The organism is Rhodococcus sp. IEGM 1351 (assembly GCF_030056875.1).
Taxonomy (GTDB): domain Bacteria; phylum Actinomycetota; class Actinomycetes; order Mycobacteriales; family Mycobacteriaceae; genus Rhodococcus_F; species Rhodococcus_F opacus.
The window spans coordinates 1-115343 of record NZ_JASHKU010000012.1; the positions used below are offsets into that span (position 1 = coordinate 1).

108 protein-coding genes and 1 pseudogene (1 of these 109 running past the window's edge) are annotated in these 115343 nt (G+C 67.6%); 43 read left to right on the forward strand and 66 right to left on the reverse strand.

Annotation, left to right across the window (positions count from 1 at the left end; all coding sequences use genetic code 11):
* Positions 1–259 precede the first annotated feature (259 nt).
* Positions 260–1153 carry a LysR family transcriptional regulator gene (locus QM806_RS21185; RefSeq protein ID WP_054246074.1) on the forward strand — a complete coding sequence of 298 codons (894 nt, stop codon included), beginning with the start codon at positions 260–262 and terminating at the stop codon, positions 1151–1153.
* Position 1154: 1 nt separating this feature from the next.
* Here the strand turns inward: QM806_RS21185 and QM806_RS21190 are convergent, their stop codons facing one another.
* The 7 genes from QM806_RS21190 to hisD all read right to left on the reverse strand — a co-directional run bounded on the left by QM806_RS21190 (position 1155) and on the right by hisD (position 10990).
* Positions 1155–2219, reverse strand: a complete 1065-nt coding sequence (locus tag QM806_RS21190) for a LacI family DNA-binding transcriptional regulator (protein WP_346772587.1) — start codon at positions 2217–2219, stop codon at positions 1155–1157.
* 72 nt (positions 2220–2291) lie between these two features.
* Positions 2292–3674, reverse strand: a complete 1383-nt coding sequence (locus QM806_RS21195) for an NAD(P)/FAD-dependent oxidoreductase (protein WP_283292730.1) — start codon at positions 3672–3674, stop codon at positions 2292–2294.
* Positions 3675–3827: 153 nt separating this feature from the next.
* Positions 3828–4667 carry a sugar phosphate isomerase/epimerase family protein gene (locus QM806_RS21200; protein WP_283292732.1) on the reverse strand — a complete coding sequence of 280 codons (840 nt, stop codon included), beginning with the start codon at positions 4665–4667 and terminating at the stop codon, positions 3828–3830.
* Between the two features lie 12 nt (positions 4668–4679).
* Complete coding sequence (locus tag QM806_RS21205) at positions 4680–6479, reverse strand: thiamine pyrophosphate-binding protein (RefSeq protein WP_283292734.1); 1800 nt, start codon at positions 6477–6479, stop codon at positions 4680–4682.
* Positions 6480–6514: 35 nt separating this feature from the next.
* Complete coding sequence (locus tag QM806_RS21210) at positions 6515–8101, reverse strand: GMC oxidoreductase (protein ID WP_283292736.1); 1587 nt, start codon at positions 8099–8101, stop codon at positions 6515–6517.
* A gap of 172 nt (positions 8102–8273) precedes the next feature.
* The gene (gene aspA, locus QM806_RS21215) at positions 8274–9668 is read right to left on the reverse strand and encodes an aspartate ammonia-lyase (RefSeq protein ID WP_005566517.1); all 1395 of its coding nucleotides are present in this window, start codon (positions 9666–9668) and stop codon (positions 8274–8276) included.
* Positions 9665–10990, reverse strand: coding sequence for a histidinol dehydrogenase (gene hisD / locus QM806_RS21220; protein WP_005566516.1), 1326 nt, complete (start codon positions 10988–10990; stop codon positions 9665–9667). Before hisD ends, aspA begins: the two co-directional genes overlap by 4 nt.
* A gap of 131 nt (positions 10991–11121) precedes the next feature.
* On the opposite strand from hisD, the gene QM806_RS21225 reads away from it, so the two are divergent.
* From QM806_RS21225 to QM806_RS21240, 3 genes and pseudogenes are all read left to right on the forward strand, one after another.
* The gene (locus QM806_RS21225) at positions 11122–12663 is read left to right on the forward strand and encodes a PucR family transcriptional regulator (protein WP_164059372.1); all 1542 of its coding nucleotides are present in this window, start codon (positions 11122–11124) and stop codon (positions 12661–12663) included.
* 230 nt (positions 12664–12893) lie between these two features.
* Positions 12894–14210, forward strand: a pseudogene (locus tag QM806_RS41420) (MFS transporter); the annotation flags it as partial.
* Between the two features lie 475 nt (positions 14211–14685).
* Complete coding sequence (locus QM806_RS21240; RefSeq protein WP_283292739.1) at positions 14686–15561, forward strand: MFS transporter; 876 nt, start codon at positions 14686–14688, stop codon at positions 15559–15561.
* A gap of 57 nt (positions 15562–15618) precedes the next feature.
* Here the strand turns inward: QM806_RS21240 and QM806_RS21245 are convergent, their stop codons facing one another.
* The 3 genes from QM806_RS21245 to QM806_RS21255 are packed head-to-tail and all read right to left on the reverse strand — an operon-like array spanning position 15619 to position 19675.
* Positions 15619–17205 (reverse strand): GMC oxidoreductase, encoded by a 1587-nt coding sequence (locus QM806_RS21245; RefSeq protein WP_283292741.1) that lies wholly within the window; start codon positions 17203–17205, stop codon positions 15619–15621.
* Positions 17202–18989, reverse strand: coding sequence for a thiamine pyrophosphate-binding protein (locus QM806_RS21250; protein WP_169692852.1), 1788 nt, complete (start codon positions 18987–18989; stop codon positions 17202–17204). Before QM806_RS21250 ends, QM806_RS21245 begins: the two co-directional genes overlap by 4 nt.
* A 20-nt stretch (positions 18990–19009) precedes the next feature.
* Entirely contained in the window at positions 19010–19675 is a 666-nt protein-coding gene (locus QM806_RS21255) for a ThuA domain-containing protein (protein ID WP_283292744.1), read from the reverse strand.
* Between the two features lie 209 nt (positions 19676–19884).
* Here QM806_RS21255 and QM806_RS21260 point away from each other — a divergent pair, with 209 nt between their 5' ends.
* Together QM806_RS21260 and QM806_RS21265 are read left to right on the forward strand one after the other, a co-directional pair.
* Positions 19885–20967 carry a LacI family DNA-binding transcriptional regulator gene (locus QM806_RS21260; RefSeq protein WP_210461276.1) on the forward strand — a complete coding sequence of 361 codons (1083 nt, stop codon included), beginning with the start codon at positions 19885–19887 and terminating at the stop codon, positions 20965–20967.
* A 46-nt stretch (positions 20968–21013) separates the two neighbouring features.
* Positions 21014–21898, forward strand: a complete 885-nt coding sequence (locus tag QM806_RS21265) for an LLM class flavin-dependent oxidoreductase (protein WP_043793604.1) — start codon at positions 21014–21016, stop codon at positions 21896–21898.
* 43 nt (positions 21899–21941) lie between these two features.
* Here the strand turns inward: QM806_RS21265 and QM806_RS21270 are convergent, their stop codons facing one another.
* The 15 genes from QM806_RS21270 to QM806_RS21340 form a co-directional block, all read right to left on the reverse strand.
* Positions 21942–22976: a proline racemase family protein gene (locus QM806_RS21270; RefSeq protein WP_054246083.1), complete on the reverse strand. Its 1035-nt coding sequence runs from the start codon at positions 22974–22976 to the stop codon at positions 21942–21944.
* A gap of 180 nt (positions 22977–23156) precedes the next feature.
* On the reverse strand, positions 23157–24053 hold the full coding sequence (locus tag QM806_RS21275; protein ID WP_005254427.1) for a dihydrodipicolinate synthase family protein: 897 nt from the start codon (positions 24051–24053) through the stop codon (positions 23157–23159).
* A gap of 181 nt (positions 24054–24234) precedes the next feature.
* Positions 24235–25575, reverse strand: a complete 1341-nt coding sequence (locus QM806_RS21280) for an MFS transporter (protein ID WP_283292747.1) — start codon at positions 25573–25575, stop codon at positions 24235–24237.
* Between the two features lie 80 nt (positions 25576–25655).
* Positions 25656–26990: an NAD(P)/FAD-dependent oxidoreductase gene (locus QM806_RS21285; protein ID WP_167115032.1), complete on the reverse strand. Its 1335-nt coding sequence runs from the start codon at positions 26988–26990 to the stop codon at positions 25656–25658.
* A complete protein-coding gene (locus tag QM806_RS21290) occupies positions 26987–28426 on the reverse strand; it encodes an NAD(P)/FAD-dependent oxidoreductase (protein WP_283292750.1) in 1440 nt (479 codons plus the stop codon). The genes QM806_RS21285 and QM806_RS21290 overlap by 4 nt, the downstream gene beginning before the upstream one ends.
* Entirely contained in the window at positions 28423–29850 is a 1428-nt protein-coding gene (locus tag QM806_RS21295) for an FGGY family carbohydrate kinase (RefSeq protein WP_283292752.1), read from the reverse strand. The genes QM806_RS21290 and QM806_RS21295 overlap by 4 nt, the downstream gene beginning before the upstream one ends.
* A 36-nt stretch (positions 29851–29886) precedes the next feature.
* Positions 29887–30144 (reverse strand): hypothetical protein, encoded by a 258-nt coding sequence (locus tag QM806_RS21300; protein WP_167115024.1) that lies wholly within the window; start codon positions 30142–30144, stop codon positions 29887–29889.
* Entirely contained in the window at positions 30141–31580 is a 1440-nt protein-coding gene (locus tag QM806_RS21305) for an aldehyde dehydrogenase family protein (RefSeq protein WP_054246090.1), read from the reverse strand. Before QM806_RS21305 ends, QM806_RS21300 begins: the two co-directional genes overlap by 4 nt.
* Before the next feature lie 44 nt (positions 31581–31624).
* Positions 31625–33088: an APC family permease gene (locus QM806_RS21310; RefSeq protein WP_005566862.1), complete on the reverse strand. Its 1464-nt coding sequence runs from the start codon at positions 33086–33088 to the stop codon at positions 31625–31627.
* Between the two features lie 199 nt (positions 33089–33287).
* Complete coding sequence (locus QM806_RS21315) at positions 33288–33950, reverse strand: 3'-5' exonuclease (protein WP_052023980.1); 663 nt, start codon at positions 33948–33950, stop codon at positions 33288–33290.
* On the reverse strand, positions 33929–35749 hold the full coding sequence (locus tag QM806_RS21320; protein WP_283292757.1) for a putative nucleotidyltransferase substrate binding domain-containing protein: 1821 nt from the start codon (positions 35747–35749) through the stop codon (positions 33929–33931). Before QM806_RS21320 ends, QM806_RS21315 begins: the two co-directional genes overlap by 22 nt.
* Positions 35742–36527: a GntR family transcriptional regulator gene (locus QM806_RS21325; RefSeq protein ID WP_005566868.1), complete on the reverse strand. Its 786-nt coding sequence runs from the start codon at positions 36525–36527 to the stop codon at positions 35742–35744. The genes QM806_RS21320 and QM806_RS21325 overlap by 8 nt, the downstream gene beginning before the upstream one ends.
* Before the next feature lie 60 nt (positions 36528–36587).
* The gene (locus QM806_RS21330) at positions 36588–37097 is read right to left on the reverse strand and encodes a hypothetical protein (RefSeq protein ID WP_054246092.1); all 510 of its coding nucleotides are present in this window, start codon (positions 37095–37097) and stop codon (positions 36588–36590) included.
* Complete coding sequence (locus QM806_RS21335; RefSeq protein ID WP_283292759.1) at positions 37094–38731, reverse strand: GMC family oxidoreductase; 1638 nt, start codon at positions 38729–38731, stop codon at positions 37094–37096. Before QM806_RS21335 ends, QM806_RS21330 begins: the two co-directional genes overlap by 4 nt.
* Positions 38732–38856: 125 nt before the next feature.
* Positions 38857–39615 (reverse strand): SDR family NAD(P)-dependent oxidoreductase, encoded by a 759-nt coding sequence (locus tag QM806_RS21340; RefSeq protein ID WP_005572101.1) that lies wholly within the window; start codon positions 39613–39615, stop codon positions 38857–38859.
* A gap of 253 nt (positions 39616–39868) precedes the next feature.
* On the opposite strand from QM806_RS21340, the gene QM806_RS21345 reads away from it, so the two are divergent.
* The 8 genes from QM806_RS21345 to QM806_RS21380 all read left to right on the forward strand — a co-directional run bounded on the left by QM806_RS21345 (position 39869) and on the right by QM806_RS21380 (position 48191).
* Positions 39869–40387, forward strand: coding sequence for an RbsD/FucU domain-containing protein (locus tag QM806_RS21345; protein ID WP_283292761.1), 519 nt, complete (start codon positions 39869–39871; stop codon positions 40385–40387).
* A 1-nt stretch (position 40388) separates the two neighbouring features.
* The gene (locus tag QM806_RS21350; protein WP_005254451.1) at positions 40389–41177 is read left to right on the forward strand and encodes an alpha/beta fold hydrolase; all 789 of its coding nucleotides are present in this window, start codon (positions 40389–40391) and stop codon (positions 41175–41177) included.
* A gap of 46 nt (positions 41178–41223) precedes the next feature.
* Positions 41224–41604 (forward strand): DUF1937 family protein, encoded by a 381-nt coding sequence (locus tag QM806_RS21355; RefSeq protein ID WP_283292764.1) that lies wholly within the window; start codon positions 41224–41226, stop codon positions 41602–41604.
* Between the two features lie 98 nt (positions 41605–41702).
* Positions 41703–43904 (forward strand): maltose alpha-D-glucosyltransferase, encoded by a 2202-nt coding sequence (treS, locus tag QM806_RS21360; protein ID WP_005254454.1) that lies wholly within the window; start codon positions 41703–41705, stop codon positions 43902–43904.
* Between the two features lie 61 nt (positions 43905–43965).
* A complete protein-coding gene (locus tag QM806_RS21365; protein ID WP_054246095.1) occupies positions 43966–44619 on the forward strand; it encodes a hypothetical protein in 654 nt (217 codons plus the stop codon).
* A gap of 108 nt (positions 44620–44727) precedes the next feature.
* Positions 44728–46266 (forward strand): arylsulfatase, encoded by a 1539-nt coding sequence (locus QM806_RS21370; RefSeq protein WP_054246096.1) that lies wholly within the window; start codon positions 44728–44730, stop codon positions 46264–46266.
* Positions 46267–46271: 5 nt separating this feature from the next.
* The gene (locus tag QM806_RS21375; RefSeq protein ID WP_005572096.1) at positions 46272–47213 is read left to right on the forward strand and encodes an HAD family hydrolase; all 942 of its coding nucleotides are present in this window, start codon (positions 46272–46274) and stop codon (positions 47211–47213) included.
* Positions 47214–47288: 75 nt separating this feature from the next.
* Positions 47289–48191 (forward strand): formylglycine-generating enzyme family protein, encoded by a 903-nt coding sequence (locus tag QM806_RS21380; RefSeq protein ID WP_283292880.1) that lies wholly within the window; start codon positions 47289–47291, stop codon positions 48189–48191.
* On the opposite strand, the gene QM806_RS21385 is transcribed toward QM806_RS21380, so the two are convergent.
* From QM806_RS21385 to QM806_RS21400, 4 genes are all read right to left on the reverse strand, one after another.
* Positions 48165–48512, reverse strand: a complete 348-nt coding sequence (locus QM806_RS21385) for a YidH family protein (RefSeq protein WP_005244716.1) — start codon at positions 48510–48512, stop codon at positions 48165–48167. The two genes, QM806_RS21380 and QM806_RS21385, sit on opposite strands and share 27 nt — an antisense overlap.
* Positions 48509–49999 carry a protein kinase family protein gene (locus tag QM806_RS21390; protein WP_133986058.1) on the reverse strand — a complete coding sequence of 497 codons (1491 nt, stop codon included), beginning with the start codon at positions 49997–49999 and terminating at the stop codon, positions 48509–48511. The genes QM806_RS21385 and QM806_RS21390 overlap by 4 nt, the downstream gene beginning before the upstream one ends.
* Before the next feature lie 141 nt (positions 50000–50140).
* Entirely contained in the window at positions 50141–51511 is a 1371-nt protein-coding gene (locus tag QM806_RS21395) for an amidase (protein ID WP_169692864.1), read from the reverse strand.
* A 36-nt stretch (positions 51512–51547) separates the two neighbouring features.
* Complete coding sequence (locus tag QM806_RS21400; RefSeq protein ID WP_283292768.1) at positions 51548–52522, reverse strand: D-2-hydroxyacid dehydrogenase; 975 nt, start codon at positions 52520–52522, stop codon at positions 51548–51550.
* 83 nt (positions 52523–52605) lie between these two features.
* Here QM806_RS21400 and QM806_RS21405 point away from each other — a divergent pair, with 83 nt between their 5' ends.
* From QM806_RS21405 to thpD, 4 genes are read left to right on the forward strand one after another with little or no spacing between them, the layout of a single operon-like run.
* Positions 52606–53346: a maleate cis-trans isomerase family protein gene (locus tag QM806_RS21405; protein WP_037197713.1), complete on the forward strand. Its 741-nt coding sequence runs from the start codon at positions 52606–52608 to the stop codon at positions 53344–53346.
* A 34-nt stretch (positions 53347–53380) separates the two neighbouring features.
* A complete protein-coding gene (locus QM806_RS21410) occupies positions 53381–54121 on the forward strand; it encodes a maleate cis-trans isomerase family protein (protein ID WP_005254470.1) in 741 nt (246 codons plus the stop codon).
* Entirely contained in the window at positions 54108–54785 is a 678-nt protein-coding gene (locus tag QM806_RS21415) for a GntR family transcriptional regulator (protein ID WP_005572088.1), read from the forward strand. The genes QM806_RS21410 and QM806_RS21415 overlap by 14 nt, the downstream gene beginning before the upstream one ends.
* Positions 54786–54822: 37 nt before the next feature.
* The gene (thpD, locus tag QM806_RS21420) at positions 54823–55737 is read left to right on the forward strand and encodes an ectoine hydroxylase (RefSeq protein WP_182623574.1); all 915 of its coding nucleotides are present in this window, start codon (positions 54823–54825) and stop codon (positions 55735–55737) included.
* A 41-nt stretch (positions 55738–55778) separates the two neighbouring features.
* Here thpD and QM806_RS21425 read toward each other — a convergent pair whose 3' ends face one another.
* Positions 55779–56222: a MarR family winged helix-turn-helix transcriptional regulator gene (locus QM806_RS21425; protein ID WP_005254473.1), complete on the reverse strand. Its 444-nt coding sequence runs from the start codon at positions 56220–56222 to the stop codon at positions 55779–55781.
* Between the two features lie 155 nt (positions 56223–56377).
* On the opposite strand from QM806_RS21425, the gene QM806_RS21430 reads away from it, so the two are divergent.
* Positions 56378–57577 (forward strand): MFS transporter, encoded by a 1200-nt coding sequence (locus QM806_RS21430; RefSeq protein WP_283292771.1) that lies wholly within the window; start codon positions 56378–56380, stop codon positions 57575–57577.
* Positions 57578–57579: 2 nt separating this feature from the next.
* On the opposite strand, the gene QM806_RS21435 is transcribed toward QM806_RS21430, so the two are convergent.
* From QM806_RS21435 to QM806_RS21455, 5 genes are all read right to left on the reverse strand, one after another.
* Positions 57580–58551, reverse strand: coding sequence for a YVTN family beta-propeller repeat protein (locus tag QM806_RS21435; RefSeq protein ID WP_283292773.1), 972 nt, complete (start codon positions 58549–58551; stop codon positions 57580–57582).
* A 52-nt stretch (positions 58552–58603) separates the two neighbouring features.
* Positions 58604–59452, reverse strand: a complete 849-nt coding sequence (locus tag QM806_RS21440) for an ACT domain-containing protein (RefSeq protein WP_005572080.1) — start codon at positions 59450–59452, stop codon at positions 58604–58606.
* A gap of 147 nt (positions 59453–59599) precedes the next feature.
* Entirely contained in the window at positions 59600–61633 is a 2034-nt protein-coding gene (locus tag QM806_RS21445) for a neutral/alkaline ceramidase (protein ID WP_120659771.1), read from the reverse strand.
* 154 nt (positions 61634–61787) lie between these two features.
* Positions 61788–62516, reverse strand: a complete 729-nt coding sequence (locus tag QM806_RS21450) for an acetoacetate decarboxylase family protein (protein WP_005572077.1) — start codon at positions 62514–62516, stop codon at positions 61788–61790.
* The gene (locus QM806_RS21455) at positions 62513–63364 is read right to left on the reverse strand and encodes an SDR family oxidoreductase (protein WP_172649859.1); all 852 of its coding nucleotides are present in this window, start codon (positions 63362–63364) and stop codon (positions 62513–62515) included. The genes QM806_RS21450 and QM806_RS21455 overlap by 4 nt, the downstream gene beginning before the upstream one ends.
* Before the next feature lie 141 nt (positions 63365–63505).
* Between QM806_RS21455 and QM806_RS21460 the strand changes: the two genes are divergently transcribed.
* Positions 63506–64681, forward strand: coding sequence for a cytochrome P450 (locus QM806_RS21460; RefSeq protein ID WP_120659770.1), 1176 nt, complete (start codon positions 63506–63508; stop codon positions 64679–64681).
* A 68-nt stretch (positions 64682–64749) separates the two neighbouring features.
* Here QM806_RS21460 and QM806_RS21465 read toward each other — a convergent pair whose 3' ends face one another.
* The gene (locus QM806_RS21465; RefSeq protein WP_039952881.1) at positions 64750–65631 is read right to left on the reverse strand and encodes an aldo/keto reductase; all 882 of its coding nucleotides are present in this window, start codon (positions 65629–65631) and stop codon (positions 64750–64752) included.
* 66 nt (positions 65632–65697) lie between these two features.
* Here QM806_RS21465 and QM806_RS21470 point away from each other — a divergent pair, with 66 nt between their 5' ends.
* Positions 65698–66510 (forward strand): HAD family hydrolase, encoded by an 813-nt coding sequence (locus tag QM806_RS21470; protein ID WP_065489050.1) that lies wholly within the window; start codon positions 65698–65700, stop codon positions 66508–66510.
* Positions 66511–66561: 51 nt separating this feature from the next.
* Here the strand turns inward: QM806_RS21470 and QM806_RS21475 are convergent, their stop codons facing one another.
* From QM806_RS21475 to fadD3, 5 genes are read right to left on the reverse strand one after another with little or no spacing between them, the layout of a single operon-like run.
* Complete coding sequence (locus tag QM806_RS21475) at positions 66562–67611, reverse strand: acyl-CoA dehydrogenase family protein (protein WP_120659769.1); 1050 nt, start codon at positions 67609–67611, stop codon at positions 66562–66564.
* Positions 67608–68576, reverse strand: coding sequence for an acyl-CoA dehydrogenase family protein (locus tag QM806_RS21480; RefSeq protein WP_054245997.1), 969 nt, complete (start codon positions 68574–68576; stop codon positions 67608–67610). The genes QM806_RS21475 and QM806_RS21480 overlap by 4 nt, the downstream gene beginning before the upstream one ends.
* Positions 68573–69733: an acyl-CoA dehydrogenase family protein gene (locus QM806_RS21485; RefSeq protein ID WP_005254491.1), complete on the reverse strand. Its 1161-nt coding sequence runs from the start codon at positions 69731–69733 to the stop codon at positions 68573–68575. The genes QM806_RS21480 and QM806_RS21485 overlap by 4 nt, the downstream gene beginning before the upstream one ends.
* On the reverse strand, positions 69734–70606 hold the full coding sequence (locus QM806_RS21490) for an enoyl-CoA hydratase (RefSeq protein ID WP_120659767.1): 873 nt from the start codon (positions 70604–70606) through the stop codon (positions 69734–69736).
* Positions 70603–72150 (reverse strand): 3-[(3aS,4S,7aS)-7a-methyl-1,5-dioxo-octahydro-1H-inden-4-yl]propanoyl:CoA ligase, encoded by a 1548-nt coding sequence (gene fadD3 / locus QM806_RS21495; protein ID WP_120659766.1) that lies wholly within the window; start codon positions 72148–72150, stop codon positions 70603–70605. Before fadD3 ends, QM806_RS21490 begins: the two co-directional genes overlap by 4 nt.
* A 48-nt stretch (positions 72151–72198) precedes the next feature.
* Between fadD3 and QM806_RS21500 the strand changes: the two genes are divergently transcribed.
* The 4 genes from QM806_RS21500 (at position 72199) to QM806_RS21515 (ending at position 76092) form a co-directional block, all read left to right on the forward strand.
* Positions 72199–73419, forward strand: coding sequence for an acyl-CoA dehydrogenase family protein (locus QM806_RS21500; RefSeq protein WP_120659765.1), 1221 nt, complete (start codon positions 72199–72201; stop codon positions 73417–73419).
* Entirely contained in the window at positions 73416–74216 is an 801-nt protein-coding gene (locus QM806_RS21505) for an SDR family oxidoreductase (RefSeq protein ID WP_005569818.1), read from the forward strand. Before QM806_RS21500 ends, QM806_RS21505 begins: the two co-directional genes overlap by 4 nt.
* A gap of 99 nt (positions 74217–74315) precedes the next feature.
* Entirely contained in the window at positions 74316–74930 is a 615-nt protein-coding gene (locus tag QM806_RS21510; RefSeq protein WP_005569817.1) for a TetR/AcrR family transcriptional regulator, read from the forward strand.
* Between the two features lie 13 nt (positions 74931–74943).
* A complete protein-coding gene (locus tag QM806_RS21515; protein WP_120659764.1) occupies positions 74944–76092 on the forward strand; it encodes an acetyl-CoA C-acetyltransferase in 1149 nt (382 codons plus the stop codon).
* 39 nt (positions 76093–76131) lie between these two features.
* On the opposite strand, the gene QM806_RS21520 is transcribed toward QM806_RS21515, so the two are convergent.
* On the reverse strand, positions 76132–77394 hold the full coding sequence (locus QM806_RS21520; protein WP_120659763.1) for an ATP-binding protein: 1263 nt from the start codon (positions 77392–77394) through the stop codon (positions 76132–76134).
* A gap of 140 nt (positions 77395–77534) precedes the next feature.
* On the opposite strand from QM806_RS21520, the gene hypA reads away from it, so the two are divergent.
* The 11 genes from hypA (at position 77535) to QM806_RS21570 (ending at position 86346) form a co-directional block, all read left to right on the forward strand.
* Entirely contained in the window at positions 77535–77864 is a 330-nt protein-coding gene (gene hypA, locus QM806_RS21525; RefSeq protein ID WP_005244680.1) for a hydrogenase maturation nickel metallochaperone HypA, read from the forward strand.
* Positions 77865–77869: 5 nt separating this feature from the next.
* The gene (gene hypB, locus QM806_RS21530; RefSeq protein WP_164709511.1) at positions 77870–78661 is read left to right on the forward strand and encodes a hydrogenase nickel incorporation protein HypB; all 792 of its coding nucleotides are present in this window, start codon (positions 77870–77872) and stop codon (positions 78659–78661) included.
* Between the two features lie 160 nt (positions 78662–78821).
* Entirely contained in the window at positions 78822–79877 is a 1056-nt protein-coding gene (locus QM806_RS21535) for an NADH-quinone oxidoreductase subunit B family protein (protein WP_005258614.1), read from the forward strand.
* 57 nt (positions 79878–79934) lie between these two features.
* Positions 79935–81728: a nickel-dependent hydrogenase large subunit gene (locus tag QM806_RS21540; protein WP_005258616.1), complete on the forward strand. Its 1794-nt coding sequence runs from the start codon at positions 79935–79937 to the stop codon at positions 81726–81728.
* A 10-nt stretch (positions 81729–81738) separates the two neighbouring features.
* The gene (locus tag QM806_RS21545) at positions 81739–82695 is read left to right on the forward strand and encodes a NifU-related iron-sulfur-binding protein (RefSeq protein ID WP_166680664.1); all 957 of its coding nucleotides are present in this window, start codon (positions 81739–81741) and stop codon (positions 82693–82695) included.
* Positions 82695–83339, forward strand: coding sequence for a DUF5947 family protein (locus QM806_RS21550; protein WP_005258619.1), 645 nt, complete (start codon positions 82695–82697; stop codon positions 83337–83339). Before QM806_RS21545 ends, QM806_RS21550 begins: the two co-directional genes overlap by 1 nt.
* Complete coding sequence (locus QM806_RS21555; RefSeq protein ID WP_005258626.1) at positions 83336–83983, forward strand: DUF6084 family protein; 648 nt, start codon at positions 83336–83338, stop codon at positions 83981–83983. Before QM806_RS21550 ends, QM806_RS21555 begins: the two co-directional genes overlap by 4 nt.
* On the forward strand, positions 83980–85452 hold the full coding sequence (locus QM806_RS21560; protein ID WP_133986060.1) for a hypothetical protein: 1473 nt from the start codon (positions 83980–83982) through the stop codon (positions 85450–85452). Before QM806_RS21555 ends, QM806_RS21560 begins: the two co-directional genes overlap by 4 nt.
* Complete coding sequence (locus QM806_RS41730) at positions 85449–85568, forward strand: DUF6893 family small protein (protein ID WP_009477683.1); 120 nt, start codon at positions 85449–85451, stop codon at positions 85566–85568. Before QM806_RS21560 ends, QM806_RS41730 begins: the two co-directional genes overlap by 4 nt.
* 7 nt (positions 85569–85575) lie before the next feature.
* Entirely contained in the window at positions 85576–86088 is a 513-nt protein-coding gene (locus QM806_RS21565; protein ID WP_005569809.1) for a hydrogenase maturation protease, read from the forward strand.
* A gap of 3 nt (positions 86089–86091) precedes the next feature.
* The gene (locus QM806_RS21570; protein ID WP_005569807.1) at positions 86092–86346 is read left to right on the forward strand and encodes a HypC/HybG/HupF family hydrogenase formation chaperone; all 255 of its coding nucleotides are present in this window, start codon (positions 86092–86094) and stop codon (positions 86344–86346) included.
* A gap of 9 nt (positions 86347–86355) precedes the next feature.
* Here the strand turns inward: QM806_RS21570 and QM806_RS21575 are convergent, their stop codons facing one another.
* The 7 genes from QM806_RS21575 to QM806_RS21605 all read right to left on the reverse strand — a co-directional run bounded on the left by QM806_RS21575 (position 86356) and on the right by QM806_RS21605 (position 92722).
* A complete protein-coding gene (locus tag QM806_RS21575; protein ID WP_054246000.1) occupies positions 86356–87147 on the reverse strand; it encodes a hypothetical protein in 792 nt (263 codons plus the stop codon).
* Positions 87148–87173: 26 nt separating this feature from the next.
* Positions 87174–87812: a hypothetical protein gene (locus tag QM806_RS21580; RefSeq protein ID WP_005569803.1), complete on the reverse strand. Its 639-nt coding sequence runs from the start codon at positions 87810–87812 to the stop codon at positions 87174–87176.
* On the reverse strand, positions 87812–88549 hold the full coding sequence (locus QM806_RS21585) for an SDR family NAD(P)-dependent oxidoreductase (protein WP_005569801.1): 738 nt from the start codon (positions 88547–88549) through the stop codon (positions 87812–87814). Before QM806_RS21585 ends, QM806_RS21580 begins: the two co-directional genes overlap by 1 nt.
* A gap of 10 nt (positions 88550–88559) precedes the next feature.
* The gene (locus tag QM806_RS21590) at positions 88560–89342 is read right to left on the reverse strand and encodes an SDR family NAD(P)-dependent oxidoreductase (RefSeq protein ID WP_005569800.1); all 783 of its coding nucleotides are present in this window, start codon (positions 89340–89342) and stop codon (positions 88560–88562) included.
* A 31-nt stretch (positions 89343–89373) separates the two neighbouring features.
* A complete protein-coding gene (locus QM806_RS21595; protein ID WP_005569799.1) occupies positions 89374–90726 on the reverse strand; it encodes an MFS transporter in 1353 nt (450 codons plus the stop codon).
* An 83-nt stretch (positions 90727–90809) separates the two neighbouring features.
* Positions 90810–91691, reverse strand: a complete 882-nt coding sequence (locus QM806_RS21600) for a polysaccharide deacetylase family protein (RefSeq protein WP_005244664.1) — start codon at positions 91689–91691, stop codon at positions 90810–90812.
* Between the two features lie 11 nt (positions 91692–91702).
* Complete coding sequence (locus QM806_RS21605; RefSeq protein WP_054246001.1) at positions 91703–92722, reverse strand: asparaginase; 1020 nt, start codon at positions 92720–92722, stop codon at positions 91703–91705.
* A 130-nt stretch (positions 92723–92852) separates the two neighbouring features.
* On the opposite strand from QM806_RS21605, the gene QM806_RS21610 reads away from it, so the two are divergent.
* Positions 92853–93878 carry a LacI family DNA-binding transcriptional regulator gene (locus QM806_RS21610; RefSeq protein WP_005565459.1) on the forward strand — a complete coding sequence of 342 codons (1026 nt, stop codon included), beginning with the start codon at positions 92853–92855 and terminating at the stop codon, positions 93876–93878.
* Between the two features lie 14 nt (positions 93879–93892).
* On the opposite strand, the gene QM806_RS21615 is transcribed toward QM806_RS21610, so the two are convergent.
* Positions 93893–94870 carry an NAD-dependent epimerase/dehydratase family protein gene (locus tag QM806_RS21615; RefSeq protein WP_054246002.1) on the reverse strand — a complete coding sequence of 326 codons (978 nt, stop codon included), beginning with the start codon at positions 94868–94870 and terminating at the stop codon, positions 93893–93895.
* A 35-nt stretch (positions 94871–94905) separates the two neighbouring features.
* Between QM806_RS21615 and QM806_RS21620 the strand changes: the two genes are divergently transcribed.
* Positions 94906–95553 (forward strand): ScbR family autoregulator-binding transcription factor, encoded by a 648-nt coding sequence (locus QM806_RS21620; protein WP_005244660.1) that lies wholly within the window; start codon positions 94906–94908, stop codon positions 95551–95553.
* Here the strand turns inward: QM806_RS21620 and QM806_RS21625 are convergent.
* From QM806_RS21625 to QM806_RS21660, 8 genes are all read right to left on the reverse strand, one after another.
* Positions 95550–96497: a ScbA/BarX family gamma-butyrolactone biosynthesis protein gene (locus QM806_RS21625; protein ID WP_081315258.1), complete on the reverse strand. Its 948-nt coding sequence runs from the start codon at positions 96495–96497 to the stop codon at positions 95550–95552. The two genes, QM806_RS21620 and QM806_RS21625, sit on opposite strands and share 4 nt — an antisense overlap.
* Positions 96498–96593: 96 nt before the next feature.
* Positions 96594–97166, reverse strand: coding sequence for a hemerythrin domain-containing protein (locus QM806_RS21630; protein WP_054246004.1), 573 nt, complete (start codon positions 97164–97166; stop codon positions 96594–96596).
* A 121-nt stretch (positions 97167–97287) separates the two neighbouring features.
* Positions 97288–98052 carry an HpcH/HpaI aldolase family protein gene (locus QM806_RS21635; RefSeq protein ID WP_054246005.1) on the reverse strand — a complete coding sequence of 255 codons (765 nt, stop codon included), beginning with the start codon at positions 98050–98052 and terminating at the stop codon, positions 97288–97290.
* 14 nt (positions 98053–98066) lie between these two features.
* On the reverse strand, positions 98067–99023 hold the full coding sequence (locus tag QM806_RS21640; protein ID WP_054246006.1) for an aldo/keto reductase: 957 nt from the start codon (positions 99021–99023) through the stop codon (positions 98067–98069).
* Complete coding sequence (locus QM806_RS21645; RefSeq protein ID WP_005565468.1) at positions 99023–99880, reverse strand: ATP-binding cassette domain-containing protein; 858 nt, start codon at positions 99878–99880, stop codon at positions 99023–99025. Before QM806_RS21645 ends, QM806_RS21640 begins: the two co-directional genes overlap by 1 nt.
* A complete protein-coding gene (locus QM806_RS21650) occupies positions 99877–100692 on the reverse strand; it encodes an ABC transporter ATP-binding protein (RefSeq protein ID WP_120659754.1) in 816 nt (271 codons plus the stop codon). The genes QM806_RS21645 and QM806_RS21650 overlap by 4 nt, the downstream gene beginning before the upstream one ends.
* Before the next feature lies 1 nt (position 100693).
* Positions 100694–101641, reverse strand: coding sequence for an ABC transporter permease (locus tag QM806_RS21655; RefSeq protein ID WP_005244653.1), 948 nt, complete (start codon positions 101639–101641; stop codon positions 100694–100696).
* Positions 101638–102684, reverse strand: a complete 1047-nt coding sequence (locus QM806_RS21660; protein WP_240482720.1) for an ABC transporter permease — start codon at positions 102682–102684, stop codon at positions 101638–101640. The genes QM806_RS21655 and QM806_RS21660 overlap by 4 nt, the downstream gene beginning before the upstream one ends.
* A 288-nt stretch (positions 102685–102972) precedes the next feature.
* Here QM806_RS21660 and QM806_RS21665 point away from each other — a divergent pair, with 288 nt between their 5' ends.
* The 5 genes from QM806_RS21665 to QM806_RS21685 all read left to right on the forward strand — a co-directional run bounded on the left by QM806_RS21665 (position 102973) and on the right by QM806_RS21685 (position 109604).
* Complete coding sequence (locus QM806_RS21665; protein WP_043789819.1) at positions 102973–104547, forward strand: ABC transporter substrate-binding protein; 1575 nt, start codon at positions 102973–102975, stop codon at positions 104545–104547.
* 60 nt (positions 104548–104607) lie between these two features.
* Positions 104608–105834, forward strand: a complete 1227-nt coding sequence (locus tag QM806_RS21670; protein WP_005566567.1) for a sialidase family protein — start codon at positions 104608–104610, stop codon at positions 105832–105834.
* Positions 105831–106520 carry an SDR family NAD(P)-dependent oxidoreductase gene (locus tag QM806_RS21675; protein WP_005566569.1) on the forward strand — a complete coding sequence of 230 codons (690 nt, stop codon included), beginning with the start codon at positions 105831–105833 and terminating at the stop codon, positions 106518–106520. The genes QM806_RS21670 and QM806_RS21675 overlap by 4 nt, the downstream gene beginning before the upstream one ends.
* A gap of 76 nt (positions 106521–106596) precedes the next feature.
* Positions 106597–108825 carry a 4-hydroxythreonine-4-phosphate dehydrogenase PdxA gene (pdxA, locus tag QM806_RS21680; RefSeq protein ID WP_133986061.1) on the forward strand — a complete coding sequence of 743 codons (2229 nt, stop codon included), beginning with the start codon at positions 106597–106599 and terminating at the stop codon, positions 108823–108825.
* An 11-nt stretch (positions 108826–108836) separates the two neighbouring features.
* Positions 108837–109604 carry a DeoR/GlpR family DNA-binding transcription regulator gene (locus QM806_RS21685; RefSeq protein ID WP_005244647.1) on the forward strand — a complete coding sequence of 256 codons (768 nt, stop codon included), beginning with the start codon at positions 108837–108839 and terminating at the stop codon, positions 109602–109604.
* Between the two features lie 17 nt (positions 109605–109621).
* On the opposite strand, the gene QM806_RS21690 is transcribed toward QM806_RS21685, so the two are convergent.
* The 8 genes in view from QM806_RS21690 to hypF are tightly spaced (at most 44 nt apart) and all read right to left on the reverse strand, a layout consistent with a single transcriptional unit that may run on beyond the window.
* Complete coding sequence (locus QM806_RS21690; protein WP_005566573.1) at positions 109622–110122, reverse strand: hypothetical protein; 501 nt, start codon at positions 110120–110122, stop codon at positions 109622–109624.
* Between the two features lie 36 nt (positions 110123–110158).
* Positions 110159–110956 carry a DUF6390 family protein gene (locus QM806_RS21695; RefSeq protein ID WP_043789823.1) on the reverse strand — a complete coding sequence of 266 codons (798 nt, stop codon included), beginning with the start codon at positions 110954–110956 and terminating at the stop codon, positions 110159–110161.
* Positions 110957–110980: 24 nt separating this feature from the next.
* Positions 110981–112108, reverse strand: coding sequence for a hydrogenase formation protein HypD (gene hypD / locus QM806_RS21700; RefSeq protein WP_005258643.1), 1128 nt, complete (start codon positions 112106–112108; stop codon positions 110981–110983).
* 25 nt (positions 112109–112133) lie between these two features.
* Entirely contained in the window at positions 112134–112406 is a 273-nt protein-coding gene (locus QM806_RS21705; RefSeq protein ID WP_005244643.1) for a HypC/HybG/HupF family hydrogenase formation chaperone, read from the reverse strand.
* A 26-nt stretch (positions 112407–112432) separates the two neighbouring features.
* Entirely contained in the window at positions 112433–113533 is a 1101-nt protein-coding gene (gene hypE, locus QM806_RS21710; RefSeq protein ID WP_005566578.1) for a hydrogenase expression/formation protein HypE, read from the reverse strand.
* Positions 113530–114222 (reverse strand): D-sedoheptulose-7-phosphate isomerase, encoded by a 693-nt coding sequence (locus tag QM806_RS21715; protein WP_120659751.1) that lies wholly within the window; start codon positions 114220–114222, stop codon positions 113530–113532. The genes hypE and QM806_RS21715 overlap by 4 nt, the downstream gene beginning before the upstream one ends.
* Positions 114219–114968, reverse strand: a complete 750-nt coding sequence (locus tag QM806_RS21720; RefSeq protein WP_133986062.1) for a HypC/HybG/HupF family hydrogenase formation chaperone — start codon at positions 114966–114968, stop codon at positions 114219–114221. The genes QM806_RS21715 and QM806_RS21720 overlap by 4 nt, the downstream gene beginning before the upstream one ends.
* A gap of 44 nt (positions 114969–115012) precedes the next feature.
* Positions 115013–115343, reverse strand: the final stretch of a protein-coding gene (hypF, locus tag QM806_RS21725) for a carbamoyltransferase HypF (RefSeq protein WP_120659749.1). Its footprint extends 1976 nt past the window's final position; only the last 331 of its 2307 coding nucleotides appear in the window; the start codon falls outside the window, past its right edge; the stop codon is at positions 115013–115015.

Consider the following 115343-nt stretch of genomic DNA (forward strand, 5'->3'; position numbering starts at 1 on the left):
CGGCGTCGATGACGGCGCGGGCGTCCTCGACGCTGGCGAGGGCGACCTGACCGGTGACGGCACCGGTCGCCGGATTCGTGACCGGAGCGGTATCGACACGCGTTCCGGGGTAGGACTTGTTGTTGAGCCAATGCGAGATAACGGCCATGGGGTTCACTCCTGGGAAAGGTGGGGTGCCCACGAGTCTGCTGGGCAACAATGCCTGCGTCAACGAGTAAAATGGCACTTCGGACTGCACTTTTGCACAGGGATGAGGGCGATGTTCACCGCAGACAACATGCGTTACCTCCTGGAGTTGTCGAGAACCGGCCGCCTCGCCGATGCGGCGAAGCGGCTCGGTGTCGATCACACGACCGTCTCGCGGAGAATCACTCGACTCGAGAAAGACACGGGCACGAGACTTTTCGATCGTGGCGTGTCGGGGTGGCAGCTCACCGAAGCGGGCCGGCGACTGGTTCCCCACGCGGAGGCGGTGGAATCCGCGGTGCTCGCCGCTCTCGACGAAACGTCGTCCCTGGGCGGGCTGACGGGCACCGTCCGCATCATCACTCCCGACGGCTTCGGGTCGTTCGTGCTGGTGCCAGGGTTGGCCGCTCTGCGGTCCGAGCACCCCGATCTGTTCACCGAACTCGTCACGTCGACCACCCACGACCTGCTGACCGGGCGCGACTTCGACATCGCGGTCACCCTCGAGCGTCCGTCGCCGCGGTCCGTCGTGGTCCGCAAACTGGCCGAGTACGACCTCCGTCTGTACGCATCACGGGGCTACCTGGACCAACACGACCCCATCACGTCGCTCGAGGATCTCCGGCACCACACGCTCATCTGGTACGTGGATGCATTCCTGGATGTCGAACCGCTGCGTATCCTCGACTCGCTGATTCCGGATTTCCAGGCCCAGATCCAGACCAACAACATCGCGGGCCACTACCAGGCCGTGAAGCATGGAGTCGGGATCGCGCCGCTGCCGAGCTACATCGGGGCGCTGGACGAGGATCTCGTGCCGGTTCTCCGCGACGACTTCATTGCGCACCGCACCTACTGGCTGGTGGTACCGCGGGAATTGACGCGCCTCGCGCGGGTGAAGGCGATCACCGAGGCGCTCTACTCCATCGTCGACGGCAATCCCGAACTGCGAGGCGAAGTAGGGTAACTCACCGATCCGCGGGAACGGGTCCGGAGCTCTCGCGGACGACGAGCTCGGTGGGGAGTGTGATTTCCCGTCCAGCTCCGCCGCCGATGATGTCGAGCAGCAGTTGCGCGGCCTCGCGGCCCTTCTCGACGAGCGGTTGCCGGACCGTCGTGAGTCCGGCGGCCCGGGCCGCGGGGATGTCGTCGAAACCGACCACCGACAGATCCTGCGGCACCCGGAGACCACGTTCCTGTGCGACGTCGATGGCCGCGAGGGCCAGCAGGTCGGAGGCTGCGATGACGGCGGTCACGGGACCGGCATCGAGTAGCGTCTCGACGGCGGTGCGGGACAGTTCGTAGTCGAACCCGCCTGCTTCGACGACCACGGCGGACGACCACGGCACCGTGAATGTGCGGCAGGCGGACGCGTATCCGGCGAGGCGTTCCTTCATCACGTGGTCTCGTGCGGCCCTGATGCGGGCGGCGTCGACGGGCCCACCCTTGCCGTCGGGGACGAGCCGGTCGACGAGAAACCCGACACGCCGGTGCCCGAGCGACAGAACGTGCTCCGCGATTTCCTTGGCGGCCTGCCGATCCCGGATCCCGACGCGCGGCAGTCCGCCAGGATTGGGGCCGTCGATCACGACTATCGGCAGCCGGCGGCTCATCGCCGTCTGCATTCCGGGGTGGCCGTCCGGCATCGCATACGCGAGGAATCCGTCCACCGCGCCCCGCACGAGCACGCCGGATCCCTCGGCGACCCGGGTCGACTCGAGTGGGCAGGGCAGCAGGGTCAGCGCGACCTCGGCGAGTTCACCGACCTCCGATATGCCCTTCAGTAACTGCGAGGTGGCCGGATCGTCGAACGCGTAGCGCAACGAGTCGGTGATCATCAGCCCCAGCGCACCGACCTGCCCGGTGCGGAGATTGCGGCCCGCGGGGTTGGGGCCGGCGTACCCGAGTTCCGCGGCCACCTGGAAGATGTGGGCGCGCCGGGCCGCCGACAGCTTGTGGGGCTGGTTGTACGCGTACGAGACCGCGGCCTGCGACACGCCTGCCGCTCGGGCGACGTCGTGCATCGTGGTCACGAATGCCGATCCTCTCCGTCGCACGGTTACCGAGCCCAGCTTATCGGCCGGACCGCGCGCGTCATCCGGGTGTCAGCTCGCTCTGGCGACAACAGCGTCATCGTCGTCCTCACCCCGGTCGAGGAGAACGAGTGTGCCCATGACGTTGCGTGCCACCACCTGTTGGTCGGTGACCGTCATCTGTCCCCGCCACGACCCGAGGACGGTCCACGTCCACGACATGAGCGTGGACAGCCGGCTCCGGAACCCGACGACGTAGACGACGTGGACGGCCAGCCACAGGATCCACGCCAGAAATCCTGCGAGTTCGATGCCCCCGACCTTCACGACCGCGTTGAACCTCGAGATCGTCGCCATCGACCCCTTGTCCCGGTATCGGAACGGAACGCGGTCGGGTGACGTCGCGCGCCTGCCGGCATCGGCTGCGATTTGCCGCGCCGCGTAGCGGCCACCCTGGATCGCGACCTGCGCCACCCCGGGAAGGCGGTCGCGCGCCATCATGTCGCCGATCACGAACGCCTCGCGGTGTCCCGGCACCGTCAGGTCCTCGCGGACGGCGATCCGCCCGGCCCGGTCGAGTTCGGCCCCCGACTGCTCGGCAAGCTGCCTGGCCAGTGGGCTGGCTTCCACGCCCGCCGACCACACCTTACACGCGGATTCGGTGCGGACGGTCTCGCCTCGCCCGTCCTTGATCGTCACCCCGTCTGCGTCGACGTCGGTGACCGTCGCGCCGAGTCGCACCTCGACCCCGATCCTCTCGAGGCGTTCGGCCGCGGCGGACCCGAGCCGGTCGCCGAACGGCGGCAACACCGCGGACGCGGCGTCGAGCAGGACGATCCGGGCGTCGCGGGTGTCGAAGTTCCGGTACGCGCCGACGAGCGTGCGGTGGGCCAATTCCGCGATCTGACCGGCCATTTCCACCCCGGTGGGTCCGGCGCCGACCACCACGAACGTCAGGAGGCGCGCCCGCTCCTCGGCATCGGTGGACAGTTCGGCACGTTCGAACGCGCCCAGGATCCGGCCACGGAGTTCGAGTGCGTCGTCGATGGTCTTCATGCCGGGGGCGTGTTCGGCGAAGTGGTCGTTACCGAAATACGACTGCCGGGCTCCGGCCGAGACGATCAGACTGTCGTACCCGGTGGTGGTCGTTTTGCCCTGGTGGGTCGACGTAATCCTGCGCGTCGCCAGGTCGATGTCGGTGACGTCCCCCAGTATCACCGAGGCGTTCGACTGATTCTTCAACACCATCCGGGTCGACGGTGCGATCTCTCCCTCGGATAGGATGCCCGTCGCCACCTGGTACAGCAGCGGCTGGAACAGGTGGTGGCTGGTGCGGTCGACGATCACCACGTCGACGTCGGCCCGGCGTAACGCCTTCGCGGCGAACAGGCCGCCGAATCCGGAACCGATGATCACCACGCGATGACGTGCCTCGGTGCGGGCAGGAGTATTCATGACAAGCTCTTCCCGGTTACTGGTAGGGGTGAAGCGTGCCGCCCGACACACGGGGTGTCGGGCGGCACGGTGGACACGACGCACCGGGGACTCGAATGTCGGTTCAGGACCCAGCGTGTCGCGAGATCACCTGCAGGACCGGCGACGCCGTTGTCAGCTGCCCTGGATGCGGGTGATCAGATCTGTGAGGTAGGTGTAGCTCTTCTTCGCGGCGTCGAGGCCACCGCACTCGACCGACAGGACGACGTCGTGGTCGGCCTTGTGCAGTGTGGTGACGATGCGTTCCCAGTCGATGACGCCGTCGCCGCAGGCGCAGCCGAGCATGCCCCGGACCTTGCCGCGCAGCCTCTTCGCGTCTTCGATGCCGATGTCCTTGGCGTGCAGGTGTGTGACGCCGCCGACGATCTGCTCGAGCCACTCGTGCGGGTCGTTCTCACTGAGGTAGCTGTTGCCGGTGTCGAGGTTGATCGTCAGTGCCGGGCTGTCGATCAGCGTCATGATCTTCGCGAGCCGCTCGGGGGTCGCGGTGTACTCGCCGTGCGTCTCGATAGCGATCTTGATGCCGCGCGGTTCGGCCACCTTCGCCGCCTCCTGCAGCGTGTACCGCATCAGCGTGTAGTTCTCCGCCTCGGTGGTCCACGTCGGCAGCGGCCCGTCGTCGACCATGATCATCGGGGACCCGACCTCGGCCGCGTAGCGGATCGACTGCTTCAGATAGTCGACGCTGACGTCCGGCTTGGCCAGCGGTGCATGACTGGACAGCGAGGAGATGGTCAGCCCGCGTGATTCGGCGGCGTCCCGCGTGATGAGCGGGTCGTCGAGCATCGACCGGGTGTGGAAGTACCCGGCCGTGCTCAGCAACTCGCGGCCCCAGTAGACCATCGGCTCGACGTACTTGTAGCCGATCGCCGCGGCCTGGTCCATGGCCCAGTCGAACGACCCGTTCTCGAAGCGGGCGAACTCCAGATTCAGACCGAGTGTGATCTGTCCCATGCCGGTCTCCGATCAGAATCCGCGTTGCGCGACGTAGTCGTCACGGACCTCGCCGTGGTACGCGGGAACGGTGATGTCCCACCAGCCGGTCGGGTGCATTTCCGTCCACGGCAGCTCGTGGGCGCTCATCGCCTCGATGATCACCGGGCCCGGCGTCGCGAACGCGCGCTCGATCGCGTCGGCCAGCTTCTCCGGGTCCTCGACGCGCTCGGCGCTGCAACCGAGTGACTGAGCGAACCGGGTGATGTCGGCGAAATACGGTGTCCCGTCGAGGTTCTTCCAGCCGGAGATGATTTCGCGTTCTTCACCGAACAGGCTGATCTGGAGGTCCTTGATCGCCTCCCAGCCGCCGTTGTTGAGTACGACGATCACCAGCGGCACCCCGAGCATCGCGGCGGTCGCGATCTCGGTGCCGGTCTGGAGGAAGCTGCCGTCGCCGACCATCGCCAGGACCGGGGTGTCCGGGGCGCCGATCTGAGCACCGATCGCGGCGGGCACACCGAATCCGATGCCGGAGAAGCCGCCGGCCACGATGTTGGTCTTCGGGCCGTAGATCGGGAACTCGTTGAACGCCTGGTTCGCGGGGTTGGACGAGTCGGTGACCAGAATGCCCTCGCGCGGAAGGGCCTTGCGGATCTCGACCATCGCCCGTGAGTTGGTCATCGGCAGGTAGTCGGTGGTCCGCATCGGCCGCAGGTGCTCGTCCCATTGCGCCTTGAGGTCCTGCAGTTCGGCGAAGTAGTCGGTGTTGCGGTAGTCGAGGGCAGGCCCGAGGTCGGCGAGCATGTCGCGCAGCGCGGCGAGGGACGTTTTCGCGTCGCCGACGACGCCGACCTCGACCGGGTAGTTGCGGCCGATCTCGAAGCCGTCGATGTCGATCTGCACGAGCTTGGTGTTCGGGATGTCGAACGTGACGCCGGGACGGTACGACGACGTGATGCGGTCGCTGAACCGGCAGCCGACGGCGAGGATCACGTCGGCTGTGCGGGTCACGCCGTTGCCGGGAATCGAACCCATGTCGCCGCACGGCCACGCGTAGAGGTCGTGGTCGGCGGGGAACGCGCCCTTGCCCTGGAACGAGTGCGTCACCGGTGCGCCGAGGTGCTCGGCGACGGCCATCAACTCGGCGGCGGCCTCGGCGTGGATGACGCCGCCGCCGACCACGATGACGGGACGTTTCGCACCGGCCAGCAGGCGTGCGGCCTCGGCGATCACGGCCGGGTCACCCGTTGCGCGGGTGGCGGGACGGCGGGCACCGGTGTCGGGGGTGTAGTCGCCGTACTCGGCCTGCAGGTCCTGCGGGATGTCGACGAGCACGGGTCCGCGCCTGCCCTCGTGCATGGTGTTGAACGCCTGGGCGAGCGCCACCGGAAGCTGTTCGAGGCGGCTGGGCTGCCACCAGCGCTTGACCACCGGTTCCACCATGCGGGGAAAGTTGTTGCCGTGCGGGCGGTCGATCTCCTGGAGCACCCCGCGGTTCTCCATGTAGGTGTGCACGGCACCGGTGATCAGGAGCATCGGCATCGAGTCGGCGAAGGCCGTCGCGAGTCCGGTGAGGGTGTTGGTCGCGCCCGGTCCGATGGAGGTACAGATCGCGGCGATCTTGCCGGAGGCCCGGTAGTAGCCGTCGGCCATGTGAGCGGCGCCCTGTTCGTGCATGGCCGGCACCAGTTCGATCTCGTCGGCTCGGTCGACGAACGCGTCGAGGAGGGCGGTGTTGCCGTGTCCGGGGATCGCGAAGACCTTCTCGACTCCCTCGCGGATGAGGAAGTCGACGACCATCTGTCCGCCGGTGAGTTTCTGTGTTGTCATCGAAGAGGCTTTCTGGGTGTGGTGGGGGCGAAGCGTCACAGGGACGCGGACTGGGCCGGGGTGTCGTGGGAACGGGTCTTGCCGATTCGGTCGGCGATGCTCTCGGCGACGCGGAAGGCGTTGGCCGCGATGGACAGGGCAGGGTTCATCACGGGCAGGGACGGGAAGAAGGACGAGTCGACGACGTACAGGTTGTCGACGTCGTGGGCGCGGCAGTCGGCGTCGAGCACGGAGGTCGCGGGGTCGGTTCCGGCCCGCACGGTGCCGGCTTGGTGGGAGTTGACCTCGATGCCGGTGCCCTGGCTGAAGACGAACGGATAGCCGATCTTCCGGAGGATCTTCCGCACCTCGCGGACGAGTACCTCGTGGGCGCGAGTGTTGTTGGGGGTCCATGCGATCTGGATGTTGCCGTCGTCGGTGAGGGTGACGCGGTTGTCGGGATCCGGCAGATCCTCGGTGAACAGCCACCAATCCATGCTGCGCGCGGTGGCCTGGCTCAGCGCCCACTTGGGGATCAGCGGCCGCTGGCCCTTGATCATCTCGCCCTGCAACTTGCCGATGAGTTGCACGTGTCCCAGCGGATAGGGGTGGTCCGCGGTGCCGTGAGTGTAGAAATCGTTGATGTACAACGTCTTCTGGAACTCGGACGTGTTCTTCTTCAGCGGGTTGATGCCGACCATGATGGAGTTGTTGTGCACCATGTAGTTTCGTCCGACCATGCCGGAGGAGTTGGCGAGACCGTCCGGGTGTGCGGCGTTCGCCGACCGTAGCAGCAGCGCCGCGGAGTTGACGGCGCCACAGGACACCACCACGGTGCGTGCGTCGACGACGACTTCGGTGCCGCGGTGCCGGAGTCGTACGCCGGTGGCCTGTTTGCCGGTCTCGTCGGTGAGGACGCGCTCGGCGTACGCGTTGGTCAGCAGTTCCACCGAGCCGGACGCGATGGCCGGGCGGACGCAGCGCACATCCGCGTCCGACTTCGCCAGCACCCGGCAGGGGAACCCGTCGCAGGTCTGACAGCGGATACATCCGCCGCCATCCCGCAGATCGATGCCCAGTGGGATGTTCGACGGCGTGTACCCGAGACGCCGCAGTGCGTCGGCCGCCTCCTGCACCGGTGGCTCGTGTCCGATCGCCGGGTAGGGGAAGGGCTCGTCACGGGGGAGCGTGGGGTCGTCGGTGTGATCGCCGTGTACCCGGTACACCTGCTCTGCCCGTGCGTAATACGGCGCGAAGTCGTCGTACGAGAAGGGCCACTCGGGAGATTCGCCGTCCTCGTGTTGCGTCGACTGGAAGTCTTCACGACGGAACCGGACGAGCGACGAACCGTACAGCTTGGTGTTCCCGCCGACGTAGTAGTACGTGCCGGGGCTGAACGGCCTCCCGTCGGGGTCGTACCACTGCTCGGTGTTCGCGTACCGGTGTCCCTCGAAAACTTCCCGGGGGTCCCAGTTCTGCTTTTCCTGCGGCAGGAAGTCGCCGCGCTCGATCAGAAGCACATCGACTCCCGAGTCCGCGAGCGCGTAAGCGAGCGTTCCGCCGCCCATTCCGCTGCCGACGATGACGACGTCGTAGCTGTGTTTGCTCGGGCCTGTGGGCTCCCCCACGGATGCGTCACTCATGGGTCCTGCTCCTCGGTCGTAGAGAGTGGTGTCAACGTTCTGCCGGGCGGGTCGACGCGAACCGGCAGTCGGTGAAAAGGTTATACGTATAACTAAAGGTTAGCGGCAGTGTGGTGGATGTCAACCCCACCCGAGCAGCTCATCCCGGCGGGGGATGAGCTGCTCGCCGCCGTCAGGGCACGAGCGGTCGAGTGAGGTTCTCCGGCCGCAGCACGTCGTCGAGTTGCTCGCGGCTGAGCAGACCCCGTTCGAGCACGAGCGCGGCGACGGTGCGCCCGGTCGCGAGAGCGTCGGCGGCGATCGCGGTGGCCGCGGTGTACCCGATGTGCGGGTTGAGGGCGGTGACGACGCCGATGGACGCGTCCACCATGTTCTTCAGGTGGTCGATGTTCGCGCCGATGCCGACCACGCAGCGCTCCCGCAGGACGGTGCATCCGCGAGTGAGCAATTCGATCGTCTCGAACAGGCTGTGCGCGATGACCGGCTCGAAGGCATTGAGCTGAAGCTGCCCGCCCTCGGCCGCCATCGTCACGGTCAGGTCGTTGCCGACGACCCGGAAGGCGATCTGGTTCACGACCTCCGGGATCACCGGGTTCACCTTCCCCGGCATGATCGACGACCCCGCCTGCACGGGCGGCAACGTGATCTCACCGAAGCCGGCGCGCGGCCCCGACGACAGGAGCCGGAGGTCGTTGCAGATCTTGGACAGCTTCACCGCGGTGCGCTTGAGGACCCCGGACAGCTGGACGAACGCCCCGACGTCCTGCGTGGCTTCGATCAGGTCGGACGCCGTCGTCACCTCGATCCCGGTGATCGCGGCAAGGTGCTCGCGCACGCGCCACGCGTACTCGTGGTGCGCGTTGAGGCCGGTCCCGATCGCCGTTCCGCCCAGATTGATCTCGGAGATGAGCGTTGCCGCCTCCCCGAGTCGCTGAGAATCCTCGTCGATCATGAGAGCGAACGTCGCGATCTCCTGGCCCAGGGTCATCGGAACCGCATCCTGCAACTGGGTGCGGCCGACCTTGAGGACGTCGGAGAACTCCGTCGACTTCACCGCGAATGCCGCAGCCAAGTCCTGCATGGCCGCCCGCAGCCTGGTCAGGGCGGTTTGCAGGCCGGCCTTGATCGCGGTGGGGTAGACGTCGTTCGTGCTCTGGCTCATGTTCACATGCTCGAGCGGATGGAGATACTCGTAGCGGCCGCGCCGGTGGCCGAGCAATTCCAGGGCCCGGTTGGCCACCACCTCGTTCGCGTTCATGTTCGTCGACGTGCCGGCGCCGCCCTGGATGACGTCCACGACGAACTGGTCGCGCAGCGCGCCGGCCCGGATCTCGTCGCAGGCCGCCACGATGGCGTCCGCTTCGCGCCGCGGCAGCAGGCCGAGGCCGGCATTGGTCTGCGCCGCCGCCTGCTTGACGGACGCCAGCGCCGACACGAGGTCGGGATGGCTGGCCAGCGGAATGCCGGTGATCGGGAAGTTCTCCGTCGCCCGCAGCGTGTGGATGCCGTAGTAGGCGTCGTCGGGGACCTCGCGGTCGCCGAGGAGGTCGTGTTCGATGCGGGTCATCGTTCGGACGTCACCCGGGTCGGGAGGTCGCCCCACGGGAGCGGGGCGTTGCCGAACTTGGCGGCGCGAAGGTCGCCGGAGCGGGCGTGTCCCTCGAACTTCTCCAGACGCGACAGGCGGCCGCACACCTCGCCGAGCTTCGCGCTGCTGCCGAGGTCGCGCACCTCCTGATAGGTGAGCGTCTTGAGGAACTTGCCCACCCACAGACCGCCCGTGTAGCGGGCCGCACCGAGCGTCGGGAGGACGTGGTTGGTGCCGATCAGCTTGTCGCCGTAGGGAACACACGTTCCTTCGCCGAGGAACAGGGCGCCGTAGTTCCGCATGGAGGTCAGGGCCTGACGGGGGTCCTCGGTGAGGATCTGGACGTGCTCCGACGCGAAGACGTCGGCGAGCCGGTACGCCTCGTCGAGGGTGTCCACCACGTGGATCTGGCCGTGATCACGCCACGCGGGGCCGGCGATGGCGTTGGTGACCAAGCCGGGGAGCAGGGCGTCGATATGATCGATCACCGCTCGTCCCACGGACTCCGACGTGGTGATCAGCACGCACGGCGAATCCGGGCCGTGCTCGGCCTGGCTCAGCAGATCGACGGCGATGGTGAACGGGTCGGCCAGGTGATCGGCGACGATGAGCGTTTCGGTCGGTCCGGCGAAGAGGTCGATCCCGACCTCCCCGAACAGCTGGCGCTTCGCCTCGGCCACGTAGGCGTTGCCGGGGCCGGTGAGGATGGACACCGGGTCGATGGTCTCGGTGCCCAGCGCGAGTGCGGCGACGGCCTGCACGCCGCCGAGGACGAAGATCTCGTCGGCGCCGGCGAGGTGCATCGCCGCGACACTGATCTGCGGCGGCTCCCCGGCATTCGGAGGCGTCGTCGCGGCGACGCGTTCGACGCCCGCGACCTTCGCGGTGAGGACCGTCATGTGCGCGGACGCGGTCAGCGGGTAGCGCCCGCCGGGTACGTAGGCGGCAGCCGCGTCGATCGGGACGTTGCGGTGCCCGAGGAACACACCCGGGAGGGTCTCGACCTCGAGGTCCTGGATGGAGTCCCGCTGCGCCTGGGCGAAGTCGCGAATCTGGCGCTGCGCGAATCGCAGATCGTCGAGGACGGTCTCGGGAACGGACTTCACGATCTCCGCCACCCGGTCCTCGCCCAGCCGGAACGATTCGGGGGACCAGCCGTCGAACTTCTCGGAGTACTTCCGGACGGCGTCGTCGCCGTTCGCGCGGACGTCGGCGATGACGGCGGCGACGGTGTCGACCACGGCGGGGTTGCTCGCCCGCTGCGCTGGTTCACCGACGGCGGCCTTGAGGACGAATGACATGGGATGCTTCCTTCGGATGAGCGAGGGCTGGATCTGTTGTCACTCAGCATCGCGGTGCCACACGTGTTTCCGACAGTTGCATTGTGGGAACTATTTGCGTCGGTTCATGCACGTTCTGTGTACCATTGAGCATGGTTTTCACCGTCGCTGACGCTCTCGACATCGATCTCCTGAAAGACGCGGGAGCCCGTGTCCTGACCGGATCGGGCAGCCTCGACCGTGAGGTGCGCTGGGTGCATTCCTCGGAGATCTCGGATATCGCCCGCTTCCTCCGGGGTGGAGAATTACTCCTGACCGCCGGGCTCGGAATGGGCAGCACGGGCGCCCTTCAGCAGGTGTTCGTGCGCGCAGCCGCTCATGCCGGGGCCGCGGCGCTCGTCATCGAGGAGTCGGGACGGATGTTCGACCGCGTACCGGATGCAGTAGTCGCCGAAGGGCAGGCCTGCGGCCTGCCGATCATCGCCCTCGCCCGCGAGGTGTCGTTCGCCGGCGTCTCGTCGCAGGTACACGAGATCCTGACCGGCAAGCGCCTGCAGGCGCTCACCCACGAACGGGAAGTCGAGTCCACTTTCTCGAACCTCCTCCTGGACGGCGCCGATTACCTCTCGATCGTGCAGACGCTGGCCGAACTCACCGACGGCACGGTGGTGCTCGAGAACATCGCGCATCGCGTGATGGCGTACGTCGGCGAATTCGACGAGGAAGCCGGCATCGAGGGCTGGGACCGGCACGCGCGGGGCCTCCACAGCGACGACAGCGGATGCGTCCGCAGGCCGGTCCTGATGCGCGGTCAGCCGTGGGGCTGGATTCACGTCTTCACCGACCGGCCCGCGACCGAACGGGCCACCGCGGCCTTCGCGACCGAGCGTGCCGCCGCGGCCGTCGCGATCTCGTTGCTGACCGACCGCAGCCGGGAAGCGAGGGACGATCAGCGGAGCACGGCATTGATCACGCGACTGCTGATCGGGGATCTCTCCGGGGCCGAATTCGTCGACCAGGCAGGAAGACTCGGATATCAGCTGGGGTCGGGACAGATCGTCGTCGTCATCGCGAACAAGGATGCCCGCGACGAGTCGTCCGGTCCGCGGGCCGGCCGTCAGATCGACACGGGTGCGATCAGCGCCGACATGGGCGACTACGTCGTGGCCGTGGCGGCGGAGTCCGGTCGAACCCGCGCCGAGCTCACGGGCCTGCTCGGGAATATGGAGCACGGTGGCGGCATGAGCCGCGCGGTGCCCGCATCGATGCTGCAGGTCGCGGTCACGCAGGCGAAGAGTGCCGCCGCGGTGTCGCGCTCCCTGCCTGCCTCACCCATGCTGCACTTCGACGACCTCGGCGTCGAACGTCTGCTCGTGACGTTGGCGCAGGGTCCCGAACTCGCCAGCTTCGTCGAGGACGAACTCGGCCCACTGCTCACGAAGGATGCGCAGTCCACGACCCCGCTGTTGCCGACACTGCGCGCCTTCCTCGCCGTCGACGGCCGCAAGACCGAAGCGGCCGAGAAACTCTTCATCCAGCGCCGGACCTTGTACAACCGGCTCGACCGCATCGCCGCGATCCTGGGCAAATCCCTGGACGACGCCGCCACTCGCCAGAGCCTGCTGCTCGCGGTGAAGGGGCTGGATCTGCTCGAGGGGTCGTCCATCGTGGCTCGACGGAGTGGGCGACCATGATTCGGATCGGGCGACCATGATTACGGAGCGGGCGGCCATGACACGGTCGGCGCCGGCTTCTCATTCTGTGCAGTCTGCGCGTAGGAGGTACACGGTCTGTACCTGTTGTGCGGCGCGTCACCTTCGTAATGTTTTCCTCGAGATTCCGGCCATCCAGTCGGCGTTGATCGAAAGTTCACGCACTCGCTACTCGCTGAACGGATGCCTACCCCCGTAGGCGCCCGCGGCGGTCCGAGACCTACCGCAAGGACGAAATCATGGCAACACATGGAGCAGGCACCGCTCCCGTGCTCGACCATACACGCGTGCGAAAGGCGCGAATCGCAACATTCTTCGGCTTCTTCCAGCTCGGCGCCGTGATGTTGATGTGGTCGACGAGCACCACCTCGTTGCGTAGTCACCTCGGATGGGAAGGCGACGGCGGCGACTCCCAGTTCGGCCTCCTCGCGCTGTCGATCGGCATCGGCGCCGCTGTCGGCTGCTTCGCCATCGGCCCCTTCATCGACCGGTACGGTCCGAGAAACACGGCCATGCCCACGATGGTCGTCTACCCCCTCTGTTACATCCCCCTCGCGTTCCTCGACGGGCTGGTCGGAGCGATGGTGATCGGCGTGCTCATCGGACTGCTCCGCGGCGCCTTCGACACGGCGTTCAACACCCACGGTGTGCAGGTCGAGCGGTACTACGGGCGACCCATCATGTCCGCGTTCCACGCCGCCTACCCGGCGGGTGGCTTCGTTCTCGGACTCGTCGGCAGCGCTCTGGCGCGGCACTTCACCGACAGCCCGGCCGTCGCCTACATCTCGATCGGCGTGGTCCTGTCGGTACTCGGTGTCGTCTTCGGCAAATGGCTTCTCTCGCTCGACGAGTTGCTGCCTCCGGACCAGGACGAGATTCCGGGCGCCGCCGACCCCGCGCACCCGGGGAAGCGTTCGGCCACCACGGCGACGCTTCTCGTGATGATCGGATTCGGTGTGCTCCTGCTCGGATCGATGTTGAGCGAGGGCGCGGTCCTGGACTGGGGTCAGGAATTCGTTCGCCGAGCGGTCGGCACCACGGCGGGCCTGGCAGCGACGGCTGTCACGCTCTACTCGGGAGCGCAGTTCGTCGGCCGGTTGTTCGGCGACAAGCTGGCCGAGTACTTCGGCGCTCGACTCATCGTCGGTGCGAGCGGTGTCATCGGTGCCGCCGGTGCGCTTCTCGCGATGCTGGGTGGCTCGGCGCCGCTCGCCCTCACCGGCTTCGTGCTGCTGGGACTCGGCCTGGCGTGCATGGCGCCGCTCATGCTGTCGGCGGCCGGGCGACGCGATCCCGAGAACGCGGGGCGGAACATCGGTCTGGTCAACGCAATCGGCTACGTGGGCATGCTCGTCGGGCCTGCTGCGATCACCGTCGTCGTCGACAACCTCGGTATCGAATGGATGCCGCTTCTGCCAGCCATCCTTCTCGCGCTGATCGCGATCGGCGGTCCCGCGTTGATGCGCCTGGTGCCGCGCTACCACAAGCCGGCGTCGGAGACGAGCAGGCACGAGGTCGCGACCGGGTAGGTCGTCCGGCACTTCCGATTCCTGCGGTCCGGTACCTCTCCCGAGGTGCCGGACCGCCTTTCGTGTCGTTGCCCGGTGATACGATTAACCATCCCCCGACACGAACAGGAGACAGCTGTTCCTACCGAGAGTCCGCCGTTGAAGCGCGGTGAGCGTGGCTGGAAAGCAGCAACTTTCGTCGTCTTCGTCGGAACGGGGATCACCTATGCGTCCTGGGTGACCCGCACCCCAGCCATTCGCTCGTCCCTGGGAGTCGGCACGGGCGACATGGGTCTGATCATTCTCGGTCTGTCGATCGGATCGATGGCGGGGCTGCTGCTCGCCGGTCCCGTCGTCGCCCGGATCGGTGCCCGTCACGTCATCACGGCCGCGGCCACGGTCGCGAGCCTCGGCCTGTTCAATGTGACTCGGTTCGGGTGTCGCGATCGCGGCCCTGGTCGGTCTGGAACTCGCCTTCACCGGTGCGGGATTCGGCATGTGCGAGGTGGCCCTCAACGTCGAGGGTGCAGCGATCGAGAAGCGCATGGGACGCAGCTTTCTTCCGTCGCTGCGCGGTGCGTTCAGTCTCGGAACGCTCGCCGGCGCGGGCCTCGGGGCGGTCGCCGAACTGCTCGATGTTCCGGTGCCGGTGCATCTCGGGGTGCTGGCCGTCGTGGTCCTCGTGACGAGCGTGAGCGTCGTGGCGCTGCTACCTCCGGCTACCGGACGAGAGGCCGGGCGCACGTGCCGTCGATCCGGCACGTCCGGCGGTCTGACCATCTGGCGGGACACCCGGATCGTTCTCCTCGGCCTGATCGCGCTGGGCATGGCGTTCGCGGAAGGCAGCGCCAACGATTGGCTTCCACTGGGAATCGTCGACGGGTACGGAGTCGGGTCGGCCACCGGCGCTGCGTTCTACGTCGTGTTCGTGGCCGCGATGACGTCGGGCCGCCTACTCGGCGGGCGCGTCGTCGACCGGTACGGCCGCTCTGCGACCGTCCGCTGGTCCGCGGCGCTCGCGGTGGCGGGGGACCTGATCGTGATCCTGGCGGGGAACCTGGTTCTCGCCGCGCTCGGCTGTGCGTTGTGGGGTGTCGTTGTCGCCCTTGGATTTCCGCTCGCACTGTCCGCGGCAGCCGACTCGGGTGCCGGCGCCGCGCGACGCGTCAGCGCGGTGTCGACGCTCGGGTACATGGCGTTTCTGGTCGGGCCGCCGCTCCTCGGGCTGCTCGGTGAGCAGTTCGGGCTCCTGCAGGCCTTCTACGTCGTCCTCGCCGGCGCCGTCCTCGCCGGGTTGGTTGCGAGTGCGGCCGGGGAAACCCGCGAGAGGGAGGAGTCTCCGCTCGCCGAGGAGCGGATCGGCTCGAGGTGAACACACGGTTCGCCCGGCCTCTGGGAACGAGGCCGGGCGAACCGTGATCGGATCACATCACACTGCGGCAGAAGCGATGTGGGGTGCCACGCGCAGCGCGTTGGCCGCGATGGTCAGCGCGGGGTTGAGCGCCGCCGACGAAGGGAAGAACGATCCGTCCACGACCCACAGGTTGTCGACGTCGTGACTGCGACAGTTCGGGTCGAGGACACTCGCCGCCGGATCGGTACCCGCGACCGCGGTTCCGCACATGTGCGAGTTCGTCGCGATCCCCATCCGCTCGGTGAGGATGATCGGATACCCCGCCTTGCGGACTGCCGTCGAGACGCGGCGAACCAGTTCACTGTGCGGTGCCGTGTTGTTGGGCGTCCAGTCGACGATGATCCGGTCGCCGTCGATCCGGACCCGATTGTTCCGCGTCGGCAGATCCTCGGTGGTGAGGTAGATGTCGAGGCTGCGATCCACCACCGCCTTCAGCGCCCACATCGGAGCCCAGGGCCGCGCCCCCTTCACGTGCGCGGCCTGCAGTTTGCCGAGCATCTGCAGATTGCCGAGCGGATACTCGTTGCTCGGGCCCGCGACGTACCAGTCGTTGATTCCCAACGTCTTCTGCCACGCAGTCGTGTTCGTCCGGAAGGGGTTGACGCCCATGAAGAACGTGCTGTTGTGCACCATGTAGTTCCGGCCCAGCAGCCCCGACGAGTTGCCGAGGCCGTCCGGATTCCGTTCGTCGGCCGAGCGGAGCAACAGTGCCGCGGTGTTGACCGCCCCTGCCGAGACCACGAACTGGTTGGCCGTGATCCGGATCGTGCGACCACGGAACTCGGCCTCCGCGGCGACGGTTCGCGTGCCCTTCGCATCGGTGAGCAGACGCGTCACCTTCGCTTCGGTGAGCAGACGCACCCGCTCCGACTCGAGAGCGGGCCGCAGCGCGCGGTTCTCCGCCTCACTCTTGTGATCGGTCTGCGACGGGGTGCCGTCCGACGCCGTCGACTGCCTGCGATGCTCCTGCGTGGTCAGGTTCATGCCGTTCGGTGTGTGGAACGGGTGCAGTCCCTGTTGACGAAGCGAGGACGCGAAACGCTCGATCGTCGGCTCGTGCGGCAACGGCGGCAACGGGTACGGAGACGACCGCGGCGGTTCCGTCGGATCCTCGCCGTCGATACCGTGCACCTGGTAGAGGCGCTCCGCCTCGGCATAGAACGGTTCGAGATCGGCGTAGCTGAACGGCCACTTCGGTGAGATGCCGTCGTAGTGCTGCGTCTCCTCGAAATCCGTGACGCGGAATCGGGGGAGGCTGCCGCCGTAGAACTTGGTGTTGCCGCCCACCCAGTAGTACACGCCGGGCTGGAACGGTTCACCGTTGCTGCCGTCGAACCACGGTTCCGCGGTCTTGTACCGGCCTTCGAGGAACATTTCCGCGGCCTGCGAGTTCTCCACCTCGCGGGGGAGGAACCGCCCGCGCTCGACGACCAGGACGTCGACGTCCCGATCGCGGAGCGCCCACGCCAGCGTCGAACCACCCATCCCGGATCCGACGACCACGACATCGGCGGTGACCGTGTCGGAGTCGCCCACATCGACCACCGCGCCTTCGCGCAGCGGTGAATACGCGTCGATCTGATCGTGTCCGGACGTTCTCACAGGTGCTGTTCCTTGGCTCGGGTCGCCCAGTACTCGTCCTGACGCTCGTCTTCGATGTACGCGGGAACGGGGAAGTCCCACCAACCGGGAACCCATGGTCCCGCCGCATCACGATCGGTCGGGATTTCGATCAGCGCAGGCGCTTTCGAGTCGAAGGCCTTCCGGTACGTGCTCTCGAGGTCGGCCGGGTCGTCCACCCGGAACGATTCGAGTCCGAACGACTGGCCGAGTGCCTTGAAGTCGGGGCTGTACGGGGTGCCGTCCGGGCGGTTGAACTCGGTGCCGATGTGCCGGCTGGTCTGCTTGCGCTGGCCGCCGCGGATGGACATGTAGCCCGCGTTGTCCTGGACCACGAAGACCACCGGAATGTCGTGCTGCACGCAGACACCGATCTCCTGCGATGTCATGAGGAAGTCGCCGTCACCGAGCACGCACGCCACCTGCCGGTCGGGGGCGGCGAGCTTGGCGCCGATCGCGGCGGGCACGGCCCAGCCCATGGACGAGAATCCGCCGGACGTCAGGTGGGTGCGCGGGTGATACACCGGGAAAGTCTGCTTGACGGCGCCCTGGGTGTTGCCGGAGCCGGCGACGATGATGCCGTCCCGTTCCATCACCGACCGCAGACCGCCGAGGGGGCGCTGGGAGGTGAACGGGAACCGGTCGGAATCGCGCCGGCCGGCGAGCTTGGTCTCCCACTCGGCCTTCAGCTGCTCGAGTTCGGCGAGGTATTCGGACCGGTCGGCGCTGCTGCGGGGGAGGGAGGCGACGATCGCGGCGACGGTCGGCTTGGCGTCGGCGACTATGCCGACCTCGGCCGGGTAGTTCTTGCCGATCTCGTGCGGATCGATGTCGATGTGGATGAGCTTGGCGGGCGGAATCGAGAACGTGACTCCCTGCGCGTAGCTGGAGGAAGACCAGTCGGTGAACCGGCATCCGATGGAGATCACCACGTCGGCGCGAGAGGCGACGGCGTTGCCCACGATCGTTCCTGTTTGGCCGACGCTGCCCGCGAACAGCGCGTGGTCCTCGGGGAACGCGCCCTTGCCGTTCCACGTGGTGACCACGGGGATCTGCCACGCCTCGGCGAGGGCGAGCACCTCGTCGGCCGAGTCGGACGTGATGGCACCGCCGCCGACGACGATCACCGGCCGTCGAGAGTCACGGAGCACGTCGACGGCCTTGTCGATCGCCAACGGGTCGGGCTGCTGGAGCCCGACCGGCAGCCGCCGTGCGAGGTCGTGAAGGGAGACGTCGGCGGCCTCGGCCTGCACGTCCATCGGCACCTCGATGTGCGCGGGCCCCGGGCGACCGGTCAGCATGGTGCTGAACGCACGGTGCATGATGAACGGCAGTTCCTCCACGCGGGTGGCGACCCAGCTGCGCTTCGACACTGCGTCGGTGACCTGCGGAAAGCCGTTGTCGGTGTGCCGCTCCAGTTCCTGGAGCAGACCACGCCCGCGCATGTGAGTGGGCGGCCCGCCGGTGATGCACAGCAGACTCGTCGAGTCGCTGTACGCGGTCGCGAGACCGAGCACGGTGTTCGCCGCGCCCGCCCCGATCGACGCCACCGCGGCCATCGGCTTCCCGGACACCCGGTAGTACCCGTCCGCGAGGTGCGTGGCGCTCTGCTCGTGGTAGACCTGGATGAACGGGATCTCGGACCCCTTCTCCAGGAACGCATCGGTGAGCGACCAGATCCCGTGGCCGGGAATTCCGGTGACGTACTCGACGCCGTACTGCTTCAGGACCTGGGCGACCACCTGCCCGCCGGTCAATTTCGCCATGATCGTTTCTCCTTGCTGTGTCAGTTCGCTACGCGGGCGGCGTAGCGCAGTCCCTGCTTGGTCAGTCGGCGCACGTTCGGCTCCGACAGGTCTGCCGGCGTGTGACCGATCGAGTGGTAGAAGACCCGGCCGGCGCCCCACTGGCGCACCCACGCCACCGGGCTGCGCAGGCCCTCCAGCCAGGGCAGGTGCTCGCCGCTGAACTCGGTCTCCGCGAGCACCCGGTTGTTCGGGTCGACGTGCATGTAGTACTGCTCGGACGCCACCGCGAAGTCCTCGACACCGGCGGTCACCTCGTGCTCGCGGTCGGTGATGCTCACCTTGTACGGCTGCGGGAAGGACTCTCCCGCAGGATGTTCGACGAAGTCGCCGCCGAGGAGGAAGTGGTACTTCAGGCTCGCCCGGAACGCGGCGGCGGCGCCGTGCCACGCCGCGACCCCGGTTCCGGCCGCGACGGCGTCGAGCAGGTTCTTCTCCTGCGAATCGCTCAGGTCTTCGGTGGTGAGCGCGTTGTTCCAGCCGAGCACGATCAGGTCGTATCCGGTCAGGTCACGGTCGAGGGTGAAGATGTCCTGCGACTCCTCGACCTGGTAGTTCAGCTCGGAAAACAGTTCGCGTGCCCATGCGGCGATGTCGTACGGATGGTGGCCGGGCCAGCCGCCGTACAGGTAGAGGACCTTGGTCATGAGTGCTCCCGTGGATGGTGAAACCGGAAATGGTGAAACGATTAACTTATGGTGGTGAATCGTATCACCGGCTGGGGAGCTGTCAATGGCTGATGCCGAGGGGAACGTGGGGAGCGTCCGGACGCGGACTAGGATCGGGCTTTGCCATTTGTGCGCTCCGGTGCGCAACGGCCGGTTGCGGCCGATGATCGCCGACGAGGGAGCACCACTTGGTCACGATGAAAGACGTCGCCCGGGCGGCCGGAGTATCGGTCGCCACCGTCTCCTACGCCTTCAGCAAATCGTCGAAGGTCTCTGCGACACAACGAGAACGCATCTATTCCGTCGCCGCGGGACTCGGCTACGCCGGCCCGAACATCGCCGGGAGCAGTCTGCGGTCGGGGCGGATCGGCGCGGTCGGCGTGATCGTGCCCGACTCCCCGGTGCAGGCGCTCGAGGATCCGTCCGTGACCCTGCTGATGAAGGGCATCGCGGAAATCGGGAACTCGGCCGACATCGCCCTCACCCTGTTTCCGGCCTCGCGCGGTGGATCCCCGGATTCACCACCGAACTCACTGGTTCTCCGTGGCCTCGTGGACGGTGTGGTCATCCACAACGTCCCCGACGGGCATCCTCTGGTCGAGGCGATCATCGCGCGCGGTATCCCGGCCGTCGTGGTCGATTCGCCGCGAAGCGCGGGACTCCCGTTCGTGGCCATCGACGACCGGCACGGCGCCTACCTGCAGATGGACCACATCCTGAGCCTGGGCCACCGACGCATCGGGATCATCGTCGATAAGCTCGGCCAGGATTCCGACTGCCGGATGGTCACGGCGGACGACGTCGATGCGGCGACCGAACGCAACGCGCGAGAGCGGCTTGCCGGTTACTTCGCCGCGGCCCGCGACCACCACCTCCCGGTGGAGGAACTGTCGATCGTCGTGGCGGGCAACATCGATCGCGCCGCCGGTGCCGAGGCCACCCGGATCCTGCTCGACGCCGCTCAGCCGACCGCTCTCGTGGCGACGTCCGACGTGCACGCGGTGGCGGCGTGGCAGGTGTTACGCGAGCGCGGACTCGCCGTGCCCGACGACATGTCCGTCATCGGATTCGACGACGCACCCGTTGCAGAACTACTCGGTCTCAGCACAATTCATCAACCGATCGTCGAGAAGGGCCGCGCGGCCGCGACGATCCTGCTCGATCGACTGGGTGGCGGCACCCGCACGCGATCGTTGATGAAGACGTCACTGGTCGTCCGCGCCAGCACCGCGCCGCCGCGCGAATCCAGTACCGCGCCGCCGCGCGAATGATGGCGATGCCCCGCGACAGCCGGACGTCATCCTCCATGATGGATCGATGACGACTGCGGTGCCGCGACTGGGCGTGACGTTCATCCCGACGATCGAACCCGAGAGGTTGAAGGACTTCGCGCGGATTGCCGAGGACAGTGGCCTCGACGAGATCTGGTTGTGGGAGGACTGTTTCAAGGAGAGCGGCGTGGCTTCGGCGGCCGCGGCACTCGCGTGGACGGAGCGAATCCACGTCGGCGTCGGGTTGATGCCCGTCCCGCTGCGCAACGTCGCGCTCACCGCGATGGAGATCGCCACGCTCGCTCGGTTGTTTCCCGGTCGAGTGATTGCGGGCATCGGACACGGTGTGCAGGGATGGATGGAGCAGGTGGGTGCGCGGGCGGCGTCACCGATGACCCTCCTCGAGGAGTACACGGTGGCGCTCCGGGCACTGCTGGACGGCGAGTCGGTGAGCACACAGGGACGGTACGTTCGGCTCGATCGTGTGAGACTCGACTGGCCTCCCACCGAGCGGGTTCCGCTGATGCTGGGCGGCGAAGGTCCCAAGTCGGTCCGGCTGGCGGCGCGTCTGGGTGACGGCAACCTCCTCGCGTCCGCGGTCGGCGACGACGACATCCGCAGGACCCGCGACCTGATCGTCGAGGAGATCGGCGACGAACGGGCGTCGTCGCATCGCATGGTCGTCCCGAAGATCGCCGCCACCGGCGAGGGTGCGCGGCAACGGGTGGACGCGGAACTGGCGCGGTGGGAGAAGCCGGCCGACACGGGAATCGGGGTCGCGGGTGACGCGAGCACCGTCGCCGAAGAGGTGCGAAGGCTTGCCCGCCTGGGCGCGACGTCGGTGGCCTTCGCGCCGACCGAGGACGAACCGGATCTGCTGGGCTTCGTCGAGTTCCTCGGCCGCGCCGTCAAACCCCTGCTCCCCACGTGAGTGGCAAAGAGTGCCAGGGCACACTTTCCCACTCACGTGCGGGTCAGTTGCCGGTCGGCCAGGTGTCGGACAGGGTGTAGCCGGTCGGGAACGGGTCGGCGGGGTCGAGTCCGACCTGGCTGAGTTCGGTGATGTACGCCTGGCCGCTCACGCGGGGAACCACGGCGTCGTACGTTCCGACCTTCGTCAGTCTGTCGATCCGGCTCTCGAAGCGACTGCCGATCACCGATTCGTGCACGAACTTCTCCCCGACCTCGATGAGGCCCTTCGCCTTCAGCACCGCCAGTCGAGCGGACGTGCCGGTGCCGCAGGGCGAGCGGTCGAGCCGGCCGGGGGAGACCACCACGGCATTCCGGGCGGTCAGCACCCCGTCGGTGCGGGAGAGCGGTCCGACGAATTCGGTCTGGGTGATTCCGGCGAACTCGGGATTGGTCGGGTGCACGGCGGGGATCTGCTCGGCGGCGGCGGTCTTGAGCTTCTGTCCGAGGTCGCAGATGTCGCGTGCCTCGTCGGGTTGCAGCTTCAATCCGAGTTGGTCGGCGTCGGCGAGGACGTAGGCCATGCCGCCCCACGCGACGTCGACGGTGAGGGTGCCGTAGCCGTCGAGTTCGAGCGGCACCCCGACCTCGTAGGCGAACGCGGGCTGGTTCTCGAACTCGACGCTCGTCACCTTGCCGTTCTCGCAGGTGCAGCGAATGCGGATGAGTCCGGCGGGTGCTTCCAGCACGATGTCGGTGATCGGTTCGACCATGGGAATCATGCCGGTCTCGAGCAGTGCGGTGACGACACACATGGTGTTGCTCCCCGACATGGCCGGGTACTCCGTGGACTCGGCGATGACGTAGCCCATCTGGGCCTCGGGATCCGTCGCCGGGACGACGAAGTTGACGCACTGGGTCACCGAGCCCCGCGGCTCGTGGAGCAGTAGCTGCCGGAGGTCGTCGCGGTGCTCACGGAAGTGCTTCATCTTGTCGAAGACCGTGGCGCCGGGGACGTCGCCGATTCCGCCGGTGACGACGTTGTTGATCTCGCCCCCGACGTGACACTTGACTACGTTGACTACTCGACTCCAGCGCACGATCTTCCTCCGTGTGTTCGTCTGCGTTGCGGTGCCCGGTTCCACCCTGCCAGGGGTGAACTTCTCTTCGCCTGCCGGCGAGAGGCGAGGCCGGCAGCAGGGGTGACTGCTGCCGGCCTCTGCGCACGTGTCGGGGAAGGGTCACTCCGTGATGAACGCGCGCGGTCTTCTTGGCGGTGACTAGCGGGCGTAGGTGAGGCCGGTCTCGGCGATGAGCTTGGTGAGCTCTTCCTTCTTGTCCGCGGGCAGCTCACCGTACGGTGCGCGGGGCACTCCGAGGTCCACGCCGACGGCCTGCGCGGCGGCCTTGGTGGCCACGGCGTAACCCTCCTTGCCGAGGAAGTCGAGGACGTTCCACAGCCGCTTGAAGATTTCGAGGGCCTCGGTGTACTTGCCGGCCTTGGCGAGTTCGTAGATCGCGACGCACTCCTTGGGCGCGAAGTTGGGCGCACCCCAGATGGAGCCGGCGGCACCGGCGGAGAAGGCGGGCAGCACGATCGTGTCCCAGCCGACGAAGGTGTCGATGGCGTCGCCGAGGTTGAAGATGAGGTCGAAGGCCTGCTCGATCGATCCGGACGTGTCCTTGATGTACTTGACGGCGTCCGTGCGTTCCAGCAGTTCCCGGTAGAACGGTCGGTCGAGGTTCATCCCCGTGACACCCGGCAGGTTGTACGCGATCACCGGGATGTTCGCCGCTTCGCCGACGGTGGCGAAGTACTCGATGACCTCGTGGCGCGTGGGGGCCTCGTAGAAGGGCTGCACCAGCAGGACGGCGTCGGCGCCCGCGTCGGCCGCGTGCCGGGACAGTTCGATGGCCTCCGCGGTGCGGGTGGAGCCGGTCTGCGGTGCTACGGGCACGCGGCCGGCGGCCTGGTCGATGACGACCGTGTTGACGAACTTGCGCTCGTCGAGCGTGAGAGCTGCGAACTCTCCGGTGCTGCCGCCGGGGACCAGGCCGTGCAGTCCGTTCTCGATCAGGAAGTCGACGTGGTTGCGCAGTGCGCCCTCGTCGACGGAGCCGTCCTGGGCGAAGGGAGTGGAGACGGCGGCGAGGATGCCACCCAGCTTCTTGGTCATGTCGTGTCCTTGTTCGGTGGTGGTGGTCGATGCCCGTTGTGGGGTCCTCGACTGGTGAACTTCCGGGAACTGCTCTGGCCTTTCGACAATTGTCAGATTGCCGATTGTCGACAAGGGAACGATCTTAAATCTAAGGTCGATCCGCGGTGGTGTCAAGGGATCGGCCGGGGTTCTTCGGCCGCTATTCGCCGACGGTGATGGGATCGCGGCGGAGCGGCTCCGCCGCCACCCTCGCATCGACTTTCCGGCCTGCGGTTTCGTGCAGCGTCGCCGCCGCCACAATGGCCATCACGCCCGTCACGATCAGAATGACCGACGGTGACAACGGACTGCCGGTTGTGGCGATCAGATAGGTCGCGACGTACGGTGCGGTGCCGCCGAAGACTGCGACCGAGATGTTGAATCCGATCGAGAATCCTGCGTACCGAACACGACTCGGGAAGATCTCCACCATCGCTGCGCCCGACGCGGACATGAACATGGCGAGGCAGATCCCCATCGCGGCGTGCGCGACGACGATTGCGGGGACATTCCCCGTCGCGAACACCATGAACGCGGGATAGACGATCAGCGTGCTCGAGACGGCGCCGAGGATGATCACGGGTTTGCGACCGTAGCGGTCGGAGAAGCGGGCGAACACGAAGATGGCGACCGCCGCCGAGCACAGGCAGGTGACCGTCGACGCGGAGGCCAGACCGAACGAGAATCCCACCTCCGACTGCAGATACGTCTCCATGTAGACGAAGATGAAGTAGAAAGCCGCGGCCTGCAGTGCAATACAACCGACCACCTGCAGGATCTGCCGGCGACTGGTCGCGAGGGCGTCCTTGACCGGGGACTCGCTGACTTCGCCCGAGGCCTGAAGTCGTTCGAATTCCGCTGTGTCGCTCAGCTTCAGGCGTATGTAGAGCCCGACCAGTCCGAGCGGTCCCGCGATGAGGAAGGGGATGCGCCAGCCCCACTCGAACATCGCCGCCTCGCTCAGTGCGGCGTTGAGGCCCAGGATGAGGACCGAGGCCGCCGCGTTGGCGAGGTAACTCGAGCAGTGCCAGAAGCTGACGGTGCGCGCCCGCCGGCCGCGTTTCGCGGATTCGACGAGGAACGTCGCCGCACCGCCGGGTTCGCCGCCGGCGGCGAAACCCTGAATGATCCGCAGTGTCACGAGCAGCGCCGGGGCTGCGAGGCCGATGGTGGCGTATCCCGGCAGCAGGCCGACCGCGAACGTCGACAGCGACATCAGGATGATCACCGTCGCAAGGATCTTCTTGCGGCCGACCTTGTCTCCGAGCCGGCCGAAGACGAAGCCGCCGATCGGGTTCATCAGGAACGCGACTCCGAACGCGGCGAACGTCGCCAGCAGACTCGTCGCCGGGTTCTCGGAGGGGAAGAAGATCCTGCCGAGCAGGACGGCGAGGAACCCGTATGCGGCGAAGTCGAACCAGGTGATGAAGTTTCCGATCGCGGCGGCCGTGATGGCCCGCCGCATCTCGGGACCGTGCAAACCGCCCTGTACTTCCGTCATGTGTCTTCCGATCGATCGAAGTTTATGTCGACAATCTGTCTGTGGGGTAGTGCTGAACGAGAGTGGGTGTCGGGGTGTGCTCAGTTGCAGCGGGAGGGAATGAATTCCCCGACCGCGTTGCGCGTGGTTCCCACACGAGGTGCGTTGGCCAGTCCGACGGTCACGGGCCCCAGTGCCGGGTCGACGGCGTCCATGATCGACCACGGCACCCGGAAGACCCGTCCCGGTGAGGCGGCCCAGGGCAGCAGCGTGGTCGCGACGACGTGACCCCGCTGCGAGACGGTCACCTTCGGGAACCGGACCAGCTGATCGGTCCACAGCAGCAGGCGCTGTCGTGGTGGTGCCGGGTCACCCGCCCGGAGCACTCCGGGGGAAACCCAGCGGAACGGTGGGGCCGCGAGGATGCGCACGGCGGTCGCACCCGGATCGATCGCTTCGCCGGCGTCGAGGAACGCGGCCACCCGGTCTGCGACGAACGTGCCGTCGAGGGCAGCGATGTCGGCGGTGTCGACCGGGTGCAGGACGTTGCCCGCGGCGAAGACGCCCGGCCGGCTGGTGCGCAGAGCGGTGTCGACCAGCGGTCCCTTCGTTCCGGGGTCGATGGCGATACCCGCCGTGCGCGCGAGTTCGTGATCCGGGATCCAGTCGCCGGTGAAGACGACCGTGTCGCATTCGACGATCTCGCGTGCGCCGGTGTCGAGATTCTCGATCTCGACCGCCTCCAGATTCCCGCGACCGATGATCCGCACGACGCGGGTGCGGGTGGCGATCGGGAGCCGGAACAACGCCTTACCGGGAATGGTGAAGGCGGCGTAGGACTCCGGCGACGGGTACTGCGTCGTCATGAGCACGGTCCTGCATCCGGCGTGCTTCAGCGTCGTGACCGCCGACCAGCTCACGAGTTCGCCGCCGACGACCACCGCACGTGTTCCGACACGTCCGTGGTGCAGGTGCACGATGTTCTGCAGCTGTCCGGTGGTGTAGACCCCGGACGGTCTGTCGCCGGGAATCATGCGGGCCGGACGGGCACGCTCGCGGGCACCGGTGGCCAGGACGAGCGCCCTGGACTCGATGCGGAGGAGACCCGCGGGTGAGGTGACGTCGAGCGCGCCGTCGGGATGCACCGCCGTCACCATCGCATTCGGCATGATGTCGGCGCCCGCGGACTTCGCCTCCCGCACCAGGCGTTCGGCGTAGGCGGGGCCGCCGATGAACGTGTGCATGTCGCGGATGCCATAGCCGGGGTGATCGCAATGCCGCGGGATCCCACCCGCGCGGCTTTCGCGGTCCAGGACGAGAGCCTGGCGCCCGTGGACCTTTCCGAGTTGCGTGGCCGCGGCCAACCCGGCGGGACCCGCGCCGACGATGGCGACATCGGCGGTCACCACGGTGCGTGAGGTGTCGGGAGCGCTCATCGGACGGCTTCCTTCCGGGTCTCGGTCGCTTCGGGCGAACCGGCGGGGCATCGGTGTGCATCGACGAGCGAGCCGACCTCGGCGCCGCAGAAGAAGCCCTGGCACCGGCCGTTCATCGCCCGGGTGCGGCGACGGAGCCCGTCGAGTCCGGCCGGGGGGATCAGCGACTGGTACGCGTCGCGGATCTCACCCGCCGTGACGCGCTCGCAGAAGCAGACGACCCTGCCGTATTCACTGTCACGCGCGATGAGTTCGGCGTCCTGATACGGGCGAGTGAATGCTTCGCCGATGTTCGGCATCCGGGGTGGTGGTGGCAATTCGGTGCGTGCGCCGTCGAGAACGCCTGCCTTGGTGAGCAGTTCGCCGACGTACTCGGCCACCGCCATACCGGACGTCAGTCCGGTCGAGCGGATTCCGCCGACCAGAACGTAGCGCTGATCGTGGTCGACCTCGACGAGGTAGTCACCGTAGTCGATGGCGGCACGGAGTCCGGCGTACGTGGCGGTGACCTCCTCCTCGAGCAGGCGCGGCATCAGCGTGCCGCCCTTGCCCAGCAGGAACTCGAAGCCGGCCTCCGACGTCGCCGTCGCGGAACGGTCGGTGAGGTCTTCCGCAGTGGGCCCGAGCATCACGTTGCCGTAGATCGTCGGGCTGACCAGAACACCCTTGCCGCGCGATGTCGGGACGGGGAGCACGATTTTGTCGATCAACGGCCGCGCGAGCTTGTCGTAGACGAGCAGTTCGCCGCGCCGCGGGGTGACGTGGAATCGGTCGTAGCCGAATTCCTGGTCGATGTAGTCGGCTCCCAACCCGGCGGCGTTGATCACCCACCGCGCGCTGATGTCGCCGCTCGACGTGTGCAGGATCGTCCGCTCGGGCAGGGCGGTCACCGACTCGGCGCGGGTCCGCGTCCGCAGTGTCACCCCGCGGGCGACGGCGTCGGTGGCCAGCGCGAGGTTGGTGGTCCAGGTGCAGATGATCGACTCGTCGGGGACGGTGAGCCCGCCGAGCGCGCCGTCACCGAGCGCGGGCACGAGACGATAGACCTCGTCGGCGTCGATGATGTCGCAGTGGGTGTAGCCGTTGTCGGCTGCCTTGTCGCGCAGGCCCGGCAGTGCGGCCAGTTCCTCGTCGTTCCACGCGACGAGGATGGCGCCCGACCGTTCGACGGGAATCCCGGTCTGCTGCGCGTATTCGGAGAGCAGCGTGTAGCCGCGGCTCACCATGCGGGATTCGAGCGTGCCCGGCTTCGCGTCGTATCCGGTGTGCAGGATCGCCGTGTTCGCCTTGCTCGTCCCGTCGCCCACGTCGTCCCGCGCCTCGACGAGTGCCACGGTGTGGTGGTATCCGGCCAGCTCCCGCGCGATCGCCGAGCCGACGATGCCCGCACCGAGCACGACGAAATCGTAGTCGGGGGGCGGAGGGGTGTCAGTCATCGCTTCTCCTGTGGCAGCGCCGCTCGTGCGGCCGCCCGCCAGTGGTGTCGGAATTCTGCCGCGCGGTCGACCGACCACCGCGGCTCGTAGGTGGTCGCCGGTTCCCAGTCGGCTACCGCGTCCTGCAGGGACAGGTCGGGGTTCAGTGACAATCTGGCGCAGGCCGCCGCTCCGAGAGCGGTGGCGTGGGACGACGGATAGACGTCGAGGGGGATCTGGGTCAGATCGGCCGTGGCTTGCATGAGGCGGCGGGACCGAGTGAGTCCGCCGTCCACCCGCAGCCGGGTGAGGGGAGCGCCCAGGTCGCCTTCGACGGCAGACACCAGCTCTGCCGTCTGCGCCGCCAGCCCCTCGAGGACGGCGGCCACCAACTGGGACCGGTCGGTGGACAACGTCATCCCGGAGAACGACGCCGTCGCGTCCGGCCGCCACCAGGGCGCGGCGAGACCGGCCAGCGCGGGCACGAAATACGTTCCACCGGAATCGTGCGCGGCCACACTGTCGAGGTCGCGCACCGACTCGATCAAGCCGAGGTCCTGGATCCACCGGATGGCGGAGGCGGCGGTGTAGGCCTGGCCGTCGACGCAGTACGACGTCTTCCCGCGCACGTTCCACGCGACGCACGACGCCAACCCGGCTGCCGAGCGGACCGGGAGCGTGCCGGTATTGGCCAGCAGGAACGCCCCGGTGCCGAACGTGCACTTGGCGGTGCCCGCGTCGAAGCACCGCTCCGCCAGGAGAGCCGCCTGCTGGTCGACGACGAGACCGCCCACGGCAGCGCCGGATCCGAAGACATCCGTGGTTCCCACGACGACGTCGTTGGCGACGATGGCAGGCATCCGCTCGGCGGAGAGCTCGAACAGATCGAGAAGCTGCGGATCCCACGCGACCGTGTCGAGGTCGGTGAGCAGCGAGCGGCTGGCGGTGGCGGAATCCGTGACGAATTCCCCGGTCAGGTAGTGCACGATCCACGTGTCCGTCGTGGTGACCACGCCCGATGCGGTGGCGTGCTGCCGTAACCACTGCATCTTCGGCGCCGAGAAATACGGATCGAGCACGAGGCCCGTCCGCTGTTCGACCCACGACTTGGACTCGGACTTGTCGCAGCACAGCTGGTCCGACCGGCGGTCCTGCCACACCACGGCCTGGCTGAGCGGGCGGCCGGTGACCGGGTCCCACACCAGGACGGTCTCACCCTGGTTGGCGAGGGACACGGCGGACACGGGAATACCCGCTTGCGCGACCGCGCTCCGTCCCGCTTCGAGGACCGAGCCCAGCAGTTCCATCGGGTCCTGCTCCACGCCGCCCGCGGCGAGATATGCCGGACGGACGGCTGTTTCGGCGATCGCGAGGACGTCGCCGTCCTCGGAGACGACGACAGCCTTCGTGCCGGACGTGCCCTGGTCGATGGCAAGGACTGTCACGCGCGCTTCCTTTCGAATCGGATGGGTGGACCAGATCTAGTCGGTCCGAGTGTGAAAATCGAACTCGTATCTCGCGGTCGTGTCGTCGACCCGCCACACGTCGACGTTGCCGTCCCACTGCGTCACCAACCAGCACTCGCGCCCGCGCGACGGCACGACCATGGTGGCGTGCGCCCAGGGCGACGCCGTACCGCTGCGCAGGTCGATCCGCCGGATGGCTCGTCCGACCGCGTCTTCCGGCTCTGCCGGCTCCCACGTCCTCCACGCGGTGTCGTGGCGGCTCGGCGCCGTCACGACAGGCTCACGATGACGTGCTTGACCCGGGTGAATTCCTCGAGTCCGGCCGCGCCGCCCTCTTTGCCGTAGCCCGAGCCCTTGAAGCCGCCGAGCGGTCCTTCCGGGCCGACCGCCATGTGGTTGTTGACCCACACGACCCCGGACTCGATCGCGTTGACGTTCCGCAGCGCTCGGCCGATGTCGCGGGTCCAGACCGACGCGGCGAGTCCCTGCTCGACCGCATTGGCCTTCTCCAGGGCGTCCGCCTCGTCCGTGAACGTCTGGACCGTCGCCACCGGTCCGAAGACCTCTTCCTGCACCAGCTGATCGTCCTGCTGCAGACCGTCGATGAGGGTGGCCTCGTAGAAGTAGCCGGGACCGTCGACGATCCTGCCGCCGGTCACGACCCGTGCGTGGTCCGGCCTGCCGTCGACGAGCTCTGCCACGCGGGCGCGCTGGCCCTCCGAGATGAGAGGTCCGAGAACCGTAGAACTGTCGGCAGCATCACCGATCCGGGCCGCGCTCAGTCTTTCGGCGAGCGCCGCGACGAACGTGTCGTGGATGGTCTCGCTCACCAGCAGCCGGGTTGCCGACATGCACTCCTGGCCGGCGTTGAACAGGATGCCGTTGGTGATGATCGGGAGTGCTGCCTCGAGGTCGACGTCGTCGTAGACGACGACGGGAGCGTTCCCGCCCAGTTCGAGCACCAGCCGTTTGGGCGTGGCACCCGCAGCCTCGGCGATCCGCTGTCCGGCGGACGTCGAGCCGGTGAAGGAGACGAGGTTGACGTCGGGGTGACGAACGAGAGCGTCCCCGACCACACTGCCCTTGCCGTGCACGACATTGAGGACACCCGCGGGCAGCAGCTGTTGCGCGAGCTCCGCGAACCGGGTGGTGGCCAGCGGGGTCAGCTCGGCCGGCTTGACGACCACGGTGTTGCCGGCGACCAGTGCGGGGGCCAGCTTCCAGACCGCTTGCCAGAGAGGGAAATTCCACGGCGTGATTCCGAGGACGACGCCCAGGGGTTCGCGCCGGACGAAGCTGGTGTTGCCGGCGGTGAATTCGCCGGCGGCCTGCGCGGACAACGCCCGGCCCGCGCCGGCGAAGTGCCGGAACGCCGCGACGATGCCCGGAAGTTCGTCACCCTTCGCCGCCGTCGTCGGCTTGCCGGCGTCGAGGGTCTCGAGGTCGGCGAGTTCGTCCAGGTTCGCCTCGAGGAGGTTGGCGAGGTCGTGCAGAATCTGCGAGCGCTCGCCGGGTGTCTTCGCGGCCCAGGCGGGGAAGGCTGCGCGGGCCGCATCGACGGCGCGATAGCCGTCCTCGACGGTCGATTCCTGGAGTTCGGCGACGACCTCGCCGGTGGACGGGTTGCGGACCTGTCGCACCTGCTCGGAGGATCCGGCCACGGCCTTGCCGTCGATGATGTTGGTGACGGAACGAAGCGTGGATGACATGAAGTTCCTTTCGAATGTGGGTCGGTTGTCGGGCAAGTGGGCTGTCAGAGGTGTCCGGCCTGGGTGTCGATGGACTTACCGCGCCTGCTCTTGGGGATCAGCATGTAGATGACGGCGCCCGACGCGATGACCAGCAGCATGCCGAGGCCGACATGGGTGGGGTCGGAGTAGATCAGGAGCGCGCAGAGCACGACCGACCAGGCGATGGCCAGGATGAAGATGACCGGGCTGACGATGCCGTAGTGCCACGGATGGGATGGCAACTTGCGCTTGATCAGTCCGTAGAAGCCGACCACGACCACGACACCGTAGGCCATTCCCCAGGCGAGTGCCGTCATCGCTGCGAGCACGGACAGCAGCGAGGACCACAGTGCGAACACCACGGAGATCGCGAAGATCGTGAGGGTCGCGTTGATCGGGATCCGCTGGGCACTGACCTTGCGCAGCCAGGAGGCCGCGGGGATCTGGCCGTCGCGTGCCTGCGACCACAGGACGCGAATGCCGGTGAGCTGCAGCATGACCAGGGCGGCGAACAGGGCGACGATCGCGACGGCTTCGAAGATGTTCGCGAACGCGGTGCCGACCGCGGTGTCGAGGATCAGTTTGACCGGGGTGGTGCTCTCCATGACCGCCGGGAGGTCCTGGATGGCGAGCATGATCAACGCGACCATGAAGATGCCGACGACGTAGGAGGAGACGTTGGCCATCACCGATGCCATCGGCGCCTTCCGGGCGGCGTCCTTGGTCTCCTCGGAGGCGTTTCCGGTCGCGTCGAACGACGAGATCGCGTATGCGGGAAGGATCATCGCGAGAAGGAAGGGGACGAACCAGTTGCCGCCGGTGGTCGTTCCGCCGGACTCGCTCAGGAACGACAGCGGCTGGGTCGGATGCTTCACGATCAGCAGCACGGCTACCAGTGCGACGACGCAGAGTACTTCCGCCACCACGCCGATGTTGTTGAGCACGGCAGCGACCTTGACTCCGGCGATATTGATGACGGTGCCGAGCACGATCAGGCCGAGCGCCCACGGGAGGGCGTCGGTGTTGTCCTCGAACGTGACGCCGAACCAGCCGGCGACGAAGGGGGCGATGCTCACGGCGACGGTGGTGACCGCGACGGTGTGTGCGATCAGCAGCCACCATCCGGTTTGCCAGGCCAGCCACGGCTTCCCGGTGATCCGCCCGGTGATCTGGTACACGCCGCCGGCCAGTGGGTAGGCCGAGACGAGCTGCGCGACCGCGAGTCCCACGGTGAACACCTGCAGGCCGCCGCCGACGAGGAACGACCAGAACGACGCGGGCCCGAAGAACCCGAAGCCGACGATCAGGGTCGTGAAGATTCCGGAGGCGATCGCGATCGAGGTGAACTGGACTCCGAAGGCGGAGAACAGCCCCAGCGTTCGGTTGAGCTCCTGCTTGTAGCCGAGCTTCTCCAAATAGGCGGAATCGGTGTCCGCTCCGGAATCGAGGAGCGGGCGATCGGGCTCGGTGGGCGGTTGAGTGGACACCGGGGGCTCTTCCGGGGTTATGGCCATCGTGACCTCGCTGGTCTCTGTCGCGGGTATCTCGGCGGGGGATGTGCCGAGACGAGGTTCGGTTGTCGTGGAAGAAGGCGAAAGGTTGCATCGCGCTTGTTCTACTGTCGACAATCTACCATAAATCGGTGTGACCTCAATCACCAGTTGTTTCGGCTGGATTACCTTTGCGTCAACCGCGCCCGAGGCGACGGTCGCCGGCACTCAGATCCACGAGGGAGCGCGCGGTGTCGTGCCCGAGGCGCTCGAGCCGGGACGCCAGGGCGAGGAACACCTGTGCCGTGGTGACGGCGTCGCCCAGTGCGTGGTGGGGATCGACGACGGGCAGGCCGAGCGTGTCGGCCAGCCATTCCAGGTTCGGCTCGCACCGATGCTGTCGCGGCGCCACGCCGACAGCACGGGCGAGGGCAGCGGTGTCCACGACCGTCGGCCGGAACTTCAGCCCGCTGTCGCGAAAGGCGCGGGAGAGGAAGGCCGTCTCGACCCACGCCGCGTGCGCGACGAGGACACGGTCGGTGAGGAGATGTCGCAGGACGCCGACGGCCTCGCTCAACGGTGGGGCATCGGCGACGTCCGCCTCCCGGAGAGTGTGGACGGCCACGGCCTCCGGGCGAATGTCGCACTCGGGGTGGACCAGTCCGTAGACACTCTCCGCCATGACGATGCGACCGTGCCGGACCACGACGGCCCCGTAGGACACGATGGTGTCCCGCACGAGATCCAGTCCGGTGGTCTCCAGATCGACGACCGCGAACTCGGCATCGCGCCACGGGCACGACACAGTGTCGAGGCGGCGGAACCTCCGGTGTGCCCTCATGGAAGGCGCGCCACCCATTCGCTTTCCAGCCGGTTCTGGACCTCGGCCACCGCGCGGAACGATTCACGCAGATACCGGCGGGTGAGCGTGTCCAGTTGGTTGGGCGCGACCCACGTCGTCGCGACCGTGCTGCCCTTGATGGCCTCGATCTCGCGGCCCAGAATCAATCCGTACACGTACTCGAACGCGCGCACCAGCGTCTCGGTTTCGTCCGCGGTGAGCAGAGCGGCGGTCTCGCCGCGCCGCAACCGGGTGAGGGTGGAGCCGCGATCGTCCCCGGTGACCACGGCGATCCACCGGCCCAGGGACGCGATCGGCACGAGTCCGCCCGCCTTGAGGTCGAGGTTGCCGCGGTTGGCGCCGGAGTGCTCGACGACGAAGTTGCGCACGAACCCGACCGGAGGTCGCCGGGACGTGGTGAAACGCAGCAGAGCCGACAGATACTCGCGGCTGCGGGTGGTCGCGAGCATGGCGTCGGACACCGAACGTCCGAGCGACATCCCGCTGACGGGTCTGCTGTCGGCGATCATCGACGACAGCAGCAGAGCGTTCTTCTGGGTGGGATTCGTGATCCACGACGTCGCGGCGGCGACCGCGTCGGTGCGGGAGCGCGCGAACAGCGGGTTGGTCGCGTTGGCGCCGTCGGCGCAGCGGGGCAGGCCGCAGCGTTCCATGTTGTCCAGGACGCGCCCGGCCCAGTTCTGCAACTTCCGGGCGGGGGAGTCCGTCCCGGGCAGGTCTTCCCAGACCAGGCCGGTGTCGACGTCCGACTTGGGGAGCGGCTCGCGGCGGGCCACCGACCCGAGAAGCAGCCAGGACGTCCGGTGGGGAACGTGGTCGGCGCCGACGTCGGTCAGCTCGACGAGCCGCCTGATGATCGCGTCGATCACCGCGGACATCAGTCCCGCGACGTGCATGACGGACGCGCCGGTGTCGTACAACTCGACCCAGGTTCCGGGCAGCAGAGCCGCCGCGGCCGCCAGGTCCTCCACCGTGGTCGCGTCGTCGATGGCACGGCGGACGACGAGGGGATTGCGCACTTCGGCCGACGCGAGGTCGACGACACGGAGAATCCCCACCGGTCTGTCACCGGTGCCGGTCACGACCAGGTGGTGCACTCCCGACTCGACCATCGTCAGGAACGCGTCGCCCACGAGCGTCTCGGCGGGGACGGACCGGGCGGGGAACGAGGCGATGACCGAGGCCGGGCTGTGCGCGTCGACGTGCCCGTCGGCGAACGCCCGCCGGAAGTCGTTGTCGGTGACGATGCCGATCGCGCCGCCCCGGTCCATCAGCGCGTACGACTGGCCGGCCTCGGTGATCACGGACGCGGCCTCGCCCACGGTCGCATCGGCGGGGCACCAGACGACAGGGCGCATCTGATGCCGGGCCGCCCGCAACGCCTGATCGACCAAACCGGAGCGGGCCAACCGTTCCCGCGTGACGAGGGTGCCGTAGTGCCCGAACTGGAGTCGCTGCGGGTGCCGCAGCACCGGCCGCGGGTCCGGAAAGCGGTAGCAGAGTGTGTCTTCGGAGGCGCGGATCGCGAGAGGCGGAGGCAAACCGGACAGCACCGAGATCTGCCCGAACGTTTCGCCGGGGCCGAGAAGATCGACGACCCGGCCGCGGTCGATCACCTCGACCTCCCCGGTGCGGACTACGAAGAAATGATCGAGTGGGGCCGCGCCTGCCTCGACGATTTGTGCGCCGGCGGCGAAGTACTCGACCTCCACCGTCCGAGCCAGGGCCTCGAGGTCGGCGGAGTCCAGCTCGTCGTAGGGCGGCTGACGGCCGAGAAAATCGACGTACTCACGCATTCGACGGTTGAGAACCGTCGATTGGAGCGGTTGCGGCCGGGGCGGCGTCGGTCGAACCGTGGACGTGCCGGTCGATCTCGCGGGTGATCGCCTCGAGGTCGCCGGTATCGATGATGGTGAGCAGGCGCTCGTGTTCGGCGGCGACGTCGTGGAGATCGGGGAACGACTGGTGATCCGCCGAGAGGAACAACTGGAGCTGGGATTCCCAGCTGCGCCACAGGTCCAGTAAGAGGCCGTGCTCGGACAGTTCGTAGATCACCCGATGGAAGCTCATGTGCGCGTCGATGGTCCGGGTCAGGTCACCGTCGTCGGCGCCCCGGGCCATGTCCTGGAGGGTCCGGACGATCTTGGTCCGGCCTGCCCCCGACAGGCGTGGCAGTGCCAACTCGATCGCGTAGGGCTCGAGCCGTTTGCGCAGGCTGGCGATCTCGGCCATCCCTTTCGCGCTGACCTCGGCGACGAACGCACCCTTGTACGCGATCTTCACCACGAGGCCTTCGTCGGCGAGGATGCTCAGCGCCTCCCGCAGCGGCGCCCGGCTCACGCCCAGGTCGGCGGCGATGTGTGCCTCGCGGAGCTGACTGCCGGGGGCCAGGGTGCCGTCGAGGATCGCCGTGCGCAGGACGCCCGCGACCGTGCCCGGCGTGGTGCGCTGATGGATCCGCCCGAGGGAGATGTCGCCGTCCTCGCGCCGACCCACAGTCGATCCCGGTGGACGATTCGGTGACAGAGTCATCGGGTTGTCCTTTCTGATGGTGGTTGATTCGACGTTGACCACGCCGGGAGCCTCTTGTCGACAATAGATCACCAGTGCGGAGCGGGGGAGCGTCCGAGCCGGCTACTCGCCGTTCGCGGACACGTAGAAGTGGCCCCGTTCGAGCACCGGATCGAGTATCCCGGTTTCCAGTTCGTTGGCCGCGTCCTCGAATCCGGCGGCGTCCCGGTGCTGCCCGGGGTACCCGATCAGCGCTTTGACCTGGGGGGTCATGAAGTAGGCACCGGCGAGGATCGAGGACAGCGGATCGAACGTGAACTTGTCTTCGGCCCACATCCGCTCGAGCTCCGCGCGCAGGTCGTCACCGTGCAGACCGGCTGCCTGGTCGACCGCGGAGAGGACCGCGTCGAAGACATCGGCCCGGGCGGCCAGCGCCAGATTCAGGTAGCGGAGGTACTCGTCGGCCTCGCTGGCGGCGGGATTCTCACCGGACGCGGGGATCAGACAGTCCGCGATCCGCAGCAGCGTGGTCAGTTCGGAGTCCGTGAGCGGCCGCGGCGGTGCCGTGTGCCTGCCCGGTACCGACAGCCGCCGTTTCGGCGCCGACTGCAGGTCGAGGGATGTGGTGCTCATTCCGATGCCTTCCGTGCGTTGACGTCTTCGACGACCTTCTTGCCCACCCGCAGGGCGAGCGCGCTGATCGTGCAGGTGGGGTTGGCGGAGCCGGACGTGACGAAGATGCTGCCGTCCGCGATGTAGAGGTTGTCGACATCGTGGGCCCGGCCGTGCGAATCGACCACGGACGTCGCCGGGTCGTCGCCCATCCGGGCCGTTCCGAGGAGGTGCCCTGGCTGGTCGACCCACAATTCCTGCGTGAAGATCTGCTTCGCGCCCGCAGCCTCGTGGAGTTCGACCATGCGGTCGACGGTGTACTTCAGGATCTTGCGGGTGTTCTCGCTGACGCGGTACTCGACCTTCGGTGCCGGCAGGCCGTCGGCATCGAACTCCTCGGTGGAGAGGGTGACCCGGTTGTGTTCCTCGGGCAGATCCTCCACGTTGGCCGCCCACAGGATTCCGTTGGACGCCGCGCGCGCGACATCGTGGATGGCCGGTCCCCACAGGTCGTCGAAATCGAGTTGCCGGTGGGTCTCGATCGTGTTCAGCGGTCCCGGAGTCGGGAGGGCGTGCAGCTTGGCGCCGCGGACGAATCCGCGGGAGGTGTCCGTGTCGTAGAACTGCATGGAGTGAATGAGCTGCCCGGCCGGCCCGCGCCAGCTCTCGAGGTTGTCCTCGTAGTACCCGATGGCGGTGCAGTTGGGATGCAGCATGAGGTTCCGGCCCACCTGGCCCGAGGAATTCGCCAGGCCGTCCGGATGCCTCTCGTCGGCCGACAGCAGCAGGAGTCGCGGTGTTCCGATGCCGTTCGCGCAGACGATCACTGCCCGGGCCGGCTGGAAATGGACGGCGCCGGTGCGGTCCACCCATTCGGCGCCTGCCGCGCGGCCGTCGTCGCCGGTGACGATCCGGCGGACACGCGCACCGGTCTCCACGCGGGCGCCGGCCTGCTGCGCCTGCGGCATGTAGATCAAGTCGAACGAGGCCTTCGCGCCCTGCGGACAGCCCCATTCGCAGACGCCCCAGCGACCGCACTGCTCGAGTGTCTTGTTCTTCTGGCTGGGAATCGCGTTGGTGCCCGGCCACCAGTGCCAGCCCAGCTTGTTCGCGGCTTCGGCCGCCTTCATGCCGGGCTTGCCCAACGGGTGTGGCGGCAACGGGTATTCGAGACCCTCGGGGTAGGCGGTGTCGCCGTCGAGTCCGGAGACGCCCATGAATTCGTCGACCTCGTCGTGGTACGGCTTGAGGTCGTCGTAACTGATCGGCCAGTCGTCGGCGACGCCGTCGAGCGTCTTGACCCGGAAGTCCGAGGGCAGCAACCGTGGCCATTCGGCGCCGTAGAAGATGGAACTTCCCCCGACGGCGTTGAACATCACGGGCCACATGTCGGATTCCGTCACGTCGACCGGGTAGTCGGACGGCAGGGCACGGACATTCGGATCGTGCGCCCAGTCGTGCTGGATGAGCAGTTCCCACTCGGGGTGGTTGGCGGGGAAGTCGCTGGGGTTGACCCAGTCACCCTGCTCGAGGCAGAGGGTGCTCAGTCCCGCCGTGGCAGCAGTGTGCGTGACCACCGCGCCGGACGGACCCGCGCCGATCACCAACACGTCGACAACGTCGTGCTGGGTGACATCGGAGTAAGTGGAAGTCATCGGGGTCGACCTCATTTCGTCTAATTGTCGACATTGCATCAATGGTGATGGGAGTCACGTCGGCTGTCAAATGGGATTGCGGTGGGAGCCCGAGGCGGCAGGGCTCCCACCGCAAGAGTGGGTGATCAGGCCCCGGCGAGAACGCCGCCGTCGACGACGAATGCCGTTCCGGTGATGGCGGTGGAGTGGTCCGACAGCAGGAAGGCGACGGAGTGTGCGATCTCGAGGGGAAGGATGGCGCGGCCGATCGGCTGGAAGTCGGGGAGCCCGGCCTCGAGTTCCTCGCGGCCGCCGAGTGCCGTGTAGTGCGGCACGTTCAGCGGGGTGTCGACGAAGCCCGGGCAGAGGGTGTTGGCGCGGACGCCCTGCGCGCCGAAGTCCAGGGCGATGGCCTTGGTCAACGTGAGCACGGCGCCCTTGCTCGCCGTGTACGTCGTCAGCAGTTTCTCGGCGCCGATCGAGTTGATGGAACCGAAGTTGACGATCGACCCGCCGCCCACCTTCAGCAGCTCGGGAATCGCGTACTTCGACCCCAGGAACACGCCCTTCACATTGACGTCGAACGTCTTCTGGAAGTCCTCGACCGACGCATCCAGAATGGTGCCGGGCTTCAGGATGCCGGCATTGTTGACGATGCCGTCGAGCTTGCCGAACCTCGCCACCGTGAAGTCGACAAGGTCCTTGACTTGCTCTTCTTCGGTGACATCGACGACGCGGCCGATCAGGCGATCGTCGTCGACCTTCAGCTGGGGAAGGCTGGACTCGGAGTGCACGGTGGCGACCACCTGTGCCCCCTCGTCGTGGAGATGCAACGCCGTGGCGAGGCCGATTCCTCCGCCTGCGCCCGTAACGATGACTGTCTTACCCTGCAGCAGCTGGCCCATGGTGTTCTCCCTCGAGGGTCATGTGGATGTGGAAGCGCGTAGACGCGGAAGCGATTGACTCTTTGTCGACAATCGACCAGGCAAGTGTGCTCCCTCTCCGGACGATCGGTCAAGCGTTGGATCTGGATTCGTCCAGCGCTTGACCTCCGGGGCGGGAGCGTCTTAGATTTCTAGTCGATTGTCGACCAGAGCACATTCTGTGCCCGGTGCGCTGCGTCGCACACCTCACGCACTCGATCGAAGGACGAATCCCATGGCACCAAGAACCCGATTGCTGCACGAACGCCTGGCCGCCGTCGTGAGCCAGCTCCGGCACGGCGAGATGATCTACGTCGCGGACGCGGGAAGCGGCACGTCTTCGGCGAGCCTCGTTCCACTGTCGCCGCAGGTCGAGACGATCGATCTCGGCATCGCACCGGGATTGCCTTCGGTCGGGGATCTGCTGTCGGTGCTGTGCGAGGTGGGGGATTTCGAAGCAGCCATCGTCACCGAGGACATGGTGACCGCCAACCCCGAAGCCCGGAAGTTCGTCTCGGCACTGGTAGGGGAGGAAAACGTCCACGAACTGCGGTACCTACCCGAGTTCTACAAGCTCCGCGACCGGGTGAAGGTCTTCGTCCAGACCGGCGACTACTCGGTGCACGGCAACGTCGTTCTCGTCGCGGGCTACCCGAGCCCGCCGATTCCGCTGAACTGGCTCACGTCCCCGACCTGGTTCGAGGACCTGCCGACCGCACCGCCGTCGACCGATCCGGGAAGTCCGGAGATCTGACATGCCCTTCTTCGACGGTGTCAGGAACAAGGTCTACTACCGGCATTGGGAAGCTTCGCAACCCTGGGCACGGATCCTGCTCCTGCACGGATTCGGTGAACACTCCGGTCACTATCACCGGCTCGCGGGGCAGCTGAACTCGGCCGGTCTGGACGTGTGGGCGCCCGATCACCTCGGTCACGGTCACACCGGCGGACCGGCAGGGTTCTTCCCCTCGGTGGACGAACTCGCCTCCAATGCAGGAGTTCTCGTCGACATCATGGCCGGCGACGGGCCCGACCTGCCGGTGGTCGTCCTGGGCCACTCGCTCGGCGCACTGACCGGCGCCCTCCTCTCGGTTCGCACACCGTCCCTGCGCACCGGATTGATCATGACGGGAGCGCCCCTGTGGGGTCTGCCGCGTGAGGCGCAGGGCCGGACGGACCTCGTCATGGCGAAGGACCGGTCGTACCTCGACGCACTCGAGAACGATCCGCTCGGCTTCGACACGGCTCCCGCCGAACCGAACCTCTGGCAGGCGCTTACCGTGGCCGGAGGAAAAGTGCGGGCGTGTCTGCCCGCGGTGACCATGCCGATCCTGTTGGTCAACGGCGAATTCGACGCCTTCGCAACGCCCGACCGCGCCGCCGAATTCGCGCGAGAACTGCAGCACGGACAGAGCGTCGTCATCCCCGGCGGCTACCACGACATTCCGAACGACGTCGCCCACCGGGCGGTCGCGTCGCTGATGATCGAGGCGCTCTCGGGATGGTGCCGGACCGTGCATCCACTCCCGGCGGGTTCTCGATGAGCACACCCTGTACCGGGGCCTCCGCCCCACGAATCACGAGGAACCCATGAGGAAGATCTTTCTGGCCTGCCCCTACAGCCATGCCGATCCGGCGGTGACACACGAGCGGTTTCTCGCCAGCAACGAAGTAGCGGGATACATCGTCGAATCCGGCCATGCGGTGTTCAGTCAGGTGTCGATGTCTCATCCCGTCAACCTGACTTTCACCGGAAAGGACAACACAGCGATCGGCAGGATGTGGGGGCCCGTCGACCGGGTGTTCATGGACGCGATGGAGGAGCTGATCATCCTCGACCTCCCCGGATGGGATCAGAGTTCCGGCATCCGACGCGAGATCGAGTTCTTCGAGAGCCGGGACAGGCGGGTGAGCCTGTGGTCCGAGGCCTCCGCCGAGTTCGTCGCACCCGAACGTTCCGCGCTCCGCTGACAGTCATCCAACTCCGCATGCCAGGCGGTCGTTTCCGTGGGACGGTGGACGGGTAGCCGACCGGTGCGGCGGAGCAGACGAGATGACGACGGAGGACCATGAACCCCGAGATCCATCACGAGCCCAGCGAGATCAGCTACGACGAGCAGTTCTACCCGGCGCGCCCGCGGCCGTTGAAACCGTCGGTCCGCCGTGCGACCAGGGTCGATGCGCAGACGGGTGAGCCCGTGCCGGACAACCCGAATTATGTGGAGTGGCTGATCAATCAGTCGATCCTGCACGATGCGAAGTTGATCGCGGAGCAGCTGTCCGGCAAGGGCAGCATGTGGCAGAACCCGTATGCCGACCCGAATCCGCGCGCCGCGGTGGAGCGGGGATCGGTGTGGTTCACGGCGTACCCGATTTCGATCATCACGGCACCGGGCGCGAGTTTCCTGAGTTCGCTCGGCGACGAGTCCCTGTGGCAGGCGTTCTCCGAGATCGGGGTGACGGCCGTCCACACGGGGCCGGTGAAGCAGGCAGGCGGGATCAACGGATGGCGGGCCACGCCGTCGGTGGACGGCCATTTCGATCGCATCAGCATGCAGATCGACTCGGCCTTCGGGACCGAAGAGGAGTTCCGCAAGCTCTGCGTCGTCGCCGCAGCATACGACGGCATCGTCATCGACGACATCGTCCCCGGTCACACCGGCAAGGGCGCCGACTTCCGGCTCGCCGAGATGGCCTACGCCGACTACCCCGGCATCTATCACATGGTGGAGATCGAACAACAGGATTGGCACCTGCTTCCCCGCGTGCCGGAAGGCCGGGACTCGGTCAACATCGACGCCGACACCGAGGCGCAACTCGCCCGGGCCGGGTACATCATCGGTCAACTCCAGCGCGTCATCTTCTACGAACTCGGTGTCAAGGAAACCAACTGGAGTGTCACCCCCGTCGTGAAGGGGGTAGACGGCATCGAGCGCAGGTGGGTGTACCTGCACTATTTCAAGGCCGGGCAGCCCTCCATCAATTGGCTGGATCCGTCGTTCGCGGGCATGCGCCTCGTCATCGGGGACGCCTGCCACTCCATCGCGGACCTCGGTGCGGGCGCTCTTCGACTGGACGCCAACGGATTCCTCGGGGTCGAACGCCGGACCGAAGGACTGCCCGGCTGGTCGGAAGGGCATCCACTGTCGGAGGCGGCAAACCACCTCATCGCCAGCATCGTGCGGAAGATGGGGGGATTCACGTTCCAGGAACTGAACCTCACCATCGACGACATCAAGGCGATGGGCACCACCGGAGCCGACCTGTCCTACGACTTCATCAATCGCCCCGCCTACCATCACGCCCTCGTCATGGGGAACACCGAATTTCTCCGGCTCACCATGAACCTCGCCCGCGATCACGGTGTGGACGCCGCGTCGCTCGTCCATGCGCTGCAGAATCACGACGAGCTGACATTCGAGCTGGTCCACTTCGCGACGCTGCACAAGGACGACGAGTTCGCGTACGGCGGTGAGTCGGTCACAGGGTCCGATCTCGGTGATCGCATCCGTAAGGATCTGTGCGAGCGGCTCACCGGGCGCTGGGCCCCGTACAACCGCACGTTCACGACCAACGGGATCGCCTGCACGACCGCCAGCGTCATCACCGCTGCGCTCGGCATCCGCGACCTCGACAGGATGGATGCCGCCGACATCGACACGGTCAAGCAGGCGCATCTGCTCCTGGCGATGTTCAACGCGCTCCAGCCCGGTGTCTTCGCCCTGTCGGGCTGGGATCTGTGCGGGCTGCTTCCCGTGCCGTCCGAGGAGGTCGCCGACCTTCTCGCCGAAGGGGACACCCGCTGGATCAACCGCGGCGCGCACGACCTGATGGGGGTCAATCCCGAAGCGGCCCGGTCGGAGTCGGGCATCCCCCGGGGCACCAGCCTGTACGGGAGTCTGCCGGTGCAACTGCAGGATCCGGCGTCCTTCGCTCGCGGTCTCGCCCGCATCATCGACATCCGAAACCGGTTCGGCATCGCCACCGCGGTTCAGCTCGACGTGCCCACCGTGTCGCACAAGGGGCTGCTCGTCATGGTCCACGAACTGGCGGACTCGAGTCTCGAAGTCACGGTTCTCAACTTCACGTCCGAGGAGATCGCCGCGACCGTGCAGTCCCAGTTCCTGCCGGCCGGATCGCCTGCGGTCAACCTGTTCACCGACGAACAGATCGGCACCGTCGACGAACTCCACAGCTTCCCGATCTCCCTCGCGCCCTATGAGGGAGTTCCTGTCGTCGTGCGGCCGGGCAGGGCGGACGACGCGGGCTGAATCCGGGTACGATTCGGGCTCCCTGTTGCCCTGGAGCTCGACCTCGGCGAAGACTGATCTCATGGCCCGCACTCAGAGCGACGCCGAGTTCCACCAGCTACGGACTCCACGGGCCGCGGCCGTCGCCGGTGTCGTCTTCGGTGTCCTGTTCGCCTCCAGCATCGTTCTGCTGCGTAGCGCGCTGCCCGGCGCAGCCGCGACCCCGTGGTTACACCACCAGCGGCAGATCACGGCAGCCCTGATACTCGCACCCTTCGCGGGCATCGCGTTCCTGTGGTTCATCGGTGTCATCCGCGACCGGCTCGGGGACCTCGAAGACCGATTCTTCTCGACCGTCTTCCTCGGCAGTGGGTTGCTGTTTCTCGCCATGACGTTCGTGTCGACGGCAATCGCAGGCGGGCTCCTCGCCGTGTCCCGGCTCTCCGGCGTTCCGCAGAACGACCTCGTCTTCTTCGGGCGCGAAGTGATGTTGCATGTGAACAACGTCTATGGGGTTCGCATGGCCGGGGTGTTCATGATTTCGCTGGGAACCATCTGGCTGCGCACCGGACTGATGCCGCGATGGCTGGCTGTCAGCACCTACCTGCTGTCACTCACCCTGCTGGTGGTCGTGAGTTTCAGTCTCTGGGTGACGTTGGTCTTCCCGGCGTGGGTGATGGTGATCAGCGTGTACATCCTCGCCGTGGATCGACCGCCGTCGATCCCCCCGGACTGACGGCCGGTACTCGGACACGAGGTTCTCACCCGGTGCGGGTGATGTGTCGCGGGCGCACCGCGAGCAACGTCAGGACTGCGATTCCCCCGATGATGCGAGGAGAGACAGATGACGGACGCGAAACCCAACATCCTGGTCATTTGGGGCGACGACATCGGTATCACCAATCTCAGCTGCTACAGCGACGGACTGATGGGGTACCGGACACCGAACATCGACCGTCTCGCCGACGAGGGCATGAAGTTCACCGACTCCTACGGTGAGCAGAGTTGCACGGCCGGTCGCGCGTCGTTCATCACGGGGCAGAGCGTGTATCGCACCGGCATGAGCAAGGTCGGAATCCCGGGAGTCGACGTCGGATTGTCGCCCGACGACCCCACCATCGCCGAACTCCTCAAGCCCCTCGGATACGCCACCGGACAGTTCGGGAAGAACCATCTCGGCGATCTGAACAAGTATCTGCCGACCGCTCACGGGTTCGACGAGTTCTTCGGCAACCTCTATCACCTGAACGCCGAGGAAGAACCGGAGCTCCCCGACTACCCGAGCGCACAGGACTATCCCAAACTGCACGAGGTGATGATGCCGCGCGGTGTCCTGCACTGCTTCGCCACCGAGGAGGACGCGGGTGAGGTCGATCCGCGGTACGGCCCGGTCGGGAAGCAGCGCATCGAGGACACCGGTCCGCTGAGCAAGAAGCGGATGGAGACCATCGACGACGAGACGGTCTCCGCGGCAATCGACTTCATCACGCGGCAGAAGGAAGCGGAGACACCGTTCTTCGTGTGGATGAACACGACGCACATGCACCTGCGGACTCACACGAAGCCGGAAAGCGTCGGCCAGGCCGGGCACTGGCAGTCGCCGTACCACGACACCATGATCGATCACGACAAGCACGTCGGCCAACTTCTCGACGCGGTCGACGAGCTGGGTCTCGCCGAGAACACCATCGTCATCTACAGCACCGACAACGGTCCCCACGCGAACACCTGGCCGGACGGCGCGACCACCCCGTTCCGCAGTGAGAAGGACACCAACTGGGAGGGCGCGTTCCGCGTCCCCGAGGTGATTCGCTGGCCGGGCAAGATCCCAGCCGGCGTGGTGTCCAACGAGATCGTTCAGCACCATGACTGGCTTCCCACCTTCCTCGCCGCCGCGGGCGCACCCGAGGTCGTGGAGCAACTGAAGACCGGGCACACGATCGGCGAGAAGACGTTCAAGGTGCACATCGACGGCTACAACCTGCTCCCGTACCTCACCGGTGAGGTCGAGACGTCCCCGCGCCGGGGAATGGTGTACTTCTCCGACGACTGCGACGTGCTGGGCATCCGTTTCGACAATTGGAAGATCGTGTTCATGGAGCAGCGGGCGCAGGGCACCCTCGGGCTGTGGGCGGAGCCGTTCACCCAACTGCGGTTGCCGAAACTGTTCAACCTGCGCACCGACCCGTTCGAGCGTGCCGACATCACGTCGAACACCTACTGGGACTGGTTCCTCGACCACGACTACATCGCCATCTACGGGACATTCATCACGAGTCAATTCCTCGAGACGTTCAAGGAGTTCCCCCCGAGGCAGGAGCCGGCGAGCTTCACGATCGACCACGCGGTGGCGAAGCTGCACGCCTTCCTGGCGAAGGACTGAGCGACGTGGGGGCCGGGCTGGGTGGTTCCTGGGCGGACGGATCGACGCGGTCCGCGATCGAGGACTTCGTCGGGCGGGTGACGACACGGGGACCGGACTTCGTCGAGCCCGCGGACCGGGTGGCCGTATTCGACAACGACGGCACACTCTGGTGCGAGAAGCCGATGCCCATCCAGCTCGACTTCACCATCCGGCGCTTCGCCGAGATGGCCGCGGGTGACTCCGACCTGCAGCAGACGCAACCGTGGAAGGCGGCCCACGAGCACGACCTTCAGTGGCTCGGTGCGGCGATGGTCAAGCACTATCGGGGCGACGACGGCGACCTGAAACTGTTGATGGGCGCAGTCACCGAGGCGTTCGATTCGATCACCGTCGAGAATTACGACGCGCGGGTCCGGTCCTTCTTCGACGACGCGGACCACCCGACGCTCGGCCGCCCGTATTCCGGCTGCGGATACGCGCCGATGGTCGAACTGTTGCGCTATCTCGAGGCGAACGGATTCACGATCTACATCGCGTCCGGTGGTGACCGGGACTTCATGCGCCCGGTCGCCGGACGGCTCTACGGGATTCCGCCGGAACGCGTCATCGGCAGTGCCCTCGGCCTCTCGTACCGTGAAGGGGCGGACACGAGCGACCTGCTCTACAAGGCCGCGATGGACTTCTTCGACGACGGGCCGGAGAAACCGGTCCGAATCTGGAGCCGGATCGGGCGACGGCCGATCCTGTCGGTCGGCAACTCCAACGGTGACCTGCCGATGCTCGCGTTCTCCGGGCTACCCGACCGCCCGGCGCTTCGGGTGCTGATCCTGCACGACGACGCCGATCGCGAATTCGACTATGTCGCCGGCGCGGAGCAGGCCCTCGAACACGCACGAGGAAAGAACTGGACCGTGGTAAGCATGAAGAACGATTGGACGAGCATCTTCTCGCCGGCCGTCACCTGATCAGGCAGAAGGGAAGGCGTGTTGGATACCCAGACCGTCTCCGAAGTCCGGCACATCCCCGCTCACACTTTCACGATGGGCTCGGATCGGCACTATCCGGAAGAAAGTCCGGCGCATCGAGTCGCGATCGACGCCTTCGCCATCGAGGCCCACCAGGTCACCACCGCGCAGTACGCCGCGTTCGTCCGAGACACCGGTTATGTGACCGTCGCGGAGCGGCCGCTGGACCCCGCCGACTTCCCCGGCGCTCCCGCCGAGAACCTGCAACCGGGATCGATGGTGTTCACCCCCACTCGGGGCCCGGTCGATCTCCGTCACCTCAGTCAGTGGTGGACCTGGACTGTTGGCGCATCCTGGTGCCACCCCACGGGACCCGCGTCGACGATCACCGGCCGCGAACAGCATCCCGTCGTCCACGTCGCCCACGAGGATGCGGCAGCGTACGCGCAGTGGGCGGGGCGGTCCCTGCCCACCGAGGCGCAATGGGAGGCCGCAGCGCGCGGCGGACTCGACCACGCCGAATTCACCTGGGGTGACGCCCCCGAGAGCGAATCCCCTCCGCTGGCGAACTACTGGCACGGGGAGTTCCCGTGGCGCGCGGACCCCGGGTACGGCACCACGACCGCCGTCGGTAGCTATCCGCCCAACGAATACGGTCTGTTCGACATGGCGGGAAACGTGTGGGAATGGACCGCCGACTGGTTCTCGGATCGCCACGCCGACACAGCGGAGTCGTGCTGCGCGCCACGCAATCCGCGTGGGCCCGGCATGTCGGAGAGCTTCGACCCCCGCCAACCCCAGTTCCGGGTGCCCCGGCGGGTGATCAAGGGCGGATCGTTCCTGTGCGCCGACAGCTACTGCCGGCGGTACCGGCCCGCCGCACGGCGGCCGCAGATGGTCGACACCGGGATGAGCCACATCGGATTCCGCTGCGTCACGGCCTTACCCGGATCAGATCAGGACCACCACAGCGAGTAGCGCGAGCACTGTGACGACGCTGGACGTGACGACGGCGGCGAACGTCGCCGGAGCGAATTCCCCGGATTCGATCTGCCGGCTGATGACCCGGTAGCGGACGGTGCCGTAGGCGGACACCAGTAGCCCCGCGCCGATCAGGATCAATCCGGCAGCCACGGCGTGGCCGCCGCGGTGCGGTGCGAACTTCGCGACCGCCACACCGAGCGCGGCGACACTGATACCGGTGCGATGCCAGGCGAGGTAGGTTCGCTCGTTGGCGAGATGGTCGCGCGCGGTGCTTCCCTCGTTCGGCTGCGTGGGGCCGAAGATGTTGCGGCTCATGCGCCGCTACCCAGGAAGCCGATCTCCGACAGGCGCGACTGGTACCCGGACTCGCCGCCGGACAGTCCCGAGATCCAGACCAGGACGCGGTCGGTGGGTGCGGGCGTCCGGGCCACGATCTGGGTGACCCCGTCGCCGAGCGTGGCGGCGCCGATCACCTGGGTGCGATCGATGGTCGCCCACGCGACGGGCACGGTCCGGATCTCGACTGTGGTGCCCGGTGTCGGGGAGTCGATCAAGACGGTCCGCAGATCGACGGGCCCGGGAAACGACACGATCAGACCCACTCCTCGCTTCGTCGCCGACAGTTGCTGCGGGTAGCGGTCGGTCGCCCAGGATGTCGCGGGGTTCGCGTCGACGGCGAGGGAGGCAGTGGCACCGTTGTCGGGGAAGCGCAGGGGGGAGTAGACGGCCGCGGACGACGGGGTGAGCGGTATCTGAAGGGGGTCCGAAACCGGTGCGATCTGGCTGAGCATGCTGTCTGCGACGGCGGCCGGGGGAGCGTCCGACGAGGTGAATGTGGCGCCCGCCGCCCACCCGGCGGCGCCGAGCGCGACGACCAGGGCGAGTGCGCCGCTCAACGCGGGAAGTGGCGCGTTCGGCCGGGGGGCCCGGTTGGCGGGTGCCGGGCGGGCTCTCTTCGTGGTGGCAGCGAATGCGGATGCCGAGCGAGCCCGCGCGTCCGCCAAGATGCGGTCCAGGGCGTCGACGACCGCCTGCGCGGTGGCCATCCCGGGCCGTCGAGCGAGGGCATTCATGGCCACGTCGGACAGACGTCGTGGAATCGCGGGCCGCACACGATGCGGCGGGACGACGGAACCGTCGCCACGCCTGCCGGCCGGGGGCAATCCGGCTGCCAGGGTCGCGCCGGACGAGGACAGCGGCCACGTGCCGAGCAACAGGGCGTACAGCAGCGCCCCGAGTCCCGCGACGTCGTCGGCCGCGCTGCCGTCGGCGAGAGTGGCAGGGAAGGCGAGGACCGCGAGTCCTTCCCGGGAGATCCGCACCCGGTTGGGATGATCGAGTGAGATGCGGGCACCGAAATGGTGTGCGTCTGCAGTCGCGGCGGCGAGGTCCCGCACGGTACGAGCGGCATCCAACGGCCGCGGAACCGTGCGCGCGACATCCGCGACACGCCACCCGGGCGTCCATTCCGCGACCACGGCGATCCGGTTACCGACCGCCGCGATGTCGTAGACCTGCGCGATCCGCCCCTCGTGGCTGAAGCTGGTTCCGGTGGTGTTCCGGCAGAACCGCACCACCGGATCCGGGAGTGGGTCGGTGGCGCGGACGTGCGCCGAGTCGACGAGGCTGAGCGAGACGTCCCGGCGCAGTTCGGTGTCGTGTGCGTGCCACCACTGCACCCAGTCGGGGCCGGCGAACCGGCCGAGGAGGCGGTATCGGGTGGCGACGAGCATGCCCGGGGCGAGCGGATCCGGGCCCTGCGGCGAATGCGGCGGGACCCCGGACACCGGCGTCGCTGTCATCTACCCTCCCGGGCTCTCCCCGACCCCGAAAATCCCTGTCGGGCAACTCTCACCCGGGCAGCAGGGCAGACGTTCGCGCCGCACCGGGCCTAGTGCTGATCATCCTCGGATGCAGCGCGAAACGTGTGCTTTTCGGTCGACCTAGGCGAGGACGTGCTCCGCATATCGCGCGACCGCGAGTACGAGGTCGTCCGAGTGACGGGGGCCGATGATCTGCAGACCCACCGGCAGACCCGCAGCGGTGCGGCCTACCGGGATGCTGATCGCCGGCTGCTGCGTCAGGTTGAACGGGTAGGTGAACGGGGTCCACTGCGGCCAGCTGGTGAAGTCGCTGCCCGGCGGGACGTCGAAACCTGCCTCGAAAGCCGGAATCGGGACGGTGGGTGTGAGCAGGACGTTGTGCGTCAGGTGGAATTTGCCCATCATGATGCCGATGTCCGCGGCGACCGCGCGAGCGTCGAGATAGTCGACGGCGCTGAACTTCTCGCCCCGCTCCCAGATCTTGCCGAGCCCCGGGTCGACCTTGTCGCGCGCACCCTCCGGGAAGTTCTTCAACATGGCTGCGGCCCCGGCCGCCCACAGCAGCTCGAAGGCCTCGATCGGATCGCTGAAGCCGGGGTCGGCGGTGGTGACCGGCAGACCCGCGGCGTCGAGGGCCTGCACGGCTCGGTCGACGATCGCCCGGACCTCCGGATCGACGGTCACATAGCCGAGCGTGGGGGAGTACGCGACGCCGAGTCCGACCACGTCGCGGCCGATCTCGCCGCGGAAGGTGGTCGGGAACGGGGCGAGCGATGTCGGGTCGCGCGGGTCCGGCAGCGACAGGATGTCCATCAGCAGTGCCGCATCCTCGACCGTGCGGGTGAGGGGGCCGGCATGCGCCAGCGGTCCGAACGGGCTCGCCGGGAACAGGGGGATGCGACCGTGGGTGGGTTTGAACCCGACGACGCCGCAGAACGAGGCGGGGATGCGCACACTGCCGCCGCCGTCTGTGCCGACGGAGCAGGGACCGAGACCCGCCGCGACCGCGGCGGCGCTGCCGCCCGAAGATCCACCGGCCGTCTTGGTCGGGTCGGCCGGGTTGCGGGTGATCCCGCACAGGGCGCTGTCGGTCACGGCCTTCCAGGCGATCTCGGGGGTCGTGGTCTTGCCGAGGAACACCATGCCGTCCTCGCGGAGCCGGGCGGCCACGGGACTGTCGACGTTCCACGGCTGGTCCTCGTCGACGGCCTGTGAACCCCGGAGTGTCGGCCAGCCGTCGGTGAGGAAGATGTCCTTGATCGAGATCGGAACGCCGTCGAGCAGTCCCTTGGAGTAGCCGGTGTTCCAGCGCTCCTCGGACTTCCGGGCCTGCGCGAGCGCCCGCTCCTCGTCGACGAGGCAGTAGGAATTGATGGTGCGGTCGCGTTCGGTGATGGCGTCGAGCATCGCCTGCGTCGCTTCCACCGGCGAAAGTTCTCCGGACGAGTAGGCCGTGACCAGTTCGACGGCGGTCATGTCGGTGGGATTCATGAGAACTCCTTCAGCCTGGACGTTCGGGCCCTGTCTTCATCGGCTCGGTACGTACCCGAGGTGCTTGTCAACTACGTTCTCGAGCGGGTACCCCGTAACCCAGCGTTCGAAATTGTCGGTGAACACGGTAACGAGGTCATCTCGCCAGCCGGCGAAGTCGCCCGAATTGTGGGGTGTGATCGAGACGTTCGGCATGTCCCAGAGTGGATGGCCGGCGGGGAGCGGTTCCGTGTCGAACACGTCGAGCGCGGCGCCCGCGATCGTCCCCGCCCGGAGCGCGGCGACGAGGTCGTCGGTGCGGACGAGCTCACCGCGTCCGACGTTGACGAACCGGGCGCCCGGCTTCATCGCGGCGAACGTCGAGTCGCGGAACAGGTGGCGGGTCTGCTCGGTGAGCGGTGCCACCGCGATCACGTAGTCGGCGACGGCGAGCTGCTTCGGGAGATCTTCCGTTGCGGTGACCGACCCGAAGTCGGGATCGGCGTTGCGTGCGGTGCGACCGGATCCGCTGACCTTCATCCCCGCCGCGCGGAGAAGCCGGGCGATCGCGCGGCCGATGGGACCGGTGCCGACGATCAGGGCGGTACGGCCCGCGATCCGCTCGGATTCCCGGTGCTGCCAGGTGTGGGACTGCTGCAGGCGGAGCGAGCCCGGCAGGTCCTTCGCGAACGAGAGCACCTGGGCGAGCACGTACTCGGCGATTGCACCGTCGAACACGCCCCGTGAGTTGGTGATCGTGACGTCGCTGTCGCGGGCCTCGGGGAACATGACGGGATCGACGCCGGCCGCGGCGATGTGCAGCCACTGCAGGGAGCCGGCGGCGTGCCAGGCTCCGGGCACCGCGTCGGTGAGGAAGTCGTAGAGGAACAGCACGTCCGCGCCGTCGAGGGCATCGCTCAGCCCCGCCTTGCCGGTGTAGCGAACTTCGGCACGGGACGCGACGGGTGCCATGAGTTCGTCGCTCGGCAGGACGTGGGCATGTAGCACCGCGACGATCGGGTTCCGACTCACGTTGACACCGTATGAGTAACTCGTATGATTGTCAACAATCTGATAATGCTCGGGCGCGGCCGAAACGAAGGTGAGGCCTGGTGTTGGAACTGAACATTCCCGAATTCGAGGGGCCTATCGCGCAACGGGGAATCGGCATCATCGCCCCGTTCGACCTGGCGCTCGAACGAGAACTGTGGCGATGGGCTCCCCTCGAGGTGAGCCTCCATCTGGCGCGCACGCCGTACGAACCCGTGCCCGTCAGTCTGGAGATGGCCGAACTCGTGTCCGAGCGAAGACACCTCATGGCGGCGACGCGCGACGTCCTGCACGTCGAGCCCGAGGTCGTGGCCTATCTGTGCACGTCGGGAAGCTTCATCAAGGGGCTCGAATACGAGCGAACCCTGTGCGACGCGATCTGCGAGGCAGGCGCCCAGCACGCGATCACCACGTCCGGCGCGCTGGTCGAGGCGATCGAACACCTCGAGCTGAGCAGGCTGTCGGTGATCACGCCCTACGACGCGCCCCTGACCGAACGGCTGCATGCGTTCCTGCACGAGGCGGGCACCGAGGTGGTTCGCTCCGATCACCTCGGGCTCGGCGGCGGCATCTGGAAGGTCAACTACCGCACGATCGCCGAGCGGATCATCGCCGCGGACGACCCCAGGTCGGAGGCGATCTTCGTCAGCTGTACGAATCTGCCGACCTACGACGTCATCGCCCCGCTCGAGCAGGAACTCGGCAAACCGGTCCTCACCGCCAACCAGCTCACGATCTGGGCCTGTCTCGGCCGGATGAAACTCCCCATGACGGGCCCCGGCAAGTGGCTCCGCAACGTCTTCTGACATCACCCCTCACGACTCGGAAAGAGGAGAGCGCATGACGAGCACGCCGACCCCCACAGTGGGATTCATCTACCCCGATCACGCCGCCGAGGACGACTACCCCTTCGCCGCGGAGATGCTCGGAGTGGATCTGCCGGTCGTGCACATCTATGGCACCGACCTGCACGCCGTGCCCGAACTGCTCGACCTCGGGAGCCCGGAGAAGCTCGCAGGCGGGGCCGCGCTCCTCGCCGAGGAGAAGCCGGACGCCGTCGTGTGGGCGTGCACCTCGGGCAGCTTCGTCTACGGCCCCGACGGGGCGAAGCAGCAGGCCGAGACGCTCGCCGCGGCCACCGGTGTACCCACGTCCAGCACCAGTTTCGCGTTCGTCCACGCCCTGCACGCGCTGGGGATCACCCGCGTCGCGGTGGCCGCCAGCTACCCGGAGGACGTCGCGAAGCTGTTCGTCGAGTTCCTCGCCGCCGCCGGCATCGAGGTGCTGTCGATGTCGAGTGCGGGAATCGACACCGCGGCCGAGGTCGGTCTGCTCAGCCCGGAATCCGTGGTGGAACTCGCGGTGGAGAACGACCACCCGGACGCCGAAGCCCTGCTCATCCCCGACACGGCCATGAGGACGCTGGGTGCGCTGAGTACTCTCGAGCAGCGCCTCGGCAAGCCGGTCCTCACGGCAAACCAGGTGACCATCTGGGAAGGCCTGCGTCTTGCGGGCCACACGGCGGTGAACCCGTCGTTAGGAACCTTGTTCGAGAAAGGCCACAGTCATGGCTCTGACTGACCTGGAACCCGTCAGTCGTCAATCGACTGCCGAATTCATCGCGGACCGCCTGCGGATCGCCATCATGAAGGGGGCGCTCGAACCCGGTGCACAGCTGGGCGAGGCGGAACTGGCCGCGCATTTCCAGGTCTCACGCGGACCCCTGCGCGAAGCCATGCAGAGGCTCGTGTCCGAGGGCATACTGCACAGCATCCGTCATCGCGGGATCTTCGTGACGGAGCTGACCCTCGACGACGTCGTCGACGTGTACCGCAGCCGCTCGGTCATCGAGCGCGGGGCGCTCGAAATGATTCTCGACGACGGCCGCCGGGAAGCCACGTACCTGGCGCTCGAACCCACCGTGCTCGTGATGCAGGCCGCGGCCGAGCGCGGCGACGCCGCCGCCGTCTCGGACGCCGACCAGCAGTTCCATCAGATCCTGGTGGAGAGTTCGGAGAGCCCCCGGCTCATTCGGGCGGCGCGGACACTGCTGATCGAGACCCGGATGTGCCTGGGTGCGTTGCAGACCACCTACGACGACATCCGCGAGCAGGCGCAGGAACACGCGACCCTGCGCGAGGCGATCCGATCGGGTACAGCTGGAGAGGTGCAGAAACTGCTCGCCGAACACCTGGACGACGCCGTCCAGCGGCTCCGCGCCGACCAGAAGACCCTGTCGTCGTAGCGACAGTCAAGTAGAGGGTAAGTGCCGAGGAGGGACAATGACCCAGGTAGCTGAGGTTCAGGGACACACCAACCGCCACGATCGCTACCCGACTCGGATCGACGCCGAGCCGTCCATGCTCCCACGGAGCGAACCCGCAGTGTGGGGCAGACCCGCCGACGGGCCGTTCGATTCGTCGGCACTTGCCGGACACGAGTCGCGCGGCTTCACGATCATCGACAACTTACTGAACGCGGGCGACGTGATGTCGTGCCGGGAGGAACTCGACCGGCTGTCCCGGGACCCGGCGATGCGCGACAGCGGGCGCGTCATCACCGAACGCGGCACCGACGAGGTTCGTTCGGTCTTCGATGTGCACCGGCGCAGCGACGCGGTCGCCGCGCTGATCCGCGACAGCAGGATTCTCGACCGCGCGCGGCAACTCCTCGGCTCCGACGTCTACATCCATCAGAGCCGGATCAACTCGATGCCCGGTTTCAAGGGCACCGGCTTCTACTGGCACTCGGATTTCGAGACCTGGCACGCCGAGGACGGTCTTCCCGTCCCGCGCGCCGTCAGCTGCTCGATCACGCTCACCGAGAACTACCCGTTCAACGGGTCGTTGATGGTGATGCCCGGTTCGCACAAGCGATTCGTCCAGTGCGTCGGCGCCACCCCCGACGACAACTACACGTCGTCCCTCGTCGCGCAGGAGGTCGGGGTTCCGCGTCGCGAGGACGTGACGCGGATGGCGGCGGAGTTCGGGATCGACCAGTTCACCGGTGCCGCAGGCACCGCGCTGTGGTTCGACTCGAACGTCATGCACGGGTCGGGCAACAACATCACGCCCTACCCGCGGTCGAACCTGTTCCTCGTGTTCAACAGTGTCGAGAACACCCTCGTCGAGCCGTTCGCCGCGGCGCGTCCGCGGCCGGAGTACATCGCGTCACGCGACTTCACCCCTCTGTCCTGACGTGAGTGGCAAGGAGTGCTCCGGCACGCCTTGCCACTCACCTATGCGGGGAACTCGTGCAGTGCCCGGGCGAGGTGGGCGAGCTCGGGAATGTCGGCGGCCCGATCGAGCGCCGCTTCCAGCGTGGCGTCGTGGGTGGGGCGCGCCTCGTCCAGTGCGGCCCGGCCCGCGGGTGTGAGCTCGGTGTAGATGCCGCGACGGTCGTCGTCGCACAGAATGCGGGTGAGCAGTCCGCGGTTCTCCAGACGGTTCACCAGCCGGGTGGTGGCGCTGCTGCTCAGCGCCGCCGCGCGGGCGAGTTGCGCCATGCGCATGTGCCAGCCGTCCTGACGGCTGAGTGCGTCGAGCACCGTGTACTCGACCACCGAGAGATCGTGCCCGCGCTGTAGGGCGCGCTCGAGCTCCGCCTCGAGCAGCCCGTGCAGGGCCGCGAGCGTGCGCCATCCCTGCGACCGGATCTCGACGGCGTCGTCAGCGACTGCCATGGGCCACCTCCTGTGGATACGACTGCAAGGTCAGAATACCAGCTTGCGCACATAGCGGGCGTGTGCAACTATTTATGGCGCGCCTGCAACTAATGCAGACGCGGTATTCGAGCTAGCGCTCTTATCTCCCAGTCTGTACGAAAGGAGTGGCTGCGATGCCACTGGGTCTGCTCGCCCTCGCAATGGGCGGCTTCGGGATCGGTCTCACCGAATTCGTCATCATGGGATTGCTGCCGGAGGTGTCGGCCGATTTCCAGGTGAGCGAGTCGGTGGCCGGCTACCTCATCTCCGGCTACGCCCTCTCCGTCGCCATCGGGGCGATCGTCATCACCGCAGCCGTCACCCGCTTCGACCGCAAACGCGTGCTCCAGGCGCTGATGGTGCTGTTCATCGGCGGCAACCTGCTGTCGGCGCTGGCCCCGACGTACGAGGTCATGATGGGCGGACGTGTCCTCGCAGCTCTGTGCCACGGCGCGTTCTTCGGCATCGGCTCGGTCCTCGCCGCCGACCTCGTGCCCGCGAGCAAGCGGGCAGGCGCGATCGCGACGATGTTCGCGGGACTGACCATCGCCAACGTTCTCGGCGTCCCGTTCGGCACCTTCCTCGGCCAGCAGTTCGGCTGGCGCTCCACGTTCTGGGCCATCACCGTCATCGGCGTCGTGGCGCTGATCGGCATCGCAACGCTGGTGCCGTCCGTGTCCCGTCCGGCGGACGCACCGGAATCCGGCGGTCTGCGCACCGAACTGCAGGCCTTCCGGTCTCCGCAGGTGTGGTTCTCGATCGCCGTCACCATCCTCGGATTCGGCGGCATGTTCGGTGCGTTCACGTACATCGCGTTCACCCTCACCGAGGTCGGCGGATTCGCGTCGACCAGCGTCCCGTGGCTCCTCGTGCTCTTCGGCGGCGGTCTGTTCGTCGGCAACGTCCTCGGTGGCCGGGCCGCCGACAAGGCACTCACCCGCACGCTGATCACGATCCTCGCCGTGCTCACCGTCGTGCTCGTCGTGTTCGCGCTCACCGCGGGGAGCAAGCCGATGACGATCGTGGCCCTGTTCTTCATGGGCGCCTTCGGTTTCGCGACCGTCCCCGGGCTGCAGATGCGGATCATGAACTACGCGGCACAGGCGCCGACGATGGCGTCCGGCGCGAACATCGCCGCCTTCAACGTGGGCAATGCACTCGGGGCCTGGCTCGGCGGCATCACCATCGCAGCGGGACTCGGCTTCACGTCGCCGATCTGGATGGGTGCCGCACTGACCGTGGGGGCGCTCGCCGTTCTCGTCCTCGCCACCGCCCTCGACCGTCGGTCGAAAGATCAGCCGGTGGAGGAGGATCCGGCGGTGGTGTCGGTCTAGCGTCAGCGCGGCCGCGTCGCGTCGCCCGCTGCGCGCGTGATGGTGGCGATCGTGTTGTCGTTCTGGCTGGTGGCGTAGGCCTTCGTGCCGTCGGCGGAGGCCGCGACGCCACCGGCACTGCCGCCGACGGCGAGCGACGTCACCTCGGCGTTGGTGCCCGGATCGAAGACCGTGACGGACCCACCCTCGGAGTCGATGACGTACAGCGTGTTTCCGTCCCCGGTCACCGCGGCGCCGCCCATTATCCCGTCGACGCCGAACGTGGCGGTCACTGTATTGGTGGCGGCGTCGATCACCGACATCTCCGCGCCGCTCCGCACGTAGGCCCGGTCGTTCGTCGCCGTCACGGCACTGGGGTGGGAGGCGACGGGAATCGTGTCGACGACGGTCGTCGTGGCCGTGTCGATCACCGTCACCGTGTTGTCGGAGGAGTTGGTGACGTACACGTGCGTGCCGTTGGCCGCGAGCTGGATGGGGAAGGCGCCGACCGGAACCGTGGCGGTCACCGTGTTCGTGGCGGTGTCGATCACGGAGACGGTGCTCTCGACGCCGTTCGTGACGTAGGCGTGGGCCCCGTCGGCGGATACCGCGACCGCCAAGGCGAATTCGCCGACCGGGATCGTGGCCGCCACCGTGTTGGTGGCGGTATCGATCACGGACACCGTCCGGTCTGCGGTGTTCACGACGAACACCCGCGCACCGTTCGGGGTGACGGCGATCCCGGTGGGCCCGCCGCCCACCGGGACGGTGGCGGTGACGGCGTTCGTTGCGGTGTCGATGACGGAGACGCTGTTGGCCCCGGAGTTCGTGGCGTACGTGACGGCACCGTTGGGTGCGACCGCCACCTGCATCGGCGTCAGCCCGACGGGAACGGTGGCGGTGACGGCGTACGTCGGCACCGCGCCGGCGGTGGTGGCCAGGAGGCCGAGCGTGGCGACGCCGATCGTCAGGACAGTCGAAGTGCGCGCGAACATCACCGTCGTAGTGTCTCCCGCACCCAGGCCGTCGTCGGGGATGTCCGCAAGATCACGTGGCAGGGTCGGCGAGTCCCCCCGAGTTCGCGGTCTCGCGTGTTCGCTGCGCCAGCTCGCTGAGGCGGCGAGCGCGGGCGATCTCGGCCGGCGTGAACGGCTCGTCCACCGGCCGCACGAAGACGAGCGGCTCACCCTCGCCCGACGGGATCGCGACGGACGCCGCCGTGGCCGGATGGTCGCTCACGAGCGAATCGACATACTGGGCGCCGAGCAGCTCCGCGATCGACAGGGGCAGTTCGGACGGATCGGCCGCCACCCGCGACGCCAACGTCAGCGCCTTCGTCTGGCCGTCGATGAGCGCGAGCGCCGAAGCCGGCCAGATGCCCACACTGCGGCCGCCCCCGGCCCGGACGGCATGCGACAGCGCCTCCGGTGACGTCTCCCGGCCCGCCCCGACGATCAACTCGTCGAGCGAACCGCCGTCCAGGTGATGGACGTGCACGGTCAGGATGTTGGCATCCAGCTTCGCGAGGTTGCGGGCCAGCGACTCGAGCTGTCCCGGTTGGTCGCTCACCCGGGCACGGATACGCCAGAGTGACTGCCCGGTCGAGAGATGGCCGTGCCTGCCGTCGGGCGGACCGTGCAGCCAGCCGCCGAGCAGTCTCATCGCCGACGGCTCCACCACCCAGATCACCAACACGGTGGTGCTGACGGTCAGGACCGTGACGGTCATCAGATAGGAGACGTGGAAATGAATGACCAAGGCATGGAGCACTAATTCGACGGGAAAGACGGCGCACAGTTTCGCGAGCGCCAGGCGGAGACGGCGGGGGTGCGGAAGCCGACCGCACGCCTCGCACGCGTTGACATGAACTCCGGGTTCTCTCGCGGCATCGTTCATGCACCCACTGTCGTCCGGAAGTATTGCCGGGTAGTTTCATCGCACGGTCGGTGGTGTGACGGATGATCGTGAAATGCGTTGGGGTGCAACGTCGATGTGGTGGGCGAGACACCGCGGCGCAGCTTGTGAGCGGGGGCACGTCGAGAGCTATCCGACCTCGAATTCGTTCGACGTCCCGGTGAACGCGGTGATCGTGCCTGCCGCGTCGCGGCTGTTGCCGAAGTGCTGCACACGGTAGCGTCCGGCGGGGGTGCCGTCCGGGACGTCCCACGTGATGCGCGCGACCGACTGGTTCGGCCCGGTGCGCGTCCAGCGGAACTTGGTGGACCAGTCGCCGTCGTCGGCGTGACGCACCCAGTCGCCGCCTCGGCGCTGGATCTCGAGGAACGTGCCACGTCGGCGCGGGTCGTTCCGGGGGTGGCCGGTGACGAACTCGGCCGCGATCTGTTCGCCCGCCGACGCTTTCGCGGCGGGCTGGGTCAGCACGTCGCCGAAGACGCGGCCTGCGGGCGGTTCGTCGCGGTCGATGCCCGGACCGAGGTAGGGCTGGAACTGCGACAGGTCGCGGGGTGCCGGGCCGCGGGGAACGTCGCGACCGGTGCGCAAAGCGTCCGCAAGCGCCGCGAATCCCTGCTGGTACGCGGGCAGTGTGTATCGGCCGAACAGGGTCGAGCCGCCCTCGTACTGCTGCGCGTCGTACTCCTGCGGGGTGGTGCAGTAACTCGCGTACGAGTTGGCGTAACCCTGGAAGATCACGTTCTCCAGCGGGACGTCGAGTCTGTCGGCGACGGTGCGGCGGATCCGCAGCCCGGACACGATCGTGAATTCCGCTGGGCCGCCCACGACGTACACGCCGCCGATGCGGAGGATCTGGATTTTCAGCACATGCGGAACCCACCCGTCGGGTGGCAGCAGACCGACGGCCACCAGCACGAGTTTCGGGGCCTGCGCATCCTGCAGCCACTGCGGGATCGGCGCGTCCATCCCACCGAGTGCGTCGACGAGCGGATCGGTGGTGCCCTCCGGGAAGATCGGGATGGCGGGACCGTCCTCGGTGCTGCCCGCGCTCATGGCGGCGCCGACACACGCGGGGGAGGTCCGGTAGGTGCGGCCGTCGGGGGTGAATTCGCCGCCGACCTCCTGATTGGCCATGTCGAGGTACATGATTCGGCTGTCCACGCCGCCGGTGAGGGTCTCCGACGCCGCCTCCCACGCCGTGCGTGCTGCCGCGACCTGCCGCTGCCCGATGATGCGGGTGTTCTCGAACTCGTCGTCGGTGGGACCGTGGCCGGGCCGGAGATCGAGGTTGGGGGACATGTCGCCGGTGTTCGTCTGCGGGAACGCGGCGACGAAATGCGGCTTCTGGTCGTCGAGGTAACGGACACCCTCGTGGTCGTGCTCCCAGAAGTAGGCGGCCGCGCCCTTGTTGTCACCGGAGATCAGATGGTTCGTGTCGGTGAGCGAAGCGCCGTGGGTCGGGAACCAGTTGATCGCCCCGACGTCTCTGCCGCCCTGCGTGATTCGCAGGACCCGCATCGACGTGTCGATGCCCAGGGGATAGTAGTCCCGGTCCTCGGCGGGGTTGCGGTCGAAGGCGATCCGCGAACGGTTGACGCTGGCATCGGTGAGTTCGCTGCGGCCGTACGACACCGAACCGGGGGCGAGGGAATCGTGCGCGGCGGTGATCGCCTCGACGATGCCACCGACCTCGGCGTCGAACACCTGACGGTTGTGGCCGAGCACGGCGAGGTTGTAGGCGTAGTCGTGGGACGCGCCGCCGCACGCCGCGTGGGAGTGCACCGCCGTGAGCATGACGTTTCGCTCGGTGTACAGGTCGCCGTGGAGTTCCGCGAGCCGGGCGAGTACGGCGTCGTGCACGGACTGGAAGATCATGCACACGTCGACGCACACGTAGACCACGCGCTGCCTGCCGGGCTCGGCGAACACGAACGCCCGCGCACGGGTCCGCTGATGCAGTCCCTCGGCGCGCTGCTCGAAACTGGAGTACCCCATCATCCCGACGTCGGCGACCGGCCCGGTGGCGTCGGAAATGCCGACACCGACGAGGAATTCGCCGTCGCCGTCGGTCGCGGGTTCTGCGGCCGCCGTCCCGGAACCGAGCGCGGCGAACGCCGGAGTCAGGGCCGCCCCCGCGAGCACGCTGCGTCGTCTGATCTGCACTACCGATCGTCCTTTCGGTGGCCGCCCCCGGGGGTGCCACGAATTGGTCAAGCGTCCAGAACCGTAGCCGGTATTGGACCCCAGTTCGGTAATCGGCGCAACCCCCATGTGAGTGGCGAAGCGTGCGCGGGCACGCTTCGCCACTCACGTGCGGTCAGACGGGCCGCGCGTCCCCGAACGTCATCTTCAATTCGGGGATCGAGGACGTGAGGAGTGCCCGTTTCGGAAGTCCCAGCGACCGCAATTCGTCCGCGATCGGGTGGCTGCCCAGTTTCAGCTCCGCGCCTCCGGGCCGGGAGCGGACCCCGGTCGGGTTCATGTCCCAGGTGGTGAACCGGGTGAGTTCGTCGAGGTGCGAATAGGCGGCGAGCGACGTGCCGGCCCCCGAACCCGGCACCGCAATGCCCGGGTTGACGCTCAACTGGGCGATCAGCCGGCCGTCCCGGCTCACCGAACCGCGCTTGACGGAACCGGTGTGGTCGACGTCGAAATCGGCCAGGACCTTCGGGAAGCCCCAGATGCCGCGACCGGCGGCCAGGGTGAAGTCGCCGTCGACGGGCAGTTGATGGATCAGCGCCCCCGCCCGACCCTGGGCCAGCGCCTTCAGGTCCCGGCGGACCGAGGTGCCGTCGGCCCGATGGTCGCGGACGAGGAACGCCACCCCGAATTCGTTGTACGGGCCGAGGTCGCCGTCCACGTAGTCGACGAACACGAGCACGCAGATGCCGCGTCCGGGCCGGAACTGCAGGATCTCCAGTCCGGAGTAGTCGATCAGCGACTGGGCGGCGGCGGTCGGCACCGAATACATCGCCATGAACGCCGACGCGGCCCGGATCTGCACGGGCATGTCGACCTGCTTGCCGAGAACCTGATGCGACGTCACGGCGCGACCACCCCGCGCAGACCGTCGGCGCCGAACATGGGCTCGAACATCGACGTGAAGTCGGGCCCGCGACGCAACATCTGGCCGCCGTCGACGTTGATGATCTGCCCCGTGATCCAGGTGGAGTCGGGGCCGAGGAGGAACTTGGCGAGCGCGGCGATGTCGGTGACCTCGCCGACCCGTGCGATCGGGGTGTTGGCCATGTAGTCGTCGAGGACGGGTCCGCCGTCGGTGATGAGCGCGACGAGGTCGGTGCGGGTCAGGCCGGGGCGGATGCAGTTGACGCGGACGTTGCTGGCCCCGAGTTCGTCGGCGGCGAGTTGCGTCAGGTTGTCGACTCCTGCCTTGGACGGACCGTATGCGCCGAACCAGCGGTGGGTGTTGCTGCTTGCGATCGAGGAGATGGTGACGATGGAACCGCCGCCCCCGGCGACGAGCGCCCGGGCGGAATGCTTGATCGTCAGCATGGTGCCGGTGAGGTTCAGGTCCACGGTCCGCCGCCACGCGTCGACGTCCAGCTGGGTCACGGGTCCCACCGTTTCGTTCCCGCCTGCGCACGTGACGACGCCGTCGAGTTGCCCGGTGCGCTCGCTCGCCTTGGCGACCGCGCGGATGACGTCGTCCTCGTTCGTGACGTCGGCGGTGATCGTGTCGACCGTCCCCGCGGGATTGTCGGCGGTGATCTGCTCCGCTGCACGCGTCAGTTTCTCTTCGCTGCGACCGCAGATCGTGACGTGGACGCCCTCGGCCGCCAGGGCGGTGGCGACGCCCAGTCCGATACCACTGCCGCCGCCGGTGACGAGTACGGACGTCTTCGCGAGCCCGCTGCTGCCGTCGTTGGTAACCACGTCCACCTCCAGGTAATAGAACTCGTGTCAATTCTCGAGCCGAGGATCTGTGAAACTTGCCGCTATACCACTGCGTCATAGTAAGAACACGTTCTATTATCAGGGCACGATTGGCGGGATTCAATGCTGAGGAGTACCCCGATGACGGACAGACCGGAGTTCGATCTGATCGACGGACGGTTCTACTCGGGCGAGCTCGGCGACCCGCGGCAGGCCTACGCATGGATGCGCGCCCACGAACCGGTGTATCGCGCGGACGGGATTCTCGGCGCCGCATCGTACGAGGCCGTCCTGGCGGCCGAACGCGATCCGGAGTTGTTCTCCAACGCGGGCGGAATCCGGCCCGGGGTGGGCCCGCTCCCGCAGATGATCGACATGGACGACCCGCAGCACCTGCAGCATCGCCGACTCGTCAACGCCGGATTCACCCGCAAGCAGGTGGAAGCGAAGATCGACCGGATCCGGGAGATCTGCGATCACCTCATCGACGCCGCGTGTGACAAGGACGAAGTGGACTTCGTGCGCGATCTGGCGGCGCCGCTTCCCATGGCCGTCGTCGGTGACATGCTCGGCGTGCGGCCCGAGGAACGCGACACGTTCCTCCAATGGTCCGACGACCTGATGAACGCACTCGGCAGCAACGCCACCCCGGAGGAACTCCAGGCACAGGCCAACGCCTACCTGGCATTCAACGAATTCACGCTCCGCACCATCGCGGAGCGGCGGCGGAATCCGACGGACGACCTCACCAGCATCCTCGTGCACAGCGAGATCCACGGTCACCGGCTCAGCGACCCGGACATCGTCGGCGAAACCCTGCTGATCCTGATCGGCGGCGACGAGACCACCCGGCACGTTCTCAGCGGCGGCATGGAACAACTGATGCGGCACCCCGATCAGCAAAAGCGGCTCGTGAACGACCCCGACGGCATCCCGGCGGCGGTCGAGGAGATGCTCCGCTGGTCGTCGCCGATCAAGAACATGTGCCGCACGGTCACCCGCGACATCGAATTCTTCGGAACCGACCTGCGCGAGGGCGAGAAGATGATGCTGCTCTTCGAATCCGCCAACTTCGACGAGGCGGTGTTCGAGCATCCCGAGGTGTTCGACATCGAACGGTCGCCGAACCCGCACGTCGCATTCGGTTTCGGCACCCACTTCTGCCTCGGCAACCAACTCGCCCGGCTCGAAGCGAAGATCATGTTCGAGCAACTGCTGTCGCGGCTGCCGGGCATGGTGCTCGTCGACGACGGCCCGCTGCGGCGTCGTCCTGCCAACTTCGTGTCGGGGCTCGAGGAGATGCCGGTGAAGCTCTAGGCGCTCCGCGCCCGTGCGCCTTTTTGGTTGCTGGAACAGCCAAAAAGGCGCACGGGTGGCGGAGCCGCCTACTCCGGTGCGTCGATGTTCAACTCGTCCGGGTGGGCGCCGACACGGGTGCCGTCGTCCATCGTCTCGATCTCGCTGAGGTCCTGCTCGCTGAGCTCGAAATCGAACACGTCGATGTTTTCGCGGATCCGCGACTCGTGGACCGACTTGGGGATGACGATCAGCCCGCTCTGCAGATGCCAGCGGATCAGCACCTGCGCGGCGCTCTTGCTGTGCCGGTCGCCGATGCGGGTGATGATCGGGTCGGTGAGCAGCGTGTTCGGCTTCGAGTCGTCACCCCACCCCGAGTTGCTGGTGCCACCGAGCGGGCTCCACGACTCGACGGCGATGCCGTGTTCGACGGCGAACGTCCGGATCTCCTGCTGCGCCAGATGCGGATGCAACTCCACCTGGTCGACCGCCGGAACGACGCCGCCCCGGTCGATCAGCAACTGCAGGTGACGCGGTTCGAAATTGCACACACCGATCGCCTTCGCGCGACCGGACTCGGCGATCTTCTCCAGCGCATCCCACGTGCGGAGGATGCGGTCGTCGTCCTGCAGCGGCCAATGGATCAGGTACAGGTCGACATAATCGACGCCGAGTCGTCCGAGGCTGGCGTCGAACGCCTTCAACGCCGGTTCGTAGCCCTGATCCGCGTTCCACAACTTGGTGGTGAGAAAGATGTCTTCGCGGGCGACACCCGAATTCGCGATGCCGCGGCCCACACCCTCCTCGTTGCCGTATGCGGCGGCGGTGTCGATGTGCCGGTAGCCCGCCTCGTCCAGGGCGAACCCGACGGCGTGTTCGGTCTCGTCGTTGTCCGCCTGCCAGACTCCCAAGCCGAGCTGCGGGAGGATGGTTCCGGAATTCAGCACGATGCTGGGTACTCGAGGACTCATGCTGTCCAGGCTATCGACTGCGGTGGGGTCGTGAGGGGTACATGCGCCGCCTGGCATCATGCGGAGGTGACGCAAATTCGGCTGTTGGCGACGGACCTCGACGGCACCCTGCTGCGGTCGGACCGCACGATCTCCCCGCGCACCGCGCAAGCCATGGAAGATGCGCGACTGTCGGGGGTCGAGGTGGTGTGGGCAACGGCCCGCGCCCGGCATTCGGTGCACGAGCTGGCGCAGTCGTGCGGATTCCGCGGCAAGGCGATCTGCGCGAACGGGGCGGTGGTCCTCGATCTGGCCGACGGAACCCCGGTGATCACGGCGACGACGACCATCGCGATGGCGTCGGCCGCGGCGGCGATGGACCGGGTGCGGACGTTGATGCCCGGTGTCGTGTTCGCGAACATCGGCCCGACGCGCTTCGTCGCCGAACCGGCGTACGCGGCGTTGTGCGAGTTCGCCGACCACCACCGGCACCCGCACGAGATGACTTTGTCGGAACTGCTGCCCGACATCGACGAGCCGATGGTGAAGATCGTTGCCCGGCACCCGGAGGTGCCCAGCGCGGAGCTGTACCGGGCGGCGGTGGCGGCCGGGGTCGACGGCGTCGAGCTGACGCACTCCGGCGCGCCGTACGTCGAGATGGCGGCGTCGGGCGTGTCCAAGGCGAGTGCGCTCGCCGAGCTCTGCGCGGTCGACGGGATCTCGACGGAGGAGGTCGCCGTGGCCGGGGACGCCATCAACGACGTCCCGATGCTGACGTGGGCAGGAACGGCTCTCTGCCCGTCCAACGCGCTGCCGGAAGTCCTCGCCCTCGCCGACCACGTCCTGCCCAGCAACGACGAAGACGGGGTCGCCAGCTACCTGGAGGGGCTGCGCCCGTGAGCGGTTAACGAGTGCAGAGACTCGTTAACCACGCACGGGCGGCGGAGCCGCCTACAGTCCGGCGGCGGTAGCCAGTTGCGGCAGGTACTCCCGCGGCTGCCCGAACAGCTGTGCACTCCCGTGCGCACGTTTGAAGTACAGCTGCGCGTCGTGTTCCCACGTGATCGCGATGCCACCGTGCAGCTGGATGGCCTCCGCCGCGGCGTGCTGCAGCGCCTCCGAGCAGTACACCTTCGCGATGACGGCGTCCTCGTGCGTCCCCGACAGCGCCGCGGCGTACGACATGGACCGGGCCGTCTCGACGAGGGCGTACATGTCGGCCATGCGGTGCTTGAGCGCCTGGAACGACCCGATCGCCCGGCCGAACTGCTTGCGCGACTTCGCGTACTCGACCGTCTGCTCCAGCGCCGCGGACGCCGCGCCCACCTGTTCCGCCGACAACGCGACCAGTGCGACCGTGCGCAACTGGTCGACGAGGTCGGTGGGGGAGACGAGCCTACGCGCCGCGACCCCGTCGAAGATCACCTCCGACAGCGGACGCGTCGGATCCATCGCCGCGACGCGACGACGCGTCACGCCGTCCGCCGCCGGGTCGACCTCGAACAGGCCTTCGGACGTGAGAACCAGCAGCACGCCCGCGACGTCACCGCCGAGCACGTACGACGCCGTCCCCGACAGCGCCTCGCCCGACGAAGTGACCCCGAAACCGGACCAGCCGTCCGCACCCGCCCAGCACAGCGCGGCCACCGAACCCGCCGCGATGCCGGGCAGCAGTCGGGCGCACGCGTCGTCGTCCCCCGACAGCACCAGCGCCTGCGCGGCCAGCACGGCGCTGCCCAGCATCGGCGACGGCGTCAGCGTGCGGCCCAGTTCTTCCTGCACCACATGGACTTCCAGCAGCGACGCCCCGACGCCGTCGTACTTCTCCGGAACGGCGAGGGCGGCGACGCCGATCTGCTCGCACAACGTGGACCACAGGGCGTCGTCGTAACCGTGGTCGGTGGTGATCGCCCGGCGGACGGCGGCGGAGTCGGAGTGCTTACCCAGCAGATCCCGGACCGACGACCGGAGCGCCGCCCGCTCCTCGTTATCGAAACTCATGACGCCTCCACAAGCGAGTCGACGACGCGGCCACGATGGAACGCCGGCGTGCCCCAGGCCGTGACCAGTGCCCGGACCTTGGTGAGCCACAGCGACAGGTCGTGTTCCTGGGTGTAGCCGATGGCGCCGTGCACCTGCAGCGCCACCCGCGCCGCCCGGTACGCGGCATCCCCGCACGCTACCTTCGCCGCCGAGACGTCCCGGGAACTGTCGACGGACCCGTCCCGCACGGACAGCGCCGCACCGTGCAGCAACGGCCGCGACATCTCCAGCCCGACCGCGACCTCGGCCAGATGATGTTTGATGGCCTGGAACTGTCCGATCACCTTGCTGAACTGCTTGCGCTGCTTGGCGTAGTCGGTGGTGACGTCGAGCAGAGTCTGCCCGAGTCCCTGCAACTGGGCCGCGGTGGCCAACGCCCCGAGGTCGAACGCGGGCCCGAAGTCGACGTCGCCGAGGGCGACCCCGGCGGTGAGGGGGAACAGCCTTCGCGACTGATCCACCGAGTTCTGCACCACCCCGGCCTGTCCGAGGCTCACCGTCGCACCATCGACGAGCAGGACCAGATCGGCTGAGTCCGCATCCACGGCGAACGGCACGTGCGGCGCGGCCGCGACTGTGGCGAGCGAACCGGAAGCCAACGCCGCCAACCGGTCCGGGGCCACCTGCGCGAGCAGCACCGGCACGACCGCGACGGTTTCGGCCACGGGGCCGGGAACGGCATGGCGTCCGAGTTGTTCCAGGGCCACGACGAGGTCGACGGCGTCGGCTCCCAGGCCGTCGTGCTCGTCCGCGATGAGCAGTCCGTTGACGCCGGTCTCGGCGAGTCGCTGCCACACCTTCAGACCCGGACCCGTGTCACCGGTGTTCCACGACCGGATCACCGCCGGCATGTCCGCCTTCGACAGCAGGGCGTCGATGCTGGACGCGAAGTCCTGATGGGAGGAGTCGAGTGTGAATCTCATCGATCCGCCTTCGGTAGGCCGAGCAGCCGCTCGGCGATCACGTTCTTCTGAATCTCGTTGGTGCCGGCATAGATCGGACCGGACAGGGAGAACAGGTAGCCGTCCATCCAGTTGTCCGCGAGCTCCGCCGAGGCGCCCTGCAGTTCGAGTGCGGTCTCGTGGGTGGCGATGTCCCACTCCGACCAGAACACCTTGTTGATGGACGATTCGGCGCCCAGTTGCCCGCCGTCGGCGAGCCGGGTGACGGTGCCGAACGTATTCAGCTGGTAGGCGCGGGCACCGATCCAGGCGTCGGCGACCTTGTTTCGCAGGGCCGTGTCGTCGGTGCGTCCGCTGTCCCGGAACAGTTCGACGAGCCGGTCGACGGTCGCGAGGAAACGGCCCGGGCTGCGCAGTGACAGTCCGCGTTCGTTGGACGCGGTGCTCATCGCGACGCGCCAGCCTTCGTTCACGCCGCCGATCACTCCGGACTCGCCGGGGTTCGCGGGGTCGTCCGGGACGAAGACGTCCTCGAGAAAGATCTCCGCGAAACCGGGCTCGCCGTCCAGCTGATCGATCGGGCGCACGGTCACACCCTTCGAGCGCAGGTCGAACATGAAGTACGTGATGCCCTTGTGTCGCTGGGCGTCCGGATCGGACCGGAACAGCCCGAAACCCCAGTCCGCGAAGCTCGCCCGCGAACTCCACGTCTTCTGCCCGTTCAGCACCCAGCCGCCGTCGACGCGCCGGGCGGTGGAACGGAGCGACGCGAGGTCGCTACCCGACTCCGGCTCCGACCAGGCCTGCGCCCAGATGTCGTCGGCGCGGGCCATCCGCGGCATGATGCGGGCCAACTGCTCGGCGTTCGCATGCTCGAACAGTGTCGGAGCGAGCAGGAAGATGCCGTTCTGGCTGACGCGTCCGGGCGCACCCGAGCGGTAGTACTCCTCCTCGAACACCACCCATTCCAGCAGCGACGCGTCGCGTCCGCCCAGTTCCTCCGGCCACGACACCACCGACAGCCGGGCGTCGGCGAGAGTGCGTTCCCACTCGCGGTGCGCTTCGAAACCCTCCGCGGTATCCATCGACGGCAGCGGCTCGGCGGGAACGTTGTCGCGCAGGAAGGTCCGCACCTCCTCGCGGAATGCGACGGTGGCGGCGTCGAACTCGAGATCCACCTACTTCGCCCCTTCGTTCGAGTTGCGCGCACTGGCCGCCATCGACTTGGCGTCCATGCCGCCGAGCGGATCGGTGTCGATCTCGGCGTTGTGCGCGTGCGCGAAGTGGTGGAGACCGAACACGGAGTCCATGCCGTTCCGCATGCCCATCTGGTCCTCGCACTGGTTGACGGCCTTCTTGGTGAGCGCGAGACCGAACCGGGGCATGGCGGCGATGCGTCCGGCGATGGCGAGGGTCTCCTGCTCCAGGTCCTCGCGCGGCACGACGCGGTTGACCATGCCCACCTCGTAGGCGCGCTGCGCGGTGAACCGGTCGCCGGTGAAGAGGATTTCCTTCGCGAACCGCGGTCCGAGCATCCACGGGTGCGCGAAGTACTCGACCCCCGGAATGCCCATACGTACGACCGGATCGGAGAAGAAAGCGTCGTCCGACGCCACGATGAGGTCGCACACCCACGCCAGCATCAGACCGCCGGCGATGCAGGCGCCCTGGATCATCGCGATGGTCGGCTTCGGGATCTCGCGCCAGCGACGGCACATCCCGAGATAGACCTCCATCTCGCGCGCGAACCGCTGGTCGCCGCCCGGCTTGTCGACATGGTCCCACCACATCACGGCCTTGTTGTCGTAGTGCACGTGATGGTCCCGGCCCTGGGTGCCGATGTCGTGCCCGGCGCTGAAGTGCTTGCCGTTGCCGGCGAGGACGATCACCTTCACGTCGTCATCCTCGACGGCCCGCTCGAACGCGGCGTCGAGGGCGTACGTCATCACCGAGTTCTGGGCGTTGCGGTAGTCGGGGCGGTTGAGCGTCACGAATGCGACACCGTCACGCACCTCGTAGGTGACGACGTCACCCTCGTCCGGAACCGTCATTTCTTCTCCTCACGCAGAACGTTTTTCATGACCTTCCCGGAGGGATTCCGGGGGAGGGACTCCACGAAGCGCACCGACCGGGGCACCTTGAAGTTGGCGAGTCGCTCCTTGCAGAACGCGACCACGTCGTCCTCGGCGAGCGTCGAGCCAGACTTGGCGACCACGTAGGCCCGCCCGACCTCGCCCATCCGCTGGTCGGGAACGCCGATGACGGCAGACTCCGCGACGCCGTCGAGTCGGGCAAGAGCGTTCTCCACCTCAGCGGGATACACGTTGAAACCGCCGGAGATGTACATGTCCTTGAGGCGGTCCGTGATGTCGACGTAACCGCGGTCGTCCAGGGTCCCGACGTCGCCGGTGTGCAGCCAGCCGTCCGCATCGATGGTTTTGGCGGTCGATTCGGGGTCGTCGAGGTAACCGAGCATCACGTTCTCGCCGCGCACCAGGATCTCGCCCTTGTCGCCGATCCGGACCTCCATCCCGGGGATGGCGCGACCCGACGTGGTCGACACGGTCACCGGGTCGTCGTCGGTCCGGCACATCGTGACCACCACCGCCTCCGTCTGACCGTAGGCGGTGAGGACGGCGTCGAAGCTCAGCTCCGACTGCATCCGTTCCACCAGGGCGACCGGAACCGCGGCCGCGCCCGTGATCGCGACCCGCAGGCTGGACAGGTCGTACTTCGGGCGGTCCGGGTGGTCGAGGATCGATTGGAAGATCGTGGGGGCGCCGGGGAGCACGGTGATCTGCTCGTCGTGCACGGTCGCCATCACCTTCGGAACGTCGAACACCGCCATCGGCACCACCGTCGCCCCGTTCAGCAGGCACACCAGGAACCCCGCCTTGTACCCGAAGGTGTGGAAGAACGGGTTGATGATCAGGTAGTTGTCGTCGGAGGTCACCTCGGCGCACTCGCCCCACGCCTGCGCGATGCCCACCGACTGCCGGTGCGCACTCATCACGCCCTTGCTGCGGCCCGTCGTGCCCGACGTGAACATGACGTCGGAGACGTCGTCGGGGGAGACGGCGGCCGCGCGGGCGTCGGCCTCGGCGCGCGTGTCCTCGTCGGCGAGGGCGAGGAAGTCGTCGAAGTCGAAGACGCCGGGAACCTCGACGTCGCCGCCGTCGACCGGAACCCGGACGACGGTCGGCAGGTCGAGGGTGCTCGACTCGTCGCGCAGCGCCGCGTACCGGTCGGTGCCGAGGAATTTGCCCGCGACCACCAGTGCGGTGGTCTTGGTGCGCTCGAGAATGTCGAGGGCCTCGGTGGCCGTGTACCGGGTGTTGATCGGGACGAGAGTCGCGCCGGCGTAGTGGATGCCGAGCGCCGCGACCACCCAGTGATACGTGTTGGGCGACCACACCGCGACGTGATCGCCGGGGCGCACGTCCTGTGAGCTGAGTGCTGCGGCGAAATCGCGGACACGGTCGTGCAGTTGTGTGAAGGTCAGACGGACGTCGCCGTCCGCCACGGCTGTGAGCTCGCCGAATTCGCGTGCGGCCCGTTTCAGGGCGGACGGGGTGGTTGTCGGTTGTTCGGTCACTGGGCTCCCTACCTACCTAGCAAGTGCTTGGTAGGTTATCTTACAGACGTGGACCAGAGCGAGAGCCCGGACGGGCTGATCACCGACGACGACTTTGCGCAGACCGTCAGGACGTGGCTGAACGACAACCTCACCGGCGACTTCGCCCGGCTGAAAGGCAAGGGCGGCCCCGGCAGCGAGCACGAGTTCTTCGAGGAACGGCTCGCCTGGGACCGTCATCTCGCCGCGGCGGGATGGACCTGCCTCGGCTGGCCGACGGAGCACGGCGGGCGCGGAGCCACGCTGGCACAACAGGTGGTGTTCCATCAGGAGTATGCGAAGTCGGGGGCGCCGGCGCGGGTCAGCCACGTCGGCGAGGAACTGCTCGGGCCGACGCTCATCGCCTTCGGCACCGAGGAGCAGAAGCGCCGGTTCCTTCCCGGGATCAACACCGTGACCGAACTGTGGGCGCAGGGCTACTCCGAGCCGGGCGCCGGTTCCGACCTCGCCAACGTCGCCACCACCGCGCGCCGCGACGGCGACAAGTGGGTGATCAACGGGCAGAAGGTCTGGACGTCCCTCGCGCACGTCGCCCAGTGGGCGTTCGTCCTCTGCCGCACCGAACCGGGATCCAAGCGGCACCAGGGCCTGAGCTTCCTGCTCGTCCCGCTCGACCAGCCCGGCGTCACGGTCCGGCCCATCCAGCAGTTGACCGGCACGTCCGAGTTCAACGAGGTGTTCTTCGACGACGCGGTCACCGACGCGGATCTGGTGGTCGGGGAGCCGGGGGACGGCTGGCGGGTCGCGATGGGTCTGCTCACCTTCGAGCGCGGCGTGTCCACGCTCGGGCAGCAGATCGGGTTCGCCCGCGAACTGCAGGGCGTCGTCGACCTCGCGAAGGCCAACGGTGCGGCGACCGACCCGAACATCCGCGAGAAGATCGCCCGCGCGTGGGTCGGGCTGCGGGTGATGCGGGCACACGCCCTGCGCACCCTGGAAGCGGTCGACGCCGGGACCTCCGGCGCGGAGGCGTCCGTCGCGAAGCTGTTGTGGGCCAACTGGCACCGCGATCTCGGTCAGCTGGCCATGGACGTGCAGGGCGCGGCGTCGCTGCTCGCCCCGGCCGATCCGTCGTCCGACGTCACGGACCCCGAACACCTGGAACTGGGCGAGTGGCAGCGACTGTTCCTGTTCACCCGCGCCGACACCATCTACGGCGGATCCAACGAGATCCAGCGCAACATCATCTCCGAGCGCGTGCTCGGACTTCCCCGAGAGGCCCGTTCATGACTACTACTCCGCTCGCCACCGCGCCCGTCGAGACTCCGGGCCACGACCTGTTGAAAGGCAAGAAGGTCGTCGTCACCGCCGCGGCGGGCACCGGCATCGGATTCGCGTCCGCGCGACGCGCCCTGCTCGAGGGCGCCGACGTGCTGGTGTCCGACTGGCACGAGCGTCGACTCCTCGAGACCAAGGAGAAACTGGCCGCCGAGTTCCCCGGTCAGGCGGTCGAAGCGCTGACGTGTGACGTGTCCAGCACGGAGCAGGTGGACGCTCTGATCTCCGGGGCCGCCGACGCGCTGGGCAGGATCGACGTCCTCGTCAACAACGCCGGACTCGGCGGCGAGACCCCGCTCGTCGACATGACGGACGAGGAGTGGGACCGCGTCCTCGACATCACGCTGAACGGAACGTTCCGGGCCACCCGCGCCGCGCTGCGCTACTTCAAGGAGGCCCCGCACAACGGCGTACTGGTCAACAACGCGTCCGTCCTCGGGTGGCGGGCGCAGCACTCGCAGGCGCACTACGCGGCCGCGAAGGCCGGCGTCATGGCCCTGACCCGGTGCAGTGCGATCGAGGCCGCCGAGTACGGCGTCCGGATCAACGCCGTCGCGCCGTCCATCGCACGGCACGCATTCCTCGCGAAGGTGACCAGCGAGGAACTCCTCGACAAGCTGGCGTCCGACGAGGCGTTCGGCCGCGCCGCCGAGGTGTGGGAAATCGCCGCCACCATCGCCATGCTCGCCAGCGACTACACCACCTACCTCACCGGTGAGGTCGTGTCGGTCTCGTCGCAGAGGGCGTAGCCGGCTCCGCCGCCTGTGCGTGGTTGACGAGTGTCTGGACTCCTTAACCGCGCACAGGGCCGAAGGCCCTAACAAGCGCTTGGTTGATAGGATGTGACGATGACGCCACCCCCCGCCGACGACACTTCCGGCAAGTCCGGACGCCGGACCGAACTCCTCGACATCGCGGCCACCCTGTTCGCCGAACGCGGCCTGCGGGCCACCACCGTGCGCGACATCGCCGACGCCGCGGGCATCCTGTCGGGCAGCCTGTACCACCACTTCGACTCGAAGGAGTCGATGGTCGACGAGATCCTACGGGGCTTCCTCGACGACCTGTTCGGCAAGTACCGCGAGATCGTCGCGTCCGGACTCGACAGTCGCGCCACCCTCGAAGCGCTGGTCACCACGTCCTACGAGGCGATCGACGCGTCGCATTCCGCGGTCGCGATCTACCAGGACGAGGTGAAGCACCTCGTCGCCAACGAGCGCTTCGCGTACCTGTCCGAACTGAACACCGAATTCCGCGAGCTGTGGATGGGTGTGCTCGAGGCGGGTGTGAAGGACGGCAGCTTCCGGTCCGACATCGACGTCGAGCTCGCCTTCCGATTCCTCCGCGACACCGCCTGGGTCGCCGTCCGCTGGTACCGGCCCGGCGGCTCGGTCACGGTCGACACCGTCGCCAAGCAATACCTCTCGATCGTCCTCGACGGACTTGCGAGTCCCCGTAACTGACTAGGAGTTTCACATGACCGAGGCCTACATCGTCGACGCCGTTCGCACACCGATCGGCAAGAAGAACGGCGGCCTGTCCGGCGTGCACCCGGCCGACCTGGGTGCGCACGTCATCAAGGCCCTCGTCGAGCGCACGGGCATCGACCCGGCCGGTGTCGACGACGTCGTCTTCGGTTGCGTCGACGCGATCGGCGGGCAGGCCGGCAACATCGCCCGCACCGCGTGGCTGGCCGCCGGCTACCCGGAAGAAGTCCCAGGGGTCACCGTCGACCGGCAGTGCGGGTCCAGTCAGCAGGCCGTGCACTTCGGTGCGCAGGCGATCCTGAGCGGCACCGCCGACCTGATCGTCGCCGGCGGGGTGCAGAACATGAGCCAGATCCCGATCGCCTCGGCGATGGTGGTCGGTCAGCAGTACGGATTCGACACCCCCTTCGGCGGATCGACGGGCTGGACGGAACGCTACGGCGACCAGGAAGTGTCGCAGTTCAACGGCGCCGAACTGATCGCGGACAAGTGGGACATCAGCCGCGACGAACTCGAGCGCTGGGCGCTGCAGAGCCACGAGCGGGCGCGGACGGCCATCGCCGAGGGTCGCTTCGACCGCGAGATCGTCCCGTTCGGTGACGTGACGACGGACGAGGGGCCCCGCGAGACCAGCCTCGAGAAGATGGCCGCCCTGAAGACCCTCACCGACGGGGGACGACTCACCGCCGCGGTCGCGAGCCAGATCTCCGACGGCGCGAGCGCGGTGCTGCTGGCCTCACCGGAAGCAGTCGAGAGGTACGGCCTGACCCCCCGGGCCCGCATCCACCACCTCAGCGCCCGCGGCGCCGACCCGATCTTCATGCTCAGCGCGCCGATCCCGGCCACGCGCTACGCGCTGGAGAAGACGGGTCTGAGCATCGACGACATCGACCTGGTCGAGATCAACGAGGCCTTCGCACCGGTCGTCCTCGCGTGGATCAAGGAGATCGGGGCCGATCCGGCGAAGGTCAATGTCAACGGCGGCGCGATCGCCCTCGGCCACCCGCTCGGCGCGACCGGCACGAAGCTGATGGCCACACTCCTCAACGAACTCGAGCGCACCGGCGGCCGCTACGGTCTGCAGACCATCTGCGAGGGCGGCGGCACAGCCAACGCCACCATCATCGAACGCCTGTGAGTACTTGTTAACCGCGGGCGGTTAACAAGTACTCACAGGTCAGGTGCGGGCATGACCGGCGATGTCCTCCGTGAACGCCCGCATCATCTCGGCGGTGAGGGTGGGACGCACCGTGCCGATCACGTCCAGATAGTCCTGGGTGCCGGCATGGCAGCGTCCACCCGAGTCGACGCTGCACTCGAAGGTCGCCTGCGCCACGGTCCGTGCCGCGTGCGCGACATCGGCGGGCGTGTAGCCCTCGGTCGCGGCGACGAGGGCGGACACGTCGACCTGCTCGTTGCCGAGGTACCGCTCCCACAGGGCGTGTCTGGCCTCCGCGTCCGGCGCGCCGATCGGCAGCACGTAGTCGAAACGTCCGTGTCGAAGGAACGCATCATCCAGTGCTCGAACGGAATTGGTGGCGCATACCAGTAGCCGCCCGCCGCGTTCGCGGAAGTTGACGATCGACTTCAGCAGTTCGTTCACCACCCCGACGGACTGCGACCCGGGCCGGCGCCGCGCCGCCACCTCCTCCACCTCGTCGATGAAGACGACGACGTGCTCGAGTTCGCCCATCGACGTGAACGCCTCCCCGAGGCCGGCGGCGAGACCGCTCTCGGCGGCCGCGAGCCGCGACGGGAACAGTTCGACGAACGGCCAGCCGAGCCGGCTGGCGATGGCACGCGCGAACGTCGTCTTCCCGGTTCCCGGCGGCCCGAACAGCACCACCGCGCGGGGTGCTGCCACCCCGTGGTCGGCGGCCAGCGCCGGCCGTGACAGTGGGAGCACGATCTTGCGTTCGATCAGCGATTTCTCCCGGGTCATGCCGGCGACCTGTTTCCACAGTCCGGCGGGCGGTACCGCACCGCCGAGCGTCGCCAGAAGCCCGGCCGTGCGGGGCGACACCGTTCCGAGCTTCTCGTAGTACGTGACTCCCGTGCGGGCCGTGAATCCGGAATTGGTCAGCGCCGTCGCACCGGTCTCCCCTTCGGGGAGGAGGGCGGTCACCCGTCGCACTCCTCTGGCGAGGAGCCGGTGCTCGAGCTGCGACAACAGGGCGCTGCCGAGCCCCTGCCCACGCCATTCGGGATCGAGGGAGATCCGCATGACCCAGGCGCGGTCCTCGTCGACGCGAGCGACCGCCGTCCCGATGATGTGCCCGTCCCTCGTCGCGACGACCGCGGGGTGACGGTTCAACAGACTCCCGACCACGTCCGAGAGCGCGAACAGGGGCAGTTGGTCCGTGGTGGTGGAACTGCTGTCCATGCGCACGACAGCCTCGAGATCCTCCGGTTCGAAGTCTCGGATGGTCCAGGCGTCCATGCGCCCTCCCTGTAGTGGATGGCGGATCCTCAGACTACGTCTGCCGTGAGTACTTATTAACCGCCCGCGGTTAATAAGTACTCACGGGCGGGAAGCGCTACGCTCGAATCCACAGGTGACGAGTCCTGAACGGGGCCGTGATGCACGAGTTGGCAATCACCCAGAGCGTCGTCGACGCCGTCTGCGAGACCGCCGCGGGACGGACGGTCCACAGTGTGCGCGTACAGGTGGGGGCGTTGACGGCCGTGGTCGCCGATTCGATGCAGTTCTGTTTCGAACTGGTCACCGAAGGGACCGTCGCGCACGGTGCCCGTCTCGACATCGACCACACCCCGGGCGGGGCGCACTGCCGTGAGTGCGGCGAGGATTTCGCGCTCACGGACCTGGTGTTGCTGTGCCCGTGCGGAAGTGCGGACGTGGAGGTCACGTCGGGTCGGGAACTACGAATCCTCTCGATGGAAGTGAGCTGACGCAAATGTGTGCCACCTGTGGATGCGGAGACGAGACCGGAACCAGGATCACGGTGCCCCATGAGCACCCGCACGACCACGAGCACCCGCACGACCACGATCATTCGCACGACCACGAGCACCCGCACACTCACGAACACCCCCACGAGCACGCGACCGAGACGGTGACCCTCGAACAGAAGGTGCTGGCGAAGAACGACCTCACGGCGGAGCGCAACCGGGGCTGGCTGGCCGGACGTGGGGTGCTCGCGCTGAACGTGATGAGTTCGCCGGGGTCGGGGAAGACGACGCTGCTCGAACGCACCATCGCCGACATCGGTGGGCAGCGGCGCGTCTCGGTGGTGGAGGGTGATCAGGAGACGATGCTCGATGCCAACCGAATCAAGGCGACGGGATGTGCTGTGGTGCAGGTGAACACGGGCGCCGGGTGCCATCTCGACGCCGAGATGATGCGGGACGCGCTGACCGCTCTCGACCCCGAGCCGAACTCGCTGCTGTTCATCGAGAACGTGGGGAACCTCGTCTGTCCGGCACTGTTCGATCTCGGTGAGAAGAGCAGGGTGGTGGTGATCTCGGTGACCGAGGGGACGGACAAGCCGCTCAAGTACCCGCACATGTTCGCGGCGGCGAACCTGGTGATCGTGAACAAGGCGGACCTGTTGCCGTACGTGGACTTCGACGTCGATCTCTGCACGAAATACGCCCGGTCCGTGAACCCCGACCTGCAGATGATCACGTTGTCGGCGACGACGGGCCAGGGCATTGCGCAGTGGTACGACTGGATTGCGAAGCAATGACGCTCCTACACGACCGGGTGGAGCCGCGCGGTGCGACGCGCCGAGGACCGTTGACATCCGCTCGGCGGCGGAGCTAAATAAATATCAGCGCCACACAGGTGGGCCGACGGTCGACTCCGGTGGCGACAGGAGTTGTGTTCACTCCGGAAAGCGACCTGATATGCCGACACAGGAAGCAATCAACGCCGAGGACACCCTGATTCACGTGCTGTGGATCAATGCGGGACTCAGTTGCGACGGCGATTCGGTGGCCTTGACGGCTGCGACGCAGCCCAGTGTCGAGGAGATTGCTCTGGGAGCCCTGCCGGGCCTGCCCAAAGTGGCCGTTCACTGGCCGCTGATCGACTTCGAGAACGGCCCCGAGGGCGGCGCCGACGACTTCCTGGAGTGGTTCTGGAAGGCGGATCGCGGCGAGCTCGAACCTTTCGTCCTGGTGGTGGAGGGTTCCATACCGAACGAGCAACTTCACGACGAGGGTTACTGGTGCGGTTTCGGCAACAATCCCGAGACCGGTCAGCCGGTGACGACGAGCGAATGGCTCGATCGTCTCGCTCCGAAGGCGACGGCGATCGTCGCGGCCGGGACGTGCGCCACGTACGGCGGTATTCACGCGATGGCGGGTAATCCGACCGGTGCGATGGGCGTTCCCGACTATCTCGGCTGGGATTGGAAGTCGAAGGCGGGCATCCCGATCGTCTGCGTTCCCGGCTGCCCGATCCAACCGGACAATCTGTCGGAGACGCTGACGTATCTCCTCTACATGGCCACCGAGCAGGCGCCCATGATCCCGCTCGACGACGCTTTGCGCCCGCAATGGCTGTTCGGTGCCACGGTGCACGAGGGCTGCGACCGCGCCGGCTACTACGAGCAGGGTGATTTCGCCACCGAGTACGGCTCGCCCAAGTGCATCGTGAAGCTGGGGTGCTGGGGCCCCGTCGTCAAGTGCAACGTCCCGAAGCGGGGCTGGATCAACGGTGTCGGTGGGTGCCCGAATGTGGGCGGTATCTGCATCGGGTGCACGATGCCTGGCTTCCCGGACAAGTTCATGCCGTTCATGGACGAACCCCCGGGCGGCAAGATCTCCGCCGCGGCGTCCGGACTGTACGGATCCGCCATTCGGAGTCTCCGCAAGATCACCAAGACCACCTTGGACAAAGAGCCGCACTGGCGCAGTCGCGGTACGAAACTGACCACGGGCGCCACACGCACCTGGTAGTCCCGCTCGGGGTCTCGGGCGGTAGTCCGCCGGCCTCGAACACTGAGAGGTACGTCGATGACAACGATCATTCCGGAACCTTCGCACAAGTCGGAATCCGACGGCCTGGTCGAGATGGCGTGGGATCCGATCACGCGCATCGTGGGCAGCCTGGGCATCTACACGAAGATCGACTTCAAGCAGAAGGAAGTCGTGGAGTGCCACAGCACCTCGTCGATCTTCCGCGGCTATTCGATCTTCATGAAGGGTAAGGACCCGCGCGACGCCCACTTCATCACGAGCCGCATCTGCGGTATCTGTGGTGACAACCACGCGACGTGTTCGTGTTATACCCAGAACATGGCCTACGGCGTGCAGCCGCCGCACATCGGCGAGTGGATCGTCAACCTCGGCGAGGCCGCGGAATACATGTTCGACCACAACATCTTTCAGGAGAACCTCGTCGGTGTGGACTTCTGCGAGAAGATGGTCTCCGAGACCAATCCCGGGGTGCTCGCGCAGGCCGAGAAGACCGAGGCGCCGCACGCCGGTGAGCACGGCTACAAGACCATCGCCGACATCATGCGTTCGCTCAACCCGTTCACCGGTGAGTTCTATCGGGAGGCGTTGCAGGTCAGCCGGTGGACGCGAGAGATGTTCTGCCTGATGGAAGGTCGGCACGTCCATCCGTCCACCCTGTATCCGGGTGGTGTGGGCACGGTCGCGACGATCCAGTTGATGACCGACTACACGACGCGTCTGATGCGCTACGTGGAGTTCATGAAGAAGGTCGTCCCCATGCACGACGACCTGTTCGACTTCTTCTACGAGGCCATGCCCGGCTACGAGAAGGTCGGCCTGCGCCGGACTCTCCTCGGCTGCTGGGGGTCCTTCCAGGATCCCGCGGTGTGCAACTTCTCCTACAAGGACATGGAGAAGTGGGGACGGGCCATGTTCGTGACGCCCGGCATCGTGGTGGACGGCAAACTGATCACGACGTCCCTCGTCGACATCAATCTGGGCATCCGAATCCTGCTGGGCAGTTCGTATTACGACGACTGGACCGACCAGGAGATGTTCGTGAAGAACGATCCGCTCGGGAATCCGGTCGACCGCAGGCATCCGTGGAACCAGCACACCAACCCGCACCCGCAGAAACGCGACATGGAGGACAAGTACAGCTGGGTGATGTCGCCGCGGTGGTTCGACGGCACCGATCACCTCGCGCTGGACACCGGCGGCGGGCCGCTGGCCCGGCTCTGGAGTACCGCCCTCGCCGGCCTCGTCGACATCGGGTACGTGCAGTCGACCGGTCACAGCGTGAAGATCAACCTGCCGAAGACCGCGCTGAAGGGCCCGGTCGAGTTCGAGTGGAAGATCCCGCAGTACGGCAGCAACACGATCGAGCGTGACCGGGCGCGGACCTACTTCCAGGCGTACGCGGCGGCGTGTGCGCTGCACTTCGCGGAGAAGGCGCTCGCCGAGATCCGGGCCGGGCACACGAAGACGTGGGAGAAGTTCGAGGTCCCCGACGAGGGAATCGGCTGCGGCTTCACGGAGGCGGTGCGCGGAGTCCTGTCGCACCACATGGTGATTCGCGACGGCAAGATCGCGAACTACCACCCGTATCCGCCGACGCCGTGGAACGCCAACCCCCGCGACAGCTTCGGTACGCCGGGGCCGTACGAGGATGCGGTGCAGGGTCAGCCGATCTTCGAGGAGAACGACCGGGAGCATTTCAAGGGCATCGACATCATGCGGACCGTCCGCAGTTTCGATCCCTGCCTGCCCTGCGGTGTGCACATGTATCTCGGTGAGGGAAAGACGCTGGAGAAGCTGCATTCTCCCACCCAGTCCGTGACCGGCGAGTGACGGGGTACGCATGGAGAGTGGCGGATCGGAGACGTGGGGGAGTGACGAAGTAGGAGACGACCCCGATCGGTGGCGGACAGCCGGCGAGAGGATCGACAGCCTGTTGGACGCGAGTTCGACAGGTGGCTCGGTGGCACGTGATCGCGCCGAGCAACTGGTCCGCGAGGTGGTCGAACTCTACGGCGCCGGGTTGCAGCGCGTCCTCGAGATCATCGGTGACCGCGACGACGACCTCGTCGAACGGCTGGCCGCCGACGAACTCGTCGCGAGCCTGCTGCTGGTGAACGGGCTCCATCCGCACGACGTCGAGACGAGGGTCGCCACCGCACTCGACAGTGTGCGCCCCTATCTGGGATCCCACGGCGGTGACGTCGAACTGCTCGGTGTGGTGAACGGTGTGGTGCGGCTTCGGCTGACCGGCAGTTGTCAGAGCTGCCCGTCCTCGGCGGTGACGTTGGAACTCGCCGTCAAGGACGCCGTGCTGGCGGCGGCACCGGAGACCGTGGACATCGAGGTGGTGGGTGCCACCCCCGCGGCCGGCTCCGGGCTGATTGCCGCGGAATCGCTGTTCTCCCATGTTCATCCGAACGGAACGGACGGGTCGAGTGGCACCGGGACGTGGATCTCGGTGCCCGAACTCGAGGACCTCGCGCCCGGGGAGGTGGCCGGGTTCGCCGTCGCAGGGCTCCCGATTCTGGTGTGCCGGATCGGGGAGCAGTTGTTCGCCTACCGCGACCGCTGCGCCGCCTGCACCAACTCGCTGGCCGGGGCCACCCTGCAACGAAAGGCGGGCGGGCAGGTGGGGGACGCGGTGCTGCGCTGTCCGTCGTGCCGGGCGCACTTCGACCCGCGCCGGGCAGGACTCCGTCTGGACAGTGACGCGGACGCCGAAACGCTGTCGCCGCTTCCGGTCCTCGTGCGTGACGGCGTCGTCTCCGTCGCGGTGCCCGCCGCGGAGGTGGCGTGATGAGCCCGTCGGGGAACGGGCTGCGCATCCTGCAGCGCATCGCGTCCGAGCGACCCAAACCGGTGGTCGGCGAACGGTGCGACATGTGCGCCGTGCCGATCGCCGACGCCCATCAGCACGTCGTGAACGTCCAGGACCGGCAACTGATGTGCGTGTGCCGCGGGTGCTACCTGCTGTTCACCGACGAGAGCGCTGAACTGCGTTTCCGGGCCGTCCCGGAACGCTACCTGTCGTTTCCCGACTTCGAACTCGCACCGGGTCGCTGGGACGAACTGGAGATCCCCGTCGGGCTCGCCTTCGTGTTCCGGAACTCGCTGCTGGCCAAGACCGTCGCGTTCTATCCCGGTCCGGCAGGTGCCACCGAATCGGAGCTGCCACTCGACGCCTGGGACGGCGTTCTCGCGGCCAACCCGGCGCTCGGCCGGCTGTCCGCCGACACGGAAGCGTTGCTGCTGCGGGTCCCCGAGCACGGCGGCGGCGACCCCGAGTGCTACCTCGTCCCCATCGACGCCTGCTATCAGCTGGTGGGCGAGTTGCGGCAGGTGTGGCGGGGGTTCGACGGTGGCCAGGATGCTCGCCGGGTCATCGACACGTTCTTCGAGACGGTGCGTGCGCGCAGTCGCGTCGCGAAGGAGCCGACGTGACCGAGTTGTCGTTCCACGTGGAGGACGTGTTTCCGGAACCGTTCGCGGTTGCGCCGAATCTTACTGCGCGAGTGGAGGTGACGGAGTCGAGCGGTGCCGCCGTGCACGCGATGGCCGTCCGGTGCCAGGTCCGCATCGACCCGCAACGCCGCCGCTACACGGACGGCGAGGCGGAGGGCCTCCTCGATCTGTTCGGGCCCCGCGAGCGGTGGACGGCCACGCTCAAACCCTTCCAGTGGATGCAGACCAGCACCGTGGCCCAGGGGTTCACCGGGTCGAGTGTGGTGGAGTTGCCGCTGCCGTGCACGTACGACTTCGAGGTCACGGCCTCGAAGTATCTGCACGCCCTGGACGAGGCCGGGTCGACGGTGCCGCTGGTGTTCCTGTTCAGCGGAACGGTCTTCACCCGCGGGGTCGCCGGTTTCGGGGTGGAACGGATCCCGTGGGATCGCGAGTCGACCTACGACCTGCCGGTGGCGGTGTGGCGCGAACTGGTTCAGGCGCACTACCCGAACACGGGGTGGGTGCGCCTCGACCACGACACCCTCGCCGCGCTGGCGCGCTACAAGGCGGCGCACGGTCTGATCGGACTGGACGTCGCCATTTCGGACCTGCTGCAGGGAGCCGGGGAGGTGATCGCATGATCTCCCCGGCGTCCCTGCAGCGAGTACGTGCCGTGGCCGACGCGGTCCTGTACGAGGGTTATCTGCTGTATCCGTATCGTGCGAGTTCGTCGAAGAACCAGTCGCGGTGGCAGTTCGGCGTCCTCGGACCGTCGGGTGCGGCGGAGTCGGGGGTCGGCGAGGAACCGCGGATGTCCTGTCAGACCCTGATGCGGGCCGGCACCGGAGCGGGGGTGAACGTCACGCTCCGATTCCTGCAACTCCAGGTGCGCAGCATCGAACGCGCGGTCGCTGACTCGGCGGAATTCGTTCCCGTCGACGAACTGACCGTCGCGGGTGTGAGCTGGCTCAGCTGGGACGAGGCGGTGGAGCGCGAATTCGATCTCGGCATCCTGCACCCCGCGGAGTGGCCGGGCGAACGCCGCCTCGGCGTCCACATCGACGGCGGCACGGAGGTGGAGGAACTGCGGGGCGAGGACGGATCCCTCGCCGGCCGCGTGGTGCGCACCCGGTGGCCCGCACACGCGGTCGTGACGGTGGGCAGCGACAGCGTCGACGGGTTGACCCGGGTGCGGGTGTCGGTCGAGAACGTGACCACCGCGCCGGACGTCGCCGGCTGGGACACCGAACCGCGGGACGCGGGAGTCTGGGGCAAGGATTCGGCGATCCGGCAGTCGCTGATCGGCGCCCACCTGATCCTGGCGGCCGAGAACACCGAGTTCGTCTCACTCCTCGAACCCCCCGCGGAGGCGGAGCAACTCGCGGGCACCTGCGCGCACGAACGGTGCTACCCCGTGCTGGCCGGCTTGCCGGGGGAGACGGACCTCGTCCTGGTGTCGCCGATCATCCTGTACGACCACCCCGAGGTGGCCGAGCAGAGCGACGGGGCACTGTTCGACGCCACCGAGATCGACGAGATCCTCACACTCCGGGTCATGACCCTCACCGAGGAGGAGAAGCGGCAGGCCCGCGCCACCGACCCGCTCGCCGCCCAGATCATCGATCGGTGCGACCAGATGTCGCCGGCGACGCTCGCCCAGATGCACGGCATCCTCCGAGATCCGCACGTCCCGGACCCGCACCTCCCGGATCCGAACCTCCCGGATCCGAACCTCCCGGACCCGAACCTCCCCGACATGGGTCTCGTCCCGGAACTGACCGACGACATGCCGTGGTGGGATCCGGACGCCGACACCGCCGTACGTCCCGACGTCGACGGCGTGGTCGTGAACGGCGTCCGGGTGGCGAAGGGCACCGTCGTGCGGATCCACCCGTCGCGGCGCGCCGACGCCCAGGACCTGTTCTTCGCGGGACAGTTGGCTCGCGTGGTGACCGTGCACGCCGACGTCGACGGTGGCACCCACGTCGGCGTCGTGCTGGTGGACGACCCTGCGTCGGAGTTGCACGAGTGGTACGGGCGGTATCTGTACTTCGCCCCGGACGAGGTGGAGCCGGTCTCGGCAGACACCGGAAAGGATGGACAGCCATGAAGATTCTCGGAGAGATGACCACCGCGGCTCTGGCGTTGGTCGTGGTCGCGGGCGTTGCGGTCGCCGTCATCGCGATTCCCGACATCAGACGATATCTGCGTATCCGGAAAATGTGAGTCGCACGTGACGGTGGGCAGGCGGGTTCTGGTTGCCGGTGTGGGCAACATCTTCTTCGGCGACGACGGTTTCGGTCCCGAGGTGCTGCGCGCGGTCGCGAGGAGGTCGCTGCCGCCGGGAGTCCGCGCTGTCGATTTCGGCATTCGCGGAACGCATCTGGCCTACGAGCTGCTGGACGGGTGGGGCGCTCTCCTGCTGGTGGACGCGGTGCCCGGCCGCGGTGAGCCCGGGGCGTTGAGGGCATTCGAGGTGGGTTCGGATACCGCCGCGGCGGCGCCGCTGGACGCGCACAGCATGGATCCGGGGGCGGTGTTCGCGAGTCTGCGCGCGCTCGGCGGAACCCTGCCGCGAACCGTGGTCCTCGGCTGCCAGGTGGAGAACACCGCCGAGGGAATCGGGCTCTCACCGCGGGTCCAGGCCGCCGTCGACCCGGCCGTCGACACGGTGTTCGAGATCGTGGATCAACTGCTGGAGTCCGAGTCCGCGGCAACGCTGCAACCGGACACGACGGAGGGCTGAATCATGTGTCTCGGTATTCCCGGTCAGGTGGTGCGCATGCTGGAGGGCTACGGCAACCAGCTCGCGCTCGTCGACGTCGTCGGCGAACAGCGCAAGGTGAACGTCGGCATGCTGCCCGAGGACGTCAGCCTGGAACCGGGCGACTGGATCGTCATCCACATGGGGTTCGCCATGGAGAAGGTGGACGAGGCGGGCGCCGAGAAGGCGATGGCCGGGCTGGAGATGATGGGGCGGTCGCGGACGGCCGACGAAGACTGACGGCGCAGATCACCGTATACCCGCCTCACGGACATCCGGTGGTCCGGCGACGAAGTCGCGCGCCCGGTTCCAGCGGGCGTGGTAGCGCTCGCCGAATCGCGACTGGGCGCGCGCCATCCGGCGCGGTTTGTTCGGGTAGCGGCGCATCGCCCACCACGAGTCGGGCTTGGCCAGGCGGATGGCGCCGATGATCGCCACCGGCTGGAACACGATCCCCACGATCCCCGTGACGAACTTGCCCTTGAGCAGGCAGATCACCGAGATGGCGAGGGAGATGGCCAGATAGCCGATCGACGACCACCACTCCGGGGTGCCGATCCGGCCGGTCACGAGTTCGGCGCCCCCGATCATCAGACCGGTGATCATGAGCGCGCAGAAGATCGCGTCCACCGACTTCCGGCCGGACGTGCTCCAGTACACGTCGTCGAGGTGCACCCACAGCGCGAACTCGTCGAACGTGAGCGCGAGGCCGACGCCGAAGAGGGCGGCGAAGACGTTGAGCGCGGTGCCCTCCGGGGTGGTGGCGATCAATGCCAGCCCGGCCAGCGTCATGAACAGGATCCCGAAAACCTGGTGATGCAGGTGCACACCGCCGACGGTGATGTCGTTGATCAGACCGCCCCCCGACTCCGCGCCGTCGTCCGTGGGCGCCGCTCCCGATCGCGCCCGGATACGGCGGGTGATGGTCCGGGTGACGACGAACGTGACCAGGACCGCGATGAACAGCCACATCACGGGATACAGGACCACTACCCGGCTGTCGCCTTCGGTGTCCACGACGATCTCGGCGAGAAGGGCCATCTCGACACTCCGTCAGGTGGGGGACATCATCCTCTCTCCGGGTATACACCCCGCTCGCGGACGGCGGACGAAGACTGGACGTTCCGCTCGACGGAGAATCCGAGCCCGTGCCCGTCCCAGGTCTGGAGGGTGACCACCGAGTCGGCCAGCGCGATGCGGGCATCCAGGCCGCGTCCGTCTCCGTGGCCGTGGGCCAGCATGCCGGACAGCACGATCGCGCCGCGGGTGGCGGAGTCGAATTCGAGGACCGCGGTGGATGTTCCCGTGCCGTCGTGCACCTCGGCGACTCGCACGTGGAAGCAGTGGGGCGCGGCGAGATGTTGCTCGACCTGCTGCCGGGCCAGGGCACGCGTGTCGGCGGTTACCGACAGGGGTGTCCGCCGGTCGGGGAGCGGCTCCGGCTCGTCGAACGACTCGGGCAGACGCACGCCTTCCCACGCGGGCTCGGGTTGCCCGCACGCCAGCAGGCCCGACCACAGTTCGGTCATCGTCGCCGCGACGATCGTCCGCCCGGTGGGCGAGGCCACGGTCCAGCCGCTAGGGGTGGAGCGGACCCGCGCCGCGGCCGACCCGACGAGCCTGGCCACCGCCTCCCGCTGAGTGTGTGTGCGGATGACCGGGCTCAGCCAGTCGCCCGCCTTCGCTCCCGGGCATCCGCCACACATCAGGGCATCACGTCCCCGCTATTCGGGCCGAGGGTCTGGCCCACGTACAGGTTCCCGCCGGGGTCGGACGCGAGGAGCACGGCGGTGGGTGCCACCTCCCGGGGTAGTCCGAATCGGCCCAGGGGCAGTTCCGCCCGCTTGGCGACCTTCCAGTCCTCGGTGATGCCGTCGACGAGCGGGGTCTCGATCGGACCCGGCGCGATGGCGTTGACCAGGACGTTGTGCCGCGACACTTCGAGTGCCAGCGATTTGGTGAGCGCGATCGCCCCGGCTTTCGCGGCCGCGTAGTGCGCGAGTCCCACCCCGCCCTTGATCCCGAGTTGCGACGCGATGTTGACGATGCGTCCCTCACCCGCGGCCACCATCGCCGGAACAGCAGCCCGGCACATCAGGAACATCCCGGTCAGGTCGATGTCGATCGTGCGGCGCCACATGTCGAGTGACATGTCGGCGAGCTCGGATTCCTCGAGGATCCCCGCGGAGTTGACGAGCACGTCCACGCGTCCGAGTGCTTCGACGGCGCCTGCGTAGGCCGCGCGCACCGACTCCTCGTTCGCGACGTCGACTCGGACGGCGGCCGCGGCCCCGAGTTCTTTCGCCGTCAGCTGCGCCGCCGCTTCGTCGACGTCGGCGATCACCACGTCTGCGCCCTCGGCGAGATACGCCTCGGCGATCGCGCGGCCGATACCGCTGGCTCCGCCCGCGACCAGCGCCCGTCTACCGTCCAGAACTCCCATGATCGTTCTCCTAGTCCTGCATCTTGGTGGTGAGGCCGCCGTCGACGACGATGGACTGCCCGGTGAGATAGCGTGAGTCGTCGCTGACGAGGAACCGGATGACGGTTGCGATCTCGGCGGCCGTCCCGACACGTCCCCACGGAATCTTCGCCCCGGCCGCCACCAGACCGTCGGGGCCGAGTGAATTGACCGGATCGGACGACTGCGGAGTCTCGATCAGTCCCGGAACGATGGCGTTGGAGCGGATCCCGCGCGGCGCGAGTTCGACGGCGAGGGCGCGGCTGAGTCCGAGCACGCCGGCCTTGGCGGCCGAGTAGTGCGCGTGCTCGCCCCACCCGTAGACGCCGCCCGCGATCGAGGAGATGGAGATCAGCGAGCCCGGCCCGTCGATGCGGGTGGCGGCGGCGCGCAGGGTCCGCATCACACCGGTGAGATCGACCTGCAGCATGTCGGACCAGGCGGCGTCGTCGAGTTCGGCGATCGCGTTCTTGCGTAGGACACCGGCGTTCGCGACGGCGAAGTCGAGCCGCCCCCATTCCGTCAGTGCCCGGTCGGTGAACGCCTCGACCTCGCTGGTGGACCGCACGTCGACGTCGTGGATCACGCCGTCGCCGCCGACGCTCTCGACGCGACGCAGCGTCTCTTTCGGGTCGTGGGGGTCGCCGGGGAAGGTGCCGATGACCACCCGGACACCCACCTCGGCCAACGCGACCGCGGTCTCGCGGCCGATGCCGCTGGCCGCGCCGGTGACGACGGCGACCCGGTCCTTCAGATTGTCGTACGGATTGTGCATGAAAGTTCCTGTCGTAGTGCGTGGTACACCGCTATCCGGCGGTGATCGCGACCTTCTTGGCGAACAGCATCACGAGGCCGGACGCGAAGGTGCCGAGAGCGCCGACCCAGAACGCCGCGGTACCGAATCCCACGTTGGCCGACACCATGGCGGTGAGGAGGAAGCCGCCGATGATCGCGCCCGGTTGGCTCATGGCGCCGATGAACGTGGCACCGGTGGCGCGGCAATCGGTGGTGTAGCACTCGGCCATGAAGAAGTTCATCGCCGAGTACGGACCGAGGAGGAAGAACAGGCCGAACATGTAGGTGGGCAGGACGAATGCCGCGGACGACGGCCCGAGCAGCATGAGTGCGAACAGGATTCCGCCGACCATCCAGCCGCCCACGATCGCGTTGCGGCGTCCGAATCGGTCTCCCGCCCAGCCGTGGAAGAGGTACCCGAAGATGCCGACGACGTTGGCGAACACGACGAGCAGCAGCGTGAAGTTGCCCGAGAAGCCCTTGCCGTCCTCGAGGACCGTCGTGCCCAGCACACTGAACGTCTGGATGCCGAACCAGTTGACCATCCACGCGAGCGACAGGACGATCGTGTTGCGACGGTTGGCGCCGTGGAAGATCCGGGCGAGCGAGCTCGATTCGGAGTGCTCGATACCGTACTCCTCGGCCAGGACCCGGGCCTCGTCGGGCTTCCCGGCCTTGCGCAGCCGGCGAATCCGATCCTGGAGATCGAACTGCGGCGACTCCTTCAGCCGTGCGCAGACGAACGCGATGATCAGGGCGGGGAGGGTGGCGACGAGAAAGACGATGCGCCAGTCGTCGGGTCCCACGATCGAACCCATCAGGGCGACGAATCCGGCGGCAAGGAGTGCGCCGAGGGGCCATCCGGTCTGGACGAACGAATAGATGAACCCGCGGTGCTTGCGCACGGCGTCACTCTCGGAGACCGCGTAGATCTCGTTGAGATACGTGGCGTTCACGGCCTGTTCGGACAGTCCCATGCCGCCGATGGACTTCGCGGCGACGAGGCTGAACGCACCGCCCGAGGCGGCTGTCGCGGCGGAGGACAGTGCCGTGCCGCCGACGGTGATCATCATGCCCTTGCGTCGCCCGAGCCGGTCGACGAGCGGGCCGACGCCGAGCACGACGATCGCCGTCCCGATGCTCACGAACGTGGAGATGAGCAGCGCATGCGAGGAACTCCAGCCGAAGTCCTCCTTGACCCGGGGGAGCAGGGTTCCGAACAGGATGAAGTCGTACACCGCGACCGTCCAGGCGAGGAAGGCGATGATCGTGGACTTACGGGTTTCGCGGATGCTGAAGCGGGGGAGTTGCTTGGTGGGACCGCCGGTTTGCGATACTGGGATTCCCTCGGCTGTCTGGCTCATGGGTGTCCTTCCGGGACTGATGATGTCGGATGCTGGGGGCGGCGGTGGGAGTGCGGGCCTGCACCCCACCGCCTTTCGGTGGATCAGCTCTGACGCGGGAAGCGTTCCTTGAAGTCGTTCACCATGTGGTCGAACGTCACCCACTCGACGCCGTCGTGTTGGTTGATGTACTCGATGAGGCGTTCGAGCATCAGCAGCGACTGCGGCCGGCCCGACACGTCGGGGTGAATCGTTACGGGGAAGATCGCGTAGTCCATCTCGCGGTAGACCCAGTCGAACTGGTCCCGCCACATCTCCTCGAGGTGCCGCGGGCTGACGAAGCCGTGGCTGTTGGGGCTGGACTTGATGAACATCTGCGGCGGGAGATCGTCGAGCAGCCAGTTGGCTGGGATCTCCACCAGATCGGTCTCCTGGCCGCGCACGAGCGGCTTCATCCACGTCTCGGCCGGCTGGCTGTAGTCGATCTTCGACCAGGAATCGCCGACGCGCACGTAGTACGGCGTGAAGTCGTTGTGCATGAGGGAGTGGTCGTACTTGACGCCACGCTCGATGAGCAGTTCGTTGGTGACCTTGGAGAATTCCCACCACGGCGCCGTGTATCCGGTGGGCTTGCTGCCGGTGAACGATTCGATCAGTTCGATACTGCGATCGAGGATGTCGGTTTCCTGCTGGCGCGTCATCGCGATCGGGTTCTCGTGGCTGTATCCGTGGATGCCGATCTCGTGCCCGGCCGCGACGACCTGCTCGATTTCGCGGGGGAACGTTTCGATGGAGTGGCCGGGCACGAACCAGGAGGTGGTGATGTCGTACTTGTCGAACATCTTCACCAGGCGAGGCACGCCCACCTCACCGGCGAACATGCCGCGGGAGATGTCGCCGGGGGAGTCTTCTCCGCCGTACGAGCCGAGCCATCCTGCGACGGCGTCGACGTCGACTCCGAAGTTGACGTAGATCTTCTTGGACATGCGTACCTCTCCTACTTGTCGGTCTGGTTCGCCGTGGCGTGCGGCACCACGGTGGGGTGGGTATGGGTGCGGACGAGGTCGGCGACGTCCGAGGGGGAGGACACGGCGACTGCCGCGGCGAGCAGAACCCGGGCCTGCGCCGGCCGCAGGAGACCGGCAGTGAGCGCGCCGACCTCGGCGAGGTCGGCGCCGCCACCGTTTCCGTAGCGGGGAACGATGTCTCCGTCAGCGACGCGCGTGGCCACGACCACCGGGATTCCGGCCGCGACGCAGTCGCGGGCTCCGTCCACGAACGTCTTGTTCGCGTTGCCGATCCCCGTCGCCTCCAGCACGATTCCCCGGGAACCCGCGTCGACGGCGGCGTCGAGCAGGGCCCGGTCGGCGCCTGGGTGCACGGCCACGATGTCGACCCGGGGGAGCGCGTCCGGTATCGGAAGAGGCTGGGGACGAACCGGTCTGGCGAAGAGCGTCAGGACTCCGTCGACGATCCGGCCGAGGGGTCCGGTCGCGCCGTTGTCGAACGCGTCCAGTGCGGTGGTGTGTCTCTTGCGCGTCCCCGCGGCCGTGAACAGCCGGCCGGCGAACGCGATCGTCGTGCCGAGGTCGTGGGCGCGGTGGTCGGCGGCAACGGTGATCGCGTCCCGCAGGTTGCGCGGCCCGTCGGAGTCCGGCTCGCCCGCCGTGATCTGCGCACCGGTGAACACGACCGGACGCGGATCGCCGTGGAGGAGATCGTGCAGGTACGCGGTCTCCTCCATCGTGTCCGTTCCGTGCGTGACCACCACGCCGGACACGGACGGGTCGCGGAGTGCGGCCACGATTTCGCGCACGATGACGAGTTGATCGGCCGGTGTCAGCAGGTAGCTACCCGTGGTGAGTATGTCGCGGCCCTCGATCTCGACGTCCGCCGGAGCGGACGTGCCCGCGGCGTCCAGTAACGCCGACACGTGATCGGAGGCCACGGCCTTTCCGGCCGGGTCGTTCCGGGACGCGATGGTCCCGCCCGTGCCCAGCACGACAACCTTGCTCATGACTTCCCTTCGGGTTGCGCAAACGTTTGGCTCAAACGTTTGGGTTCATTAGAATCGTGACGGCGGCCACGTGTCAAGAGGGCCCGGGATACGTTTCACAGCGTTTACACGACGTGGAAGGATCGACATCGTGGGGAATCCGAAGAAGCCGCGCGCCACGCTGCGCCTGATCGCCGACGAGCTGGGCGTCCATGTCTCGACGGTGTCGCGTGTGCTGAACGGAACCACCGAACCCGGAGTACGCGCCGCGTCGGCCGCCACCACCGAACGCATCCGCGCGCTAGCGGACAGTCTCGGCTACCGGCCGAACCCGCACGCCGCGAGTTTGCGCACCAACCGCAGCAACCTCATCGGCGTCCTCGTCCCCAGGCTGTCCGACTACGTGCTCGCCACCGTGTACGAGGGGATCGAGGAAGCGGCCGAGGAGGCCGGCCTGTCCACGTTCGTCACGAACTCCCTCGACGATCCGGACAATCAGTCCGCACGCACCGACATGCTCCTCGCCCGGCGAGTGGACGGACTCATCTTCGGTGACGCGCACATGGACCACCGCTTCCTCGACAGCGTCGCCGAACGGGGAACACCGTTCGTGCTCGTCTCCCGACGCTCGGGCGAGTACCCGTCGGTGACCTGCGACGATCGAACAGGTGGCGCCCTCGCCGCCCGACACCTCCTCGACCGCGGCCACGAGCGGGTGGGCGTCATCGCCGGTCTACCGTTCGCCAGCACCACCGTCGACCGATCCGGCGGATTCGCCGAAACCTTCGCGTCGGCAGGATGTCCCGTGCCCGAGGCGAACATCGTCTACACCGGATTCGACGCGGCAGGCGGACGTCTCGGCGCAGTGGAACTGCTCGCCCGCGAGCCCGGCCTGACGGCGATCTTCGCAACCAACGACTTCGCGGCGATCGGTGCGTACGGCGCCCTGCGCGACGCGGGACGCGAAGTGGGCCGGGACGTCGCGGTGATCGGCTACAACGACATTCCGCTGTCCGCCGAGATCACCGTCGCCCTGACGACGATCCGGTCACCGATGCACGCAATGGGCCGGCGCAGCGTCCAGAAACTCGTCGAACTGCTGGGCGGCGCCGAGGTGACGTCCGAGCGGCTGGCTCCGGAACTCGTCGAGCGGGCATCGACGGACTTCCGCCTGTAAGCGAACGGACCCCGTCACACCGGGAGGTGGTCCAGGGGGCCGTGGCCGACGGTCGAACCCGTGGCGGTCCAGAGGCGGGCGGGGTCGTACCAGTGGTCGCGGCCGATCAGATCGAGGTGTCGGTCGGTGAGGCCGTGCCGGGCGCCGGCGGTCGTCGCTTCGTCGAAGGTGAGACTCGTGGCCGGCAGCCGGAGACGGCCCGCGTTCGCGAGTGCCTCCCCGAGTTCGCGGACGGTCACCGGGTCGGGGTGGCAGGCGTGGAACACGTCGCCGGGGCGTGCAGGAGGCTGCGTTGCGAGGGCGGCGAGGAGCCGGGCGAGGTCGTGCACTGCGATGATCGAGATCCGGGATCGACCCTCGTCGACCCAGGCCTCCAATGCCTCGAGGATCCGGATGAGGCCGGGAACGAACCAGCGGTCGCCGGGGCCGTGGACGAAGGTGGGACGGACGACGCAACCACCCCGCTCGAGGACACGGTGTTCGGCGGCCAGCCTGCTCGCGCTCAGCGTCGAGACGGGTGCGGGCGTGGCGTCGAACTCACCGATTCCGCTGTGCGGACCGGACCCGTACACGCCGATGGTGCTGACGTAGATCACCCGGCCGATGCCGTTCCGGGCCGCGGCGGCAAGCAGATTTTCGGTGCCCTCGACGTTGACGGCGGCGCAGTGCGCCGGGTCGGTGCCGGTGTAGGAGGCGGCATGGATCACGACATCGACGCCGGTGAGTGCCGTTTCGAGGCTCGCCGGGTCGGTCAGGTCCGCCCGGGCGGACAGCACGCCCGGAAGGTCCGAGCGTGAAGGTGCGCGTGCGACCGCGGTGCAGGGGATCCCGGCCGACGCCAGTGCCGTCACGGTGGCCGATCCGATGAAGCCCGTGGCTCCCACCACCGCGACACGGACCGGCGTGGAACGTGTTCGACCGCGGTCGGTCGCGGTCGACGCTGGTACCGTCTCTCCGGGCAATGGGCGCGTAGTCCGTGCTTTCATCGTCATCGTTCTTCTCTCGTGCGGCAGGGAAAGGTGTGAACGTGGTTCAGCAGGCGCGTGCTGCGGCGACCCGACAGCAGATCGTCCGCGGGGCGGCGGAGATGTTCGAGAAGTCGGGGTTCGAAGGAGCCAGACTCGGCAACATCGTCGAGAATGCCGGAATCACGAAGGGGGCCTTGTACTTCCATTTCCGCTCCAAAGAGGATCTGGCGCGATTCATCATCGGCGAGCAACACCGGATCTCCATCGCGTCCGTCGAGGCGATCGGCCGCGAGCAGGTTTCGGCGATCGAGCAGATCGTGATGCTCTGTCACGAGATGGCCCGGCAGATCGTGAACGATCCGATCGTGCGGGCCGGTATCCGGATCACCCTCGAACTCAGTGCCGACGACCAGGGGCCCGCCGACCCCTATCTCGACTGGATCAACAGTTGCGAGATGCTCGCCACGCGGGCCGTCGAGCAGGGAGATCTCCTCCCGGACATCGACCCGCCGAGGTTGGCGCGGTTCGTCATCGGCGCCTTCACCGGCGTCCAGACCGTCTCCCAGGTGCTGACGCAGCGCACGGACCTCGAACAACGTGTCGACGACATGTGGGGGTTCCTGCTCCCCGGGATCATGCCCGCGACCCGGCATCAGGACATCGCCCGAATCCGCCGGGCCCGCTGGACACCCGACGACGCCGACTAGCGCGCGCATGCGCTCACCGCGGTAGGGGCCAGCGCCGCGGTCCCTTGCACGACCGCCACTCCGCCCTGCACCAACGATCCGCGGATCGACAGCGCGCCGTCGTCCACCACGTCCAGGCGGATCGTGGCCCGCTCGTCGAGTTCGGCGAAACGGTGGAACGTGGCGCCCAGCGAAACGAGGTGCGCTTCCGGCACGCCGAGCCGGGCGCAGGAGGCCTGCCGGAATGCCTCGAGCAGCAGCATCCCGGGAATGTGATCACACGGATGGTCGAACAGCACGGGGTGCGTGTCGTCGATCCGCAACTCCCACTCGTTCTCGGAACGCCGTGAACCCAGGACCACGTGCGCGTCGTCGACGTGACCGACCAGCCCCGCCGGAACGGGCGCGGGACACCACGACGCCCCGATCGACCGCGGTCCGCGCTCACCCCACCGGGCCCGTGAGTACGCGGCCGGAGGAAACACTGCCGCGTGACCCGTTGCAGTGCCGACGTCCTGTCCGCCGAGCCGGAACCGCAGGTCCACGCGGAATGCGGACAGCGCCCCGCCGCGGTGCACGTGCTCGGACACGGTGACCTCGACGATCACTTCGGCGGCCGCCGCGCCCACCTCGAGCGCGCCGGGCACCGCCTGCACCCGGAGGTGCTGCATGACGAACCGGTTCGGCAGCGGAACGGAGAAGCGGGTGTGCCCCAGGTAGATCGCGGTCTGCCGGAGCGTTTCCGCCAGCAGCATCGTGTCGTAGCTCCCGCCCCGGGCGCGGTAGAACCCGTGCAGGCGGGGCCACTGCGCGGCGACCACGAACCGATCCGGCCCCGGCAGCGACACACAGTCGGTGAGGAAGACCTCGGCCACGGATTGGCGATGGACGTACCTGCGCGGCACGCTCCGCTCGAATGACATCGGGGGAAGCGCATCGGGCATCGGACGGGAAACTCGCGCCACAACCCCATCTCCCCACAGAACCGGTCGGCCCGATGCCGCGGACCGCCGAACTATAGAACACAGACCGCGCGGTCTGTGATGTGGGGGAGTGCGTCGTTACCGGCCCTTCAAGCTTCCGATCCGAAGCGATCCCGCGCTGCTGTCCTCGTCGAGCCCCTCTTCGACCTCCCGGACGTACTCCTGCGGATCCTTGTCCGAGGTGTCCGCATCCCTCGTGGAACGGTGAACGAGGAAGTACTCGGCGAAGCGTCGCCCGAGCGATTCGCGAAGTTCTGCCGGGGCGGTCCGGAAATCTGCCAGCCCCTCGCGTTCCTCCTCGGCCATGTGCTCATCGTTGGCCCGGCGCGTTCGGCCGACAGCCGCCCACCACTCCTCGGAGAGGATCGGATACCCCGCCGCCGCACGGACGCCGTCGCGGATGTCGTTGTGGTCCCCGATCGCGTCGAGGGTTTCCTCCTCCGCGTCCTCCTCCCTGACGCGGAGAAGTTGGGGATAGAAGATTTCCTCTTCGGCCGCGGCATGCAGATCCAGGCGTTTCGCCAACGGGGTCCACACCGCCTCTACGGCAGTGATGTCCACCCGGCGGCGAGCCTTCAGTTCGTCCAGTGCGGCGAACTGTCGTCGGAACCACTCGTGGTCGTCGAAAATCAACTCGATGATGTCAGGCATGATTCGATCCTTTGTTGCATCTCTTCCTTGGGCAAGGAATTCAGAATCAGGCGGCTTCGCCGCCCGTGCACCTTTTTGGTAGCGCGAACAACCAAAAAGGCGCACGGGCGCGGAGCGCCTGTCATTCCCCGGTCGCGGCTTTGAGATGCGCGGCAGAGGCGGCTTTGAGATGGGTGAGGTCGGACGCGACGGTCGCGAACGTGTATCCCTCCGCGAGTCGGCGAGCCGCCACCGCACCGTCGGGGGTGTGGATGCCCGCCGCGATGCCTGACGCCGCGGCAGCCTCACGGACGCGGACCAGGGCCGCCTCGAACTCGTCGTCCACGCTCGGGTCGTTCGGGTGCGCACCACCCACGGCGAGGCGCAGATCGGACGGCCCGACGTAGACCCCGTCGAGTCCGGGGACGGCGCAGATCTCTTCCACGTTCGCCAGTCCTTGCGGTGTCTCGATCATCACGACGACGACCGTGTGGCGGTTGGCGTCCGCCGGGTTCGGGCCGATCCGCAGTTGGGAGCGCATCGGCCCGTACGAGCGAACGCCGGCAGGCGGGTATGTCGCGGCCGCAACGGCCCGGGCCGCTTCCTCGGCGGTGTTCACCAGCGGAACGATCACGCCCGCCGCGCCGGCGTCGAGTGCCCGGCCGATCGGTGTCGGATCGTTCGACTCGACCCGGATCATGCCGACCGTGGAGCCTGAGGCGTCGATGGCGGTGAGCCCCGCGACCATGCCGGAGTATCCGATCAGGCCGTGCTGGAGGTCGAGGGCGATGTAATCCCAGCCGACGTGGGCGAGCCATTCCGTCGACACCGGGCTGTCGATCACGGACCAATAGCCGACGATCCGTTCCCGGCCGCGGAGTCGGGCGGCGAATTCCTGGGCGCTCATCAGGGCGATGCCTCCTAGCGGTTGTAGTTGGGCATGGGTCCGCGCAGGGCGCTGCCCACTTCGTCGCACGCGTCGATCAGTTCGTCGTCGAGTGTGCCCTTCGCGACAGCGGCGATGTTCGACTGCAGGTGTGCCACCTTGGATCCACCGAGGAGGATCGGGCCCGCCGCAGGCTTGGACACGAGCCAGCGCAGAGCCAGTTCGGTGAGCGGGATGCCGGCCTTGTCGGCGATCACGGACAACTGCGTGATCGCATCGAAGATCGCGGTGTTCCAGTACCGCTCCTTGTACATCTGCGCCAACCGCGAATCGCCGAAGCGCCCATCGGCCGGCTGGGCGTCGAACGAGTGCCGTCCGGTGAGGAGACCGCCGCCGAGTGGGTTGTAGACCATCGTGATCAGTCCGGTGACCGAGGCGAATTCGACGTACTCCTCCTCGATCCGCCGGGCCAGGAGGTTGTACAGCTGCTGGGCCACGATCGGGCGGGGTGCGCCGACGGCGTCGGCCGTGTGGTTCAGTTCCGCGATCTGCCAGGCCGCGAAGTTGGAGACACCGAGGGCGCGGATCTTGCCCTCCGACACGAGATCGGCGACGGTGGAGAGAGTGTCGGCTAGAGGTGTGGCTCGGTCGGGCTGATGGAGATAGAACAGGTCGACGTAGTCGGTGTCCAGTCGCTTCAGGCTCGCCTCGACGCTCGCGCGGAGGCCCGCGGGAGACAGCGGAGAGTTGTCGCCCGCGTCGGGGTGGGGCATTCCCGCCTTGGTGGCGAGGGTGACACGGTCGCGACGCGTGCCCAGCAGTCGGGCGAGGATGCGTTCGGACTCTCCGCCGGCGTAGCCGTTGGCGGTGTCGACATGGGTGATGCCGGCGTCGAGCGCGGCGTCGACCATAGCGGCGGCACCGTCGAAGTCGACGGTGTCGCCGAAGGTCATCGTGCCGAGAACGAGTGAGGTCAGGTCGAGTTCGGGCATCAAGCTACTCCTCGGGATACGGTTCGGGGAACCTCGGTTGCGCCGGGCGGGCGCGAGACGATGTGACGGGGTTTGATCCCGACCATGGTGGTGGGATCGAGCGCGGCGGCGCGGAGCGCCTGGGTGTACGGCTCGGCGGGACGTTCGAGAACATCGGTGGTGAAACCGCTTTCGACCACCCGTCCGCGCGACATGACGATCACGGTGTCGCTGATCTCGCGGACGACGCCGAGGTTGTGGGAAATGAAGACGTAGGTCAGACCGGTGTCGTGCTGGATCTCGCGGAGGAGGTCGAGCACCTGAGCCTGCACCGACACGTCGAGCGCGCTGGTGGCCTCGTCGCACACGAGGAGTTCCGGTCCGCTCGCCAGAGCCCGGGCGATACCGATGCGTTGCCGCTGACCGCCGGAGAACTCGGCGGGTCGACGGTGGAGCGCCGTGGTGGGCAGGCCGACCTGATCGATCAGCGCCGCCGCCCTGCGCGCCCGTTCGGACTTGCTCCGGACGCCTTGGAGGCGGAGCGGTTCGCCGACGATGTCGACGGCGGTCAAGTGCGGGTCCAGCGATCCGTACGGGTCCTGGAAGACCATCTGCACGCGGGACCGGAAGGGCCGCAGTGCCTTCTCCGACAATTGCGCGATGTCGGCACCGTCCACGAGGATGCGGCCGGACGTGGGTGTGAGGAGTCGGACGATCGCCTTCGCGATGGTCGATTTCCCGCACCCGGACTCGCCGACGACGGCGAGCGTCGCCCCCTTGTCCACGGAGAAGCTGACGGTGTCGACCGCGCGGAACACACCGTCGGGGACCGGGTATTCGACGACGAGATCTTCGACGGACAGCAGCGGTGCGCTCATGTCGATGCTCCTACGGTCGTGGTGTAGTCGCCGAGCCGTGGCACGGCGTCGAGCAGCTTCTTGGTGTACGCGCTGCGAGGATGGAGGACGAGGTCTTCGGCCCCGCCGTTCTCGACGAACCGGCCGTCCTTCATGACGTAGATGCGGTCCGACATCAACCGGGCGACGCCGAGGTCGTGGGTGATGACGAGCAGTCCGACGCCCGTGCGCTCCTGCAGTTCGAGCAGCAGGTCGAGGATGCTCGCCTGCACGGTCACGTCGAGGGCGCTGGTGGGTTCGTCGGCGACGATCAGTTCGGGACCCGACGCGAGCGAGCAGGCGATCAGTACACGCTGCAGCATGCCGCCGGACAGCTGGTGGGGGTACTTCCCGAGTTGTCCCGCCGGATTCTGGATCCGCACCTGCTCGAGCAGTTCCACGGCCCGCGCGGTTTCCTTCGCCTTTCCGGTGATGCCGCTGTGGCGCACCGCCTCCCGCAGCTGGGACCCGACGGTGTGCACGGGGCTCAGTGCCGTCATCGGATCCTGCGGGATCAGCGCGATGTGCCGTCCCCGGACCTTCGCGAGAGCCTTCTTCTGTCCGAGGATGTCGCAGTCCTTGAACCGGACCGCGCCCGAGAGGACGGCGAGGTCGTCGGGCAGCAGGCCGAGGATGCCCATCGCGGTGGTCGATTTACCCGACCCCGACTCACCGATGATGGTCACGGTTTCGCCGGCGTCGATGCAGAAGGACACGCCGTCGACTGCGCGGATGACGCCCCGGGCGGTGATGAGTTCGATCTGCAGTTCGTCGACTCTGAGGAGATTCCCCATGTCAGACCTCTTCCTTCCGCAACGAGAATCGGTGCAGGAGCCCGCGGCGCTTCCCGGGCGACCGTGCCGGGCGGTCGCGGAGCCCGTCGCCGAGCAGGTTCACGCCGATCACGAGCAGCACGATGACGAGGCCGGGGAGGGTTACGAGCCACCACGAGGTGGTGATGTAGTCCTGGCCGTCGGAGATGATCCGGCCCCAGGTGGCGAATGGGCGTTGCGGTCCTGCGCCGAGGTAGCTCAGTGCGCTCTCGAGGAGGACGGCCTGCGCGAGCAGCAGCAGGACGACGAGGGATGCCTGCTTGATGATGTTGGGGATCACGTGGCGCAACAGGATGGCGGTGCGTCCGAGTCCGAGTACCCGGGAGGCCGCCACGTACGGCTTCTCGCGTTCGACGAGGACGAGTGAGCGGGTCAGCCGGGCGATCTCCGGCCACTGGGCGATCGCGATGACGAACGTGATGACCGGGATCGACGGGCCGAACAGGGCGACGACGAGCAGCAGCATCATGAGGAGCGGCAGCGACAGCTGGGCCTCGAGCAGCCTGCTCACGACCGTGTCCGTCCAGCCGCCGAGGTAGCCGGCGAGTGCGCCGAGGCACAGGCCGATCAGTCCGGAGACGACGACCGCGAGAATTCCGATCGTCAGCGACACCTGTCCGCCGTAGAGGACGCGGGACAGGAGGTCCCGGCCGAGTTGGTCGGTCCCGAAGAGGTGACCGTCCGTCAGCGGTGGCAGGCGCCGCTGGGCGAGGTCGGTGGCGTCCGGAGAGGGCAGAGGAAGCAGTTGCGCCAGTGCGACGGGCATGATGACGGCGAGGGCGCAGACGGTGCCCACCCAGATCTTCACGCGGCTGTCGCGGGCGCGCCGGGTGGCACCGGCCCGGGCGATGTCCCGGGTGGTCACGGCGCTCGGCCGCTCCTGCGCCGGGGGATCGATGACGGTGGTCATTTCGTCGTTCCCTTTCCGAGTCGGACGCGCGGGTCGAGGAGCGGATAGCAGAGGTCGACGAGGAGCTGGACGAGGACGGCGAGAACCGCGGTCACCAGGACGGTGGCCTGGATGAGGGGGTAGTCCCTCGTCTCGAGTGCACGCACGACCAGCGATCCCACGCCGGGCCACGCGAAGACGACCTCGACCACGACGACGCCGTTGAGCATCGAGGCGAACCGGGTACCGAGAGCGGTCAGCACCGGGATCGCGGAATTCCGCAGGGCGTACCGCCAGATGAGTTCGCGCTCCGGGACGCCCCGCGACCGGGCCACGGTCATGTACGGCGAGGCGAACGCGCCGACCATCTCGCGGCGGACCATGCGGGAGATCAGGGCGATCTGCAGCACGGCCACGGTCACGGTGGGCAGCACCAGGCTGGACCAGGTGGTGAATCCGGCCGCGGGAAAAATCGGGATCAGCACCGCGAACACGGTGATGAGCATCAGTCCGGTCCAGAAGTCGGGCATGGACTGACCGGCGATCGTGACGACGTTGGCGCCGAGTTCGCGCCTCGTGTCGGCGCGGCGCGCCATCCACACTCCGAGCGGGATGGCCACCAGTGTGGTGAGCACGATCGCCGCGACGGACAGGGTGATCGTGTACGGCAGCCGAGCGAGGACGACGTCGAAGGCGGGTGCCTGGAACGAATACGAGGTGCCGAGATCGAGGTGGAGAAGGCCGCGGAGATACAGCAGGTACTGGGTGAACACGGACTGGTCGAGACCCATGTCCGCCCTGATGCGGGCGAGGTCCTCGGTGCTGGCCAGCGGTCCGGCCATCGAGTAGGCGGGATCGCCGGGCGCCATCCGGATGAGGACGAACACGGTGGTCAGTGTCAGGAAGACGGCCAGCGCGCTCTGTGCGAGCCGTTTTGCGACGTAGCGGGGCATGGCCGCCGTCAGCACCCTCGGGACACGGGAGGTCGGGGTCCGGCGGGGAGCCGGTGATGCCGAGCCGGTGGGCTGGGCTGCAAATGCCGTGTCGGCGGCGTGCTGCGTCATGAGGTCACCGGCCGTTCGGTGTCTGCGTGAGGGGTCATCGTCGACCTTTCGATAACGCCGGCGATGGAGGTGTCGACACCGCGGCGTGTCGGGTACAGCAGCTTCATTTGTAACTCAGCTCACAATCGCACTAATGCGCGTTGTGCGCAAGTCTTGCCGCCATCTTGCGCATCTCAAGCAACTCTGAGTAGAGTTCGGATGTGCCGGCGATCACATCGCCTGGTGGGCAACCACCTCGCGCCGTGCCTGATCGCTGCGCCCCATACCCATAGTCCCGAGAGGTCGATGATGACCAATTCTCTTTTCGAACAGCGCTTTTCGAGGAGAACGCTGCTCAGGTCGGGTCTCCTGCTCGGAGCCGGCCTCACGCTCGGATCCGCGGCGGGATGTGCGACGCCGACCGGAACGCCCGGACCGAAGACCGTGAGCCTGGCCCTCAACCGCTCGCTCGTGAGCCTCGACAACAAGCTGAACCAATTCGATGCCGCGCTGACGGTGCAGCGGGGAGTGCGGCAGGCCCTCACCGAGATCGACCGGGACCTGCGCCCCCAGCTGGTGCTGGCCGACCGGTTCGAACTCGTCGCACCCACCCAGTGGTTCGTGCACCTGCGTCCCGGCATCCGGTACTCGGACGGCACCCCGGTGCAGGTTCGGGACGTCGCGACAGCCCTCCAGATGTACAGCCAGGTCGACGGCTCCTTCGTCGGGGGGTTCTTTCCCGAATGGCCCACGGTCGAGCAGATCGACGACACCAGCTTCACCCTGAACACCCAGCGACCCGTCCCGGTCCTCGACTACCTCATGTCGAACATCCTCATCACCCCGGCGGCCGCGAACGTGCCGGAGGAACTGCAGTCCGGGGTGGGATCCGGACCGTACCTCGTGACGGAGAGCGATCGCGGCACCGGAAACTACACCCTGGTTCGCAACGAGAACTACTGGGGAACACCGGCACAGATCGAATCGGTGCGCGTCCGCTTCGTTCCGGACGAGTCGAACCGCGTCGTGACGTTGCGGAGTGGGGAGGTCGACGTGATCGACAGCATCACCCCGGATGCGGCCGACCAGCTCGCCGGACTGTCGGGTGTGGCGATCGATCGGATCGACGGTGTCCGGCTCAATCAGCTCTTCTTCAATTTCCGGAAACCCCAGGGGCACCCGCTGGCCGACGCGCGGGTGCGCAGGGCGCTGACGTATGCGATCGACGGGCGCGCCCTCGTCGACCAGGTTCTGCAGGGCTCCGCCACCCAGTCGCGCGGCGTCATTCCCCTCACTCTCGACGGTGCCGTCGAGACCGGTGAGTACAGCTACGACCCCGCCCGCGCCCGCGGCGAACTCGACGCTCTCGGGATCCGGGATCTGGAGTTGAAGATCATCTGGGAGACAGGCGAGTTCGCGGCCGACACCGACATCATGGAGTCGGTGCTGCAGATGCTGTCCGCGGTCGGCGTGCGAACCACTCTCCAGCAGTTCGAACCCGGTGGCGACATCTCGCAGTGGCGGCAGGGCAAGGTCGGCGACTGGGACGTGCTGGGCAACGGCTTCCCGAGCCCGACCGGTCTGGCCCTCACCATCATGCAGGGCATGTACGCCGGCACCGCGGAGAAGGAAGAGACCCGGGATACCTACCACGGGTACATCTTTCCCGAGATCACCCGGACCATCACCCAGGCCTCGGAGGAGGCCGACGCCGTCCGGCGCGCCGAACTCCTCGCGGACGCGCAGCGCCAGATCTGGGACACGTGCCCGTGCCTGTGGGCGTTCGTTCCGAAAGCGGTTCTCGCGCGCCGCTCACGGATCGACGGTGTCGCGCTGCGCCCCACGAACTCCTATGACCTCAGTGTCGCGGCGCTGCGTGCCTAGACGTGACGTGACCGCCGCACCGAGAACTCGCCCGCCCCTATCCACGCACTGGAGACGCAGATGACCACACCGAGTCCCGCAACCGATACCCGATCCACAGACGGCGTCGTCCGTGACGTCGAGGCGGGTCGACGCGACGCCCTGCTTCCCGCACCGCAGGTGCAGAACCACGCGGCGAATCTCACCGTCCTGCCGGACGGATCCCTCGGATGCGTGTGGTTCGCGGGCACCCAGGAGGGCGTGCCGGACATCAGCGTCTGGTTCTCCCGGCTCGCCCCGGATGCAGACGCGTGGTCGGAGCCGGTGCAGCTGTCCGACGACCCGACTCGTTCGGAACAGAATCCTGTTCTCCACGTGACGAATACGGAAACCGTGTGGCTCCTGTGGACGTCCCAGCACGCCGGCAACCAGGACACCGCACGGGTCATGCGGCGCATCTCCGCCGACGGCGGCCGAACGTGGGGCGAGGCGCACACGCTGCTGCCGGAGACCGACGCCGGGGGTGTGTTCGTGCGACAGCCGGTGGTCGCACTCCCGACCGGGCGGCTCCTGCTCCCCGTGTTCCACTGCGTCCGCATCGAGGGCCGCAAGTGGGTGGGCGATCGCGACTACAGCAGCGTGATGATCTCCGACGATCACGGCGACTCCTGGCGCGAGGTGACTGTGCCGGGCAGCGTCGGCTGCGTGCACATGAACATCGGCCGCCTCGCCGGCGGCACCCTCGTGGCCCTCTATCGCAGCCGCTGGGCGGACTCGATCTACCGCAGCGTCTCGACGGACGACGGCGATACCTGGACCGAGCCGGAGGCCACCGAGCTTCCCAACAACAACTCGTCCATCCAGTTCGTCGTGCTTCCGGGCGACCGTCTCGCCCTGGTGTTCAACGAGTCCAGCGCGGCGAACGCCACCGCGCGGCGGACGTCCCTGTACGACGAGATCGACGACGACGGTCTCGCCGACGGGGTGCCCGAGCAGGCGGACCCGGAGCTCGAGCCGCTCGACGACGGGGACAGTCGCAGCGCGTTCTGGGGTGCGCCCCGCGCCCCGATGACGCTGGCGATGTCCGAGGACGGGGGCCGGACGTGGCCGGTTCGCCGCGACATCGAGATCGGCGACGGGTACTGCCTGTCCAACAATTCTCGTGACGGGCTGAACCGCGAGTACTCGTACCCCAGCATCACCGCCGGGAACGACGGCCGCCTGCACGTCGCGTTCACCCGGTTCCGGCAGGCGATCGAGTACGTCGAGCTCGATCAGGCCTGGGTCGCCGACGGGGGCCGGTCGTGACGCACGGCGACTCGAAGCGTGCGGTCGTGACCGGGGTCAGCTCCGGCATCGGCGCCGCCACCGCCCGGCAGCTTCTCGGCGACGGATGGTCGGTCACCGGATTCAGCCGACGCGACCCCGGCATCGACGACGACCGATTCTCCTGGACGGCCGTCGATCTCGGCGACCTCGACGCACTCTCGGAGCACGCGGCCGCCGCCGGTTCGGTGGACGCCGTCGTGCACGCCGCCGGCCTGCAATCCTCAGCACCTCTCGGGAAACTGCAGGTCGACGACGGCCTGAAGATGTGGCGGATTCACGTCGCAGCCGCGGAGGTTCTCGTCAATGCGCTCGCTCCGTCGATGCGCAACGGCGGCCGGGTGGTCCTGGTCGGCAGCCGCACGATGTCCGGAGCGGCGGGCAAGAGTCAGTACGTCGCCACCAAGTCGGCACTCGTGGGAATGTCGCGGTCCTGGGCTGCGGAGTTGGTGGACCGGGCGATCACTGTCAACGTGGTTGCCCCCGGTCCGACGGACACTCCGATGCTGAACGATCCGGCTCGCACGTCGACGCCTCCGCGGGTCCCGCCGCTCGGTCGATTCATCGCCCCCGGCGAGGTGGCAGGACTGATCGGATTCCTCCTGGGACCGTACGGCGGAAGCATCACGGGTCAGGCGATCGTGCAGTGCGCGGGAGCATCCCTGTGAACAGTCTGCGCGTAACGCGCAAAACTGCTACCATGAAATGCACGAAACGCGCAGATTCCCGGGCGAAGGCGGCATCATGAGACCGAAATCGATCGGATCCGATCCGACCGTCGCGGTCTTCGCCGACGACCTGTCCGGTGCCGCCGAAGTGGCGAGCGCGTTCCTCGATCGGAGTGCGCCCGTATCGCTCCTTCTCGGCGCCGCCGAAACGCATGAACCGGGCGGAGTCGTCATCGCGGATCTCGATACGCGGTCGATGAGCCCGGAGGATGCGGCACGCGCGGTTCGGCACGCGCTCGCCCGAGTTCCGTCCGATGCGCTCGTGGTGAAGAAGATCGACTCACTCCTCCGCGGAAACATCGGGCCCGAGGTGGGAATCCTCGCCGACACCGGTCCGGTGGTCGTCGCAGCAGGGCTGCCGGCGCTCGGCCGGACCGTTCGCCACGGCGTCGTGCACGTCGGAGCGACGCCGCTCCACCGGGCCGGGGTGTGGTCGGCGGAATCCACGCCGCCGCCGGAGTCGATAGCCGAACTCTTTCCGGACAGTCCCACGCATTGCGTGCACCGCGGTCCCGGTGTCGAACGGGCGCTCGCCCGCGCGGTGTCCGCCGGCGCCATCGCGATCTGCGACGTCGAGACCGACGAGGATCTCCACTCGATCGTCCACGCCTGCCGGGCAATCCCCGGAGTGCGACTGGTCGGGACTTCCGCCCTCGCGGCGGCGGTGGCCCGCACGCTGCCGCTCCGACACGTCCCCACCACAGCGACCAGGCGGGCGGAATCCGTCCTGATCGTCGTCGGGACCGCAGAACCCGTTGCCGTGCAACAGGTTGCGTCGCTGGTCGCCGACGGTGTGCGGCACGTGCCGGTCGACGCGTCGCAACTTCTCCGCGGCGATGTGGACCCGACACCCCTGCGGCACGTTCTCGACGACGGTCCTGCGGTCGTGACGGTCTCCGGCGACGTGGAGCCGTCGAATGCCCGGGCGTTGTCGGCGGCGCTCGGACGGCTGGTCGCGGCCCTGCAGAACGACCGCCGAGCCGACCTCGTGCTCACCGGCGGTGAGACGGCCCGCGCCGTCGTCGACGCGCTGGGGATCACGTCGCTTCGGCCGGTCCACGAAGTGCACCACGGCGCCGTCGCCTCCCTGGCGTCCGACGGACGGCGAGTCGTCACGAGGCCCGGCAGCTTCGGCGACGCGACCAGTCTCGCCGCGATCACGGCCTACCTGCGCGGCGCTCAGCCGCCCACCCACACCCCCACACAGCGAGGACCTCACATGACAGCGTCAACTGATACCGCGAACCTTCCCGTCGTCGCCGTCACCATGGGCGACGGCGCCGGAATCGGCCCCGAGGTGATCGTTCCCGCCTTGCTGGACGAGGCCACCCGGTCCTGGTGCACACCGGTCGTCATCGGCGACGCGAAGCGGCTTCGTCTCGCGGCGAATGTGCTCGGCATCGACGTCGACATCGTGACCGTCGAGTCGGTCGCGGACGCGCAGTCGGTACCCGGGCGCGTCAACGTCATCGATCTCGACCTCCTTCCCGACGACCTGCCGTGGGGCGAACTGTCCTCGGTCGCCGGTCACGCGGCCTACGAGTACATCCGCGTCGCCAGCGAACTCGCGGTACGCGGGGAGGTGCAGGCGATCTGCACGGCCCCGCTCAACAAGGAGGCGCTGCACGCCGCCGGCCACATCTTCCCGGGGCACACGGAACTTCTCGCGCACCTCACCGGCACGGAGGAGGTGTCCATGATGCTGTCGACGCCCAAGCTGAAGGTGATCCACGTGACCACCCACATCGGCCTGCTCGACGCCGTCGCGAAGATCGAACCCGGGCTCGTCGAGCGGACGATCCGGCGTGGGCACGACGCGCTGGTGCGCTCCGGTATCCCGGAGCCGAAGATCGGGGTGTGCGGCATCAACCCGCACGCCGGCGAGCACGGGCTGTTCGGCTACGGGGAAGAGGAGCAGAAGATCATTCCCGCGGTCGAGGTGCTGAAGGCGGACGGTATCGACGTCCACGGACCCTTGCCGGCGGATACCGCGTTCTTCCTCGCGGGGCGCGGCGACTACGACCTCATCGTGGCGATGTACCACGACCAGGGGCACGGACCGGTGAAGGTCCTCGGCATCGAGGCGGGGGTCAACATCACGGTGGGACTGCCCGTCATCCGGACGTCCGTCGACCACGGCACCGCCTTCGACATCGCAGGCAAGGGTATTGCCGAGGCCGGTAGTATGGTCGAAGCTCTTCGTCAGGCTGCCGAATTGGCAACCAGCACAGCGGTTGTGAAGTAGGGGGACGAAACATGGCGGTTCGCGAGTCGGAAGCACGCCGATCCGAGATCGTGCGACTGGCCCGGTCGAGCGGGTTGGCCAGCGTCGACGACCTGTCGGCGCAGTTCGGTGTCACCGCCTCCACCATCCGGCGGGACCTGAGTCAGCTCACGTCCCAGGGTCTGATCGCCCGGACCTACGGTGGCGCGATCGCGCTCGACCCCCAGCAGGAATCGTCACTCCGCCAGCGCGCTCTCGAGGGATTCGACGCGAAGCGGGCGATCGCGGAATGGGCCGCGAGCCAGGTCCGGCCAGGCGAGACCATCCTGCTCGACGCCGGCACCACCGTGGGTGCGATGGGGGAGTTTCTGCGCGAGATCGACGACATCACCGTCATCGCGGCCGGTCTGACCGCCCTCGAATCGCTGGCCGACGCGGACTCCGTGCGGGTCGAGTGCATCGGCGGAACACTCCGCCACCTCAGTCAGGGGTTCGTCGGACCGTTGGCCGAGGCCACGCTCCAACGCGTCACGTTCGATCGCGCGTTTCTCGGCGCGGACGCCGTCACCGCGGATCTGGGGATCTGTGAAGCAGAGCTGGAGCAGACGCGCCTCAAGGAGATCATGATCGCCCGTGCCGATGAGGTGTACGTGCTCGCGCACGCGGCGAAGCTCGGGCAGCGCCCCTTCCATGCGTGGGCGCCGATCCCTCCGGGAACCACGATCGTCACCGACGACTCGGCAGACACCGGGGAGACCGCGTCTTTCGAAGCTGCGGGGATGCGCGTGGTGCGCGTCTGACGACGGGCGACGGGGCCTTACCGCTTGTCCTTCTTCGCTTGCCGTCGTGCGCCTGCGGCGATGGTGGATGCTTCGAACTTCTTGCGCCCGGATGATTTCCGGGTGGCGTCGGCGCGTTCCTTGCCGGACGAGCCGACCTTGCCGTTGCTGTCGCCGAGTTCGCTGAAGGACGGGGAGTCGCTGCGGGCGCGGGCGAGGCGTTCGTCTTTCAGTTCGCGGGCGCTCGCGCGGGCCGCCGTCGCCAATTGGCCGCTCACCCTGCTGAGTGCTGCCTCGAAGACTTCCACCTTGTCGGCATTGCGCGTGTTGGCCGCTTTACCGGCTCCGCGCGCGCCCTTGTCCGCGACCTTCACTGCGCCTTCCTGGCGGTACAGCTTGACGTGCTTGTTGCGGGCACGGCGGATGCGGGTGTGCAGTGTGATCAGCTTGTCCTCGTCCAAGTCGGCCATCTGCGCCTTCTTGGTTTCGCGGATCAGCACGAACTCTTCTTCGGACAACGAGTTCAGGATCTTCTTCATATCGGCTCCGATCCGGCCACAGGCCGTGAGTTGTAGTCATGGTAGCGGGGAAACGTTCGTGTCGGTCCGTTTCCGTGAGGTCGGGGTCGGGGTCGCTCGCCGAAGCAGTCGCTGATTGGTCTGTGCAAGTTGCCATTCCGTCTGCCCGCGCAACCGGTCCACCCGATCCGGATCGAGACGGTCGCACACGAAATCCCAGTGCACCGCCACCCGGTCACCCACGGTGAGGTCGGCGACGAAAGCACCTTCGGGCACGCGGTAGTCGGCCGGGTCGTCCTGTTCGGGCCCGAGGGACAGCTGGGTGCCGTCCCACGACAGGCGACGCGACCGGACGACGGCCCGGTCGTGATCGATGCCGACCACCTCACCCCAGCGGATGCGGCACGAGTCGAGAACCTGCAGCGGCTGCGGCATTCCGGTGTCCAGCAGCCGCGACCACGGATACACGCCGAACACGTGAAAGTTGTGGGTGGGCGCCGCCTCCCCGAGCAGGTCCTCGGTGAGGTGTTTCCAGTAGTGGCCGGCCTGCGACGCGAGGCGGGCGAGCAATGCCGCGCCGAACTCGGCGCGGTCGACGCGGTCGGAGAGTTCGTCCGAGGTCCAGTAGGCTCGAACGACTCTCTCGTCCAAGGGGTCCGGTATTCCGGCGAGCCGGGCGATCACCTCCTGGTACGGCCAGGCGCCGCTGAACTGCTTCGCCAACGCCACCACGTCGGTATCCGGCGCCGCACCGCACGCGACCGCCTGCAGTCGCTCCGAACCGGGAGGGCCGCAGTAGCCCAAGGCATTCGGGGCGTGCGCATACTGCGCGAACACTCGATGCCCGGACGGCATCCTGTGTTCGCGCGGCATCACCGGTCAGCCTCGCTGACCCAGCAATTGCGCCGTCTCGCGGTGGAGCCGGCCGAAGTTGTAGTACGCGGCACACGCGCCCTCGGGGGACACCATGCACGTGCCGATCGGCGTCTCCGGTGTGCAGGCCGTCCCGAAGACCTTGCATTCCCACGGTTTGATGACGCCTTTGAGAACCTCACCGCACTGGCACGCCTTCGGATCGGCCACCCGCACACCCGGCATCGAGAACTTCTCCTCGGCGTCGAATTCCGCGTAGTTCCGGTGGACCTTGAGCGCGCTCTGAGAGATGAACCCGAGCCCGCGCCACTCGAAGTGCGGGCGTAATTCGAACGTTTCGGCCATCAGCTTCAGCGCCTGCACGTTGCCCTCCGCGCGCACCACGCGCTTGTACTGGTTCTCGATCTCGCAGCGGCCCTCGCGGATCTGCTGGAGCAGCATGTGCACCGACGCGAGGATGTCGAGTGGCTCGAAGCCCGCGACCACCATCGGTTTGCCGTATACCTCGGACACGAACCGGTACGGCCGCAGCCCCACCACGGTGGACACGTGGCCCGGACCGAGGAAACCCGACAACCGCAGGTCGGGGGACTCGAGGATCGCCTTGATCGGCGGAACGATGGTGACGTGGTTGCAGAACACACTGAAGTTCTTCACGCCCAGCGCCCGCGCGCGCACCAACGTCACCGCGGTGGACGGTGCCGTCGTCTCGAACCCGACGGCGAAGAACACCACCTGGTGGTCGGGATTGTCGAGTGCCACCTTCAGCGCGTCCAGCGGCGAATACACGAAGCGGACGTCCGCGCCACGGGCCTTGGCCTCGATGAGGTTGCCCTTGGATCCGGGCACCCGCATCATGTCGCCGAACGTCGTGAAGATGACGCCGGGCTGTTCGGCCAGCCACATGGCGTCGTCGACGCGGCCCATGGGGATGACGCACACCGGACATCCCGGTCCGTGCACCAGTTCGACCGATTCCGGCAGGAGATGCTCGATGCCGTGCCGGTAGATCGTGTGGGTGTGGCCGCCGCACACCTCCATGAATTTGAACTCGTCGCCACGGGCCAGTTCGGTGATGGATTTGACCAGGGCGCGTGCCGCCGCCGGGTCCCGGAATTCGTCGACGAACTTCATCCCTGTTACCTCGTTCTTGCTGTAGTCACGCGATTTCGGACGAGTTGAACGCGTCGATCTCGTTCACGTAGTCGGCGCCCATCTTCTGCACCTGATCCAACGTCAGCTGCGCCTCGATCTCGTCGATCTTCGCCATCGCGAAACCGACGTGCACGAGCACCCAGTCACCGACGACGAGACCTTCTTCGGCGAGCAGTCGCACACTGATCGTTCTCTGGACGCCGTTCACGTCCACCTTGGCCAGATGCTGTTCGGCGTCGACGATGTCGACCACCTGACCGGGTATCCCCAGACACATCGTGGTTCTCCTTCTCGGGCTGTTCTTCAGCAGATTCGGGGGAGCGGGTCGCCGACGAGCATGTCGACGATCCGGCTGCCGCCGAACGAGGTTCGCAGTGCGACGATGCCCGGCGGTTCGGCCAGGATCTCGCCCACCACGGTGGCATCGGCTCCCCTCGGGTGGGATCGCATCGCCGCGACGGCCGCATCCGCCTCGTCCGACGCGACGATCGCGACGAACTTCCCCTCGTTCGCGACGTACAGCGGGTCGATGCCGAGCATGTCGCAGGCGCCCAGCACCTGCGGCTCGATGGGCAGGGACTGCTCGTCCACGATCACGGCGAGCTGGCAGGCGTGAGCGAGTTCGTTGCACACGGTGCCGACGCCGCCGCGGGTGGCGTCTCGCATCCACCGCGTCGACGGTGCCGCGTCCAGCAGCGTCTCCACCAACGAGTTCACCGGGGCCGTGTCGGAGGCGATGTCGGCCTCGATCGCCAGGTCACCGCGGGCGAGCATGACCGCCATGCCGTGGGCGCCGATGGTTCCCGACAACAGCACCTTGTCGCCGGCGCGCACGAGATCCGCCGACAGCCGCCTGCCCTCCGGGATGACACCGACACCGGCGGTGGAGATGTAGACGCCGTCGGCGGCGCCCTTGCCGACGACCTTGGTGTCGCCGGTGACGATCTGCACTCCGGACAGGACGGCCGCCTCGCTCATGTCGGCGACGATCTCCCGCAGTTCGGCGATCGGGAAACCCTCCTCGATGACGAACGCCGCCGACAACCACCGCGGGCGCGCACCGGACACGGCGAGATCGTTCACCGTCCCGTGCACCGCGAGATGCCCGATGGAACCGCCGGGAAAACGCAGTGGCTGAACCACGTACGAGTCGGTGGAGAACGCGAGCCGCTCACCCGACGGCATGGTGAGCGCGGCCGCGTCACCGAGTTGCTCGAGTTCCTCGTTGCGGAACGCCTCGACGAACACCGCGTCGACGAGGGCCGCCGACGACTTCCCGCCCGCACCGTGAGCGAGGGTCACCACCTCGTCCAGCAGCCGCGGCCGGCGTTGCCGGAACTTGTCGATCCGCTCGAGGACCCGGTCTTCCCGTTCCGCCGAGGTTGTCGGTTCGGTGGTGCTCATGAAGCCTCCACGGAGTTGGGAGCGGGCCGCGCCATGTGTTCCTGGGCCACCGACCACAGCCGGTACCCGAGCATCGCGTGGCTCTCCTGGATCCGGTGGATGCTCTGCGAGTGGACGGTGTAGCAGAAGTCGAGTTCGCCGGCGGACGCCATCGCCGCCATCCGGCCGCCCTCGTGCCCGGCGAATCCGATGGTCAGCAGCCCCCGCTGTTTCGCCTCGGTGAGCGCGGTCATCAGATCGTCGGAGTTGCCCGACGTCGACAGTGCGATCGCGACGTCCCGGTCCCGGGCGTGCGCGATGATCTGTCGCTTGAAGATCAGATCGAAACCCACGTCGTTGCCGAGCGCCGTCACCACGGCCTGATCGGCGGCGAGCGACCACGCCGCCACCGGCCGTCCGCGGGCGGGACGGCTGAACAGCGACGCGAGCGTGGCGGCGTCGGTGGAGCTGCCGCCGTTGCCGAACGTGTAGAGCCGGCCGCCGCGACGGAATCTGTCGGCCATGTCGATGCCGGCCGCGGTCAGGCCGTCGCCGTACTCGTCGAGGGACTCCTTCTGCAGGCGCGCGCTCTCGGCGGCCTTCCCCCGCGCGGAGGCGGCGAGGTCGTCGAGGAGGCTCTGGGCGTCGGTTTCCTCCGAGTCGATAAACGGGTAGAGGAAGCTGGTGCTTTCCGAATCGTGCGTCGTCATCGGTTCGTCTCCTGCCCGGCGTCGTCGAGTCTGGTGATCGCGGCACCCGCATGCACCAGGACGAGGTCGTTCGGCTGAACGTCGCCGAGGACGCTGACGTCCACCCACTCCTCGCCCGCAGCGGTGCGGACCAGGGCGGGTCCGAGCGGTTCGGCCGGCTCGATCACCACCTCACCGAGACGGCCCTCGTCGCTGCACGTGACGCAGACCGTCTCGTCGCACTCCTCGGCGTCGGGCTTCAGCAGTCCCGAGTGCTCGAAGCAGACGTGGGTGAGTTCCCACAGCAGGTGATACATGAGGACGAACCGCCCGGTGGCCGGCACCATCGGGTCGTCCGAGTCGACCCAGAGGATGTGGTTCGCCGCACCGGCCGGAGGTCGGGCGCCCGCCCCGATCCACAGCGTCATCGCACCCCACGCCGGTGCGCGGCGCATCGCGTCGACCACGGCGGGCTCGTTCGCCGACGCCACGGCCAGCAGGATGTCGCCGGGCCTGCTCGCCACCCGGGCCTGCGCCACCGGATCGGGTTCGACGAGGGCCACCGACGGCAGCGCCCGTTTACCCATGATCACGGGATGGACGAATTCGACGGCGACGTGATGGGCGTGCGGTTCCCACTGGGGTGAGATCACCCAGAGCGTGGCGCCGTCATGGAATCTGCGGGCGAGTGACAATGCTGCGGCAGCGAGATCCGCAGACAGATCGGTGTCGACAAGGTGCCCGCCCGCCTCTGCGGTGGTGGTCATTCACTAGCTCCCGTCCCGGACCGGCCGGTCGGGGGCTGCCGACGTCACGGTCCGCGCATGGTTGCCGCGGCACCGATCACCGCCTGGCCGAGGGAGAGTCCTCCGTCGTTGGGAGGCACCCGGTGGTGGGTGAGGACTCGATAACCGCTGCTCTCCCAGTGTGCTCTCACCAGTGCGAGGAATAAACGGTTTTGAAAGACTCCTCCGGTGAGTCCGATCGTCGACGCGCCGGTCGCGGTGGCGGCCCGGTCGACGAGATCGGCGGTCGCGGCGGCGAGGGCATGGTGGAAGCCGAGTGCGAGCGCCGCGGGCGGGGTCCCGTCGCGGAGACCGGCAACCAGTCCGGACACCAGAAGAGGCAGCTCGAGCTGGTCG

Bases quoted from the DNA above. Each gene is read 5' to 3' on its own strand.
- QM806_RS21250 (WP_169692852.1), bottom strand. From the start codon at position 18,989: ATGGCGAAATTGACCGGCGGGCAGGTGGTCGCCCAGGTCCTGAAGCAG.
- QM806_RS21635 (WP_054246005.1), bottom strand. From the start codon at position 98,052: ATGAGCGCCCAGGAATTCGCCGCCCGACTCCGCGGCCGGGAACGGATC.
- QM806_RS21615 (WP_054246002.1), bottom strand. From the start codon at position 94,870: ATGACGATGAAAGCACGGACTACGCGCCCATTGCCCGGAGAGACGGTA.
- QM806_RS21550 (WP_005258619.1), top strand. From the start codon at position 82,695: ATGAGCCCGTCGGGGAACGGGCTGCGCATCCTGCAGCGCATCGCGTCC.
- QM806_RS21545 (WP_166680664.1), top strand. From the start codon at position 81,739: ATGGAGAGTGGCGGATCGGAGACGTGGGGGAGTGACGAAGTAGGAGAC.
- QM806_RS21600 (WP_005244664.1), bottom strand. From the start codon at position 91,691: ATGTCCAAGAAGATCTACGTCAACTTCGGAGTCGACGTCGACGCCGTC.
- QM806_RS21240 (WP_283292739.1), top strand. From the start codon at position 14,686: ATGTGCGAGGTGGCCCTCAACGTCGAGGGTGCAGCGATCGAGAAGCGC.
- QM806_RS21645 (WP_005565468.1), bottom strand. From the start codon at position 99,880: ATGAGCGCACCGCTGCTGTCCGTCGAAGATCTCGTCGTCGAATACCCG.
- QM806_RS21200 (WP_283292732.1), bottom strand. From the start codon at position 4,667: ATGGGACAGATCACACTCGGTCTGAATCTGGAGTTCGCCCGCTTCGAG.
- QM806_RS21465 (WP_039952881.1), bottom strand. From the start codon at position 65,631: ATGAGTCCTCGAGTACCCAGCATCGTGCTGAATTCCGGAACCATCCTC.
- QM806_RS21595 (WP_005569799.1), bottom strand. From the start codon at position 90,726: ATGAGCCAGACAGCCGAGGGAATCCCAGTATCGCAAACCGGCGGTCCC.
- QM806_RS21605 (WP_054246001.1), bottom strand. From the start codon at position 92,722: ATGAGCAAGGTTGTCGTGCTGGGCACGGGCGGGACCATCGCGTCCCGG.
- QM806_RS21650 (WP_120659754.1), bottom strand. From the start codon at position 100,692: ATGGGGAATCTCCTCAGAGTCGACGAACTGCAGATCGAACTCATCACC.
- QM806_RS21510 (WP_005569817.1), top strand. From the start codon at position 74,316: ATGACGCCACCCCCCGCCGACGACACTTCCGGCAAGTCCGGACGCCGG.
- QM806_RS21205 (WP_283292734.1), bottom strand. From the start codon at position 6,479: ATGACAACACAGAAACTCACCGGCGGACAGATGGTCGTCGACTTCCTC.
- hypB (WP_164709511.1), top strand. From the start codon at position 77,870: ATGTGTGCCACCTGTGGATGCGGAGACGAGACCGGAACCAGGATCACG.
- QM806_RS21475 (WP_120659769.1), bottom strand. From the start codon at position 67,611: ATGAGTTTCGATAACGAGGAGCGGGCGGCGCTCCGGTCGTCGGTCCGG.
- QM806_RS21640 (WP_054246006.1), bottom strand. From the start codon at position 99,023: ATGCCCGAACTCGACCTGACCTCACTCGTTCTCGGCACGATGACCTTC.
- QM806_RS21480 (WP_054245997.1), bottom strand. From the start codon at position 68,576: ATGAGATTCACACTCGACTCCTCCCATCAGGACTTCGCGTCCAGCATC.
- QM806_RS21355 (WP_283292764.1), top strand. From the start codon at position 41,224: ATGAGGAAGATCTTTCTGGCCTGCCCCTACAGCCATGCCGATCCGGCG.
- QM806_RS21575 (WP_054246000.1), bottom strand. From the start codon at position 87,147: ATGGCCCTTCTCGCCGAGATCGTCGTGGACACCGAAGGCGACAGCCGG.
- QM806_RS21590 (WP_005569800.1), bottom strand. From the start codon at position 89,342: ATGCACAATCCGTACGACAATCTGAAGGACCGGGTCGCCGTCGTCACC.
- QM806_RS21315 (WP_052023980.1), bottom strand. From the start codon at position 33,950: ATGGGTGGCGCGCCTTCCATGAGGGCACACCGGAGGTTCCGCCGCCTC.
- QM806_RS21395 (WP_169692864.1), bottom strand. From the start codon at position 51,511: ATGAATCCCACCGACATGACCGCCGTCGAACTGGTCACGGCCTACTCG.
- QM806_RS21335 (WP_283292759.1), bottom strand. From the start codon at position 38,731: ATGACTTCCACTTACTCCGATGTCACCCAGCACGACGTTGTCGACGTG.
- QM806_RS21715 (WP_120659751.1), bottom strand. From the start codon at position 114,222: ATGACGACGCACGATTCGGAAAGCACCAGCTTCCTCTACCCGTTTATC.
- aspA (WP_005566517.1), bottom strand. From the start codon at position 9,668: ATGACCCGCATCGAACACGACCTCCTCGGCGACCGCGAGGTCCCCGAC.
- hisD (WP_005566516.1), bottom strand. From the start codon at position 10,990: ATGTCATTCGTCCTCAAGGCCGCCGTCGGTGAACCAGCGCAGCGGGCG.
- QM806_RS21630 (WP_054246004.1), bottom strand. From the start codon at position 97,166: ATGCCTGACATCATCGAGTTGATTTTCGACGACCACGAGTGGTTCCGA.
- thpD (WP_182623574.1), top strand. From the start codon at position 54,823: ATGACCCAGGTAGCTGAGGTTCAGGGACACACCAACCGCCACGATCGC.
- hypA (WP_005244680.1), top strand. From the start codon at position 77,535: ATGCACGAGTTGGCAATCACCCAGAGCGTCGTCGACGCCGTCTGCGAG.
- pdxA (WP_133986061.1), top strand. From the start codon at position 106,597: ATGAGACCGAAATCGATCGGATCCGATCCGACCGTCGCGGTCTTCGCC.
- QM806_RS21720 (WP_133986062.1), bottom strand. From the start codon at position 114,968: ATGACCACCACCGCAGAGGCGGGCGGGCACCTTGTCGACACCGATCTG.
- QM806_RS21695 (WP_043789823.1), bottom strand. From the start codon at position 110,956: ATGCCGTCCGGGCATCGAGTGTTCGCGCAGTATGCGCACGCCCCGAAT.
- QM806_RS21515 (WP_120659764.1), top strand. From the start codon at position 74,944: ATGACCGAGGCCTACATCGTCGACGCCGTTCGCACACCGATCGGCAAG.
- QM806_RS21435 (WP_283292773.1), bottom strand. From the start codon at position 58,551: ATGTTCGCGCGCACTTCGACTGTCCTGACGATCGGCGTCGCCACGCTC.
- QM806_RS21285 (WP_167115032.1), bottom strand. From the start codon at position 26,990: ATGAGCGCTCCCGACACCTCACGCACCGTGGTGACCGCCGATGTCGCC.
- QM806_RS21520 (WP_120659763.1), bottom strand. From the start codon at position 77,394: ATGGACGCCTGGACCATCCGAGACTTCGAACCGGAGGATCTCGAGGCT.
- QM806_RS21705 (WP_005244643.1), bottom strand. From the start codon at position 112,406: ATGTGTCTGGGGATACCCGGTCAGGTGGTCGACATCGTCGACGCCGAA.
- QM806_RS21505 (WP_005569818.1), top strand. From the start codon at position 73,416: ATGACTACTACTCCGCTCGCCACCGCGCCCGTCGAGACTCCGGGCCAC.
- QM806_RS21570 (WP_005569807.1), top strand. From the start codon at position 86,092: ATGTGTCTCGGTATTCCCGGTCAGGTGGTGCGCATGCTGGAGGGCTAC.
- QM806_RS21280 (WP_283292747.1), bottom strand. From the start codon at position 25,575: ATGACGGAAGTACAGGGCGGTTTGCACGGTCCCGAGATGCGGCGGGCC.
- QM806_RS21655 (WP_005244653.1), bottom strand. From the start codon at position 101,641: ATGACCACCGTCATCGATCCCCCGGCGCAGGAGCGGCCGAGCGCCGTG.
- QM806_RS21390 (WP_133986058.1), bottom strand. From the start codon at position 49,999: ATGACAGCGACGCCGGTGTCCGGGGTCCCGCCGCATTCGCCGCAGGGC.
- QM806_RS21365 (WP_054246095.1), top strand. From the start codon at position 43,966: ATGGCCCGCACTCAGAGCGACGCCGAGTTCCACCAGCTACGGACTCCA.
- QM806_RS41730 (WP_009477683.1), top strand. From the start codon at position 85,449: ATGAAGATTCTCGGAGAGATGACCACCGCGGCTCTGGCGTTGGTCGTG.
- QM806_RS21290 (WP_283292750.1), bottom strand. From the start codon at position 28,426: ATGACTGACACCCCTCCGCCCCCCGACTACGATTTCGTCGTGCTCGGT.
- QM806_RS21185 (WP_054246074.1), top strand. From the start codon at position 260: ATGTTCACCGCAGACAACATGCGTTACCTCCTGGAGTTGTCGAGAACC.
- hypD (WP_005258643.1), bottom strand. From the start codon at position 112,108: ATGAAGTTCGTCGACGAATTCCGGGACCCGGCGGCGGCACGCGCCCTG.
- QM806_RS21580 (WP_005569803.1), bottom strand. From the start codon at position 87,812: ATGTGTGGCGGATGCCCGGGAGCGAAGGCGGGCGACTGGCTGAGCCCG.
- QM806_RS21460 (WP_120659770.1), top strand. From the start codon at position 63,506: ATGACGGACAGACCGGAGTTCGATCTGATCGACGGACGGTTCTACTCG.
- QM806_RS21370 (WP_054246096.1), top strand. From the start codon at position 44,728: ATGACGGACGCGAAACCCAACATCCTGGTCATTTGGGGCGACGACATC.
- QM806_RS21670 (WP_005566567.1), top strand. From the start codon at position 104,608: ATGACCACACCGAGTCCCGCAACCGATACCCGATCCACAGACGGCGTC.
- QM806_RS21275 (WP_005254427.1), bottom strand. From the start codon at position 24,053: ATGACCAAGAAGCTGGGTGGCATCCTCGCCGCCGTCTCCACTCCCTTC.
- hypE (WP_005566578.1), bottom strand. From the start codon at position 113,533: ATGAGCACCACCGAACCGACAACCTCGGCGGAACGGGAAGACCGGGTC.
- QM806_RS21660 (WP_240482720.1), bottom strand. From the start codon at position 102,684: ATGACGCAGCACGCCGCCGACACGGCATTTGCAGCCCAGCCCACCGGC.
- QM806_RS21305 (WP_054246090.1), bottom strand. From the start codon at position 31,580: ATGTCATCCACGCTTCGTTCCGTCACCAACATCATCGACGGCAAGGCC.
- QM806_RS21415 (WP_005572088.1), top strand. From the start codon at position 54,108: ATGGCTCTGACTGACCTGGAACCCGTCAGTCGTCAATCGACTGCCGAA.
- QM806_RS21585 (WP_005569801.1), bottom strand. From the start codon at position 88,549: ATGGGAGTTCTGGACGGTAGACGGGCGCTGGTCGCGGGCGGAGCCAGC.
- QM806_RS21385 (WP_005244716.1), bottom strand. From the start codon at position 48,512: ATGAGCCGCAACATCTTCGGCCCCACGCAGCCGAACGAGGGAAGCACC.
- QM806_RS21425 (WP_005254473.1), bottom strand. From the start codon at position 56,222: ATGGCAGTCGCTGACGACGCCGTCGAGATCCGGTCGCAGGGATGGCGC.
- QM806_RS21560 (WP_133986060.1), top strand. From the start codon at position 83,980: ATGATCTCCCCGGCGTCCCTGCAGCGAGTACGTGCCGTGGCCGACGCG.
- treS (WP_005254454.1), top strand. From the start codon at position 41,703: ATGAACCCCGAGATCCATCACGAGCCCAGCGAGATCAGCTACGACGAG.
- QM806_RS21320 (WP_283292757.1), bottom strand. From the start codon at position 35,749: ATGCGTGAGTACGTCGATTTTCTCGGCCGTCAGCCGCCCTACGACGAG.
- QM806_RS21330 (WP_054246092.1), bottom strand. From the start codon at position 37,097: ATGAGCACCACATCCCTCGACCTGCAGTCGGCGCCGAAACGGCGGCTG.
- QM806_RS21535 (WP_005258614.1), top strand. From the start codon at position 78,822: ATGCCGACACAGGAAGCAATCAACGCCGAGGACACCCTGATTCACGTG.
- QM806_RS21210 (WP_283292736.1), bottom strand. From the start codon at position 8,101: ATGAGTGACGCATCCGTGGGGGAGCCCACAGGCCCGAGCAAACACAGC.
- QM806_RS21380 (WP_283292880.1), top strand. From the start codon at position 47,289: ATGGGCTCGGATCGGCACTATCCGGAAGAAAGTCCGGCGCATCGAGTC.
- QM806_RS21350 (WP_005254451.1), top strand. From the start codon at position 40,389: ATGCCCTTCTTCGACGGTGTCAGGAACAAGGTCTACTACCGGCATTGG.
- QM806_RS21195 (WP_283292730.1), bottom strand. From the start codon at position 3,674: ATGAATACTCCTGCCCGCACCGAGGCACGTCATCGCGTGGTGATCATC.
- QM806_RS21255 (WP_283292744.1), bottom strand. From the start codon at position 19,675: ATGACCAAGGTCCTCTACCTGTACGGCGGCTGGCCCGGCCACCATCCG.
- QM806_RS21345 (WP_283292761.1), top strand. From the start codon at position 39,869: ATGGCACCAAGAACCCGATTGCTGCACGAACGCCTGGCCGCCGTCGTG.
- QM806_RS21540 (WP_005258616.1), top strand. From the start codon at position 79,935: ATGACAACGATCATTCCGGAACCTTCGCACAAGTCGGAATCCGACGGC.
- QM806_RS21685 (WP_005244647.1), top strand. From the start codon at position 108,837: ATGGCGGTTCGCGAGTCGGAAGCACGCCGATCCGAGATCGTGCGACTG.
- QM806_RS21490 (WP_120659767.1), bottom strand. From the start codon at position 70,606: ATGACGGTTCCGGACGAGGGTGACGTCGTCACCTACGAGGTGCGTGAC.
- QM806_RS21690 (WP_005566573.1), bottom strand. From the start codon at position 110,122: ATGAAGAAGATCCTGAACTCGTTGTCCGAAGAAGAGTTCGTGCTGATC.
- QM806_RS21440 (WP_005572080.1), bottom strand. From the start codon at position 59,452: ATGAACGATGCCGCGAGAGAACCCGGAGTTCATGTCAACGCGTGCGAG.
- QM806_RS21430 (WP_283292771.1), top strand. From the start codon at position 56,378: ATGCCACTGGGTCTGCTCGCCCTCGCAATGGGCGGCTTCGGGATCGGT.
- QM806_RS21410 (WP_005254470.1), top strand. From the start codon at position 53,381: ATGACGAGCACGCCGACCCCCACAGTGGGATTCATCTACCCCGATCAC.
- QM806_RS21665 (WP_043789819.1), top strand. From the start codon at position 102,973: ATGACCAATTCTCTTTTCGAACAGCGCTTTTCGAGGAGAACGCTGCTC.
- QM806_RS21265 (WP_043793604.1), top strand. From the start codon at position 21,014: ATGACGACTGCGGTGCCGCGACTGGGCGTGACGTTCATCCCGACGATC.
- QM806_RS21340 (WP_005572101.1), bottom strand. From the start codon at position 39,615: ATGGGCCAGCTGCTGCAGGGTAAGACAGTCATCGTTACGGGCGCAGGC.
- QM806_RS21225 (WP_164059372.1), top strand. From the start codon at position 11,122: ATGGTTTTCACCGTCGCTGACGCTCTCGACATCGATCTCCTGAAAGAC.